Below are 105,140 nucleotides of genomic sequence, written 5' to 3'. Positions count from 1 at the left end.
CTATCTGCCTCGTAGGCCAGGAACACTGCCTTGGTCTTGTCCCGTGCCGTGGGCAGCAGCCTGAGTCCTTGGCTGATCTGGTCGTGGGCGCGGCCCGGTTGCCCCAAGTCGATCAGGCACCTGCCCGTATCCACCGCCAAGTCGGCGTGCCCCATCCAGGAGCACCACTGGGGTGCCGTCTCGGTGGTCGAGTCCAGGAGTTTTTCGGCTTGGGCGAGGTCGCGGTAGCAGGCTCGGGCTTCGTGGAGCATGGCGTGTGCTCGGGCTTTGCGCAGGAACAGCAGGGACCGGGCGGTCGGGTTGGTGGTGCGGGAGAGGGCGTGCTCGAGGCTGTCGGCGGCAGCGCGGGGATGGCCGAGCCACATGCTCTGGTAGGCGATGTCCGAGAGGGCTCCGGCGCCCATGTCCCTATCGCCGGCCTGGTGGGCCGCGTGGACGGCGGCGTGCCAGTACCGGTTGGCTGCGGCGTGGTGTTCGTAGTCGAAGCGGTGCCAGGCAAGGGTTTGGCTGAGGGAGGCGGCAAGAGAGTGCAGCCGAATTCCAACAGCATGCCCGTAGCTGCCCTGTTCGAGGAGCTCGACGACGGTTGTCAGGTGTCCGTCGAGGAGCGGCCCGGTGTGCTGGCGGTGCGCGGTCGGCAGACTGGTCAGGTTACGGGCGGAGCTCTCCAGCCAGTCGACGAGGGCGGAATCCACCGGACGTCCGCTGGTGGAACTGGCGGCCAGTGCCGGGTCGATCGTGGCCCATTCGAGTGCCAGGGCGCCCAGTGCGGCCGGTGTGTAGGTCAGGAAGGTGCGGCGGTCGACGGCCATCTGCGCGGCCTTTCTCAGGACGGTGACGGTCAGCCCCGCTCCGAGGGGTGCGGGGGTCTCGTGGCCGGGCAACCAGTGCGGCCAGCCCAACGCGGTCACCTGGTCGTACGGGACATCGAAGATGTCGGAAAGAAGCAGTTGCGAGAACTCGTCCGGCATGACGCTTCTCTCCCATAAGGAGACGCGTTGGCGGCTGGTACCGGCCCGGCGGTCGCGGCGTCGGGCCGCCTCTTTCACGCGCCGGGCGAGTTCGGCTTGTGACCAGCCGTGCAGCCACCGTGCGTAGGCCAGAGGATGCCGGATGGGTTCGTCCACCAGTTCATGGAAGCACCCCGGACCACCTCGCCGAGGCGTAATCACCGGGTGGGATGACAGGGGGATGACACCCGAACACTGTTGCGAATCGGCTCTGTTGCTCTGTAATCGACTCCGCGGGCCGACCGCGCCCGCGGTGACCGTCCGCGCGAACTTGTTCAGGCTGGAGGGACAAGTCCCATGACTCTTGGCATCACGCCTGGCGACCGCACCGCGGAGAAATCGGTGGACAGCCACGGCGTTGCTCAGTTGAACGGTGTTCGGTTGCGTATCGAGACGCCGACGCCGGTGGTGCTCGGATCCGTACTGGGCATGCTGGTCCCTGCTTGCTCCGTTGCTCCCCCGGACGCAGTGACGCAGTGGACACTCAAGGTCGAGGAGCGCAGCCCGGAGGTCGAGGATCGTGGCGGCCTGTTCGACGGCCGGCTGGTCCTGGAATTGCCGTACGGAGGGCGCCGCCTGGCGGTCGTGGGCGTCGATGACGAGGTGCTGCGGGTGGCGGCGTGCTACCGGCCGGGGGCGACGCCGGTGGTGATGGAGGTCGACTCGCGCCAGCAGGTGACGCGGCTCGTGGTGGCCCCGGGGGACGTGGTCGGTCTGCGGTGGGCGGACTATCTGGGGCGGGTGTTCTTCGCGTCCCGGCTGCTGGCATCGGGCTGGCGGATGCTGCACGCCTCGGCAGTCGCCGTCGACGACGTCGCGCTGGTGTTCCTGGCGGGGCGCCACGGGGGGAAGTCCACGCTCGCCCACCGGGCGGTGCGGGAGCTGGGTGCGCGGTTCCTGGCCGACGACCTGGTGCTGATCGGCCCGGACCGCACGGTGGTGGGGTGGCCGACCCGCGTCGCGGTTCCCGCCGAGCTCGTCGGCGATATCGACGGCGAGAGGCGTGAGCGCACCGTTGTAGCCGGCGTGAGGCGCGACCGGTTCCTTTTCACGCCGGCGCAGCACCGTGCTGCGCTCGGGATTGCGTACTCGCCTCCTGTTCCGCTCGGCGCGGTCGTGATCGTGGACGGGGACGCGGCCGCCGGGGAGGGCGTCCGGGCGGACGCGGGGATGCTTCAGCGGGCGGTGGCCCGCGCTGCTCATGTCCCGCAGCAGCTGCTGTATGTGAGCGATCCGCTGGGTCTGATGGGTGGGGCGCGGCTGGCGGATCAGGTTGCCGGGGCCGGGCAGTTGGAGGGACTGATGTCCGGGGTTCCGGCGGCGGTTTTGCGGGTGGCGGTGGAGCAGCTGCGGTCGGCGCCGGTGTGGCGTGCTCTTCAGGACGTCGTCCCGGGGACAGGGCGTGGCCGGTGAGTGGGCTGGGGCGGGGCGCGTACGAGGTGGTGAGCGCCGGACGGAGTCTGTGGGTGGAGGCGGATGCGGCGCTGGGCTCCCGGTGGGATGAGATAGTCCCGCACCTGCCCGGTGTTTCGCCCGGCGCAGTGCAGCCTGCTGCCGGCCCGGCTACGGCACTTCTGCCGGGCGGTGTGTCGGTGGGGGATGCTCGGCGGTTGCTGAACGCCCATCTGCATCTGCTGCATTTGGCCTGCGGCACGCTGTGTCTGCACGCGGTGGCCTTGCGGTTTCCGGCCGACGGCCGGGTCGTGGTGCTGCTCGGCGGACACGGTGCGGGCAAATCGCTCGTCGCGCTGGCGCTGGTGCGCCGGGGCTGGCGGGTCCTTGCCGGTGACGTGGCGCTGGTGGACCTTTCCGAGCCTGACCAGCGGGCCCGTGTGCTGGGTGGCACGGCTGCGTTCCTCGCCCGGCGCGGACCGACGCTGCGCTGGTTCCCCGACCTCGCGCTGCCGCCGCCGGGCGGTGACCGGGTGGATCTGGGCCACCTTCCCGGGCTGCGGGAGTCCGCGCCGGTGGAGGCGGGCCCGGTGGCGGTGGCTGTCGTGGTGGACGTGGACGGCGACCCGGTGGCCGGCGCGGGAGCGGTCGAGGTGCTGGATACGCACACGGCCGCGACGGTGTGGTGGCGGGCGAGCGGCCATCTGCTGGAACGGTTACTCGACGGCAGTCCGGTGGTGCTCCGCCAGTTCGAGGACGGCCTGGCTGCCGCCCGCCGTCAGGACCGGGTGCGGGCGCTGGCCCGCGCCCTGCCGTTGCACGCGGCATGGGGAGCGCCCGACGCGATCGCGGGCCGGGTCTTGGACCTGGCCGACTCCAGCACACCAGCTCAGTCGATGGAGGTCCGTTGATGTCCGAGGAGAAGTCCGCGGCGCGCCGGTACACCGGAGCGCGGGTCCGCGTCGGGCAGGGGCGGGCGCGCCTGGTTGCGGCGGCGGTGCCGGGGGCGGGCATGGTGGCGGGCCGGTTCAGTGTGCTCAGCCCCGGCACCGAGCGGCGGCATCTGGCGGGGGCGGACCGCGAGGCCGGGTACATGACGCTCGGCCGGGCCGACGAAGCGGCGGGCTGGGTGCTGGCCCCGGTGCCGCATGGCGCCGCCTTCGATCCGGCTTGTCCCGGGGCGGTGACCGCGCCGTCGGGGATGGATCCGGGGATGGTGGCGCTGGCCCGGTTCCAGCAGATGGCCTGCCTGGGCCTGGACCGGGTGCCCACCGACGACCTGAGCGACGTGGTGGTCGTCGGGTCAGGGCCGGTCGCGCTCGGCTGCGTGCTGGAGCTGTCCCGCCGCGGCGTCACCAGCATCCGGGTGGTGACCGCGCGTCGGCACGCCGCGATCCGCCGGGCTCCGGGCGTGATCTGTGTACCGTCGGAGGGCGCCGGGCGGGGACGGTTGGTCATCGACGCAGCCGGCGTCCCGGCGAGCGCGGCCATGTTGACCGCGCCCGGCGGCATTCTCGGCTTGCTCGGCACTCCCGCCGACGGCGACGCACTCGGTGCGCTCCAGGTGCACCGGGCAGGCTGGAGCGTGGTGGGGATGCACGAGTTGGCGCCCGCCGCCGAGGGCGCGTACCAGGGCGCGTTCACCACGGCCTGCCGCTGGCTCACGGGGCATCTCGATCCGGCCCTGGCCTCGTTCTGGTGCCGGACGGTGCCTGGCGACAAGGCGCCGGAACTGTTCGCCCTGCTCGACGCGCCGGGCCGCCCGGCCGAGCCGGTCCTGCTGTTGGACTGGAGGACGGCGTGAGCGGCGTGGGTGCGGCCGGGATCGGGCTCTACAGCATCGGCGTGCGGGGCCTGGACGTGCCGGTACTGCTGGAGTGGGCTGGGGCGCAGGGTGTTCCGTTCGTACATCTGCGGGGCGGACCGCGCGGTTTCGACCTGGCCCGGCAGTCACCGGAGGTGCTCGCGCACTGGCGTCGGTGCGGGGAGTCGTTCGTGCCGGTCACCGGGGTGACGGGCGACCTGGACCTGGCCGACCTGTTCGCCTTGTCCGCCCCCGAGCGGGCCCGGGCCCGGGCCGAGCTGGAACTCCTGACAGCCGCGGCCGCCGCGATCGGCGCCGGTTGGGTACGGCTGCTGGGCCGCACCGTGCCCCAGGGGTCGCTGCTGGCGGCCATGCTCACCGGCGAGCTGCCGGTCTCCCGGCTACCGCTGCTGGTGGAGCTCCACCACCCCGGCTGGCTCGCACCCTCCGCGCTGGACGCCCTGGAGACGTTGTTGGAACGCTGGCCCCGGATACGGGTGCTTGCCGACACATCCCAGCTCGCCGCCGCCCTGCCGTCAGCAGTCGGTGAGGGGGACGAGGCGCTGGAGCGGGTGCTCGATCTCTCCCGGGTGCTGCACCTGTCCGACGACGGAAGCGGCCTGGACGCGGCGGCCCGCGCACTGGTGGCGAGACGGGCCCGGGACCGGGTCGGTAGCGGTCAGGGCATCGAGGTCGCCGTCGAGTGGACCGGTCAACCCCGCACCGCCCAGGCGTGCTTGGACCGACACCGGGAGGCCCGCCGGTGGTGGGCGCAGCGTTCCGGGGCTCCCCCGCGAAGGCCATAGGGTGTCCATCCGATCACTACACGTCACAAGGAGGGGTTGTCGTGGACCCGAAAGCGCAGCCTGATCTCACCGCGGTGCTCGCCAGCGCCTACGGCCTGCACGGCGCCGTGCTGGAGCGGCTGCCGGTCGGTCAGGTGACCGTCAACTACCGCGCCCACGTGGGTAACGGTGACCAGGTGCTGTTCGTGAAGCACTACCAGGGCAGCGAATCGGACCTGGGCGCCGAACAGGCCGCGGTCGATCAGACGCAGCTGGCCGGCCTTCACCAGGTTCCGGTCGCCTCGGTGCGCCCTTCGGTCAACGGCGACACCGTCGTGCGGCAGGACGGCATCGCCGTCTCGGTGTGGGAATGGGTGCCTGGAACGGTGGTCGAAGACGGTCTCAACCCCGCCCAGCAGCGGGCAGCCGGAACCACGCTGGGCCGTATCCACACCGCGTTCGCCGACCACCCGGCCGGGTCCGGCCCGTCGGCGAAGCTGGAGAAGTGGCTGCGCCCGGACATCGACAAGCTGGAGGCCACTGCGGTCAAGCTGCTGGGCATCGCCGGGGAGCGAGCCCAGCGTGACGCGTTCGACGAGCAGGCGCTGCGGACCTTGGCCGAGCGGCGCGCGGTGCTGCACCGTATCCCCGAGCTCCTGGACGGTCTTCCGCCGCTGACGACGCAGGTTCTGCACGGCGACTACTCGGCGGTCAACCTGCTGTTCCAGGGCGACGAGCTGACCGCCGTGCTGGACTTCCTGCCCCCCGACCCGTTCCTGGTCGCCTACGAGCTGGGCCGGATCGCGTTCGACCCGCGCACGGTCGTCCTCGACGAGGGCTGGATCGCGGCGGGCGTGAACCTGGTCGGCGCCTACCTGGAGACCAACCCGCTCGTGCCGGCCGCCGACGTCACCGCCTGCGCCCGGGTTGCGCTGCTGCAGCTGATGACCAGTTTGTACGGGGTCAAGCAGCACTACCTCAAGCCCGGCCTCCTCCAGGAGGACCTGGACCAGTTCTGGCTCCTGCGGCACGCCGCGGCTCAGCGACTGCTGGCGGGCCTCGGCGAGGTCGAGAGCGCCCTTGCACGGGCAGCACATCACCGCTGACGGGCCGCCTCCGGGCGGTCCACAAATGAAGGAGTAACCGATGTCCACGACGGCCATAGCCGCCGACCAGTGGGTGGTCCTGCGCGGACCGATCAGCGCCGAGACGATCACCACGGCCGCCACCGCGCTCGCGGAGCGCCGCCAGCTGCAGTGCGCGCTCGACGAGGGAGCCGGAACGCTCCGGCTCGCCGACCCGGTGACCTCACACGTACTGGTCACGGTGCGGTGGAAAAGCCTGCCACCGCAGGCGCCCCGCACGCTGGGCTTCCAGATTCCGCCGCCGGCCGCCGTGGACATCCTGATCGACCCCGCGCCCGACTCCGGCGGGAGCCAGCTCGCTGCCGAGCTCCACGACGCTCTGTCCGCGCACGCCCTGCCCTACACCGGGAGCGAACTGGACGGCATCCGGGCCGCCATGCCGCTGCTGGAGCGCTACAGCACCGAGCAGCCGGCGTTCGGCAACTGGGCGCTGCTCTTCCGCGACCACTACCTGGAGCACAGCACCGGATTCGTCCTGGCGATGGAGCGGGCCGGGATCCCCCCTGAGTGGATCTTCGCCCTGGACAAGGGCGACAAGACGTGGAACCGGGACCGGGTCCACGCCACGTTCACCGCGCGCGGGTATCGCAGTGACGTCCTGGACAACACGGCCGTCAACGACCCGGAGGCGCACCGGGGCGAACTCGCCCGCGTCGGCGCGGATATCGACGCGTTCCTGGACGCCGCGCACGCGGCCGGTCGGCGGGTGCTGGTCGTCGACGACGGCGGCCTGCTGGCCCGCGGCTACGGCGCCGTCGGCGCGCCCCGCACGGTGGACGCCGCGCTGGAGCTGACCGTCAGCGGCATCAAGCGGATCGCCGCCGCCGGCCAGCTGGCGATCCCCGTGCTGAACATGGCCCGCTCCCAGGTCAAGTCCCGCCTGGGCTACCGGGAGATCGCCGACTCCTGCCTGCGACGGCTGCGCGCCCTGCTTCCGGACCGCAAGATCATCGGCCGTCAGGTACTGCTGCTGGGCTACGGCACCCTCGGCTCCCGCCTGGCCGCCCAGTTACGAGATCTGGGCTGCCGCGTCGACATCGTCGACACCGACCTCCCGGCGCTCATCGACGCCGCCGAGCACGGCTTCACCACCTACCGCACCGCCGCCCAGGCTCTCGCCGCCACCAGGCCCTTCCTCATCATCGGCACCACCGGCGAGATCGCGCTGACCGACACCGACCTGAGTGTCCTTCCCGACGGCGTACTCCTCGCCCCCTTCGCCACCCGCGACTTCTCCGCCCTGACCGAGAACGCCGTACACCGCGCGGGAGCCGTCGAGCTCCCCGGAGTGGGCATGCGCTTCGGTCTGCCCGGCGAGAAGTCGCTCACCCTGCTGGGCAACGGCCGCTCGATGAACCTCTTCGAAGCCGACTCCATCCCCAGCCAGGGCTACGACGCGTACCGCGCCGCCACCCTCATCGTCGCCACCGCCCTGTGCGCCGACCCCGGACGCATCCCCGCCGGACTGCACACCGCCCCGGCCGACACCGCCATCACAGACGCCGGCCTGTGGGAGGCGTACTACGACCTGTACGCCGCACCAGGCTCCGGCACCGGCCACGTGTCCGCCTTCCCCGCCCCGCGCCCCGCTGCCCGCGGCCGTCTGGCGCGGGCCGCGATCGTGGGATACGGCGTCGCCGGGCGCCTGCACACCGAGATCCTCACCGCCCTGGGCGCCACCCCGGCCGTCATCGACCCCAAGCACCAGGACCTGCCCGCGTCTCTGCGGACCTTCCCCCACCAGGTCAGCGAACTGCCCCCGGCGGTGGCCGCGGGCATCGACCTGTGGTCGGTCTGCTGTCCCACCGCCGAGCACCTGGACGTGCTCCGCGCGATCCTCCGGCACAACCCGGCCGCCCGCGTCCTGATGGAGAAGCCGGCTTGCCGCGGGCACGAGATCGACGCCTTCAGCCGCCTGCTCGCCGACCACCCCGCCGCGCGGATGATCGTCAACGACCAGTACCGGCACTCCACCACGCTGCCGGCGTTCACCGGCCTCATCGCCGCACTGGAACCCGGCGCGCCCATCGACAGGGTCTCGGTGCTCTTCACCAAGGACCGGCGCCCCGACAGCGCTTCGGGGCGCTTCATCGACCGCGACTACGGCGTGCTGGGCTACGAATGGCTGCACATGCTCGCTGTCACCCGCGGCATCCTGCCCGCCCCGGTGTGGGAGCACTATCTGGCCTTGGACCCGGCCACCACTACGACCGAGCCGGAATACGACCCGGCGCTGTTCGTCGCCGCCCTGACCGAACGAGCCGACCTCCCCCGTCCCGGCGCCGCGGGCGCGCTGCGGCTGGAGCTGACCTCCTCGATCCTCGGCCCGGGGCAGGCCGACGACGCCGCACCCGCACCCCGGCCCCCGTGGCGCCAGGGACTTCGCGCGGCCGACGACCGCTACCGGCACGTCACCGTCCACGCCGGACGAACCCGCTTCACCCTGCATCTCGAACCCGTCACCGCACCCGGCGGCTGGCAACTCGAGCGCAACCACCACCGGCTCACCGCGGTACGCGACGGCGCCGTCGTGCACGACGAAGTCCTCGCGGACTCCCCGCTGGAGACCTCTGTACGCCACGCGGCCGCGGCCCTGTTCGCCGAAGCCGCCCCACCCGCGCCCGACCTCGAACCGCTGCGCCGTATCGCGCGGCTCGCCGATGTTCTGCGCGAGCGGGCACCGGACTCCTTCGCCGCCCCGGATGCGTCCCGGACCAGCGCGTAGCCGCACACGACCCCGCCCCCGGCCGCCTGCCGGGCCGACCGGAAGGCCCCGCCGTGATGAACGCCCTCTCCCTGACCGCCGGCCAGCGAGTCGTCACCATCCACTCCAACACCCCCGGTGTCACCGACTGGGCGACCAGGTACTTCGGCCGGTACTGGAAGGCCTCGCCGCCGGAGGGCAGCACCGCCGTCACCGGGCCGGTGGTCACCGTCATGGACGGTGACCACCGCGCCCCCGTCGCCGGCTCGCATACGCAGCATGCCGTCTTCGCCCGCGAACCCATCGGCTACACCCGCCACCCAGACGGGACCGTGAGCGCGCATACCCTGTCGGACCCGCCCCTCGCCTTCCACTACGCCCCGCCGAGCAGCACCTGCGGATCAGCAGCCAACAAGCCCTGCAGACGGCAGCCTCGCCGGGCCGGCCGACACGGCTGGCGACCGCCGCCACCCGCTTCGCCCGCGAGATGATGCGCGCCCGGCTCATCGCCGACGGGTGGGTCCTGCTCCACGCCTCCGCCGCCGTGTTCCCCGGCGGACGTACCCTGCTCGCCCTGGGCGACTCCGGAGCGGGCAAAACCACGACCGCTCTCACCCTGGCCTCCGCCGGCGCCGCGCTGCTGGCGAACGACTGCTGCTTCGCCCGTCCCAACACCGACGGCACGCTCGACCTCCTGCCCTGGCCCGCCGCAGCCGCCGTCGGCCTCGGACTTCTCCACGCACTCACCTTCACCGAGTCCGCCCGCTCCCACCTCCAGACCGGCGAACCGCCTCATCCCACCCAGGACCAGCGCGTCACCGACGCCCTCACCACCGGGCGGCCCGGTGCGCTGATGTCCGCGTCCGGCCGGGAACTGAAGGCACACATCTGGCCCGAGCAGCTCACCCGCTGGTTCGGCCTGTCCCTGGCCACCACCGGCACCGCGGCCGGTGTTCTCCTCCCGCACGTCGCCCCCTCCCCCGTGGCCCCGGCCAGCGCGGTCGACGGCCGCCGTTTCAAGGTCACCAGCAACGCCTTCGTGACCTCGGACGAAGAGCGTTACCCCGACCTCTTCGGGTTCACCGAAGGAAGCAGCGTCGGTACACCTACGGCCCGCACCGAGGTCCTTGAGTACCTGAACCGCCTGCCCCGGCAAGCGATCGACCTGAGCCACGACCACCCGGGCAACACCCGGCTGCTCACCGCCCTCACCGCCTCGCTCGTCGATGCAGGACACGGTCGTCTCGACGGTGTCGGCCGGCCCAAGCGTCAGCCGGGGTCACCGGCGGTGCCGCCTGAGTCCGCCACGGCAAGGAACTGATGGGCGCCGCGCAACCTGGTGGCGAGTTGGCGTTGGGTCGCGCGGCTGTCGAGGCGGACGTCGACCGGCCCGGGAAGCGTGCTCTCGGCCCGAAGGCCCGTTGGCAGCCGTGACGCGTCGAGCCCGTCGCGCTGAGCGATGAGAACGCCGAGACCGTGACGGCTGACAGCATCCGCCCCGCCGAGATGGTGCATACCGTGCGCGTTGGAGGACCCGAGTTCCAAGAGGGCCGCGGCGAGATCGGCGACATGGACAGGGCACCGGATGTCATCGGTGAAGAGGACTCCGGCCTTCCGGCCCGCCGCGAGGTCATGCACAGTGCGCTCGTGCACGGACTGACTGCCCCCGATGATCAGTGAGGTGCGGGCGATAACTGCGTCCGGGGCCAGGATGCGGATCCCGGTCTCCGCTGCGGCCTTCGCCGCCCCGTACGGAGTGACAGGGTCGGGAAGGAGGGTCTCGTCGTAGGTGACGCGGCCGACACCGGAGAACACGGCGTCCGTGGATACGTGCACCAGCCGGCAGTCGTACTTCGCCGCGGCCATCGCCAGTCGTACAGGGCCCTCGGCTGTGACCGCCCAATCAGAGTTGCCGCTCGTCGCGTTGACGACGAGCCTCGGGGCGACCTCGGCCAGGACGGCTTCAAGGCGGGCGGCGTCCCGCAGATCAAGGGCGTACCACGTGGCGCCCGGGATACTTCCGGGCCTGGTCGCGAAAGTAGCGGCCGTCGTATGCCCCGCCGCTACCGCTTGGCGGACCAGCTCGGAGCCCAGAAACCCGCTGCCACCGACGATCAAGACGTCCATGACGCGACACGGTAGACGTTCAATCCTCCCCTCGAAGGCGGGTTTCCCAGACATGACCGGGCCGGGCAAAACCCTGGCCCGAAACGCGCTACCGTCCGGCGCTCCCTGGCCAAAGACGCAAACAGCGCCGGCCCCGCCCTCGGGGATCGGCCGGATGCCGATCCCCGAGGCCAGCGCCGTCGGGGGTGGCGGCACGAGAGGTGACGATGCTGATTCGTTTGCCCGAAAGGCGCTGGGCGCTGAAGGGGAGCCCGAGGGGCCACTGCGGCCGGCGAAGGCCACGCTCCGTGAGGGCGCCGCTCTGCCGCTCGCACAGACAAGCCCCTTTTCGGGACGCGTTCGAGACGGATTGCCAGGTTGTCAGTGGCGGTGGGCATGCTGGCCGAGGGTGGATCCGACACCCGCGTCGAACTCGCTGGAAGGCAAGTCGTGGACCAATTCAGGGCCTGGAAAAGCTATGCACGCGCAGCAGAGAGCGCCCTGTTCCGCGCCGGGTACAACGACCTGGAGTACGCGGTGCGTCGTACGGACGCTGCCGGGGCGGCCGAGGCCCGCTGGGCCTGGAATTGCGCGTCCGCGGACCTCACCGGCGAGGAGTGGCCGGACGGGCTGGTCCTGGTGTGGAGCTCGTCGGCGGGGTGGGGATACCAGGCGCGTCCGTCGGATAGTGCCGTGGCCCTGCCCGTCCCGGTCCTGGCGGCGCCGGAGGCGATCGTCGCCCTGCTGCCGGCGCTGATGGACGGCCGCCGAGGACAGCTGCCCGCATCGGAGAGCCGGTGGGAGCACGCTGAGGCAATCACGAGCTGGTTGGAGGCAGCGTCCGTGCTGGGGGACGACAAGTACGACGCCGCCTACCAGCGGGAGGAAGAGGCCGCAGCGACCTTCCTTCGGTGGCAGGACGAGCTGGACGGCAAAGCGACCAACGACCCGTCTCACGCCGAGACGCCTGCAGACCGCCAGGAGAGCGGCTTCGCTCCGCAGAAGGGTCGCAACCGCGGGAGAGCGGTGGTCTTGGACCCGGACGGCGCCCCCTTGCCGCCCGCCGAGGAGGCAACACTCGGCCTGGTGGTCGGCATGCTGGCAGTGTGCGCGGAACTGGCAGGCGAAATGTCCCGTCAGCCGCACAGTCCCACCATCCATGCGGACGTGCTTCTCGCCCAGTACAGCCGGGTCGCGAACGTGGCGCAGTGGGTCGGACTGGCCGCAACAGCCCTTCGCCGGGACCTGCTCGAGCACGTGGGGCGCGCCCCGGCAGCCGCAAGAGCACACAGGACCGGGATCGCCGAGCTGGCGCGATACCGGATCGTGGCGCAGCGCACGGACAACGCCCATCCGGGAGCGGCCACGCTCACGAACTACACCTACGCACGGTCGGTCGAGGAAGCCGTCGCCACGGTCCGTGCGGAGAACGAGAGGCCGGAGGGCCTGTACGGGACTTCTGGCCTCTACCAAATCGTGGAGGTGAGCGAGGAGGAGCCGGACGTCAGCGAGGCCCGGCACGAGGAAGTTGCCCGCCGCCGATTCCTCACCTCGATCATGAATGCCGCGTACGCCGATACCCACGGAGGTCTGCGTCCCCATCCGGACCTGTTCGGCGTTTTGACCGACTACTTCACCCGGGCCATCGTTTTCCCCGGCCAGCTCGCTCAGGACGACGGCCAGGCCCACACCAGCGACCCGTCGCGCGCCCTCGCCCACCTGCTCCTGGAACACCTCAAGCGCCACGGCTTCGACCTGGAAGCTGCCCCGGAAGTGGACGGCTACGACGCGTCCCCCCACCTGGACGCCGGACCGCACCTCGTCGACCGGATTGCTCAAGCTCTGCAGGACAGCGGCTGGTTCGCCTCGGCGGAGCCCGGGAAGGGGCCGGCTGCGAACGACATGGTCACCCTCACGACCCTGTATGGGACCCGGTACGTGCTGCACGTGACCATTCCATCCGACAGCACCAGCAGTTCGGCGTAAGCGAGGGGGCTGGGCCAAGGCGGGCCCCGCGTCGTCCTCACCGCGGGTCGCCCTGGCCGGGTGACAGCCGCTTCCAAGCCCCGGTTGGAACACGGGCTGACGAGGCCACCGAGACAGCCATCCAACGCCCTGCCGAGCGAAGACCGGCCGCGGCATCGCGCGAGGCTCGGGTCCGCCGGGCGCTCCCGTCACGCGTTCCAGTCCTGGCGAGCCCGCAGGACTGGGAGGATGGGCCGGGCAGCGGGTCGCAGCCAGCTCAGCGCCCGCTTCCCGTCCAGGCCGAGCCGGTTCACGGTGTGTCGGTCCGATCAGTCCGTGGTGAGGGAGAGCAGCAAGTGGGCAAGGCGAGCCGGCGGCGCCGGGAAGCACGACAGAACCCGGCCAACCGCGATATCGCACGCGCCTCGCAGCAGGAGCGCTTCGCGATGATCGCTGCGAGCCTGCCACGAGGTGGCGGTGGGCTGTCGGTCGCTCAGGCCCTGGCTGTGGGCAGCGTTCTGGTCGCCGCGAACAACCCCCGCAACGACACGCCGGAATGGTTCCGCGATGGCTGGGACGTGGTGGACCTGCTCACCGCCGGGATGCACCCGTCGCTGCTGCCGTGCAGCGAGAGCCGGTTCAGCGCCGTCCGCGACACCTGGCTGGACCAGTTGCGTACCGAGCCGTTCTGGGGAGCGGTCACCGACATGCTCGAAACCCTCCTGCAGATCTCGCATGACACGGCCACGCCCGTCGACGACCCGGAGGTCGTCATGGCCCTGGTTGCCTCCCTGGTCGACGTCCCATCCTGCATGCAGCCCATCGCGGAAGGCCTGCGTCCGGCGGGGTTGGCCGCTGTGCGGCCGTCTGCGGACGGGGTAGGCCGTGCCGTGGTGCGTGAAGCCCTCGCACTGCGCCCGGGTATCCGTGTGCTGACCGACGAGGGCGAGGCCATCTCCCTTGGCGATCGCAACGCCTCAACGCTGCGGGAACTGGCCGATGGTCGCGCCGAGATGCTCGGCCGCCCGCTGGAGCCGGGTGAGCGGATCTTCGGTGAGGAGGAGGTCCCGCGCTTCGAGGCGTTCGTCGAGGAGATGATGGCGGCGTTCGAGCTCTCACCAGCCATCCGGCACGCCTCCAAGGTCACGGGATTCATGCCGCCGGGCCGGGAGGGGCTGCCCAACCAGCACCACCAGGACGAGTGGGAGCAGGTCCTTGAGGTCTTCCTCCAGGAGCATCCGGACATCGCGGCCGCCTACGACCCTGAGGCGGAAGCCGAGAAGATCGGCCTCATGCGCTTGAAGATCGTCTTGCAAGCCGACGCCGACTCCCTCGCCAACCGCGCCGGAACCATTCGTGACCTGCGCAAGACACCCGAAGGAGACCTGGCGCAGATCATCATTCGCATGGTGCCGATGGTGCTCGGCGCCTTCGGCCGCCGCACCCTCCTGGATGCCGCCGGCGACTGGGCTCGCGGCGTCGACGGAGCCCCGAGCATGACCGACCTGGCGCGGGCGCTGCTTTGGCTGGAGCGCTCTATGAAGTCCGGCTCCGACGGGTACACCACCGAGGAAGCCGTCCAGGCCGCGTCATTGGCAGCGGAGTTCTACTGCGCCATCGGTGCCTCAGAAGAGCTGCGCTGACCTCGCTACCAGCGGCGAAGCCTGCCTCCGCCTCACCTTCGTCTCCGCCACCATCGGCGTCGACCGGGTCGGGGCGGCTCAGGCGGCTGCGGCTCGTACGGCGGGGCGACGCGATCCGGCACCAGGCCCACCTTGTCCGGGTGTACACAGGCTGGGATCCGGTCCGCGGTGTAGCGGTGGCCGTCCTGGCCGTCGAACGGGCAGTCTCTGCTCGGACGGTCGAAGACCACAAACCCCGCACGCGGAAGGCGAAGCGCCGGGCAGATGCCGCAGCACCGGTGGTCCGATTCCGGGTCGACGAAGGGCTCCTTCATGCCGTCGCCGCTCAGGTGCGGATCGCGGCCAGGATGTGTTCGGCGCCTTTGGCCCGTAGCGCGTCCGCGACCGTGCGCCCGAGCTTTTCCGGCTCCCCCACCGGGCCGGAGGCGTTCGCGGTGACCTGTCGGGTGCCGTCCAGGGCGGTGACGGCCCCCGAGAGATGCAGCTGCCCGCCCGGCTCCGGCCGCGCATACGCACCCACCGGGACGGAGCAGCCACCGTGCAGTTCCGCGAGGAGGGATCTTTCAGCTCGCACCGCGGCGTCCGCTGCCGCGTCGCCGGTGTGCCCCAGCAGCCGGGCGGCTTCGCTGCCTTCACGGACCTGGATGCCCAGGGCTCCCTGACCAGGAGAGGGGAGGAACATGCGCGCGTCGAGGTACTGCGTGACGTGCTCGTCGAGGCTCAACCGTTGCAGCCCCGCGGCCGCGAGCAGCACGGCGTCCACTGTCCCGGTCTTGATCCGGGCCAGCCGGGGGCCGACGTTCCCCCTGATCGGCACCAGGATGAGGTCCGGGCGCAGCGCCAGGAGCTGGGCGACGCGGCGCGGGGCTCCGGTTCCTACCCGCGCGCCGTGGGGCAGGGAGTCGAGCGAGTGCCCGCACAGGGCGTCGCGGACGTCGGCGCGCGGGCCCGGTGTGGTCAGCAGCATCAGCCCGGCCGGCATCGTGGTCGGCAAGTCCTTGAGGGAGTGCACGATCACGTCGACCTCGCCGGCCAGCAGGGCCGCCTCCTGGCTGGAGGAGAACGCGCTGCCGCCCGAGGACTTGGCGACCTCCGCCAGCGTCGGCGTGCGCCGGTCGCGGTCGCCGCCTTCCAGGATGACGCGGTGCCGGAAGTCGACGTGGGGCAGCTGCCGGCGCAGGGGGGTCAGGACCTCGCGTACCTGTGCTTTCGCCAGGGCGCTGGCGCGTGAGCCAACCAGCACCACGATCTTGTCCGCCACCTTGAACTCCTCGTGTACGAAGCGCTGTTGGCGGCGATCCTACGTGCGATACAAGGGGGCGGTTTCCGACACTTTGTCGCCGCGGCTTCCGCTGCGGGGCGAGCCGTCGACTCGGTCCGCAGAGCCGTCTCCACCGAGTCGTGCCACGGACCGGTCCCTGGTCCGCTGGTGGCCGGGGGTGCGGACCCGGCGTTCATCCGACTTTCGAAAGGGCCCCTCCTGGGGCCGGGCGTCCTCGCTACGATGGTTTCTCGCGCCGTAGGGGGCGCGCTCCTGTCGGCCATCCCCACCGTTGGCCGGTGAGGTGAACCGCGCCGCCGCGCGGCCCCGAGAGCTTGTACGACAACGCGCCCCGGCCTGACGGCCCTGCCGGCGCACCGAGGTGGGCGGTGCCGTCTGCAGGGTCGCGCCAGGAGAGCGCCATGACGACCAGCACCCCCCGCACGTCGACCACCCACCGCTCGCGCCTCGCCCGCCGGCTCGACCGGGAGACCGGCATGGGCTACCAGACGGCTTTGGACACCGTGCGGGAGCAGGCCGATGCGCTGCTCCGGCAGTTCCAGCTGGAGCGACTGGACGCCGCAGGCTGCGACCTGATGCTGCGGGCCCTGCTCCAACAGAGCCTGGAGCTCTGGGGACCGGGGGTCGGCGCGCACATGTGGCCCGAGATGTACCACCCCCTGTTCATGGGCCTGCCCGGACCGATGTCCGACGCGGCCCTGGAAGCCGTCACCCGCGCCGGCCGGACCGCGGATGCCCAGGCCACACCCAGCGGCACCTTCGATCCGTCCTGGCTCGCGGCGGCCGGGGTGGAAGCACTCGACTACGACGGCGAGCCCGACTACGACGAAGACGACGAGGAGGAGGAGATCGCCCCGGCGGCTCTGGAGCCGCTGGACGAACCGGACCGCTGGAAGCGTCACGTGCTGGCGCAGGGCCGGCGCGACGCCTTCGCCATGCCGCCCCAGCAATGCCTGTCCCCCACCCTGCGGGAGGAACTCCAGCACCAGGACCCGGCATCGGCCCGGGCCCGGCTCGAGCAACTCGTGCTCGACCAGCCGGCGACGGTGGAGGCCTACGTCCTGCGTGCGGTCCTGGCGTTCCCGGGCGGGGTCACCCCCGCCGTGGACGGCCGCGCCCCCTCGGCCGCCGAGCTGGCGGACGCCCGGCGCTGGTACGAGTGCGCCGTCACCGTCGGCGAGCAGGCACTCAGTTTCTTCAACGGCACACTGCTGTGGCACGAGGAGAACAACAGGCCCTTCCTCCAAGCCCTCTACGGCCTCGCGCTAGTCCACTGCCTCGGCCGCAGCTGGAACACCAGCGAGCAGATCCTCTTCACCCTGCTCCACCTCGACCCGCACGACGAGCAGCAGGCCGGCACGCTCCTAGCCCAGGTCCGCCGACAGGTGGGCCTGCCCGCTCCCCGCGAAGAATCCGCCAGCTGAAGCAACCACCCGCCACGGCGCGGCCGACAGCCGCCCGTGCGACGCCCCCCAACCGCGACCCCGGGTCGTCCGGAGTGAAGGAGTACGCGGCAGTGTTCAGAACTCATCCCCAGCCCGTCGCGGTCGTGATCGGCGCGGATCGCCCCCTGGCGGCCCAGGTCTGCCAGGACCTCGCCGCCACACACCACTACACCGTCGTGGCCACCGCGGCCGACGCCCGGAAGATCCCCCAGCGGCTACGGGGAATCGGGGTGGAACGCGTGCGCCTGGACGTCCTCGACGAGTCGGCGGTCCGGCGGTTCTTCACCGAGCACGCGAACGCCTATCAGCGCCTGGACGCCGTCCTCTACCTTCCGCGCCCGACTGCCGACGGCCACGCCGGGCCTCTGGATCTGCCGGGCCACCTGCCCGGTCTGCTGGCGACGAATGCGGTCGCCCCCTGGACCTGCCTCGCCTACGCCGCACGATGGCTCACCGAGTTCAACGGCCACAGCCTCGTCCTCACCGAGGCCGACTGTTCCCGCATGGGCGGCCAGGCCCCTGGGCTCCAGATGTCTCAGGCCGCCCTCCACCGCTACGCCGAACTGCTCGCAGCAGAATTCAGCAGCCATCCCGGCGACCCGGACGGGGACCAACCTGTGGTGTCCACGGTGCGCGTCGATCCGTGGACCGAGCAGGATCCCGCCGGGCTCGCGGCGCTGGCCGAGGAGATCGTCCGCGCGGCGCTCGGCCGGACCGCGGGTCAGCACGGCGCCGACGATCACGGTGCCGTGCCCGCACGCTCAGCGAGCGACTGAGCCGGACAGCATGCCGCGCCGGACGGCCAGCACACGCGTCAGCGCAATGAACCGGTACTGCGAGCCATCGTGCTGCTCGACGGCGAACACCCCAGCGTCGATCAGCTTGTTCAGGTTGTACATCGAGATCCCCAGCAGCGACGCGGTAACGCGCAGCGGCACTGTCAGGCCCTCGAAGACATCGGTCTGAGTGCCCAGTGCCTGCGCCTGTATCGGCCGGTTCCGCGGTCCCATCGAGCCCCCTCCTGACCAGCGGTGCTGTCACTCCTTCATACCCCACCCCACCGACAGGACGGTCGGGAGCAGCGCGGGCGGCCGGTGACTCGGGCAGAGACGAACGGATCTGCCGGGGGGATTTCGGCGGCTACCAGGACAGCTTGGGCAGCGGTCGCTGGGTCAGCTCGAGTGTGTCGGCGACGGCGAGGATGCGGGCTGCCGCCTGTTCGCCGACGGCCTCGGCGAGGATCTCCGGGCTGGAGGCGATCAGGATCCACGACCGGTTGGGCAGCACGGCGAGGGCTGCGATCGCCTCGGCGAGCGCGCCGGCTTCAAGGGCCATCATCGCCTGCACGTCGACGGAATCGGGGGCGAGCGGCCTCTTGGCTTCACGGACCAGGTCGAGCGACACGGTTACGTCGTCGATCATCGTCACCGCGGTGGTGTTCGCGATGACGCGCGGGTCATACGTCGCCTTCAGCTCGCTGGCACCGTGGACCGTGATGTCCTGGCTGGGGTAGCCGGCCGCGAGGAGACGGCGCAGGGCGGCAAAAGCGGCGTAGGTCTTCCCCGACCAATGCGGCCCCAGGATCAGGAGGCGGGCTGGTGCGCCTGCCAGGACAGTGGTGCACCACTGTTCGATGGCCGGGTGGTCCGTCTCGGCGTCTCGAAACAGGGCGGGGATGACATCGGGGTGGGCCATCGCACCAGCGTATGCGTCGGTCCCGGGGGTGTGCCCCGCAAGTCCGCCACGGTGCCGGATGGCGGGAAGGCCGGGAGCCGGTCGGTGCTGGGTGATGCGGTCGCGTTCGACGATGCGGAGTAGGCGAAGCCCTCTTCCACCCAACACCAGCCTCCTCTACGGTGAGTAGTCGAGCCACCGCTCAACGTGTTGATCGAAGTTCTGGGAGCGTCCCTTGGTAGACCGTCGCCGACTTCTCGCCCTCGGTACCGGAATCGGGATTGGAGCACTCCTTCCCGGAACCGCCGCCGCTGCCACCCCGGATCTGCCCCGGCTGGGGCGGGGGCTCGCGGCCGGCCGGTCCGAGTTCCGGGCTGCCCGGTACACCGCCCTGGCTCTCCGTGTGCCCGCCCTCCAGTTCGCTGCGGCGACCGCCCGGGAGCAGTTGACGGGTTCGCCTCGTCGTTCGGCGAGCGCGCTCCTCGCGCGGGTGCACATCCTGGCCAGCGAGCTCGGCGTGAAAGCCGGTGACAGCGAATTGGCTTGGGCGCATGCCCAGGCGGCTGTCGCCGCAGCCGAGGGTTGTGGCGATCCCGCTGTCCTTGCCGATGCCACTCGGATCTGTGCGACCCCGCTGCGCAGGCAGGGCCGCGCTGGTGATGCGGTGCTGCTGCTCGAAGGGACACTCCACCGGCTTGACGCCGAAGCCCCTCATGCCGCGCCCGCGATCGTGACCGCCGCGGGCTCGCTGGCGCTTTCGGCGGCGTACTCGGCCGCGCTGGCCGGCCAGAAGGCGACGGCACTGGAACTGGTCGAGCGAGCCCAGGACGCGGCCGATCGTCTGGCTACCCAGCCCCGGCCCCGCTCCGGCGATCTCTCCTGCCAGCAGATCCAGCTGTACAAGGTCGGAGTGCATCATCTGCTCGGGCAGGACACGACGGCTGTCCGCATCGCTCGGCAGCTGGATCCCCGAGCTCTGCCGACGCCCGAACGACGGGCGCGACTCGGGACAGACAGCGCTCGTGCACTGCTTGCTCTCGGCGCGGACGACGAAGCGTTGGCAGCGCTGCTCTCGATCGAGGCGGCCGCACCCGAGGACGCGGGCCGGCCGTCGGTCCGCGCTCTGACCAGCGAGCTCCTCACGCGCCGCCCCGCGCTGTCAGGGCTGCGCGACTTCGCCGTCAGGACGCACGTCGTCTCCATGTGAGCGGGATCCGCGCGGCCCTTCGTCAGCGCCCGGCTCGGCCCGTCCAGGTCAGCACTGCGACCCGGACACGACAGCTGGTACGGATCAGCTCGCCTCGGACAGCGGCACCCGCGCGGGAGCGTCACGGGTCGCGCCGGCGAGCTGCTGCTGCTGCTCGTGTTCCGAGCGGGCGGCATCCAGCAGTCGCCGCCAGGACGTGACGGTCGGCCGTCGCCGGAGCAGAGCCCGGCGTTCGCGGTCGGTCATCCCACCCCAGACACCGAACTCGACTCGGTTGTCCAGAGCGTGCGCGAGGCACTCCGTGCGCACCTCGCAGCCCATGCAGAGGGCCTTCGCCCGGTTCTGGGCCGCCCCCTCAACGAACAATTCGTCCGGATCGGCCTTCCGACAGACAGCCCGCGCGCCCCAGTCGAAGTCAGTACCCACCCCGCACAACCCTCTTCCCCGATCCCGCTCCCCGCGACAACCCGTGCAGGCGCCAGAGGCCGACCGTACGGACACAGCCATGTAGGCCGATACCCCCACGTCGCCGCTGCCACCCCATCGAGTGACGGGTTACAGGCTGCGCATCACGGCCACGACCTTGCCGAGGATGGTCGCTTCGTTGCCCCAGATCGGCTGGTAGGAGTCGTTCGCGGGAAGCAGCCACACGTTGTTCCCGTCGCGCTTCAGCCGCTTGACCGTGGCGTTCCCGTCGAGCATGGCGGCGACGATGTCACCGTTCTCGGCGGAGGGCTGCTCGCGGACGACGACGTGGTCGCCGTCCGCGATGTGTGCGTCGATCATCGACTCCCCCGTCACGGTGAGGACGAACAGGTTTCCTGAGCCGACCACTTGGCGGGGCAGGACGAGGATGTCGTCGATGTGCTGCTCGGCGAGCATCGGAGTGCCTGCGGCGATGCGGCCCACCAGCGGGACGCGGACCGCGGTGGAGGCATCGGCCGGTAGCGCGACCGTAGGCGTGGGCTGCGGGTCCGGGCTGGTCTGCGGGTTGGGGCCGGTGGGGACGTAGGCGCGCGGTCGGTGCGGGTCCTTGCGCAGTGCGCCCTTGCGCTCCAGGGCTTCCAGCTGGTGGGCGACCGAGGATGTGCTGGCCAGGCCCACGGCCGAGCCGATCTCTCTCATCGACGGCGGGTAGCCGCGGGTGTCCAGGTGGGTGCGGATGGCGGCGACGATGCGCTGCTGCCGGTCGGTGAGCCCGTTGTCCAGGGTTCGGATGCCGGGTGGACGTCCCGGGCGGTTTCCTGTGGTGGTGGCCTCCATGCTGGTCCCCCTCTTTCATGATCGCTGGTTGGAACGTTATCCCGCATCACCGACAAACGCACAGGTATTCGACTGCGTGCGGGCGCCGGGGGCGCCCTCTCATCGCCGTAAGTCCGCGCGCGGGCGCTGCCGGTGGGTGCGGGCCGCGAGGGCGGCGGGCTGGAGGGTATTGCTGCCGAAGCGGCTGTTGGCGCGGTCGATGACGGGCTCCAGCCGGCGGGCGTCCTCCGTTGCGCGGTCGAGGGTGAGTTGCACGGCGGTGGTGACGGTGTCGGTGAGTCCGGCGGCCCGGGCCGTGAAGGTTCGCATGCGGGCTCGTTGCAGGCCGAGTCCGGAGAACAGCTGGTAGAGGGTGTCTTGGAGGCGGGGGCTGTGGCTCGTGGCCTCGGTGAGGGTGCGCGAGCGGATCAGGGAGGTCCGGTCGGCGAGCGTGATCTGGAGTTCGATCCGGGAGGCGCACCGCCGGGAGTGGCGCAGCCGGGCGCCGAGGTCGACGGCGAGGTCGAGGAGGGTGCGGCGTGCTTCGGCGGGGTCGAGGATGTCGTGGTCGAAGCGGCGGCGGGCGGTGATGCCGGGTGGCGGGCCGGCGGGGGTGACGCGGCGGGGGTCGATGCCGTGGGCGCGGTCGCGGAGCAGGCGGGCGGTGGAGGCGCCGGCGATGCGCTGCAGGGTGGCGGGGGGCAGGTCGGCGAGGTCGCCGACGGTGGCCAGGCCGTACCGGTGGAGGGTGCGTTCCATCGCGGGCCCGATGCCGGGAAGGGCGCGGACCGGCTGTTGTTGGAGGAAGGCGAGGGCGGCGGCCGGGTCGTCGTCGAGGATCCGTACGGCCCCGGGTGGTGTGAGGTCGGCGGCGATGGTGGCGAGCATGCGGGTGGGGCCGCCGCCGATGGCCGTGGTCAGGCCGTAGCGGGCCATGATCCTGGTTTGGACGAGGTCGGCGAGCTGGGCGGGGGTGCGCTGCCAGTAGCGCAGGGCGCCGGTGAGGTCGAGGAGGGCGCTGTCGGGCGGGAGGGCCTGGACGACGGGGGTGATGTCGCCGAGGACCGTGAACAGTTCCCGGTATGTCTCGAACGAGGGGCGCTCGAAGCGTGCGTGGAGGATCGCGGCAGGTGTCATCCGGCGCTCCCGGGGCTGGCGTGCCACAGCCGCCCGGCGCCGCTGGAGCGGGTACCGGCCGCCGCCTCGCCCGGGGTCTGGGTGGACGTCGTCGCGGGTTCGGCGGTGGACAGCAGTCGTCGGACGGCCGGGTGGCCGCCGTCCTGGTGGGCCTGGGCGAGATCGGCGAGGTTCCAGGCGTGCTGGCCGACGATGGTGACGCTCTTGCCGCGCCGCTGGACCTGCCCGCGCACCAGCAGGAGCCAGTGGTGGAAGACGGTGTGCGCGACGGTTTCGTGGGTGTCGTCGAAGAAGACGAGGTCGATCGCTCCGGACGAGCCGTCGTCGAGGGAGACGAAGATCGTTCGCCGGCCCGATCGGACGGGCGGCGTCTGGATGGCGACCTTGGCGCCCGCCACGAGAACGGTCTCGCCCGTGGGTACGTCGCGGAGCAAATGCGCGGGGGTGACGCCGAGTTCGGCGAGCAGTTCGTGGTGGGAGGACATCAGGTGCCGGGAGGTGTCCATGCCGGTGACGTCCAGTTCGGCGTCCAGCTGTTCTTGTGCGCTCATCGCGGGCAGGCCGGTTGCGGTGGCGGGCCCCAGGTCGGCGGCGAGGGCGAGCTGGGCCGGGGCTGTGGTGCGGGTGTGGCGGTGGAGCTCGTCCAGTTGCAGGAGCAGCTCGCGCCGGTGGGAACCGCGGGCGATGGAGTTGAGGGCGCCGATGCGGGCCAGGCGTTGCGCGAGGGGCTGGGAGGGGCGGGCGCGGGCGTGGAAGTCGGGCAGGTCGGCGTAGGGCCGGCCGGCGGCGATGCGGTCGGCCTCGGCGTCGGTGATGCCGTGGACGTCGGCCAGCGAGATCCGCAGGCCGAGCGTGCCGTCGGGCAACTGCTCGGTGCGGTAGTGGGCGTCGGAGTGCTGGACGTCGATGTTCAGGATCGGCACGCCGCGACGCCGGGCGTCGGACAGCACGAGGCGCTTGGGGTACATGCCGGGGTCGTGCTCCAGCAGCCCGCAGTAGAACGAGGCCGGGTAGTGGGCTTTGAGGAACGCGGACTGGAGCGTCGGCAGGGCGAACGCGACCGCGTGAGAGCGGGCGAAGCCGTAGGCGCCCATCGCCTGCAGCGTCTTCCAGACCTGGTCAACGGTCTGTGGCGTGTAGCCGGCGGCGGCTGCCCGTTCGCGGAACCAGACTTCCAGGGCGGGCAGGCGGCCCGGGTCGGACAGGGCGCGCCTGGCTTCCTCACCCATGGCGAGGTCGGTGCGCGTCAGGGTCGCGAACAGGCTGATGACCTGCTCGTTGAACACCACGACGCCGTACGTCGCGCGCAGCGCGGGGACGAGGTCGGGGTGCGGGTAGTCGGGGCGCCGCTGGCCGTGCCGGGCCAGGAGGAACGGGCGGATCATGTCGGCCTGGACCGGGCCGGGCCGAAACAGGCTGATCTGGGTGACGAGGTCCTGGAACGTCTCGGGCTGCAGCCGTCCGATCAAATCGCGCTGACCTGGACTTTCTAGCTGAAATACCCCCAAACTCTCGCCCTGGCGCAGCAGTTGGAAGGCACCGGGGTCGTCGAGGGGGACCTGCTCGCGGTCGTCGAGGTCCAGGGTGCGGCCGGTGGCGCGTTGGATCTCCGTGACGGCGTACGCCATCGCGGACTGCATCCGGACCCCCAGAATGTCCAGTTTGAGAAGGCCCATGCGTTCGACGTCGTCCTTGTCGAACACGCTCATCGGCAGCCCCTCCCCGGCGGTGGGCAGTACGGGGGTGCGGTGCAGCAGCGAGTCGTCGGACAGCAGGACGCCGCAGGGGTGCATGGCGATGCCGCGGGGCAGTGCGTCCAGGCCCTCGACGAGGTCCCACAGCGGCCCGTAGCGCTCGGCGTGCTCGGCCAGGGAGCGCAGTTCGGGCAGTTCGCGCATCGCGGAGCGGGCGTCGCGGGCGCGGATGTGCGGGAAGCTCTTGGCCAGGTGGCCGACCTCGTCGGGGTCCAGGCCCAGCGCGAGGCCCGCGTCGCGGATCGCGTGCCGGACCCGGTAGGTCTCCACCATGGAGACGGTGGCGACGCGCTCGGGGCCGAAGCGGTCCAGGACCGCGTGGTAGACCTCGAGCCGGCGCGCGCTCTCGACGTCGATGTCGATGTCCGGCAGAGAGCGGCGCCGCAGGTTGAGGAACCGTTCCATGATCAGTTCGTGTTCCAGCGGATTGGCGACGCTGATGCCGAGCAGGTGCACGACCAGGCTGCCCGCTCCGGAGCCGCGGGCCTGGACCCGGATGCCGAGCGCCCGGGTGTCGTCGACGACCTGGGCCACGGTCAGGAAGTACGTCGGCCAGCCGAGCGTGTTGATCACTTGCAGCTCTTCGGCCAGGCGCTCGTTCATGGAGGGTGAGCGGTCGTAGCCGCGGGCGGTCAGCGCCGCCTCGCAGCGCTCGCGCAGTACCCGAGCCGAGGTACCGGGCGCGGCACCGACCAGTCGCTCTTCGGGGAAGAACACCCGTCCCAGGCCCAGGTCGGAGGCCGGGTCCAGGCGGCAGTCCTCAGCGGTGCGCGCCGTGGTGGCCAGCAGGTGCGCGGCGCCGCCGCGTTCCTGGCCGGCGGCGCGGGCGACCTCGTCGGCCAGGGCGGCCATAGCGGAGGTGTCCTTGAGCCAGCGCTCGCCGTTGTCGGTGCGGCCCGGGCGGATCGGCATCAGCAGGCGGGCGGAGTCCAGGACGTCGGCGACCGGCGCCCGCTCGGCGTCCGCGTAGCGCACGGCGTTGGTCAGGACGCACAGCAGGTCCAGGTCGCGGGCCAGGCCGACGGTGCGCGCGGCCAGGCGCAAGGAACCCGGGCCGGTACCGGTCCGCCGGTGGTGGACGGCCTCCAGCCGCAGGTGCGGGCCGAACAGCTCCCGCCACGGCTCCAGGAGGGTGGCCGCCTGGTCGGGTCGTCCGGCGGCGAGCGCGCGGACCGGCTCGGAGGCCGGACCGAGAAGGGCGGTGATCCCCTCGGTGTGGGCCCGCAGGGCCTCGAAGGGCACGACCGGCTGCCCGCCGCCCGCCCGCGCCCGGTAGGCGTGGCCGGCGCTGATGATGCGGCTGAGATTGGCCCAGCCGGTGCGGTCCCGGGCCAGCAGGACAATGCGGGGGGCCGACTCGTCGACGAACGCCCCACCGCGGGCCGGGGCCCGGGTGCGGGTACCGGCGGACGGGACCGGGGCCGTGAGGGGGACGGCGAGGTCGGCGCCGAAGATCGGGCGGACCCCGGCCTTGGCGCAGGCGTCGGCGTGCCGGACCGCTCCACTGACGGTGTCCCGGTCCGTCAGGGCCATCGCGCCCAGGCCGCGCTCGGCGGCCCGCTCGGCGAGCGCGGCAGGCATGGACGCCCCGTACCGGACGCTGTAGCCGGACGCGACATGCAGATGTGGGAACACCATGCCGCCTCCTCGCTCAGGCCCCCCTTTCAGCCCCGGTCTCCATCCCGTTCTTCCACCATAACCGCTTTTCGAACCTTTGTACGAATAGGTATTCGGGCTGGTCAGCGCCCTGGTCCGTCACTTCCGAGCGGCGTCGGGCGCCGGGCTCACCAACCGCTTCTGGGATGAGCCGAGTTGGCCCCGCGACCGCCCGGGGCCCTCCGCTACGCCGTTCGGTGAAGTCGGGCAGCCACCCGGCGGCGGTGGCCTCGCCGTGCCGCGCGGCACGCAGGGGCGGAAGCTGGAACGAGGCGCACCCGATGCCCGCCGCCGGCTGGCAGGGCCTCCTCGATGGCCCCGGCCTTCGCCGGGGTCAAGGGCCGGCTCCTCCCCCGGCCTGGCTCAGGGCGTCCGGGCGTGGTGCGGCGGACGCGTCCGCCGACGAGGAAGGGGTCGTGGTGCTGCATCCGCCCGTGGAGCCGATGCTGGCGCAGCCGGCCGAGGCGCTGCCGCGGCCGGAGGTGATCGCACGCGGGGCTGTGATGGAGCCGAAGTGGGACGGGTACCGGATGCTGCTGTTCACCGGGGTGGCCGATGCGGACGGCGTCCGCTCGGTGCAGCTCCAGTCGCGGCGGGGTGCGCCGCTGCAAAGGCGGTTCCCTGACCTGGTGCGGGCGGCCGAGGCCCTGCCGGACGCCTTGGTGCTGGACGGCGAGCTGGTGGTCTGGGAGCAGGGCAGGGTGTCCTTCGAGGCGCTGCACCAGCGGGCGACCGCGGCCCGGGGGGCGGTGGCCGGCCTGGCCGACCGGATGCCGGCCCACTACGTCGTCTTCGATGTCCTGCAGGCCGGTGGCCGCCACCTGGTGCCACTGGCGTACCGAGAACGGCGCAAGGTGCTGGAGGAGCTGTTCGCCCAGCACCGGCTGGAGCCCCCCTGGACCCTGTGTCCGGTGACGGCCGACCTCGACCAGGCGCGCCAGTGGATGGAGCAGTGGACCAGGGTCGGCGTGGAGGGCGTCGTGATCAAGAATCTCGACCAGCCCTACCTTCCCGGTGACCGGGGCTGGCGGAAGGTGAAGTACCGGTCGAGTCAGGAGGCGGTCATCGCGGCGGTCACCGGCTCACTCGGCCGGCCGGGCACCGTGCTGCTCGGCCGGTACGACGCGGCGGGCCGGCTCCATCGTGTCGGGCGCAGCACCACGCTGACCGCTGCCGCCTCGCGCTCCCTGGCGGCCTCGCTCACTCCAGCGTCGTCCGACCACCCCTGGGCCGGTCGGACGTTCTCCGCCGGCTGGGGCCGCGGTGAGCGGATGCTCGACGTCGAGCTCGTGGCGCCCGCTCTGGTCGCCGAGGTGAGCGCCGACACCGCCGTCGACGGCGGCCGGTGGCGCCACCCTGTCCGCTTCCAGCGGGTGCGCGCGGACATGGCGCCCGCGGACGTGCCGCCGTTCGATGCCGGCTGAGCCGGCGTATCCGTTCGTCGCGTCCGGTGCCTCGCCCCGACGGCGAGTGGTGGTGGGGGTCAGGCGCCTTCAAGACTTCGTGGACGCGGTGCGGCGACGGTCTCCTCGTCCATCAGGCGCCACCGGCCGCCCGGCTGTCGCGGCGGCTCGGCGAGATGCACCACGTCGTGGTCGTCCAGCAGCAGACGGCCTGCGGCGTGAAGGTGGTGGACGTGCTGCCACACGGCATGCTCGGCCTGGTCATGGCTGCCGCTGCTGCAGTTGAGCTGCGGGCACAGGTCGGATGCGCACTCGGTGGCGTCCGGCTGCCCGTGGTCGCCGAGGTGCGCGGCGAGCTCGCGGATGGGGATCCGGCGAACCATGTGGGGCCCGGAGCCGGCCAGGGGAATCGACCCTTCGCGGATCCGGTCGTCCAGGTACGTCGCCGCGAGCGGGATGCGTCCGCCGTACAAGGGCAGGAGCAGCTCTTCGAGCCGGGAGAAGAAGGCCCGCGACTCCGCGGGTGCGTCGGCGTTCACCATGAACCGGCCGGTCGCGGAATGAGGGATCAGCCATTCCTGATAACCCTGGAACGGTGGCCGCTGGTGGAAAAGGGGCGCGCTCGCCATCTGCCGCTGTTGGCGGCGGCGGGCGGCCTGCTTGTCCGGGCCGGTGCGGCCCCCTCGTGTTGGCGTCACACCACCTGATCGTTCCCTATGGCCGAACCCGTCGGCGCCAGCCACGCCGGGCGCCGGATCGCTGGCCGGGGGCCACCGACGGCACCCGACCACCATCGGCTCCGGCGGGATGGTGGCTCCTGCAAACGACCTGGCCTACTCCTCGCGTCACTCGATCCGGCCCTCAGGCGCGTGTTGAAGTTCGGCGAGCGCAGGACCCCGAGGACCCGCTGAGCTGCCTCCCGCTCGCTCAGCGTTCGGGCCGAGCTGGCTCAAGAGCTACGCGGTTGCCCGAGAAGCCCGATCTCGGAACCGATGGCGACGGCGTGCGGAAGTGTCCGGGCGCGGAGTGCGGTCCGGACTCCGTGGATCAGCTGCCCTGCCGTCTCTGGCTTGACCCTCAGGATCACGGCGATCTGGGTGTGGGTGTGACCGCGGGCCAGGAGGCGGAGGGCGAGAAGCTGATGGTCGGTGAGTTCCGGTTGCCAGGTCACGTGAAGGATGGGCCGGTCGATGTGCAGGTGCTCGGTCTCGACGCCGCAACCGGTGCGACGGATGCGAGTGGCGAGTTCTTCCGCTACGACAACCGACCTGTGCCGGCCTCCGCCGCACAGGACATGGAGGTCGACGCGCCGACCGTCGTTCGGCAATTCCAGAAGCGTCCGGGCCCGGTAGAGGCTGCGCTCGATGAGCTGCGCGGCGCCCGGTGAGGCAAGGACATAGTCCCGTACCTGGGGATCGAGACCATTCGAGTGGAGCATCCGGTGCCGGACAACCAGGTCCTCGGGAGGATTGCGCAGAGGACGGGTGTCGACGCGCAGGGCGTCCCCGCGGGGGGCGTCGTTGTGGCCGTAGGCGTAACTGGTGATGACGGTCCGGATGAGGGCATGGGAGGGCCGGGGTCGTAAGTCGCTGGGAGTCATACGTTCAGTCTCGGATCCGCGGGCGGGTGAGGAAAGAGATCTCGGCGTGTTGCATGTTGCCTCTTATGGCGCTGATCGTCAGGGACGTGCTCCGGGCCCCCTCCAGCGCAGCCAAGTTCCAGTTTCCCCGGTACGCGTAGGGCGACCGTGGCCGGTGACGGCTCCGGCGGTGGAGCGTCCGGGCGGCTTCTCATCCGGGGTAGGAGCGGGGGCATTCAGCCATGACTGGGCCTGGCGCAGGCCGGTCCGCAGCTGCTCCTCGTCAGCGTTGGACGAAGCGTGCGACACCTTCCCCCACGGCGATGTGGAAGTGGAGGTGACGGTTGTGCTGTTCGTCGCCGAGGGACGTCAGTACCTGGCAGCCGCCGTGCTGTTCCACTGCAGTGCCGGCGACCTGCTGGACGACACTCAGGAGGTCGCCCGCCAGCGGGGGTTCGAGTTCGAGGAGGGAGCGCACGTGCTGCTTGGGCACCACGATGATGTGATCCGTGCCGAAGCCGGGTAGCGGGGGGCGAAAGGCCAGCACGGTCCCTGTCTCGACGAGAACCTCGACCGCGACGAGGCGCGGGATGACCTGTCGGCAGTACCAATCCTCCTCGGCGGCAGCGGCGAGTTCGGCGACGACGGCCTCGTCGCTCGGTCCGCAGTCGGCTGGCGTGGTGTCCCGGGGGCCGTCGGGGAACTCTGCGGACTTCTTCGTCCCGTTGGCGTGTTCCTTGCGCACGGCGCGGCGGACGAACACGCCCTTCCCCTGGACCGCGTAGACCAGGCCCTCTCGTTTGAGGACGCGCACGGCGTTCTGCGCGGTCGAGTTGGCGATCTCGAAGCGTTCCTGGAGCTCCCGCGCGGAGGGAAGCCGGTCACCCGGTGCGAGATCGCCGGACCGTATCGCCTCCCGGAGGAGGTCCGCTGTCCTGACGTACGGGGGCCTGGGGTCGTGCTCGGCAGCGACCACCTCGGTCGCAGCGCCGAGACGCCCCGCTGGGCCCGCCGACGGCGGGGCCGGGCGGACGCCGCAGACGTAGCTGCCACGCCCCACGACGGAGTAGACCAGACCCTCTCGCTTCAGCACCCGCAGCGCGTTCTGCACAGTCGAGCTGGCGACACCGAACCGGGCTTGAAGAACCCGCGCCGACGGCAGAAGGCTGCCGGGGGCGTACTCCCCGAGCCGGATAGCGGTGCGCAGTACCTCGGCCGCCTGGAGGTAGGGCGGCCTCGAGTCCTCTTCCAGCGGCAACGTCATGCGCCAACCGTACGCAGCGCCGACCCCCGGGCCGGCTCCCGGGTGGCGTCCCCGAGCTGCTGGGTCTCGCCTCCACCGCATGTGTGCCGTGCCTGGTCGAGGACCCGGTCGGCGACCAGAGCCTCGCCGGTCGAAGGGCGGCCCGGTCCCGCCACACCGCGTGTCGGGCGCGACTCAGGTCTTCTGGGTTCCGGTCTGCTTGACCAGCGCACGGTTCACCCGCGGGTTCCTTCCGGGCACGTAGGGCGGTAGCGGCTCGTAACCGCACCGGCGATAGAGCGCAAGGGCGGCCTGGTTGCGGTGCCCGGTCTCCAGGACCAGGCGGGTCGCGCCGCTCCCTGCGGCGTGCTGCTCCAGCAACTCAAGGATCCTCCTGCCCAGGGATGCGCCGCGTGCCTTCGGCTGGACGAACATCTTCTTCACTTCGGCAGTCTGCGGGTCCAGGGACCGCCACCCGCCGCACCCGACCGCCCTGGAGGAGCCGTCCAGGAAGCCGAGAACGAACAGGCCGTACGGCGGCGTGAACTCCTCGACAACCCCGGCCAGCGGGTCGTCCGCGAAGCCGTAGAGGGCGAGTTGCTCGGCGTAGAGGCACTGGATGAGCCTGCGGGCCTCGGGGTGGTCGTACGGGACGGCCACCAGGCGCGACGGGGCATAGCCGGAGAGGACTCCCCCGCTCCGGTACACAGCCTTCGCAGCCCCTACGCCGTCGCCGCGCCCGGGCGTGGTCATCACCACTGGCTCACGAACTCCGCCAGCTCACGGCGCTGCCGGTCCTCCTCGGCGAGGACTTCACCCAAAACAGCCCGGTCGATGTACGGACGGACGGCCCCCATCACCAGCCGCCGCAGTTCGTCCGGCTCGAGTGCCTCGACCTCCCACTGAACAGGACGCTGGCGATCGAAGCCATGGCGATCCGCGAACGCCGGCCACCGCGGGTCGTTCTTCTTGCCCTCCGTAGCCGGCAGCGCGTACGCGAGAGTCTGCTCTCGGGTGAGCAGCACCCGGTGCACCTCGTCCCAGCATCGGGTGCGGGCCACCCAGTCGCGTTCGACGTCCTCGCCACTGCAGTCGAAATCTCCGCAGTAGAGCAACACTGCAGGCCGGGGGTCTCGGGCAGTGCGCTCGCGGACCATCTGGACATAGGACTGGCTACCGAAGCCGCGGACGACCAGGACCGGCACACCGAGGTCGCCGAGCCAGCTGGTGAACATCACCCGAAGCGAATCCTTTTCCGCCGCGACGTAGAGCGCATGCTGCTGGTCCCGGGTCCGGTCGAGCCGGAACAGTTCGGGCACCTGTGCCACCAGAGCGCCGGCGTCGGGCCAAGACTGCGGGACGTGGACTTCGCGCAGGGTGTCGATCAGGTCCGGGAAGTCATCCTCGCGCCGGGCGCGTGCCAGGTGTGAGGACAGGTGCCGGTACGCCGAGGGGGTGTTGGGGATCAGTCCAGCCGATACCGCCCGGTAGTGGACCTGCCTGAGGGTGACTCCGCCCCGGTATTCCAGCACGATTGCGCGGGCCTGCTCGACGACCTCCGCCCACCGGATCCGGCTCATGTGGGTACTTGTACCCGAAGCCGTCACCGCGCATCCGGATGGCGGCTTATTCGTCTGCGAGCCGGTCTTCAGGACGGTCCCCGATCGGGCCGCCGCGAAGGTCTCGCGGCCGGCTGGGGAGGATGCCGCTGACCGCTGCCTGCCGGGGTTCCAACGCTCTGACCATCAGATCCTGCCAGTCTGTGGCCGGCAGCCAGGACTTGTCCGCGAGATGGGTCCACCAATGCAGGAGGGCAGTCCACGACCGGACGCGTTCGACCGCGATGGTGTAGGCGAAGCGCGGGGCGGAGCCACAGCCGCCGTGGCGCACCGTCCAGGCGACCGGCCGGGCTCCGGGCGTCGTCCGGAACACAGCGAGCGGATCCGGGCCGACCCGCTCCCGCCATATCCGCGCTGCGCGGTCGGCCGCGGCGGTGTCGACCTCGAGCGCGCCTTCGCCATCAGCGATGGCCTGAAGGCACAGGTCGCACACCGCGACCAGATCGTCCGTCACGCTGCTCCTCCAGCTTTCAGGCCAGGACTCGACAGTAGCCCGTCCCGCGGCCTGGAAAGGAGTGCTGAAGCTGCGACGAGCCGAGCTGAACCCACGATCAGCTCTTTCCCGGCGATCTCCCCCGCGCCACCGGGCCGCGCGAGCCGGCACACGAGCGGATCATGGAGCAGGCGGAGTTCGTGAACGGGACGCCTGCCACCCTCTCGGGCGTGCGTGATTTCCTCGCGCGCGCGTCCTGTGGTTTCTGTTCAGACCTCAGGTGGGTGCTCAGCCACGACGGTGCGCAACCACAGGTATCCAGTAGGCACTGATCAATGGAAGGCCCCCAGGGCCTGGAATGGTGCGCGCAGCGCAGATCGGTGACTGGGGGATGGTCCAGCGCATCCAAGGCGCTGGCGCGGGGTGGCCGGGGGCGGCGTTAGCCCCCGGCAGTTGATGAGGGTGCGCAGCACACGGATAGTTCGTGACGTGACTCTGGGACGTGGGTTCTCGGCTGTCCTCTTCTTGATCTGACTCTGGATGTACTACCTCACCGGTGATGCCACCTTCACCTCACCCGTGAAGTTACTCCTCCCCTTACCGGTGAAGTGACCCTCCCGTCACCGGTGCCGTCACCCTCACTTCACCGGTGAGGCTAGGTGGGACGACATCTTCAGAGGGGGTAGCCTCACGGGTGAAGTGAGGGGTGGCCTCACCCGTGAGGCTAGGTGCCAGGGCATGCGGAAGGGCCCGAAACCTCATGATTCCGGGCCCTTGACCTGCGGTTTTCCTACCGTCCCTGCTGAGCTGCCTCCAGGCGCTCCAGCACGCGGCGAGCCCACCATCCGCCGTCGAGGAGGATGTAGTGCGACGCCTTGAGCAACTTCGGGTTGTCTTCGTCGTACTGGTTCACGATCTTCAGGAGCCGGTACTCCCTGAGCTCGACCAGGCTCCGTTCCACCGTCGACACCGACTTGCCGATGCAGGAGGCCAGCTCCCGGCGGTAGGGCGGCCGGTAGTCCGAGGCGCGGGTGTCGATGTCCACGTACGTCGCCAGCGCCATGTACAGCGCCTTGCCATTCGGGGACAGTGTGCCGTCACGGGCCACCCGGTAGTCGATCTTGACCCAGTCGAGGCCAGGGCCCTCGCCACGCGTGACGCTGACGTCGTGGGTCTCTTCTTGGACGACCTTCTTCTTCGCCACTACCTGCCACCGTCCGCGGCCGTCGGCGTGCTGCGCACACGTGCGAACTGTCCGGCGGGACGCCGAGCTGCCTCGAAGGCCCGCTCCAGCGCCCGCGTGGGCCCCGCCCGTCCGATGTCGACGGTGTTGCGATGATCTTCCATGTGGGGCAATGCTCCTGACTGCTCCTTGGATAACCACGTGGGCTCGCACGGTGGCGGGTACGCGGGTTACTCTCGGAGCCGGATCGAATGAAGAACGACCCCCACGCGGCCAAGCTCGGGGGTCGTTCTGTTTTGTCGGTTTGATCCTATGACTTTGGGTGCCCCGTTACGCGCCGCTGCCGCCGCTCCCGTCGAACACGGCGTCCCGTGGGAGTGGCCTGGCTGTTTTTCGATTTCGGCATGACTGTCGAGGCCCACCGCGTGTGCACGGCGTGCAACGACCCGGACGGCGGCCCGCGCTGGCCGGTCCGCCCGCCGGTCCCGGCCGCCTGCAACCTCCTCGCGGGATAGCGCAGCTCCGTCCGGCGAACCGGGTCCGAAGCAGCGCGGCGCCGGTCCGGGGGGTGTCCGAATCCGTTTGCGTAGGCTGCGGCCCGATGTCGGGGCACGCGGTCTCGACGCGGTGAGGACCGCCCTCTTGCGGGGCCGGCCAGAAGGAGGGCGTCATGCGCGGTACAACTTTGGCGGGTCGGTATCGGCTGTCGGATCTCCTGGGCGCCGGCGGGATGGGTGAGGTCTGGAGCGGCGTCGACGAGCGGCTCGGCCGACGGGTAGCTGTGAAGGTCATCGCACGGCCCGGCGACGAGGACCTGGTGCTGCGCCTGGACGGGGAGGCGCGGGCTGCCGCTGCCCTGTCCGACCCGAACGTCGTCGCGGTCCACGACGTCGGGGAAACCCAGGTGTCGGGTCGCCGGCTCGTCTACCTCGTGATGGAACTGGTCGACGGCCGTTCGCTGAGCCAGGTCATGGCTGACGGCCGACCGGCCGTCGACGACGTCGTGCGGTGGGGAGGGCAGATCTGCCACGGCCTGCAGGCCGCCCACTCCGCCGGCGTGGTCCACCGCGACATCAAGCCGGCGAACATCCTGCTCACCGCCGACGGCCGCCGGGTGAAGATCTGCGACTTCGGGATCGCCCGCCGCACCGACGCGGTCGGCCACCCCCTTACCGGCACCGGAGCCGTGATCGGCACCCCCTCCTACATGTCCCCCGAGCAGATCCGCGGCGACGCGGCGATCGGCGCCCGCAGCGATCTGTACTCGCTGGGCTGCCTGCTGTACGAGCTGCTGACCGGCCTCCCCCCGTTCCCCGGCGCCGGATGGCCGGTCCTGGACCAGCACCTGAACCAGGCTCCCGTCCCGGTCCGTGCGCACCGGCCCGACGTGCCCGCCGCGCTCGATCGCCTCGTTGCACAGCTGCTGAGCAAGGACCCCGCGCAGCGTCCCGCGGCGGCGGCCGACGTGGCCCGTCGGCTGCGGGCCGCTCTCCGCTCCCCCGCACCGGCAGCGCTGCCGGCTGCTGGTGCGCCGGCCCCCGCTGTGCACGCCGCCCGGACCCGGACCGCTCCCGTCCAGGCGCCGGCGCCCGTCGCCGTTCCCTCGGCCCCCGGGTCCGGCCGATCGGCGTGGTGGCCCGGGGTGATGGGCAGCGCCCTCGTTGGCGGACAGTTGGCGCTGTTCACGTCCCTGCCCGGCCCGGCGACCGGCGTTCTGGGGGTGGTGGCTGGTGGATGCGTCGCGATGGGATACGCGCTGGAGGCCCGGCACGAGGGTGGGCCGGCGGACGAGGAACTGCAGATCACCGCGGTCGGCCTGTTCATGGCGCTGGGGATCGCCACGATCACGCTGGTGGTGCTGCTGGTGGGGAGCTCGGTGCCGTGGTGGGGCGCGGTGCTGGCCGGCATGGTGACCGGGCCGGTGCTCGTGATGGGGGCGGCGGCCGTGCGGGCCCTGGTGGAGCAGCTGCTCCAGCGCGGCGGCCCGGAGGCGGATGTCGCCGCCACCACCGGCCTGCTCAGCGGGGGCCTGTCGTGCGCGCTGTTCGCCGCGGGCGGCAACGGCTCCGCGGTGGCCACTGTGGCGGCCGGCGTGGGGGCCTGGATCGTAAGCAGCCTGGCCGTGGGGGTGCTGCTGCCCTCGACGCGAGCGCGTGGACGGCACCTGTGAGCACCAGCTCCCCGCCGTGCCCGGGCGGAGTGCTCGGGTGGCGCAACAGGATGCGGATCACGCCGGACTCGTTTGGGCGGTGTCCTGCCCGGTGCCGCTGCTACGGTGGCTCCCGATGGCCGGATACGCGGCCAGGACGAGCCCCCGCCACCCGGCACCGGCGGGGAGTCGCCAAAGCGGGCATCGGTCCGTCAGATGTCATTTTTCTCATGTACTCATCCTTCGACGCTGGGCCGGGCAGTGTGCGAAAGGTGCCTTCATGGCTGCTCCGCTCGGTACTCACCGCGCCCGGCTGCGCGCCCGGCTGACCGGGGAATCCCACGCCCAGGCCCGCCTGGATCTGACCGGTCCCGACGGTGTCCCGGACGCCGATCACCGGGCGCAGATCGAGCTCGAGGCCGCGATCCTGTCCGAACTGCACGATGCCTACGGCCGTGAGCATCACCCGCTGGATGACGACGTGTACGGCATGATCCGGGTGCGGCCGGTACGCGGCGCCTTGACGCTTCATCTGGCCGACGGCCGGTGGGAGAACGTGCTCGATCTGCTCCTGCCCGAACCGGACCCCGACCTCGACGTCGAGGGGCTGTCGATCGCCGGAGTCCTGGGCCTGCGTTGCCGCACCTCGTCCAAGGGCCGCATCGTGCTGCACCGGCCGGGCTCCTCGGCGCACGTCACGCTGCAGCTGCCGGCCGGCGATGCTGCCGCGGCCGCGGAGTGGATCGCCCGGCTGGCCCGGGACGGTGACCCGATGCGGTCCGCGCCGGATTGGACGGCCGCCGAGCGCGCACAGTTGCCCGTGTACGAGGCGTGGTTGGGGGACACGGTGGCGCGCAGCCGGGTGCTGCGGCGTCTGGTCGCCTTCCGCCATCTGCCGTCGGTCTCCCTGATCGACGACACCGGCCAGGTCCCCTCCCTCGACGACTTCCGGCAGCTGCTCGGTGTGCCCGCCGCTGCCGAGCGGTCGGCCCGAGGGGCGCACACCGCGGTGGTGCGGACCCTGGCGGCACCGGCGGGCCGTCCCCTGGTGCTGGCCGTGGTCAGCGGTCACGCCCAGCAGGGACAGGGGATGGGAGGGCAGGGGCGTTCGAGCGTGGCCGCCGGCCTGGCGCGGGCGCTCGCTGCCGGGGGCCGTCGCGTCCTGCTGGCCGACGCCGACCCGCACGGACGGCTGGAAGCGATGCTCGACGGCAGCCCGCCGGAGGGGGTCGACGTCGCGAAGGCCGTCGCCGACCAACGGGTGAGCGGACAACTCCTGCGGCAGCTGACCTCTACTGGGCAGCACGACATCGTCATCCTCGACTCCGGCCCCGCCGAACAGCGGATCATCGCCGAGTCCGCCGACCATTGGATCGGCGTCGCGGGCCTGTGGCAGCAGCCCGGCCAAGGACGGCTTCTGGACGACGAGGTCGTCGGCACGGACGGCCAGCAGTTGCCCGCAGGGTGGGACGGGCGATGGCTGGCGGCCATGCGCGCGAACGGCTGGGACGTGCGCTGGCGGATGGTCCCGCGCGATTTCGAGGGCATGTTCCGCCCGTTCCCGGCCGCGGCGTGCGGCGGGGTCGTCCTGCTCGGCGAGCGGACCGAGCCCGGCGCCCGGGCCGAGGACTACCTCGGCGGGCTGCGGACCGGGCTACCGGTACTGACTCCGGCCATCCCCTACGCCGAAGAGGACCGGGAGGACCGGACACGACGTGACGCGAGTTCAGCGTTCGAGCGGATCATCGAAGTGCTCTTCGGCTAGGACAGGTTGACGGGCCCCAGGCTGGGCGGCAACGGCGACGTGTCCGTACGCACCGCTCCCTGTCCGGGTCCCGCCGCTGTCAGGTACTGCGGGCCCGGCGGACGGCCCAGGTGCGCACGCGGGCGGCGTCACCTGGACGGACCCCGGCGGCAACGGGGTCGCTGTCGCGGAGTTCCCGATACAGCCGCTGAATGCGCTGGTCGATGGCGATGCTGATGTGGGCGTGCCGGCCGTCGCGGATGGCCGAGACGGTGTGCTCGTTGACGCACAGTCGGGCGGCGAGGTGTCGGGCGGGCCAGCCGCGCTCGGCGAGCACGGTGAGCTGGCGGGCGGCCGGTGCCGCCTCGACCCTGCCTCGGCCGGCCAGGGGGACGGGCGAGTCCGCGGGCGGCAGCGGGACGCCCCGGACCGCGTCGGAGGTCTCCCGGGAGACCTTCACCGGCCGCAAGCCGGGGGGCTTGAGCAGACGGCGGACCAGGGTGACGGAGATTCCGGAGGCTGCGGCGATGTCCTGCGCGGACAGGCCGCGGTCGCGCAGGGCGACGGCGTACCGAGCGGCCGGCCCGGCATCGACCCGTCCGCGGACATCGGCCTGTTCCGATTTGCGGTCGTGGTCAGGCTTGTGGGCTGTTTTCGAGCAGGGCGGCTGGGTGCCTGCGTCGTCGGTGCGGGATGCCTCGGCGTGGCCAACCTCTACGCGGGCCGGTCGGCCGCCGGCCCGCGGACGCTCCCGGTCCCAAGGGGCGATACGCGAGGCGGACGGCGCTGAGGACGGTCTCATGGCACTGGCGGCCGGCCGGGCCGGTTCGTGCCGGGCCCGTGTCAGCGGCGATGCTTCGGTGTGGTCGGTCACGGGAGCAGGCAGGTGACGGTGGCCGGCAAATGATCGCGCAGGTCGATGATGCGGACGTGGCCGGCGTGGGCGGCGGTGAACTCGCGGACGGGGATGCTCGGGGACCCGAAGACGGCTTGGAAGGTGCGCAGAGCTCCGGGCGAACGGTCCAAGGCCCAGGCCGCGCTGGAGATGCTGGAGCGAAGGAAGCGGGCGGGCTCGGGGCCGATGACGAACAGGTCCGCGCGGCGGCCGGAGCGGTCGGCGGCGAGCATCACCAGGTCCTTGAAGGTCTGGCGTTTGCGGGCGGCGTCGGCACCGCGCCACCGGGCCAGTTTGAACTCCGCCACCCGCTGGTCGGTCTCCACGTCGAAGGGTCGGCCCGGATCGTTCCCGGCCCCAGGGACGGCCGGTTGATGATCTTCTCGCCGGGCTCCAGGATGTGCGGGAGGACCAGGAGGATGCCGGAGGCGTGGATGAGGTCGTTGATCCTTCCCAGGCTCTCGCGGACGGTGAGTGCCGAGGCCAGAAGGTCCTCGTCCACGCCGGCTTCGGCGGTGGCTCGTGCGGCCGAGGATGCGTCGGCGCCCTCCAGGCGGTGTTCCAGCCCGGCGATCGCCTGGGTCAGGGGCTGGCGATGGAGGAACCGTGCGAGGGTGCCCACCGCCGTGCTCAGGTCGATGGGTGCGCCCGCGTCCTGGTTCTCGTCCGTTGCGTCCACGTCCTCATTGTGACCGCTGGCGGTGCGCGGGATCGGCGTGCTCCCGGTGCCGCCACGGAGCCGGGTGGGAGCTTGCACGTGCACGGCGGCGCCGGACGGCCGTTGTGGCATCGTCTGATCATGTGCGCGGAGAGCCTGCGCGGGCGTGGAGGGCAGGTCAGTGGTTGAAGCGCTGGTGATCCAGCCGGACGGGATCGTCCGCGATCTGACGTTGGCGGACGACCCTGGAAAGTGGCGGACGGGGGTGAGCGAGGCGGTGGGCGGCTTCCCGGAGGCCGCCCGGTATCACCGCGGTGCGCTGCTGTACGTCAACGGGGACGGGGCCGAGCAGCCGAACCTGGCCGCGTGGGCGCTGGCGTCCGCCTGGCGAGGACTGGATCTCCCGTACGCACTGCGTGGGTCCGTCGTGGTCACCGGCCCCGGGGAAGGCATCGCACTGCCACCGGAGTTGGCCGACCAGGTCCGAGCCGCCGCTGAGTCTGTCGCGCGGATCCGCGCGGAGTGGCAGTTCCGGCCTCCGGTGCTGGCGCCGGCCGGGATGCAGGAGTTGCTCGCCGAAGTGCGCTTCCACGTGCCCGCGGGAGTCTGAGCACCCCCGGTCTCGCCGGTCGGCGGACGGCGCAACGACGTCGGCCCCGGTGCGTGGAGCACCGGGGCCGACGATCAGTAGCGGGGACAGGATTTGAACCTGCGACCTCTGGGTTATGAGCCCAGCGAGCTACCGAGCTGCTCCACCCCGCGTCGGTTGCATGAGTGACTCTACGGCATTGCGGGCCTGCGGTTCCACGCAGTCCCTGGTGCCGATCACCTATCGAAGTAGGTTTCTTAAGTCCATGATTTAGACTATTGTTTTGGCTTGTTGGTTGGCGGGCAACTCCCTCAACTGACACGAACATTCCGATGTCTGAACCGACAAGGTAGGCCCGTCATGGCCGTCATGATGACCCGACGTGGCAAGCAGCGCGACTACTGCTGCCACAGCCACAACCCCAAGGAACTGGACCACGGCACCGAGCGCGCCCGCGAGAAGCGCGAGTGGATCCGCGACGAAGCCAGCGAGATCGCCGACCCCCACTCGGCCAACCGCATGGCCACCGGCACCGGCTGAAGGTTCACCTCGCACACCGGGCCGTCGCACCCGGGAGTCTCGCCACTCCCGCTTCCCATCCCACCACCTGGAGATCCGCCGTGCCCCGACGCCGTACGAACAAGACGCCCAAGGCCGCCCGCCCCTACGTCACCGGCCCGCCCCCGGGCGAGCCCACGAAGGTAACCCAGGCCCACCGCAACGCCCTGGCCCTGGCCGACCCGCACACGGGGTACCTCCCCCACTACGTCAACCACCTCGTGATCCGCGCCCTGTACGCCCTGGGCCTGGCGCGCCATGACGCCCTGCCCCGGGCGACCGAGGCCGGGCTGAGCATCGGGGCCCGGGAACGCAAGCGTTCGGCCGCCCGGTAGTCCCTTCGCGCCCAGCCGCTCGACCGTTCCAGGAGACCCCCCGTGCCCCATTCGCCCGCCACCGACCACGGCAGCCTCCAACTGCCCGGCGACGGTCAGCTGGCCGTCGCCGTCACCACCGACGCGCACACAGGCCTGGCCCGGTACGCAGTACGCGCGCCCCATCTGCTCGGAGTGATGGTGGTGGCGCCCTACACCGTCGCCGACGAGCTGATGCCCACCGGTGCCCGGCTGCACTTCGGCGACGGAGCGCCGCCGGTCCGCCCGTACACCCCGCGCCCGCACGAGCCAGTCGTCCACGGCGTACGGGTACACGGCACGGCCACCTGCGCAGACCTCGGCCGGCTCCCCGACCCGGATGCCGTCCTGTTCGAGGGAGTCGTGCTGGGCGAGAACTACCGCACCCGCCGCGTGGCCGACCGTGCCCGCGAGCGACTCGAAGCCGCCGTCCTGGCGGTCCTTCAGCACTGGCACTCCCTGCCGAACCGGCACGCCCTGGTCCTGGTTGCCGCCCGGCGCTCGGCACCGGCCGCCGCCCGCCGAGCCCAGGCCACGCTGATGACCACCGAAGCAGCACTCGCCGCGACGAACAGGTCGATCCAGGAGCACGAAGCACGCCGCACCCGATGCGCGGAGTTGGCCTCCACTCCCCCGACGCCGACCGCGCCGGCCGCTGCCGCCACGCGCCTGGCCCTCGCCGATCACCACGGCCAGAGCGCGGGCTCCATGGTCGTACGCGAAAGCGCCGTCAACCAGCCCGCCGGAACGGTCACCTACTCCGTGGCTGGCGCCCGCCTGGCCGGAAGCGTCGCCATCGGCCCCCACCCGCACAGCGCCGAACCGGTGCCCGACGGCATCAGCGTGCGGTACGGCACCAGCTCCCCCGGCAACCACCACGACCACGAGTTGGTGGTGAACGGAGTAAGTCTGCGAGGGGCCTGGGACCACCCCACCAGCCAGGACCTCACCCCCTTCGTGCCGCGCTTCCTACCCGCCCCCTCGCGCGCCGACCCTCACGCCACGGCACCCGTTCCCGACGCCACCAAGCAATGGCTCTGGGCCGTGCTGCGCGCCCTGGCCACCCACTACAACCACCGGCCGGACATCTCGGCGCTGCGCCTGGCCGCCGCCCATGCCCGCGCACCGCGCCGCGGACGGTCCGAGCGGGAGGTCCTCGGCGAGCTCCGCGCCCGGCAGGGCGAACTCACCAAGGCCCTGGTCGGGCTACGCCAGCGGCTCGCCGACTCCACTGCCCTTCTGCCCTGACCGGGCGTACGCGGCAGGCAGCTGTTCGGCGTCCCTCATCTGCGCCAGTGGGGCCACCGTCGCGGCGCTCGAGGTGGCGGCTCCTCCCGCTGAGCCGGTCCCTCAGGCCGGGGCTCGATCGCCATGTGCTCGCACAAGTTGGCCTTGGCGGTGAAGGCGGCCCCTGTCGACTTGCTCAGCGCGCGGAAGAACGGGCGGCCAAACTCGGCGGACTGCACCGTGGTGGTCCAGGTGTACGCCTCGCAGCCCCGCATGGCACGCAGCATCAGGCGGGTGCCGTAACCCGCACCGCGACGCTTGGGGTTGACCCTGATCTGTACGACCAGGCCAAGGCGACACTGCGCGCACGTCTGCCAGGTCACGCGGGCGAAGTCGGACCCGTCCGCGGCGCAGGCCATGAACTGCTGGAATCCCGCTGGGGTCGTCGGCGGGCGGTACTTCCAGAAGTCCCCGGCGCCAGCCTCCCCGGCCGGGGCACGTCCGAGGCATCCGGCAGCCAGCCGGGACCACAGCGTCACCCGCGTACCCATGCAAACCCCTCTCACAGATTCGCTTCCGATCCGGCCGTGCGGTGAATGTACGCGGGGCCGGACGCGACCCCGCAGCCAGGGTTGGCTGAGCCGTACACCGGTCACCGGCGGACAAAGGACAGATCCCTCGCCCGCGCCCGCGACCGTCATGCGCATGGTGAACGAGCATGACGAGCAGACTTCCGGCATCGAGCCATTGGGGAGTTCGCTGCTATGCCGCTAACCGCACGCCATCCCGCCCGCGGACTGCTCGACGCCACCCAGGACGACCTCGGGTGCGGCTGGGCCTGGGACCAGGTCCACAACGTCACCCCACGCGCGGACCTGTCCTGCACGTACTGCCAGCACCGGATGCACGCCAAGCGGTCCGTCGCCGGCCTGCGGTACTTCGCCCACGACCCGGGCGGCCCCCAGTGTTCGCTGGGCCTGGAGACCATGGAGCACCGCCTCCTCAAGCTTCAGCTCGCCACCGCGATCCGCGGTGCGGGCCACCAGGCGGACCTCGAAGTCCGCGGCCCCGAAGGACGGTGGCGCGCCGATGTCCTGGCCACCACCGGATCTGGCCGGCGGATGGCATGGGAAGCACAGATGTCCTCCATCACCGCCGACGACGCGCGCCGACGGACCGCCACCCTCGCCGCTGATTGCGTCGTCGTGTGCTGGGTCTTCGTGGAAGGCCACCGTCCGTGGATGCCGTACGTCCCCGCGATACGCGTGCGGCCCCCGGCCGACCGCGCCGATCCCTGGCGCGTGATCACTGGCCTGTTCCGCTGGACCGGCCTGCACTGGGAGCCCGTCCAGGTCCTCCTCGACGACTTCGTCGCCTGGACTCTGAACGAGCAAGTCGTGCCCCGGCGGTTCAGTCCACCCCGCGACTACTGGGTCGGTGGCTGGACGGCACCGCAGTACCTCGCCCAGGCCGCCAGGCGCCGCCTGTGACGGGAGCGGGGCCACCGACACGATCGTGCACGGCCCGGACAACTACTCAGCTCACGGGCCGCCGGCCGCCCACTCCCCCGGTTCGAGCCTGCTACCTCGCCGACTCCACCGGTCGCAGCCCTACACCTCGTCCGTCCGGCTGCGCCGGCCAATTCAGATCGAGCTGATCAGCCCCTTCGCGGATCACGATCGGGCCGTACTTCTTCTCCAGCTTGTTGTACTGGGTGCGGCCCGACCCCTCCTGCTGGTAGCCGGCCCACCGGGCCAGATTCGGCTTCGTGAGCTCCACACCGGCCTGGTGGTGAGCGAGGTAGATCCGCTCCGCGCGTTGGACCTTCGTCTCGTTCGGCGGGGCCACACCCAGGTCGACCTTGGGCTCCTCCATCTCCCCCTCGGCCGTCTCGTTGTCCTCCGCGTCGAACTCCTCGCCCCTGTCCTCAACAACCTCAAAAGTGGAAGCGCCGGAGGCGGCGGGCGCCAACGCCTCATCGGCACGCGGCTCCGCGTCCGGACCGAGAACCTGCTCCTGGACGGGTTGCGCACGAGGTTGCGGGAGCTCGAGCTCAGGCTCGCTCTCCGGGAACTCCTCACGCGCCGTCGGCGGCACCTGTGGCTCCGGTGCCGGTGCCGGTGCCGGCTGTATGGGCGGCTCGGGGGCCAAGGCAACGGTGGGGAGTACGGGTGCCGGGGCGATGGAGGGAATCTCTACCGAGGGGGGCGAGAGCTGCGCGGGCGGTTCCGCCGTCGTGCTCCTCGCAGCAGGTACGTCCTCACGCTGCTGCTCCGCTGCCACGGGGGCTCCGGCACCACGGTCGATCGCAATGCCGAGCCTGGCCTGACGCAGCGGCCGCATCTGCGGGCCGGTCGCCTTCTTCCGCCACCGGCGCCCGTACTCGGCCCTGAGGTCCTGGCGCAGCAACATCTTCTCCTGGTACCGCTCCAGGGCAAGCGAGTACGACCGGATCTCCCAGAGCTTCATGTCCCGCCATATAGAAAAGGTCGACGCTGGCGAGAGGATCCAGCGGGCCAACCGTATGGAGTCCATGTGCTGGTCGAACTCGATCGCGGTCGCCTTGGCGATCGCGTTGCGCATCGCCTCGGTCACCGAGATGAACAGCAACGGGATCGTGGCATGCATCGCCGAACCCAGCACGTCCGGCCAGGACGACGCCGCGTTGAACGTGATCGTCGCCGCTGTCAGCAGCCAGGCGATGTACCGCAACAACGGGTACTTCAGATTGACCGAGGTGAGCGCCAGATCGAGCGCGAGCAGGACGGCGATGCCCATGTCGACGGCGAGCGGGAAGGCTGGGGCGAAGGAGCCGAAACCTTTCTCCTCCGCAAGGGATCGGACCGCGGTGTACGAGCCGGTGAATCCGGCGGCTGCGATCGCGATCGACCCGAGTCCGATCGCTCCGAACAGTGCCTTGCGTCCCCTGGTCCACTGCACCTTCGTGCGCCCGGGGGCAGGGTCGTTCGGGGCATGCGGTTGGAGGACGGTGCTGCTCGACCCAGCGGTCATTGGTCGTTCTTCCCTCTCGTCGAGTCCGTGCGCAGGCGCGCATCGCCCATAGAGGTGCGATCAGCGCCTCGGGTGTGACACGGATCGACCTCCCCGTGCATTCGAGCCACCCCGGTGAATCAGAACGGTACGAGGGATGAAGTCTACGAACCACCCCCTTTTCCCCACGGTACCCTCCCCGACCTGCCGGTTTGTACTGAAGATCACGTTCTGCCCCACCCGCGTCAGCCCTCGTTGGCTTCGTTACGCTTCAGTAGATCAGTCTCCGGGCTGGCTGAAATATCTGTCCGCCCACCGCCTGGGAGCCTTCCGATGTCCGTGATCACCGTCGTCGTCGCGCTCCTCGCCGGGCTGGCAGCCGGCGCGGCAGCCCGGCCGCTGATCTTCGCCCGAGCAGTACCTCGCGGCGAACCGAACCGGCGAGCCTGCCCAGCGTGCGCCGCCGCTTACCCCTCCCCCGGGATGGGCGGCTGGCTGCGAGCGACGACAGGTCGCTGCCCGTCGTGCCACGAGAAGATCGGTCCGGCCGCCGGCCTCCCTGAAGGACTCACGGGCGCGGCCTTCGCTGCCCTCGCCGCCTCCGGAGCAACCGGATGGATCGGAGCCGCCCAGTACTGGCTACTCGCCTGCGGCGCCGCACTGACCATCATCGACCTCACGGTCCACCGACTCCCCGACGTGCTGACCCTGCCCGCCTCCGCCGGCACGCTTCTACTCCTCGGCGGAGCCGCGCTCGTTGGAGAGTCCGGTAGTTTCTGGAGGGCTCTCGAAGCCGCCGTACTCATCACGGCGCTCTACCTTGTCCTCGTCCTGGTCGGCATGGGGATGGGCGACGTCAAACTCGCGCCGGCAGTTGGCGCCATACTCGGCTGGTCGAGCTGGACTGCCGTCCTCCGCGGCGCCTTCGCGGGCTTTGCTCTTGCGGCGGTTGTCGGACTCGCTCTAATGCTGCTCGGAAGGGCTTCCCGGAGGAGCCATCTCGCGTTCGGGCCATTCATGATCGCTGGCGCACTTCTCATCTCCGCATTGGCCGTCGACTGAGTCTTCCCTCCTTCCCGCGAGACGAAGTCCTAGATCAACGAACTCGACCCAGCGGTGGGGAACATGCATTCGATTAAGTCCTCACACTCCCCCGCCGCTGGGTACCCCGGGTACCCAAACCGCGCTCCCCCGCCGCTGGGTACCCCGGGTACCCAAACCCGCCGACCGAGGCTGCGGGTACCCCGGGTACCCAAACCAGGAGACCCCCGCCGCTGGGTACCCCGGGTACCCAAACCGCGCTCCCCCGCCGCTGGGTACCCCGGGTACCCAAACCCGCCGACCGAGGCTGCGGGTACCCCGGGTACCCAAACCAGGAGACCCCCGCCGCTGGGTACCCGGGTACCCAAACCGCGCTCCCCCGCCGCTGGGTACCCCGGGTACCCAAACCGCGCTCCCCCGCCGCTGGGTACCCCGGGTACCCAAACCGCGCTCCCCCGCCGCTGGGTACCCCGGGTACCCAAACCCGCCGACCGAGGCCGCGGGTACCCCGGGTACCCAAACCCGCCGACCGAGGCCGCGGGTACCCCGGGTACCCAAACCCGCCGACCGAGGCCGCGGGTACCCCGGGTACCCAAACCCGCCGACCGAGGCTGCGGGTACCCCGGGTACCCAAACCAGGAGACCCCCGCCGCTGGGTACCCCGGGTACCCAAACCGCGCTCCCCCGCCGCTGGGTACCCCGGGTACCCAAACCGCGCTCCCCCGCCGCTGGGTACCCCGGGTACCCAAACCCGCCGACCGAGGCCGCGGGTACCCCGGGTACCCAAACCCGCCGACCGAGGCCGCGGGTACCCCGGGTACCCAAACCCGCCGACCGAGGCCGCGGGTACCCCGGGTACCCAAACCGCGCTCCCCCGCCGCTGGGTACCCCGGGTACCCAAGGGAGTCGGGTCAGAAAATCTCGCAAAAAAGAGGGGCGGCGCCACGCAATGCGTGCCGCCGCCCCTGCGAAGTTCGAATCAGACGCCGGTTGGGGCGATCTCGATTCCGAGCTCCGCCCTCAACTCCTCAGCTAGCTTCCAAAGCTCCAGCGCCTCCTTGCGTGCCTGCTCACTGTCGGTCTGCATCAGCGAGCGGATCGCACCGAATGCCTCCTCGACCGATCGCACGCGAGCCGAGGAAGAGGAGCCTGTCGCTGCACGGCGCTGACCACCACTGGAGTTTCCGTCCTGCTCGATGGGGTCGCCATAGCCGAGGAAGTAGGCCGCCTCCCTCAATGCCTTCTCTGTGATCTTGCCCTTCCGAAGTGCCTCATCCCAGGTCTCCCGAACGGCTTCATCGCCGTGCCGGTCTTGGACAGGCACGAGCGGACGCAAGTGCTTCTCTGCTAGTTCCATGCTGGTGACAAGCTCCAGTGCCCTCACCACCGGCATGGTGCGGATGAGCTTGTTCGCGTAGTTCTTCCCATAGTTGAAGCGCTGCTGAACCAAGGCATCGAAGTCCGGGAGTCCAAGAACCTCCCAGAGCTTCTCCTTCTTCATCGCAAGCAGGTTTTGCCCCTGAACGATGATCTTCTGCTGATGCGCTCGTTGCACATTCGCACGTGAGGCATACTCCGCGGCCACCACTCCGCGCGCATAGTGATCGAGTCTCTCCTTCGGGTCGGAACTCGTCGGTTCGCTGAAGGCCGGCATCGCAACGAAGCCGAGGTCGTCGCGATTCGCGGGCAGATGCACCAACCCGCCGTCTTCACCGCTCAGTTCGACCTCGTCGCCGCTCGTCTCAGGGAGCGCTGATTCAACTGAGACAGTCGGCGGCTCAGCTACTTCACCTTCATCACTCCTTGCGGCCGAGGTCACACTGACTTCCTCGACGGGCGGCTCCTGCTGCGTCTGACCGCCCCCGTCCGCCTCAGCGCTTTCTGCCGGATCAGCGTGCTGAGTGCTCGCGGCAGCTGCCTGCTCTTCCCGCTGACGCTCCTCCCACTCAGCACGGATCTCGGCACGAGTACGTACTGGAGGAACTGCTCCTCCTTCGCTGCTCTCTTCTGAGTTGCCCTTCGGCAATGTCGCTGGACGGTACTTACTCATGCGGAGAGTTCCTTAGCAAGTTTGCGCATCGTTTCAGACTGGATGCAGTCGGGTGCGTACTGGAACAGAGGAATCTCGTAGTCGGAAGACTCCCGACCTTCGATGGAGTCCTTCAGTTCCGCCAGCACGCTCGGGGAGGTCAGCGAGTTCCACTCGTCGTAGAACCCGCGCGTGACGGTTCCCTTGCGTGAGTCGTACGCGTTCACGATGAACCCGAGCTGATCGACCTTGATTTGCATATTGCCGCACGTGGTGGCGATCTGACGGTTCAGCAAGTTGTAGGCGCGGAAGGAGGACTTGTCCGACCACACGGGGATCAGAATCCCCGAATGCTCGACCAGTTCGCCGGGACGACGCTGCACGTAGTCGATCGCCAGGTCCATACCCAGACCGAGGTTGGGGGGACCGTCAAGCACGATGACGTCGTAGTCGGCCTCGATGGGCTCCAATGCTCGACGAAGACAGGTATCACGACCCGCGCGCATCGTCGCCAGTTCCGCGTCCATGAGGAACGCATCCTCGTGGGCAGGCAGTATGTGCAACCTGCCATCGAACATCATGGTCGCAGGGCGCTCATCGCCAGGGAGTCGAACTTCCTCCAAGGCGATGATCGAGCGCCGGAGGTGCTGCTTGGCTTTGCCCAACATGTGCGTGAGGAGACTGTCTCCGCCCGTTGGAAGATCTGCCACCTGGAGCCGCGCGGACAGGTGCCCCTGCGGGTCGTAGTCGACAAGGAGCACCCTCAAGCCAGCTTCGGCGAACGCCTGCGCCAGGCCGGCCGAGATGAAGGTCTTGCCCACGCCGCCCTTCTGATTGCCGACCAGGATCCGCTTGACGGGTTGAGCCACCAGGCGCTCGGCGGGGGAGGGGTGGTTGAGGAGCCAGTTAGTGATGGCCTGCGCGATTCCCTGGACCTTGGTGACGCTTCGGGCATCGCACTCCTCTTCGAAGCGAGCGATGCCCCCGACTGGGACATAGGAGGCCCAAGACTTCGCCCCCTTGACTTCCACGTGGGGAACATCCGTCTTCTCGTACCAGAGCGAGAGCGCGTGGATGACCGCGTCGGAGACGTTGAGTCCGCGCTCAGCGGCTCGGATCTTGAGGTCTCTGCGCATCTCTGGTGTCACGTTGGCGATGAGCTTCTCGGTGCTCGCATCGCTGAAGGGGGTCGTCATGACGACTAACTTATCAGTCGTTGACTTGTCGGTCAGGCTGATCCCGCGTGTCGCATAGTGTGTCGTCCGCGGCGCCGTTTCGATGGTGCGTCTGATCACCTCGGTGGTCACGGTGACCCCAAACCCGATGGTCGATTTGTCTGATTGTTCGTTCCATCGCGATGAGTAGGTCGCTCCAACCCCGGCGCAGGTCTGCAACCCAGAATGGTTTGATTCCTGCGACTTCAGCGGGCAAATCACAAATGGCTTGACCTATCGAAACGGCACATTCCGAGTCACGTCGCGACGTGCTTGTCACCTCCGATTTGGTCCTTTTACTGGCGCAGTTAATAGCCATCTTCGATGTCACCTCTACGCCACGCCCGTCGCCGACGATGGCACAGAGCAGCAGGTCAGAGGGTGTATCTTCACTGGCGCGTGGGTGGATAGGCCGCCTATGCAAGCCCCGCGGGAGAAATTCCAGAGGTGGCTTTCGCGCAATTCGAACTTCGTTATGGCAGGGCAGTCCGGCGATCCAATCGTCGCACTCTCGCCGACATGCACGAGGGGGAGAAAGCGCTCGGGAGCGATCGCGCACGATGGAGGAACGTTGCCAGCCTTGCTGGAGGGTCCGGCCGCTGAAGAACTCTGCGATGAGCTAGCAGGCGGTGGCCTCGCCCTCGGAGCCACGCCCGCCAGAGCTTTCGGACGGATTCGCGCGCCCTGGCGAATCGTGTGTTCCCCCACCGCACCTGACGCTGCATTGTCAGTCTTCGTGAAGGTTGCAGCCCTCGGAGCTCGGCCGGAGGGCTGCACTGCTGGTGTGAAAGTGCTGGCCACGTACCTCAGGCTCAGTCCGTCGACGGTGGAACGTGGTCTGCGGGCTCTGAGTGCAGCCGATCCTCATGACGGAGTCCGGGAGCTAACGAGCCGTCGTAGAACAATGCGAGGCGGCCGCGGGACCACTGCACAACGGCGAACACGGCCGTTGCCACGTGGTGAGCGGTTTGTGTGGATTCCTGTGCTTGCCGCGGAATTTCTGGACCCACGTCAGCTTCGGGCGTGGGCTGCTCTGGCGTACGCGGCTGCCCTGGGCCTGCCGGTGTCGGAGCGGGAGCTCGGCGAGCTTCTGGTCCACCACAGTGGGAAGCGCGCGGGGGAGCCGATCGGCGCGGCGGCGGCGAGCGCGGTCATCGACTCGCTGGAGGCGCTGGGCTGGCTGATCGTGAAGCGCCGTGCCGGCTGGCAGGGCCGGCATGAGTACATCGTGCTGGACCAGCCGACGCCGGTGGAGCAGTCGAACGCGGTTGAGGACGACGGCGTCGAAGAGCGGGGGAGTGGCTCGCCTGTTGGTGACGGGTCGGGTTCGCAGGCTGGTGACGGATCCCTCGCGACAGAGGAAGACACTAGGACTGAGGGACTGGAGAAGGGCGACGGTGGGGGGTTGTCACCCGCCGTAGGCGAGGTAGAGGTAGCTTCGCGCGAGGCGCCTGTGGATAACTCGGCTCCCTCGAACAACCGGCCGCCAGCGATCGACGGCGCCGATCTCGCGCTGCGCGCGGTTGAACAAGACCTGTCTCCCACCCCCGCTGCTGATCAGCCGGCCGCCCCGGGACCTCAGAAGCCCTACGCCGGACCGGAGTTGACGTACAGCACCCGGATGGCGTGGATGACCGAGCCGGTGCGCTGGCTGCTGGAGCGCACCACGGTCTACGTCCAGCGCAAGGTCGCCCGGGAGCTGGGAGCGCAGCTGACGCTGGGCATCGAGCCGGAGCGGCTGCGCCAGCGCCTGGAGCGCCGGTTCGCCCGGGAGACGGCGGCGGAGATCGGCAACCCGGGGGCTGGCTGCTGAAGGTCGGCGTCCCACGGTGGGGCTGTCACGACCCGAAGTGCGAGTCGGGGACCTTGTGGGCGTCGGGGGAGGCTTGCGAGGAGTGCCGGGCCGAGCGGGAGGAGCGGCGCCGGGCACGTGCCCGGGCGGCCGCTGTCGCCGCTGGGGCCTGCCCGGGGTGCGTGGAGCATGCCGGGTCGTGCCCGATGTGCGAGCTGGAGGCGGCTTCGGCCGGTCCCGTGGAGCCTGTCAGGCCCGCCCAGGTGTCTGCCCCGGTGGCCGCGGCCACCGGGGCCCAGGGCGTCGGGAGCGAGCGGTATCCGTCGCGGTGTCCGGGCTGCCGGTCGTGGGCCGAGGACCGCGGTGCCGATGGGCGGTGCCGCCCCTGCGGGTTGACGCACCAGGTGGGCGTTGCCGCCGCGGCGGCGATGGACGCGGCCGGGGCCTGGTTGAACGGGCGCGCCAAGGTCGCCGCCGCGATGGAGGCTGGCTCAGACGTCAGGGTCGAGGCTGAGCGGGCTCGGACCGAGGCGGCGGAGGCGGGTCTCGACGAGGACGGGATCTGCTGGGCGGTGCTGCTGGCCGTCCAGGCGCGCGCCGCGGTGTGGACCCGGACGTACGGGGCCGAGCGGTGAGCGCGGCCGCGAGGGGGCGTTCAGCGGGCACGGCGCGGCCGGGGCGCCGGTTGCGGGAGTGGGTCGAGCAGCTGCCGGGCCTGTCGGTGCGGACGCGCCGGCTGCTGCTGGACGGTGACGTCGAGGGCCGCTACCGGGGGCGGAACGCCGGCGACGGCGGCTACCGGCTGACGATGGCTCTGGCTGTCGCGGTGTCGCAGCCGGGCCGGGAGTGGACGCCGGCGCAGTGGTACGAGGCGCTGGTGCTGCGGCCGACGGCCGGCGGGGTGTGGGCGCGGGGTCTGCGGGCGCGCAAGGGCGACCGGTACGCCGAGGGCAAGCTGGGCGAGATGCTGGCCAAGGCCCGCCGCTTCGTGGGCTCCTCGGGCACGATCGTGTGCCGCACCGACGCCGTGGTGGGGGTCGTCGGGGTCCGCAATGCGGTGGAAGTCGCCGTGTGGCGGGGGAGCAGCGGGGGGATCGACGAGAAGAACCTGACAGCCAGGTTGCGGCTGGCGGAGCGCTCGGGCGGGCTCGACCATCAGGTGTCGGTGCGGCAGCTGGCCGAGTTGATGGGGTGCGCGAAATCGACGGCGGAGGCCAGCAACACCCGGTTGCGGACGGCGGGATGGCTGCTGCTCGTGAGGGCGGGGGTGGGGAAGAACAGCGGGACGCAGTGGGTTCTTCGCGTACCACCAGCGGTGGTTGAGGTTGATGGTGCAGCCCCGGGACAGTTGCCAGCTGCGGGAGAGACGGGGGCAGGAGGTGTCCCGGCTCTGCACACGCCCTCGCTCAGCACCCGCTCGCTGTCCACCGTGATGGCCCACGACGCGTTCCACCACTTCGGCCACGGCGTCTCGGGAGCACGGCTGATGGCCTGCCTGGACCCACTGGACGGAAGTGATGTGCCCGCTCTGGCGCTGGCCACGGGGCTGCACCGCACTACGGTCCGCCGGCGGTTGGACAAGTTGCTCACCGATGGCCTGGCGGAGGAGGCCGATGGGTTGTTCTACCTGCCCCGGCACTTGGCCGGCGTCGACGGAGAAGGGCTGCGGCCGGACGAGGAACAGCTGGTCCGCGTGGCGCAGGAACGCGGCACGCAGGGGTTGGGCGCGCGCCGCCGCCAGCGGCACGCCGACCAGCGTGCCGGGTATCAGCTCTGGCTGGAGCACCGGGCCCGCCGCAGCGCGGAGAACCGCAGGCCCGCCCGGCCGCCGCTGCGGCTGGTGCCCGAAGGCGTCGTCGACCCGGTCACCGGCGAACTCCTCGACGCGGCATGGCGCGGCTGGGATACCTCCGACCCGGCCAGACCCGTCTGGCGAGACCACCTCACCCGGCCGACCGTGGGAGCGTGCGCATGAGCGCCGACTCCGTGGGGGCCCGCGCCACGGTGATCGACGGCTTCAGCGGACCGGTCAACGCTCCAGGCACCAAGCCGCAGCGGCGGGCTCCCGGTTTCCGAGGTGGCCGTGCTCTCGGCGAAGAGGCCTGCGGTGGCCGAGGGTAAATCCCCAGCGGGGGAGCGCCGTTGCTGCCAGGCTCTGGGGGAGGAATCCGGCAAGGGAGACAGACCGACGATGGCAACGGCCCAGCAGCCCACCTCCGCGCAGCACCGGCGTGTGCAGTGGAAACCCCTCGACCGGGTCCTGGCCCGCTACTCGACCGAGTCGCTGCTGGTGGTTCTCCATGCAGCGCTCGCGTCGCCGGGCTGCTCCCGCTTCGGGGATCACCTGCTGCTGCTGTGGACCCGCGTCCTGCGCACGCCTTCCCGCCCCGGGGACCAGGCGGGCGCCGGAGACCTGCCCGGCCTGGTCGAGGCCGCCGTCCGGGCTGCTCCGGGCCGGGGAACGGTGACCGAGGCCGAGCCGAACGATCCTCGCGCCCTGGTGGCGTTCGAGGTGGCAGCTGAGCGGCTGCTGGTCCACCCCGGACAGCTCGACCACCCGCTGATGTTCCTGCGCAGCGCGCAGCTGACCGCCCTGGCAGTCGACGAACCGCTCCTGAGCGTGCACGGGTTCACCCTCACCGACGTTCTGGAACTGGTGCTGCGCTATAGCGACCACGCGGTCACCGCGCTCGCGCCGGCGTGGCCACAGGCATACGAGGACCGGGTCGCGCAGGAGATCGCGTGCGGGATCAGCCCCGGTGAGGCCGAGGCCGCCCAGGAGCTGGCCGGCCTCGATCCCGCCATGCTCACCGGCGCGTGCCGCAACCCGCAGCGCGCGGAACGGGCGCTGCAGTGGCTGACTGCGGACCTCGCCGACCTTCCCTTGCGCTACCACCCGACGAGATCGCTGCTCGGTCCGGTGCTCGCCGTCGTCGCCCACGGCCGCCGCCGGCTGGTGCCGGTCTGCGCCGTGCTGAACACCTTCGCCGCGGCCCTCGAACACCTCCTGGCCGCGGTCCCGGATCCGCAGGGCGCGCAGGAGCGGCTGCAGGAGCTGACCGCGGACCGCGTCGCGCAGCTGCTGGGCCTGGACGAGGCCCCGGCTAAGCCCGGGCGGGTATGCGTGATCTCCTCGCCCGGCTACCGCTACGACATCGCCGTCGTCAGCGCGCTGTCCGACGGGGGCCTGTCCGGGCGAATCGAAGAGGGCCGGTCCGCCCTCGCTGCCAGTGGCGCTCCCGGCCGGGGGCGGCTCGTGGTCTACGGCGGGCCCCGGGTGCTCGGCCCGGAGCTGATCACCGACACCGCCTACCTCCACCTCGAAGAGCTCGCCGAGATCCTCGCCGACGCCGAAGGCGATCCGGCCACCGTGGCGTTGTTCGTCCTGGAGCTCACCGAGCACCCCGGTGTCGACGCCGTCTTCTACCGCGAGCCGCTCGACGCGTGGACCGCGTGGCGGCGCGAGAGCACGCTGCTCCTGCCGGCCCCGGACCGGCAGGAGGTGGCCGCCGTCCCCCCGGCCGGGTTCGACCCGAGCTGGCAGCGCGCCGCGACCTGGGCACGCACCGATGACGTCCTGGCCGCGGCCGGACTGCCCCAGGCGCTGCACTGGCGCTTCGCCCACCTCGCCGAACCCGATCCAGGGCTTCCCGGCGAACATGCCGACCTTCTGTATCCCGGCAGCGACGGGGGAGAGCTGATGGTGCGGATCAGCACCGTCCCGCCGCTGACGGTCATCGCCAACCCCTGCCCCGAGCCCGGCGCGGTCCTCGACCTGGCCGCGATGACCGGCCTCGCCGACAGCATCCGCACCACCATCACCCGATGCCCGCCGGTCACCGCCCACTTCACCCTGCCCGACGGAGCCCCCGTCGTGCTGCAGCTGACCGAGACCACCCAACCCCACCAACCACCGCCCACCGACCCGGACAGCCGGCCCGCCGATGAGCAGGAGGCGGGGGAGCGGCTGCTGCTGCACGCCGGGGCACAGCCGGACCAGGCCCGGATCGGCGTCGACCTCGATCCGCCGCTGCTGGCCTCCTTCACCGGCGACGGCCAACAAGGCCACCGGATCCTGGGCCGGCTCCTGCACCACCTCGTCGCCCAAGTCCGCCAAGGCCGAGGCGCCGGCCCCGGCACCGACCCGGAGGAGTTCGCGGAAGCCTGGGACGCGGCGTATCCGGTGCTGCGCATCACCGGCAACGCCACCTACTGGCCCGCCACCACCCCCCACTACACGCTGCCGCGCTCCCACCACCTGCACGCCCGCGTCCTGCGTACCGCGGCTGCAGCCATCCGCCGCGCCCGCGTCCCGGCCGGCTCCTGGCACGGGACGGACGCCTACGGCCACGGCGGCCCCGCCGAACAGCTGCTCCACGCCCTGGAAGACGAACTCACCCAGCAGATCCGCGCCCACCAACCGGACCTCGTCGAAGAGTTGGCGCGACAGCTGAACGCGGCCTGGAGCAGCCGCACCCGCGGCCACCACGAAGTGGAGGTGAACCTCGCCGCACCGTGGGGAGCGAACTGGGCCCCGGAAGCCGGCCGCCGCCAAGCCGGCGCCGCCACAGCCACCTCCGCCCTGCAGCTCCTGCTCCAACAGGCCATCGCCACCCCTCCCGCCGGCCAGCGGCCCGTCGACGTCCTGGCCGTCGCCGAACTGGTCGCCCTGGCCGAGCTCGTCCGGCACTGCGGGACCACCGCCGTCGCCGCCTCCCGCCGACTGCACGACCTCCACCTGGACATCCACCCCACCGGGGTCTTCACCCTCACCGACACCAATGAAGCAGGCACCGCGGACCCCGGCGCCGAGCTGGCCCACCTCGGTTTCAACGCCGAGGCGTACCAGCAGGCCCGGCAGCAACACTTTCTCGCCCAGGCCGCCACCGCGACGCCACAACTCCGCGACGAATCCGCTGCGTTCGCCGCTCGGGGCTCGCGCACCGCAACGGTGTTCGCTGCGCCTGACCTGCCCCCCGGCAGTCAGCTCGCCCGGGCCGACCGGCTCCTGCACCAACAGTGGGGCTTCGGGTTCGCCGCGCTGGGCGCCGTGCTGGCCAGCGCCGCCGACTGGCCGACAGGACCCGACGGCATCGCCATGCTGACCCCCGAGGACCTGGTGCGCGAGGCGACCGCCTGGTCAGCGCTGCCCACAGCCGACCTGACGGCCGCCGTCGACCGGCTGCGCCTCCACCCGGGCAACGCCGCCGCCACCGGACCGCACGCCTACACCGAGGTCGAGCGCCGCACCCGGCCCGCCACCCACCCGCTGATCACCCACGACGGCCGGCTGCTCGTGCTGCCCTGGCTCATCCACACCGCCCAAAACCTCTACGCCGCCTACCTCGACGAAGGCCGCCTCCCACACCCCGACCTGCCCCAGCCCGTCACAGATGCCCTGCGCCGCCACCGCCAGCACCTCGACGACCGCCTGGAAGCCGACCTCAAGACGATCGCCCGCGACGCCGGACTGCCCCACAAGTTCCGGCTCCTGGAGAAGACCGCCGCCCAACTCGGCATCCCGGGCCTGATCGGCGAAATCGACCTGCTCGTCGCCGACCCGGCCGCCCGACGCCTGTGGGTGATCGAAGCGAAGAACCCGCACGGCGCCGTCGCCCCGCACAACCTCGTCCAACACCTTCAGAGATTCGACCGCTACTGCACCAAGCTCCTCGCCAAGACCGCCACCATCACCGCCCACGCCTCCCAAGCCGCCCGCGCCTGCCAGGCCCCCGAAGGCATGGACTGGAATGTCGTCCCGCTGATGGTCACCCGCACCCTCGAACCGGCCGGCTTCCTCGCCGACCCCAAGGTGCCCTTCACGATCGCCGACCACCTCGCCCAGATCCTGGCCGATCCAGCCTCCCCCCACCCAGGGTGGAACAGCCCGAACGGACAACCGAACCGGTGACGGCCGTTGTCCGCGACCTCCGAGCCGCGGACAACCTGACCCTGCAGACCCGGCTCCACGCGCCGGCCGAGCGGCGCCGCCACGACCCCGACAGGGCAGGCCGGTTCGTGACGCTGGTCGACGAGGCCGTACACCGGTGAACGCGCCTTCACGCCGCTTCCTTCTCCTCACCCCCACTACCGTCCCCGGTCCCCGATACCGCGATGGTCAAGCCCCCCACGCCGGTACGGTGATCAGGTGACTGAGCGGAACACCGACACCCCATCCCCGGCAAGCCCCGACCCCGCCCGGACGGTGATCGCACCCCGTTCACCCGCAGACCAGGACCACAGCGCGCAGGAACGCCTGCTGCGCGACCTCAAACTGGCCGGCGGCGAACCCAGCGGGAGGCCGGCGCTCCGAGCACTGGGCGGCCTGGGCACGTATGAGAACGAGTTCGTCGTCGACCTCGACGCCGAACTGCGCGGACGCGATGTCCGCACCGCCCGCGACGTCCTCAAGCGCGCCGATCTGTACGGGCTCCGCATCCACGACGTCACCGGCCCGCTCAACTTCACCGAGGCCGAGACCCTCGCCTACCTGCGACGGCTGGTGCGGGCCGGTCTGCTGAGCGGCCCCACCGGGAACGACGGCCGCACCGACTCGTGGGACCGCCACGACCACCGGACCTGGAAACTGACCCCCGCCGGACGCGTCCTCGCCAACGCCTCCGGGCGCAGGCCCTCGACCCGCCGCAGCGCGGACACCCTGGTGGCCAAGATCGTCAAGGCCGCGGCGCAGATCAACGACGACCCGGACGCCACCTTGTGGTGGGTCGAAGAAATCCGGGCCCTCGGCGCCTACGCCGCCCCCGGGACAGACCCGCTGCTCCACGTTGACCTGGCCGTACGGCTACGGCCACGACTGAACGACCGCCACGAGCAGGCCAAGGCCGAACAGCGCCTGCACGACGCCGCCGAAGACCGGGGCGAACGGGCCAAGGCCAGGGACATGCTCGGATACGGCCACTGGAAGACCAGGCTGGCGCTCGCCGGGCGCAGCAAGGTCGTGCGCCTGTTCGCCCCGTACGAGGACACCGAAGGGCCGGTGCTGTTCCGCGAAGAACGGGACCTGACCCTCCAGGCCCAGACGACCGCCCCCTACACGGAGCCGCCCGAGCCCCAGCCGCTGCCTCAGTGCTCGTGGTGCCGGCGGGCACTACCCGGCCAGCGGGTGGCCCGCCCCGGCGAGGCCTTCACCAGCTCCCCGATCGGACTGTGCGAGACCTGCCTCATCCTGGGCGGAGCAGCGGAAAGCTCGGAGTACCGATGGTGGGGCCGCGCCGGCCGGATGGCCCGCGAGACGGTGACCGCGCTCGCGAGCGAACCGCACCATCCCAACGGCTGCGCGATGTGCGGCCGCACCGCGGCCGAGCCCCGCCCGTGGTGGACCGCCCCGGACCCGGACGACCAGGACGACCGTGTCCTGACCGAACTGCGGATGTGCGATTTGTGCCCCGGCCTGCTGGAACTCGTCGATGATCCCGCCCGTGACACCTGGTGGGCACGCCGCTTCCACGACGCCTGCCTGACCGGGATGCACGCCCGACTGCGCCAGGAGACTGGACAGCCTCCGGCCACCGCGACGAAGGCCAGGCCCCGCCGTCCGGCCCGACTCACCGACGTCCACCAGGAGATCCTGGACGAGGTCCGGCGCTCCGGAGCTCTCGAGACGGTCGACCTCGTCCGCGACGCCCGCGACCAAGACGCACCACACCACCGCTGGTCGTGGTGGGACTCCCGCATCGGCCACCTCCTCGACCACGAACTCCTCACCCCGATCACCACCATTGACGGCACGCACCACTCCACGACCAGGACGCGGATCCTCGAAGACGACGAACGGGAGCTGCGCCGAGGGGTGCTCGCCGCGCACGTGCCCGGGCCGGTCTGGGACGGCGACCGGGTGACGGAGCCCGCGCCGCCCGAAGGATGGGACGCCCTGAACTCCGAACTGACGGCCCTGCGTACCCTGCGCGACGAACAGGCCCTGAGCCTGCGCCGCCAGGTACGTCCGGCGACGCGCACCCCCTACCCCGTCCGCTGACCGCCGAGGCCCCGACCCCGCCGGACCCACCCGCCCGTTGGAGCCCAACTCAGGTCCGTCCTAAGACGGGAGGGGCACGGCTGTCGCTCAAAGGGAGTACGACTTCGCGGATCTGGCCCGTGGGGACCCCGCGCGCCCCAGAACCGGACGCATGACCGACGTGGTGCATCTGACGGCGAGTGTGTTCCTCTTCGCCCGTTTCGGGTCTGTTTGGCGGATGTGCGTGATTGAGCACCCCAGGATCGGCGGTGAACTCGCCCCTGGAGGTCATGTTGACGAGGGAGAATCGCCGGAGCAGGCCGCCGTGCGGGAAGTCCTTGAAGAAACTGGACACCGGGCGCGGCTCCTTGCCCCACCGGCACCGGCCGACTACCCGCACCCGCTCCTGCCGTCGGCGTGGCACGTCGCGGACATCCCGGCCGCCGCGGATAGCAGGGCTTCACAACGCCACCTTCACCGCGACCACATCTTCGTCGGGGTGGCCGACCGGCCTCTGAGCCCCACGGCCGAGCCCGAGCATCCCGCACGCTGGGTGCTCGCCACCGATCTGCCAGCCCTCGACATCCCGCACGACACCCTGGTGATGGGCAGCGCGCTCTTCGAGGCCATCGAGTCCGCAGCCGCGCTGCGCCACCCGCCGGCGTACGACGAGACCCTGACTGCCCAGCTTCTGGCCCGGCAGGAGACGGACCAGGCCGTCCGGCTGCTGCCGGCCGCCGAACGCGGAGAGGACTGGGGCGAGCAGATGCGCCGGGTGGACCGGGACAACACCGCATGGCTGCGCGAGGTCATCGCCGACCGCGGATGGCCAGGGCGGGCGCTGGTCGGCCCCAAGGCCTCGCTGTCCGCGTGGCTGATCGCGCAGCATGCCGATCTTGATCCGGACTTCCAGGAGCAGTGCCTTGAGCTGCTGGCTGCGGCGTTCACCGCGGGCGACGTCGACCCTCAGCACGCCGCCATGCTTGAGGACCGGGTCCGCCTCGCTCGTGGCCGTCGTCAGCTATTTGGCACCCAAGTACGACCGGACGCCAACGGCATCCAGATCCCCGTCCCGATTGAGGATCCGACGACGGTCGATGAACGGCGTGCCCTGTGGGGCTTCGAGCAGACCCTGGCTGAGTACGTGCAGCACTTCCAGGGGGCGGACCGGTGACGAGCATTGCCTGCTTATCCAGCCGGCCGCTTCGCTGTCGGTTCGTCGATGTTGGCCATACCTGCAGACGGACGACATCGCCGACAGGCTTGATGCGAGGTCAACACCCCCTGACGACGAGCCTCTGCTGCAACTCGGCGCCCAGGCTCCGCGGTGACCTGAGCGCCGGACCGATCGTTTCCAGGAATGACTGACTGGCCAGACCCGCCTGACCGTCGGCTGGTGACATTCGGAAGGCGATGGGCGCGCAGCGCGCGTCCTCGTGTTGGACCCAACTAGCCAACCGATCCTAGGAGATCACCTGATGAATGCCACCCCCACCGCCGACACCCAGGGAGCCGAAGAAGCCGAGGGACGTACCGGCGGCTGCCTGTGCGGCCGCATCCGCTTCACCACCCGGGGTCCGGCCGTCTTTGCCCACACGTGCGCTTGCGAGCACTGTCAGAAGCTCGGCGGCACCCCCTTGATGTGGTGGGTGGGATTCGAGACGGTCACCTGGACCGGCGAGAGCGAGCCGACCTGGTACGAGACCTTCGAAGGCGAGGCGAAGCGCGGTTTCTGCCCGACCTGTGGCAGCCGCGTCGCGGCGATCGACAGCAACATCCCGGAGATCGGCATCAACGTCACCGCCCTCGACGACACCAGCGGCACAGACCTTGTGCCCATCCACGCGTCCTTCCACGAAAACGCCGTGCGCTGGCTACACGCGGTGCCGGAGACCGAGCACAACGCGGCTGGTTGACCGCCATCCCCTGGCCGGCTCATTCACCCGCACCCCCGATGCTCCCGGCCGGGATCCCGTCGTCGGCCGCCAGCAGGCGTTACTGACCTTTGCTCGTCAGGGTGAATCTTGTGGAAGTTGCCTTTGCTGCATGCCGGTAGGCCCTATCTGTTGGTGTGTGAGATACGCGGATGGGGGCGGTCTGACGTCTGCGGGGCGTCAGCGTCGTGAGGCGGTTCGGATGCGAGCCGTGGAGTTGTTCGAGCAGCTGGTCGGGCCGCTGGAGGTCGCGGAGCGGCTGCGGGTGAGCCGGAAGTCGGCGTATCAGTGGCACGGGTTGTGGCGTGAGGGGGGTGCGGAGGCGTTGGTCTCGCGGGGTGCGTCCGGGTCGCGTTGCCGGCTGTCGCCCCGGAGCCTGGAGAAGCTGGCGGCCTTCCTGGAGGAGGGGCCGGCCGCGCACGGCTGGGTCGAGGACCAGGTGTGGACCGCGGCGCGGGTGGCCACTTTGATCGGCCGGAAGTTCCACGTCTCCTACAGCGTTTCGGGTGCCACCCGGCTGATGCACCGGCTCGGGTTCTCCCCGCAGGTCCCGGCCCGGCGGACGGCGGAGCGGGACGAGGCCGCGGTGACGGTGTGGAGGGAGGCGACCTGGGCGGAGGTAAAAGGGTCCGGGCGGCCTGCGGGGGCTACATCTGCTTCGAGGACGAGGCAGGCTTCACCCGGCGGCCGCCCCGTGGACGCACCTGGGGCCGGCGGGGCCGCACCCCGGTCGTGACGGTCAGCGGACGCCGCTCGGGCCGCCTCTCGGTCGCCGGACTGATCGCGATGCGGCCAGGCTCCCGCACCCGCCTGTCCTACCGCCTCCTCACCCACCGGGCGGGCAAAGCCGAGCGCCGCAGCATGAGCGAGAACGACTTCATCGCCCTGATCGACGGCATGCACCACCTCGTGAAAGCCCCGCTGGTGCTGGTCTGGGACCGGCTGAACACCCATGTCTCCCGCCGGATGCGCCGGATGATCGACGAGCGGGAGTGGCTGACGGTGTTCCTGCTGCCCGCCTACGCACCCGACCTGAACCCTGTCGAGGGCGTCTGGGCCCACGTCAAGAACAGCCTCGCCAACCTCGCCGTCGTGGCCCTGGACCGCCTGGAAACCCTCGTCCGCAACCGCATCAAACGACTCCAGTACCGACCCCACACCCTCGACGGCTTCATAGCCGGAACCGGCCTCACCCTCGACACACCAACGTCACCCTGACAAGCCGAAGTCAGTAACTCCCGGCCCGGGGCTCGCTGCCGGCGCCGAGGACGAGTGCACTGGGCGCGCAGTCGACGCCGGCGGCGCGGTGGCTGAACTGGTGGTGGAGGTGGCGGGCCAGGACGCCGTCGCCGCATCCGATGTCCAGTACCGGGCGGGCTTGGCCGGGACCGAGGGTTCGGCGAGGAACGCGGCTTCGGTGTCCTTGATCTTCTGGTACCGGCGGCCGGAGGCCCAGAGCGGTTCCCAGTAGTCGGCGGGGGACTGTGTCACGGGCACGGCACCTCTTCTTCCGGGGCCGGGCGTTGTCGCGGAACTGGGGCGGTGGGGAACGTCCGCAGGGTGCGGATGGGGGAGAGCAGCAGGAGGGCGACTGGCACGATCATGAGGACCGTGCCGACAGCGAGGGTGGCACGTACGCCAGCGACCGAGACCAGGGCACCGGCGACGAGCGCGGCGAGCGGGCGGGATCCCGCGGTGAGCCAGGTGCTCGCGGACTGCATCCGTGCCTGGAAGCCAGGCTCGCACAGTACTTGGCGCACCGAGCGCTGCGTGGTCCCGGCCGCGGCTGCGCAGGCCAGCTGGACCACGAGGGACGCGGCCATGATGATCTGCCAGGCGAGCCCGGGGCCGGCGAGCAGCAGGGGGAGTTCAGTGAGCGGCGTGAGTGCGAAGCCGGTGATGATCAGCGGGCCGGGCCCGATGAGATTTCCGATACGGGGGGCGAGGAGGGCGCCCGCCAGGCTGCCGGCGCCGCCTGCCCCCATTACGACGCCGAGGGCGGTGGGACTCCATTGGAGCGTGGAGAGCAGGTAGAAGGTCCAGTAGGTGTTCATGATGCCCAGCGCGAAGCTGAGCGAGGACAGCGCGAGGATCAGGGAGCGGATGGTCGGGTGCCCAGCGACCGAGCGCAGGCCCTCGCTGATCCCGGTGACCAGGCCGCGCCGGGCGGGCGGTCGGGGTCCCTCGGGCGTGCGGATGCGCCAGATGCACCAGGCGCTCACCAGATACGAAAGCACGTCGGCGAGCATGGATCGGGCCCCCCGAGAGCCGCGACGAGGGCGGCTCCCGCGTTGTTTCCCGCGCTGTCCGCCACGGAGAAAGCTGCCCCGACCTTGGAGTTGGCGTTCTGCAGCAGCTCTCGCCCCACGAGGTCGGGGAGGTAGCTGATGGCGGCCGCGTCGTGGATGACTTTGGCGACGCCGAGAAGAAGAACGACCCCGTAGAGCTGGCCGATCGTGAGGGTGTGGATCGCGGCGGAAACCGGGATGCTCACCAGGACGGTGGCTGCCGCCAGGTCACCGGTGATCATCAGAATCCGCTTCGGGTGCCGGTCAGACAGTGCGCCGGCGGGCAGGGCGACGAGGAAGTTCGGCAGCTGCGCGAGGAAGGTCAGGGTGGCGACCTGGGCGGTAGTGGCGTGCAGATCCAGGACGGCGAGGGTGGGCACGGCGACGGTACTGACCGCGCTGCCCGACAGGCTCGAGCACTGGCCGGTGAGGTACACACGGAAGTCCCGTTGTTGCCACGCGGTCGCGCGCGGCTTCCTGACGGAAACGGTCATTGCACACCTCCTGCCCCTTGCCGGGGGGCCACAATGTTGGCGTAGGGCCGACGGGCCGCGAAGTTGAGGAGGACCTCACGGGTGAAGGGGTGGCAGTCGCCCGGGGGGCTGGCCGGCTCGACCCACACCAGCTCGGTGTGTTTGTGCGGTTCAGCGTTGTACGGCTCGCCTTCCCACTGCCGGGTGGTGAACGCGGCGCCGATCACGAGCTCCCCATCCGGTGTGAAAAAGTGCACCAGCTGGCAGAACTGCAAGGGGTTAGCACTGATCCCCACCTCCTCGAACAGCTCGCGGGCCGCGCCCACGTCGAGGAACTCATCGGCCTCGAGTCGGCCCCCGACGACGGTGAGCAGTCCGGGTGAGTGCGCGGAATCTGGGCCGTGCCGTACGGCAAGCACTCGGCCATCGCCTCGCTGGAGCAGGACCATGACGTTGGCGATGCTCCGGTATACGTCGGTCACGCGTCCCCTCCAGGTCGGTAGGCGTCCCGGTCCTGCTGAAGGCGCCACAGGTCCTGCATCAGACCGGGCTGGTTGATCAGCTCGTGGAACGTTCCGGCCTGCACGACGCGGCCCTTGTCCATGACGATCACGCGGTCGGCGACGGAGGTATTGGCCAAGTTGTGCGTGACGAGCACAACCGCGCGATCGCTGGCCAGGTCACGCAGGCCGGTGAAAATCCGGTGCTCAGCACGCGGGTCCAGGTCCGAGGTGGGTTCGTCCATGACCAGGAGACCGGCGTCGCGGTGTGCGGCCCGGGCAACGGCGATGCGCTGCCACTGACCCGGGGACAGCGCAACGCCGCCCCACCATTCCCGGGCCAGCAGGGTGCTCAGCCCGGAGCGCAGTGTCTTGATCACGTCGTCGGCGCCGCTGGCGCGCGCCGCCGCGAGCACGCCCTCGTCGCCTTCCTTGCCCGGTTGGCCCAGGTGAATGTTCTCCCGCGCGGTCATGGGCCAGCGGGCGAAGTCCTGTGGGACCACCGCGGTGTTGCGCCACATGGCCAGCGGATCAAGGTCGGCCACACTGACGCCGTCCCAGGTGACGACACCCGCAGTGGGCAGGTTGAGCCCTGACAGCAGCTTCATCAGGGTCGACTTGCCCGAACCGTTCTCGCCGACCACGGCCACGATCTCGCCCCGGCGCACCTCGAAGTCGACGCCGCACAGCGTGTCCTGGTCAGCCTCGGGATAGCGGAAGGTGACGTCTCGCAGGGCGATGTGCCGTGGCCGCGGCGCAACAAATTCGCCGCGATCCAGGCGCTGTCCGGCCGCCTCGGTGACGAAGCGCTCCCAGTCGTCCAGGTACAGGCCCGTCCGCAGAAGATCACGGCCGTAGCCGACCAGGCCCTGCAACCCGGTGCTCGCCGAGCGTAAAGCGAAGATCGCGGTGCCGGCGGACGCGGCGGAGATCCGCCCGGTCCCCAGCAGCAGCAACACCGCTCCCCACACGACCGAGGACGCCAGCCCCGTCGCGACGGCACCCACGACGGAGATCTTCGCGCGGTCCCAGGTGGCGCGGTTGCTGGTGTCCTCCACCCGCATCGCACTCGCCTTGTACTTCTTCAGCAGATAGGGCGCCAGAGTGTCCGTGCGGACCTGGTCGGCCTGGTCCTTGGCGATCAGGTGCCAGCGCAGCATGTACATCACCCGGCGGTCCTTGTGGGTGGCGACGGTTGCCAGGTAGGTGATGCGCTCGCCCCGGATGGAGGCCACTGCCTGGGGAATCGCCGCCAGCAGGAGCAGCGGCAGAAGCACGGGGTACAGGCTGGCCAACACCACGGCTGCGGCGGTCAGCGTGGCCAGGGAGGAGATGTAGTTCTGGGACTGTCCGATCATGTCCCGGCTGACGTCCACGCCGCGCTCGGCCGCGTCGAACCGGTCGTTGAAGCCCGGGTGGTCGTACGCGGCCATCTCGGCGTTGGTCGCCGCCTCCAGCATCCTGTACTCCGCCTCGCGGCAGATCCGCGGCGACAGCCGATTGGACAGGCCCTGGATGGCGATGCCCAGCAGCGCTCGTAAGCCGGCGGTCCCGGCCAGCACCGACACCGCCGGGATCGCCGCGGGCAGGCGGCTCGGGTCGTGGGCCGTTTCGATCAGTACCGAGAACGCGGCCGTGGTGGCGAAGAGGCCCAGCGCCGCGGATACCCCGGAGACGAACTGGCAGGCGAGGAGCGCGATCACCGCTTTGCGGTCGACTTCCCAGGCCAGGGAGAAGGTTCTGCGGACCAGCGACGGGAGTCGGCGGGCCATGCTGCGTCCCGTGAGCAGGTCGGCTAGTTCCAGACTGTCGCCGCCGGGGTGGTCGAAGGCCAGTGTCTCCTCAGCGACGGCGTCCGTGTCCAGTTCGCGGGCCTCGCCGTCCTCGCCGTGCAGTGTGCTGGCGGTCTTCGTCACGCTCTGCCTCCCCTTCGCCGGATGACGATGCTCGGTTCGAGCGTGGTGTCCTCGGCTCGACCGGTCTGGTTCGTTGCGTAATCCGTGCCGAGTTCGTCCCCCGGCGCTATGCGTTCCGCGTCCGGCCGTTCCTCGGCGTCGCTCCGAGCAGCGGGTTCTGTGCGAGTCCCGGTTCACCTACGGTTTCCGCCAGCGGTGTCGAATCCGAAGCCGCTGCGACATCGGAAGCGGGATTTGGACACGGCAAACGGGATTCGACAGCGCGCTCATTCACAGGACGCCCCCGACGTGGTGAGTCGCAGCGCGGTGTCGATCAGCGGCACGTGGCTGAATGCCTGCGGGAAGTTCCCGACCTGCCGCTGGTTCTTGGAGTCCCACTCCTCGGCGAGGAGGCCGAGATCGTTGCGGAGCGACAGCAGTTTCTCGAACAGCTGCCGTGCCTCGTCGACTCGCCCGATCATCGCCAGGTCGTCGGCCAGCCAGAATGAACACGCGAGGAACGCCCCCTCGTCGCCCTCCAGGCCGTCTACTCCCGCCTTGTGGCCAGACGTCGGGTAACGCAGTACGAATCCGTCCTCGGTGGACAACTCTCTCTGGATCGCTTCGATCGTGCCGATGACCCGCTTGTCGTCCGGGGCAGGAAGCCCATCTGCGGAATCAGCAGCAGGGATGCGTCCAGTTCGTTCGAGCCGTATGACTGGGTGAAGGTGTTGCGCTCCTTGTCGTAGCCCTTGTTGCAGACGTCTTGGTGGATCTCGTCGCGTAGCGCGCTCCATTGCTCGAGTGGGCCCTCCACCTCGCCGGCTTCGATCAACTTGATCGTGCGGTCGATGGCTACCCAGACCATCACCTTGGAGTGCACGAAGTGCCTGCGCGGACCTCGCACCTCCCAGATGCCCTCGTCCGGTTGGTTCCAGTGGTTCTCCAAATACCGGATGAGACGTACCTGGAGCTGGTGGGCGCTGTCGTTGCGGTCCAGGCCGGACTGATGGGCAAGGTGCATTGTCTCGATGACCTCGCCGTACACGTCCAGTTGGAGCTGGTCTGCTGCGCCGTTGCCGATTCGGACAGGGCTGGAGTTCTCGTATCCGGCCAGCCAGTCCAGCTCGTTTTCTGGAAGTCCCCGCTCGCCCGAGATGCTGTACATGATCTGCAGCTTCTCCGGGTCGCCGGCGACGGCCCGGAGCAGCCACTCGCGCCAGGCGCGGGCCTCCTCGCGGTAGCCGGTCCGCAGCAGCGAGGACAGCGTGATCGCGGCGTCGCGCAGCCAGGTGTAGCGGTAGTCCCAGTTCCGGGAGCCGCCGATCTCCTCCGGCAGGGAAGTCGTCGGTGCGGCGACGATCCCGCCGGTCGGGGCGTAGGTGAGGGCCTTGAGAGTGATCAGGGAGCGGACCACGGCCTCCCGGTACTGGCCGCGGTAGGTGCACTGCCCGACCCAGTTGTTCCAGAAGGACAGGGTGGAGGCGAGGGAGAGGTCGGGGCTGGGAAGCGCGGGCGGCTCTTTGTGCGAGGGCTGCCAGCTGATGGTGAAAGCGACCCGGTCACCAGGGGTGACCGTGAAGTCGGAGCGGGTTGTGAGGTCCTGGCCGTAGGTGTCTGCGGAGGTATCGAGCCAGACCGAATCGGGGCCGGCGATGGCGACCGTGCGACCGTTCTCGCGGCGTACCCACGGCACCATCTCGCCGTAGTTGAAGCGTTCGCGGAGCGAGGAGCGCATCGCCACCCGCCCGGTGACGCCTTCCACGATCCGGATCAGTTGGGGGGCGCCGTCGCGAGGAGGCATGAAGTCGATCACCCGGACCGTGCCGGAGGCGGTGTCCCACTCCGATTCGAGGATGAGGGTGTCGTCGCGATAGCGGCGCCGGTCGGCAGCAGGCGGCGGGGCATCATCATCGTGTGCGGGACCGAGCTGCCAGCAGCCGTTCTCTTCGGTCCCCAACAGCGAGGCGAAGACCGCGGCGGAGTCGAAGCGCGGCAGGCACAACCAGTCGACCGTGCCGTTGCGGCAGACCAGGGCGGCAGTCTGCGTGTCTCCGATGAGTGCGTAATCCTCGATACGCCCAGCCATGAACTTTCCGTCTCTGCAAAGTGCTCGTCGCCCCAGCGGTCGGGGTCGGCAGGCACGTGTGGATGTGCGGGTGGTGGTACGGCCGTGATGGAGGCTGCGTGTTCAGGCCTCCGGATTCAGCGGGTGGGGCCCGTCGGCTGCCGGCGGGGGCAGGGATGCCGCCTGGAGGGCGTCGGCCACCGTTGGGTGCAGGTCGAAGACCTTGGCAAGACCGGTGATACGAAGGACCTTGTGGACGAGTCCTTCGGCGGAGACCACATGAAGTGCGCGCGCCGGTTGCTGCCGCAGTCGTAGCAGGGCACCGACGAGGACGCCGAGCGACGTCGAGTCGAGGTAGTTCACGGCCAGCATGTTCAGGACCACGTCCCCCTCGACCTGGTCGATGAGCGCGGTCAGCTGGTCGCGGAGGGCCGGTGCCTCGTAGACGCCCAGTTCCCCTTCCACCGTGATGACGGTGTGGTGCTCGTGCGGTCGGTGCGTCAGCAGGGCGTCTTCGAACGCTATGACGGGGTTCCCGTCGTCTCCCATCCACGTTCTCGTGCCTCTGGCCACGGCGGCTGTCTCCTGTGTCTATGTGGTGCGTCAAGGTCGGAGCGCGGGCGATGGGGGTGGCTCAGCCGCTGGCCTGACCGTGGTTGCGGCGTGGGTCCAGCGCGGCAGCTCTGGCAAGGCGCAGGCAGGTGCGTTCCTCGTCCGGATCCGGTGAGCTGCTGGTGGAACGGAGGTAGTGGTGGTGGAGAAGGGCGTGGAGCACCGTGTCCGTGTCGGTGTCCCCCTCCTGGTCGAGGAGCGCACGGTAGGAGGCCAGCGCTTCGCGCCGTATGGCGAAGGTGCGGATCATGTCCGAGCCGCCCGGTAGTGAGCGCAGCGCCGCCCAGTTGTCACGGGGGTCCACCAGCCGGGCTGCTTCAGCCTGCACCGGCCGGGGCAGCCGGGTGGAACTTGCGTCGTTCGGCTGGGCAGCCAGCCAGCTCAGGCCCTCGTGGACACCCGAGTGGAAGCCGACCGTGATGTCGATGACGTTGGCGGCGGCCAGCACGCGAACGTCAGCCCCGCTGTCCCGGGCGAGCTGCTGGGCGACGACCGCGGAGTCGGCCACGAACACGTCCTCCGCGGCGATCAGGAGTGCTTTGGAGCCCCATCGGCCGGTCTGGGGGCGGTAGGCAACGAGCGAAATGTCGCCCAGCGCCCCCATCTCCACCAGGTGCTCGGCCCAGGAACCGAGCTGCCGCGCTGCTGGGCCGTACGCGTCGGCGCCAGACAGGCGTACACACAGCTCCAGGTGGGGGTCCGAGGTGTCGTGCATCGAGAACCATGCGGGCGGCCGGCCCAGGCCGGCCAACAGGGCAGGCAGGTGATCGGTGATGAGGTCTCGGCGTGCTTGGGGCTGTCCGTGTAGCCGGGCGCACAGGTATGCGGAGGCACCGGGGAGGTGGCTGGAGTTTCGGCGGACGGGCGACGCGCTCCGCGTCTCGGGGGCGGGGAGGGGCTTTGTCGCCGCGCGCATCAGCGTGACGATCTCTGTGGGACGGCCGTCACACCAGCCGAAAGCGTCCTTGGCGGCGGCCTGGGTGAGGGTGAGCGGTCCGAACTTCGGGCGCTCCAGCTGGTTGCGCAGCAGCGCGAGGTGTCCAGGGTCCCCGAGGTTGAGGCGCAGGCGGAGGTCGAAGTACTCCAGCAGGACGTTGTCCGGCACGCTGAGTTGGACGCGCATCGCGGTGAAGGCGTCTTCCCACTCGGCGGTCCCCGCGGTTCGGTCGGGCAGGTCTGCCTGGGTGAGCAGCCACCGAGCCGGGCTCAGGATCGTACGGCGGTGGCGCACGCGGGGCAGAACCCGCAGTTTGCGGGCCGCCCCCAGTCGAAGGGCAGGATCTGCGCCGCCGGGCCGATCATCCGGACGCTCTGCCCGCGGACGAGTTCGTCCAGGAAGCGAGCGGTCCATGGTGTCTGGCATTCGATCTGCAGGGGGTGGGGTGTTGCCGCTTCCAAGACCTGGCCGCGGGAGCGGGAGACCAGGTGGAGGCGTTCGCCGTCGCAGGTGACGGCGAGGTCGGACAGCGGGATGGTGTCCGGGTGTGGCGATCGGTGCTCGGAGAAGCTGATGAGGTGTTGCTGAAGCTGCGGGACACGGGTGATGTGCGTGGCTTCGGGCGGTAGGGCGGGGAAGGAGAGTTGCACCGCAAGGGCTCCCTCGACGCTGGTGGGTCGCCGGGCAAGGGAGTCGAGGAGGCGGCTCGGCGGCCCGGAGGCCAGAAGCGCGGCGAACCGGCCGCCGGTGAAGTTGCCCATCCCGCGCGACATCCCGCGCAGCGCAAGCTCGAACCTCTCCTCTTTCAGGTCGGCTCGTGAGGTGCAGTGCAGCTCGGCGAGCAGTTCCGTGTGGGGCGGAACCTGCATGCGCGCAGGGTCGCCGACCGCGAGCCTGGTGATCAGGTTCTCGTCCAGCTCGAGCTCCTCGCCGCGCATCACCGCCTGCTGGGCGAGGTCGAGGAGGACTCCGTCGCGGCGGGAGACCGGTGGGCGCAGCGCGGGAGGCGTGCCGTGGAAGTCGTCGGGCAGGCCGATTCCCGTGGTGGGGTCGGTGAGATCCAGCAGCGGCACCATCACGCGGGGGCCGTACCGCGCCAGGAATCGTGCGCGGTACTCCTGCCATGCCGGGGTCCCGTACGGATGGGGGCTGATCCGTGCGAGCACGGCGGTCGCGGACTCCGCCTCCCATGCCACAGCCCGGGGCAGCGTCACCGCACCGTCCAGGTGGACATCGACGGCCAAGGGCTCACGTACCTCGGCGTGCGCGGCCATGCGTGTCGCCAGCAGTGCACGGTGCTTGCCACCGGCGGTGGCCGGCCGATGGTTGTGTTCCTCCATCAGCTGGTGGATCTCGCGCAGGCTCTCCGCGAGCCCGGCAGCCTCCGGGACCAGGTCCGCGCCGGTCTGCGCCAGCTCACGGATCAGGTATCCGAGTGCGTCGGGTTCGGTGGCCGGCGGGTTCAGGCTGCTGATCAGGATCCGCCGGGAGAGCAGCACGTCGAGCAGCTGCCGGATCTGCGCGGTGCCGAGCGCGGGGAACAGCGTCGCGACCTCGTCGGCCAGGTCGCCGTAAGCGATCGGCGTGTTCGTCAGTTCGAGCACGGCGCGGACCTGTGGTGTGTGGCGCACCGACACCTCGCGCACCGCCGTGGTCCCGGCCTTCAGTTTCCGCTGCTGCCAGGGGATGACCAGGCGTTCCCCGTGAAGGACGGCGATGTTGTTGATCAGTACGGACAGTCGCTCGCGTACCGGCGCGAGGCTCTCCAGTTGGGCGATGATCTGCGCGAGCCACCCGCCGTCCGCCCGTGCCACAGCCCGGTGGCTCTCGCCCCAGCGCACTACGGCCCGAGAGCCGAAGCTCGCCTCGACGACTCCGGCGAACAGCCCGAACGGGGTCGGCCTGCTGGTCGCCCGCAGGCAGTACCCGGCGAGGGAGAGCAACATCTTCCGAGCCGTAACGGGCTCGATGCCGGTGTCCGGCGCAAGGGCGTCGAGTTCGCACCCCAGAACGGGGGTCGCGTGCCGTACCGCGTCGGCGATCTCCGGGATCCTCCAGGTCGCCCGCATCCAGTCGCACCAACGCTTCACGCCCTCGGGGCTGGTGTCGGCGAGGTCGGGCCAGGGCGGCACAGCCATGGTGGTGTAGTGCGAGGCCCGCACCAGGGCGAACTGGTCGCACTGGAAGCGCAGTCGGCCGGCGGAATTCATGCCCTCTCCCTCTGTCGTCACGGCGTGCTGTTGGTCGGTCCGCGCCCGATTGGGCGGTGCGTTCCTGCCCGTAGACGTCCCGGTCAGGGGCCGTCGTCGCCGAAGAAGGAGTCGAGAGCACCGGCCGTGAGGGGGACGTCGCTCTCACGGACATCGAGCGGGGGGAGGCCGCCGGCCGGGGCGGGGGCCGCGTCCGTGTGGGCGGGTCGATGCACGCCTGCGGACGTCGGGGCCGGTACGAGGGTCGGTGCGGTGCATGGGGGGTGTTTCATCGTCATTCCATGGCTTTCCGGCGTGGTGGAGCGGAGGGGGGTGTGGGGGACGGAGCGGCGGCTACACCAACGCCGTGGTCGTCGGGAAGGTGAGCTGGAGGCTCATCGCGGCGTGGTCGGTGAGCCCGTCCTCGCGGGGCCGGTGATCGTAGACGCACGCGGTGATCCTGGAAGCGTCTGCGGCGGTCGTGAAGATGTGGTCGAAGCGGAAGCCGCGGCCGGACCGGCCGTACCAGGAGTGGTCTGCCGTTTCGGGGTGTGCGTGGCGGAAGGCGTCGGTCAGTCCGGCTGATCCGAAGCTGTCGTAGAACGCGTACTCCCACCGCCCGAAGACCGCGTGGGCTGGCTGATGACCGGGTTCGATGACGTTGAGGTCGCCAGCCACGATCACCGGCATGTCCGGGAAGATGGCCGCCAGGCCGGGCAGCGCCGCGGTCACCGCCCCTTGGAAGTCCTTCTTGGCCTCGTTGCGGCGTTCCTTCGGGCCGCGGGAGGGGACGTAGAGGCCCACCAGCCCGACGGACCGGCCGCCAATGTGCACGGTGGCGGCTGGCGCACGGTGGGGGAGGACCGATACGCCGCTGGGCACCGCGTGCATCGGCGCGGAACGAGAGGCGAGAACGGTGAGGTAGTCCGGCACCTCGGGCCGGGGTGCGATGACGGTGGCGTACCCGTTGTCGGCCAGGGCCTCGACGAGTGCCGCGCCGCCGGGGCCGGGCCCGACCTCGGTCAGGACCACCAGGTCGGCGCCTTCCTCGTCGCTGATCCATGCGACCTGTCGGCGGGCCCGTTCCGGGGACGCGTGCTGGCAGTTGAAGAGCAGTACCCGCGCTGCGTCGACGGCGGCCGGGGGGCGGGGTTGTGCCGGGGCGAGCTGGAAGAGTTGGTCGTCGGCGCTCACCGCTTCGCCTCCTTCTCGTCCAGGAAGACCTCTCCGGCCGCGTCCAGGTCTCGCTGAAGAGCCCCGGCCGTCGCCCGGACGAAGTCGAGGTCGTCGGCGCTGAGGGGATCGCCGACGACGGACAGGTTCTCGGCGACCTGCTCGGGTCGGGTGAATCCGACCAGGAGCGCGGCGTTCTCGGCATGCTGGAGACAGAACTGCAGAGCCACACGGACCAGGTCCGCAGGGTTGGGCCCAAAACGGTCCCGCAGTGGTTGAAGGCCGGCCTGGATGATCCCGAGGGCGCCCGGCGTGAACCATGCCTTGCGCAGTCGGTGGTCGCCGGCGTCGAAGTGCGGGGGCTGAAGCGGGTTGTACTTTCCGGTCAGCAGTCCTTGGGACAGGGGCTTGTTCACCAGCACACTGGCGCCGTGGTCGGCGGCGAAGGCGAAGATGTCCTGCTGTCCGGCCGGAGGCGGTGGGGTGAGCGCGTTGTGGCGCACGGCCAGGTAGTCGGGCTTGACCTGAGCGAACAGGTGGCGGAAGCGGGCGTGCTTGTCCTCGCGCTGCTCCTTGGGGACGGTGACGCGTTCGGTGGCGAAGCGGTGGGGGCCGCGCATCCCGACCGCCTTGATCAGTCCGTCCCGGCGGAAGGTATCCATCTGGGCGATGGCGCCTTCGAGGTAGCGGTCGTCGGGGCCGAAGTCGGCGTTGTGGAGGAAGTAGATGTCCAGCCGGTCGGTCGCCAGGTTCTCCAGCGTGGTTTCCAGCTGGCGGCGCATCGCCGACGGCAGGTAGGCGTGGGCGGCCGTCCCGGTGAAGTACCCCACCTTCGAGGAGAGCACGACGCTGTTGCGGGGGACCGTGCGGACGAAGTCGCCGATGATCCGCTCGGAGTGCCCGTGGCCGTAGACGTCCGCGGTGTCGATGAGGTTGGCGCCGAAGGTGTGTGCGACCTCCAGGCCGCGGCGGGACGCGGAGTCGTCGGCGGTGGACCACCCCATGGGCAGGCCGAGGTTGTGGTCCGGACCGCCGATCGCCCAGCCCCCGATCCCGATCGGGTGGACGGTCAGGCCGGCGGACAGGGTGCGGCGGGGCAGGAGCCCCGGGGAGTCATTCATACGGATACCTCTCTGGTTCACTTTTCCTGTCAAACCCTGACGAAGGTGATACGGGAGTGGCTAGGGTCGCGGGCGTGACGAATCCACGCCCCACCACCGACCTTGATCTGGACGCCATCACCGCGAAGGGCTGGGCCGAACGTACGGACTTCTCCGACGCCGAGTTCGCGCGCGCCGAGCAGTTCTACGCCACGATGCGCGTCGACGACGCTCGCCTGCACCGGGTCCGCGCCTCCGCAGCGGAACTGATCCAGCACTGGACCGGACATCAGCCGCGCGACGTCGGCTCGTTCGGCATCGGCCTGAACCTGGAGACCTCCGACCTCGACCTCGGCATCGGCTACCCGGTCGAGCAGCGCGATGTCCTGATGAAGGCCCTGGCCGACCACACGACGTTCCTCGGCGAGCGCGCGACCAGTTTCTCCACCACCCGCCTTGTCTTCGCCTTCACTGTGGAGGGCATCGAGATCGACCTGAGCGCGCTGACGGTCGCGGACTTCGCCGTCTCCTGCCGGATGCTCGACCAGATCGGCCAGACGATGACCCCGGAGGAGCGGATCGCCCACACCTGGGTCAAGCACCTGCTGCGCTCCACCGGCCGGCTCGATGAGTACGCCGCCTGGAAGTTGGTGACCTACGGCCGTTTCTGCCCGGAGTTCAACTGGGTGCCGATCCCGGAGAAGACCGGAGCGTGAGGCTCTGGGTGCCCCGTCACAGCGGCGGCGGGGCACCGGGCGCAGATCAGGTTCCACAGGGATCCGCCGCATTGATCAGCTGCCACCCGGCGGCGGACTCCCACCGGCTGTGCTCACGGCGCAGCATCGCCGCGTGCTCACCTCGCAGGTGCCCGCCGACCTCGTCGACGGCCGTGGCCATCCGTCCGCGCAGCGCGTCTATCTGTACCTCCAGGACGACACCGAGCCGTTCCGATAGCACGCCCTGTGCTTCCGGTGCCGTCTGGAGCGGCCGGGATTCCAGAGCGGCGATCATCTCGCCCAGGACGAGGAACGCCGCGTCCTTGAGGACCACCCGGGCGGCGCGCACCGCGTGGCGCGGCGCGCCGTCGAGGACCTTCTCCAGCGACTTGAGCGTGTAGTCCAGCGCGAAGTTCCGGTCCACCCACCGCTGGGCCCAGTAGCTGGCCGCGCCGATACGCCAGTCCGCGAACCGCGCCTCGACGCGCCCCATCAGCGGCTCGACGGCCCCCGTCAGCCCGGCCGACTTCGCCACGCGGGTGTAGGGGGCGCCGATCAGGCACTCCATCGACACCAGCATGTAGGAGATGCCGGTGTGCAGGGCCTGGCCGGTGCCGTGCTCGGCGACGAACGCATCGTCGCGTACGCCGGCCACGATCTCCTCGGTGGACAGGACCGGCTGGGGGTGCAGCAGCAGGTCGGTGCGCCCCTGGAAGGCGTAGGTGGCCTTCAGCTCCTCCAGCGTCATGAGCTGGTCGAAGGTGATGTAGGTGTACCTGGTGGGGACACCGAGCGCAGAGAGCGTACGGATGGCGAGAGCGTTCTGGTCCCCGGTCGTCTCCTTGTTGAAGCGGCCCAGGATCGAGTCCACCCCGGACTCGACGCCGAACAGCATGCGCCGCAGCCCCCGATCGACCAGGGCGCGCCACATTTGGGCGCGCTCGACGTGCCAGGCCGCGTCCTGGTCGGTCCGTACGACTTGGTCGATGCGGCAGCTCGACTCCCATTTGAAGCCCTGCGCGTGCAGGACGTCGGCTACCTCCAGGGCGCGGGCGACGGCGTCGCCGCCGCGGCCAATGAACTCCTCGTCGACGAGGTAGAGGGTCCGCGAGACCTCCGGGTAGCGGTCGAAGATCTGGCGCATCTCGGCGAGCAGCCACGGCAGTTCCGCAGCTCCGGCGCCTGCCCATTTGCCCTTGTGGCCGCGCGGGCAGAAGGAACAGGTGTTGGTGCATCCCCGACTGGTCTCGACCTGGGCGACACCGTGGCGCTCGAAGGTGGCCGGCAGGAGATCGAGTTCCGGGAAGATGTCTTCGGTGGTGAGGCGGGCGACCGGTTTGGCGGTGTGGCGCCGGGTGATGGACAGGCCACCGCCCCGCCCGGAGCCGTTGTATCCGACACCGGGTATCTGCTCGCGGCCCAGATCGCCATGCCAGTGGCCGAGCAGCCCTTCGATAGTCGCCTCGCCCCCGGCGCGCGCCACCATCAGCCGTGGGTACCGCTCCAGCAGCAGACCCTCGTTGCGCGCGGTCAGGCTCCCCCCGACCACGACAGTCGGCGGTTCGGGCAGTGCGAACGTGGCGTCTAGGAGCTCGATCATCAGGTCGTGCTGGCCGAAGGTTGCGGAGACGCCGAGGATGTCGGGAGTCTCGATCGAGACCCGTTTGACCAGGTCTTCCAACTCGGTGCCTAACTGCATATCGGTCAAGGACACGGTGCCCAGCAGCGTTGCCCTGGCAGCACGGGCAACGTCGCTGATGCCGAGGGGGAAGCGCGGCAGGGGGAAGTTCTCGGGGTGGTACAGCGCGGCGAGAAGGACGTCGGGCCGCGACAGCCTCTCTACGGCGGTGACGTCGAGGCGCGCGAGCGAGAGCCAGGAGCGGGGGTCCTCGACTTCCAGACGACCGTGCGTCCAGGCCGGCCAGCGCCGGGTGCCGTGGGGGCTACCGGAGAGGTCGGAGGCGACCCATTGCCCGTCCGAGCGCTCGATGAGGACCAGGCGCCGGTCGAGTGTGCCCGTCACGCGAATACGGCCGGCGTGCTCGCGGAGCTGCCGCTCCAGGCGGGATCGCAATCGTGCGGGGTCGAGGAGGAGAAGGTCGTAGTCGCTCGCGTCTTCGTCGCTCAGCGGCGGGAGTTCGGGGCAAGCGAGACGGAGTGTGTTGACCAGCCGCGAGGATGCTGCCGTCGAGACGCGATCGTCCATGGTCGTTCACCCTTCGGGAGGGATGGAGGTGTGATGGTCGGCGAAGTGGCGGGTCGAGTCGTGCTCGTGGCTGGGTCGCCGGGTGAAACAGCCGTCCCCTTCCGTGCGGGGACGGGCTGCGCTCGCTCACGGAGCCGCCCAGCCACCGCGGTCAGGCCGCGAGCCGTTGGTTCAGCAGTTCAGCCAGTACGACCGGGTCCAGGCGAAGCCGAACGGTGTGGTGGTCGGACAGCCCCTGCATGTCGATGACGTCGACGTCCACGACCGCGTCCAGCAGCGTGGCGCTGGCGTAGATCCTGTCGATCCGCGCATCCGGTCCATGGGTCTCGCACTGGTCGACGGTCGCGGCGACCGCGGCTCGGGTGCCCTTGGGCCCGGACGCGAAGTGGCGAGCGACGTCCTCCATCCCCGCGCTGCGCAGGATCTCGTCGGGGCGGGTGTCCATCACCCGGGTGCCGGCCGGGCCGACGAACGAGCGGTGCACGCGGTGCGGCTGGTCCCGGATGCCCGTGAGCTTCGGCAGGGGAGGGTCGCCGACGACGCCCGGCTCGGGATACGAGTTGTTGTCCCCGCCCATCAGCGCGGGCAGCCGGACCCTCTGGTCGTCAGAGGTCGTCCACTGCCGGTCGTTCCACGTCGTCAGCCACTCGGCCTCGCTCTGCCGCAACGTGGTGGAGCCGTAGTTCAGGTGGTAGCTGACCAGGACCAAGGGCAGGGCGGCCGCCCCGGCCGGGGCGAAGCGGGCCGTCAGGGCCGTGGGGGGCAGCACCCACATGGGGCCGGTCTGAGGCCACTCCCGGACAGGCGTGAACACGTCGGGGTTGGCCAGCACCGAGGTGCAGCTGCGTGGGCCCAGCCAGCCGCGCAGGCCGAGGAAGTCTTCGGTCTCATAGCCGATGGTGCTGCCGTTCGCGTCGGAGTCCCACACTTCCTGGCGGAAGACCAGATCCGGGCTCAGGGCGCGCATACGTTCGTTCATAGCCAGGCGCTTTTCGGGCTTGCCGCCGCCGTTGTTCTCGAAGTTGCAGCTCAGGACGGTCAGGGTGGAGCTCATCGTCAGGTTCCCCCGGGAGTCGTCAGGCGGCGGGTGTCAGGGCGCGGAAGAACGCGTCCCGTCCGAAGGTGGCCTTCAACAACGCGTGGTCGGAGACCTCGCGTATGTCGTCGTCGGCGATGGCCTCGAAGGAGAGCAGGGCCGGTGCGAGGACCGGGCTGAAGTAGATCCTGTCGATCCGCTGCATCGGCCCTTGGTCCTTGCGCCAGAGGCTTGCTGTGGGGTCGAGGGCTCCCGGCTGCTTGAGCGGCAGGGTGGTGGCCGCGTAGTGCCCGGCCTCGATGAAAACTTGGTGGCCGCCAGCGAGGATCTCGTCGGGCAGGGTGTCGGGCACGCGCCGGCCGTCGCGTTCGATGGTCCGGTGCTCGAAGTGAGACGCGTCCGCGGTGTGCTGCCAGTCCGGGAGGGCCGCCAGCTCCATCTCGGTGTGAGGGTAGGAGTTCATGTCCCCGCCGATCAGCGCCACCCGGCCCGGTGACCCCAGGGCGGTGAGACGTTTTGCTTCACGGGCCCGGCTGGCCGGGTCGTAGAAGGACAGGTGGACGGAAGCCAACGAGAGCGCCTGCGCGCTCGGCCGACCGGCGCGGTCCTTGAGGCGGACCAGCGGGTTGCAGAACGCGCGCCCGGCGGGAGCAGGCGCGTAGAGCGCCTCCACCTGGAACAGCTCGTTGGACAGGAAGACGCCGTTGGGGTTGCGCGACTCCGGCGTGACGGGAGCCATGTACGCGGACAGACCGAGTCGGTTGCCCTCCTCGTACAGTTCCCGGCCGCCGTCGGCGTCGGCGCCGGTCAGTTCCTGTCGGAAGACGAGGTCGGGCTTGTGTTCGGCGAGGATGTCGTACGCGCGGTGGCGGCGGTGGTCGGATCCGTCCTTCAGGTCGTGACCGTTGTGCTCGACGTTCCAGCACAAGACGGTGACGACGTCCTGCTCGGCTTCGGTGTCCGTGGTCAAGGGATCTCTCCGAGTGAAGTGATGTGGCGGACGAACGGGTGGGGCTGCCGGGCGGGCCGAGTGGTGTGCCCTGCCCGGCAGTCCCTTGGTCAGGCGGCGGTCGGTTCCGGCGAGAGGCGGACGGACATCTCCTGGAAGCCGTTGGCGACGAAGGACTCCTGGTGGCGAGGGGCCTGACCGGGGTCGGTGAGCGCCAGGTTGGGGAAGGTCGAGAACAGGGCTTGGAGTGCGATATCGGCCTCCATGCGTGCCAAGGGTGCGCCGAGGCAGATGTGCGGTCCGTGGCCGAAGGCCAGGTGCTTCTTGTCGCTTCGGGTGGCGTCGAAGGTGTCGGCGTCCGCCCCGTGGACAGCCGGGTCCCGGCCGGCGGCGCCGAAGCCGAGGAGGATGGCGTCCCCTGCCTTGATGAGGACGCCGTCGCTCAGGTCGATGTCCTCGACCGCGTACCTCAGGGGCATGTGCTCGATCGGGCCCTCGGATCGCAGGGTCTCCTCGATCACGTCTGCCCACGTCACCGTTCCGGCGCGGAGCAGAGCGAGTTGGTCGGGGTGGGAGAGGAGGGCGTGGACGGCCTTGAGGATCAGGTTGACGGCCGTTTCCGACCCCGCGCCGACCATGAGGATGCAGGTGCCGATCAACTGTTCCTCGTCGAGTTGGCCTTCGGCGTCCCGGGCGGCGATGAGGTCGCTGGTCATGTCCTGGCCCGGGTGGGCGCGCTTGTCGGCGATGAGGGCGGCCATGCAGGACCGGAGGTCGAGGAAGTCGGCTTGGGCCTGCTCGGGACTGGCCGCGGTGTGCAGTGCGGCGTCGATGACGCGCCGCATCCACGGCCGCAGCTCGGAGGGGACGCCGAACAGGTCGCAGATCACCTCGGTGGGCACCTTGTAGGCGAAGGTGGCACGGAGGTCGACGGAATGTCCCGGCTCGACAGCGATGAGGTCGGTGATCAGCCGGTCGACGATCCGCTGGACCTGCGGGCGCAGGGCTTCGGTCCGCCGCGGCGTGAAGGAGGTGGAGATGAGGCCGCGAAGGCGCCGGTGCTCGGGTCCGTAGGAGTTGAAGGCACTCTCCGGCAGAACCAGGGCGCTCAGCGGCCAGTCCTCGGATATCTCGGCGAGCGCGGGCCAGTGCTGGCGGGGGTCGCGGGACACCCGGCGGTCGCTCGTGAGGGCCTTGATCTGGGCGAAGCGGGTCACCGACCACGCAAGGACGCCACCAGGGAGCGCCACCTGGGTCGCCGGGCCCTGTGCGCGGAGGCCGGCAGCCTCGGCGTGGAGGGCGCTGCCAGTGGGGTCCAGGACGGGGCACTGCCGGAGGGCTGCGGGTTCCATGTCGGAGCTCCAAGGGTCGTGGGTGTGGGTACCGGGTCGGGAACGGCCGGGAAGCGCACGGGCAGGGCGGTGAGGGTGCGGTGGAACGGGCCGGGGCGCCAGGTCAGTGCCGCGGCGTCCAGCTGCACATCGGGCAGCTGGTCGAGCAGCGTTTCGACGGCTACGTCGGCGATGACGCCGGAGAGGTCCTGTGCCGGGCAGACGTGCGGGCCCGCGCTGAACGCCAAGTGGGCGTGGTTGGCGGCGCGCCGCCCTGTTGTTCCCGGTCCGTCGGCGCCGAGCTGGGCGTTGGCCGCGGCGAGGCTGATGAGGACCGGGACGCCCGGGGGTATGTCGAACTCCCGTCCGTGGCGATCGCGGAGGCGGTACGAAGAAGTCGCGTAGTGGAAGCAGAAGTTCGACATGGGCGATTTGGACCAGAGCACGTCGTTGAGTGCGTCCCCGATGGTCAGGCTGCCGCCGGACAGGTCGCCGGCGAACCGGTCGTCGGTGAGCATCACCATGAGGGTGCTGGAGATCCACGCGGTCATCGGGACCGTTCCGGCTCCGATGAGGACGACGAGCTGGTGGACCATCTCCTCGTCGCTGAGCCCGAATGGGTGTTCCAGCATCCAGGACGTGAGGTCCGCGCCGGGGCGCTCGCGCTTGGCTGCGATCAGCTGGCCCAGGAGACCGGCCAAGCGGGCTCCGCCGGCCTGCGCCGCCGCGGGCTCGGCGTCGATCATCTGGGCGCAGGCTGCGGCCATGTCCTCCACCCACTCGTCGGGGCAGCCGAAGAGCTGGGTGAACACCAACACCGGCAGACGGTCGGCGTACTCGGCGACCAGGTCAGCTCTGCCAGCCGCCGCGACCCGCCGGATCAGGCCGATCGCGCTGCGCTGGACGAAGCCGCGCAGCCGGTGTGCGTCGACCCGGGCCAGGCTGTCGTCGACGGCCTGGCGCAGCCGCAAGTGCCGGTCGGCGTCGGCGAAGAGCAAGGACGGGCGCCACGCCATCATCGGCAGCACCTCGTTGTCCGAGGGAACCAGCCCCTGGCGAAGCGCCTCCCAACGGCGGGCATCCTTGCTGAAGTAGGGGCTGCGCAGAACCTCGAGCGCGCAGCTGTAGTCCGTGACCACGATGCTCTGGACGCCGGGGGCGAGCTCGACCCAGGAGGCGGGCCCCTGCTGGTTGAGGAACTGGTAGGTGGCCTCGGGCTCGGCCGCGAAGTACGGCCCGTACAGGGCCGGCAGCCCAGTGGGCGCAGATGGCTGGTGGGCCGGGCAGCCGGGCGGCGGCACGGCGGCGTGGGCGGGCGGGTACGAGGTCACACGGACTCCTGGATACGGGTACGCAGGTGCTTGACGAGGGTGATCAATGCGCTGACGACTTCCGCCCGGTCGCGGGCGTCGCATATGACCAGAGGCGTCTCGGGTTCCAGGTCGAGGGCCTCGCGCAGTTCTTCCTCGGGAATCTCGGGCGAGTCGGAGAAGACGTTGAGGACCACGACGTACGGAAGTCCGCGCTGCTCGACCAGGCTCATCGCCTCGAAGGAGGCGTCGAGCCGTCGGCAGTCCGCCAGGATCAGGACCCCGTAGGCGCCCTTGGCGAGCTCGTTCCAGATGTGGGCGAACCGGTCCTGGCCCGGCGTGCCGAACAGGTACAGGGCTACGTCGTCGCCGAGCGTGAGCCGTCCGAAGTCCAGGGCCACCGTGGTGGTGGTCTTGCCGTGGATTCCGGCCAGGCTGTCGACCGCTGCGCCTGCCTGCGTCATGACCTCTTCGGTCCGCAGCGGCGTGATCTCGCTGACGGCGCCGATCAGGGTGGTCTTGCCGACCCCGAAGGGCCCCACCACTAGGATCTTCGCGGTGTTCTCGACGGATTCCCGAACATAGATGCCGTCATAGACGCTCGAGGCCATGCAGCACCTTCTCCATCAGTTCGTGGTCGGGCAGGGCTGCCTTGGGCGGGGGGCGGCGTGCGATCACGTGGCCGGAGTCGATCAGGTCGCCGACAAGCACCTTGGTGACCGTCATCGGGAGCTGGGTTCGGGAGGCCACCTCCGCGATGGAGAGATGGCCTCCCAGACACAGCTCGACGATGCTCGCCAGCTCCGGCCCCAGGCCGTTCAGCGGGCGGTCGCCGGTGGAGACCACGAGGGTGACCACGTCCAGGGCCGGTGCGTTGCGGGACGGCGCGGAGCGGCCCCCCGTGATGACGTACTGCCGCACCATGTCGGTGCGCGTGCGCCTGGGCGTCATGTCGAGCTGCCGTCTTCCTGGCGCGGCGCGCTCACCATCTCCTGGCCGAGCTGGCCGACGACGGTGTACATCGTGGTGGCCACCACCGCGATGTCCGCGTCGCGGGAGGTGGCCACCGCCAGGTAAGTGCCGTCGGCCGCGCTGATCATGATGACGTAGCCGTCGCCGAACTCCATCAGGCTCTGCTGCCAGGAGTCGGGGCGCGACCTGCAGAATTCCGCCGTGGCGCCGCTCGTGGACCTGACCCCGGAAAGGGCTGCGGCCACCCGGTCGGCCGCAGCCTCGTTCATCCCCTCCGAACAGGCTCGGAGCAGGCCGTCTTCGCTCACCAGCATCGCGTCGTGGACCTCCGGCTGATCCAGGATCTGGTTGAGCATCCAGGCCAGCCGCCTGCTCTCGTTCTTCACGGCGTCGGTCATGCGGGGGTGTTCCCTTCATCGGTTGGGTGGCCTTGGCTGCGGCCGGCCTGCGTGCCGCGCAGGAAGGCGTCGAAGGGCGCGGCGGCCTGCTCGGGGGTTCGGATCCTGGTCGGCGGCTCGACTGCTGCTGGGCCTTCGGTCGGCGCGTGGCGTCGTCGCTTGGGCAGGCCGTGAGCCGTGGATCCCGCTGGTTCGGCTGCCACCTGGACGTTGGCCGGGGCTGGCGGGGGAGCTGCTGCGGTGCGGGGTCGTTGAGGCATCGCGTCGGTGAGCGTGGCGCTGGGCAGGTAGACCACGGCGCGCACCCCTCCGTACGGGGACGGGGTGTCGACCGACGCGGTGAAGCCGTAGCGCCTGGCCAGGGCCCCGATGACGGGGAACCCGATCTTCGGCGGGTCGCCGAGGCGGGTGACGTCGATGGGGTGCTCGCCGGACAAGAAGTGGCGGGCCCGCTCTCGCGCGCCGGGCGGCAGGCTGACACCGGCGTCGTCGATGACGATCGACAGGCCGTTGTGGGCCTGCTGGAACTGCACCTGCACCACGGTGTCGGGGTGGGAGTAGCGGGTGGCGTTCTCCAGGAGTTCGGCGAGTGCGATCACGAGACCTTCGACCGAGCGGCCGATCACCGCCCGGTTGCTCTCCGGCTGGGTGATCTGAACGCGGCGGTAGTCGAGGATGCGCCCGACCGCGCCGCGGACCACGTCGTAGGCCGGCGTGGGGTCGTGCTGCTTTCCCGGCCAGGCGCCACAGGCCACGGCGAGCGACTGGGTGCGCCGCAGGACTTGGCCCGTCGTGTGGTCGAACACCATCAAGTCGGCAACGACCTCCGGGGAGTCATGCCGGTTGATCATGTCTGTGACCGCCACCTGTTGCCCGTTCACCAGGCTCTGGAGGGTGCGGGTGACCGCGAGCAGCGTTCCCTGACTCACCTGACCGGCGCGATCCCTCGCCTCCGCCAGGGCGCGCACCATCTGCTCCTCCGCCGTGCGCAGGTGCTTGGTGAAGTCCTCGAGCGGAGGCCGCCCGGGGGGAAGGGGCTGGCCCTGGGAGATGGCGTGGACGATCGCCGGCAGTCGCGTGTCGTTCAACTCGGCCAAGGCCGCGTCGCGCGACTGGATTTGAGCCGAGGCAGTCGCGCTCTGCTCGCGCAACTGTCGCTTGGTCCTGGCCAGGCGGCGTCCGATCAGCGCGGCCGCCAGCACGAGGGCCGCATCCACGCCCCATGGAGCCGCATCCGCTATGTCGTTGATCATCGAGTCCTCGCGGGCAGGTAGGGAACGAATGCATGGGAACGGGAGACCGGCAGCGGACCGCCGTGGGGCGAGCCGGCCCTTGGCCGTTCAGCCGGCGGCCGGCGCGCGTGGTCAGCAGGCCGCATGAGCCCGGCGGTGCGTCGTTCTCAGGCTGTGAACGGCATGGAACAGCTGCCGAGCATCGGTCAGGCGGGGCCCCTCACCGTCCGGAGGCAGCAGCCACAACTGGCCGGGGCACTCCCGTGACGTCTCCGGGCACCATGCGGTGGCCCGGCGAACGGTCAGGAGCCCGTGTGTGGGCAGTCCTTCGGGCCAGGGTGAAACCAGCATGTTCACCATCCGGTGGCCACCGCAGTGGAGGACCGGCCCGACGGGGCACCCTGCTCCTCTGAGCGAGTGAAGGACCGCCATGCCCAGGCCCTGGTTCAAGGTCACCGTGTTCCAGCCGTAGTAACCAAGCCCCTTCACCGGCGCGTTCGGGTGCAAGGTGGGCAGGAGCCGCCAGAGAGCGTCGGGGCCATGCAGCACGGGGAACCGGCCCTGCTCAGCGACGGTGCCGGTGATGCGCGGGAGCGTCTGTGTGGTCATGGCCAACAGGTCCGGATCTCTCATTGGTCGGGGCGTCGTAGTGGTGCGGCAGCGGCGACGGCTTTCGCGTTGCCGCCGTCATCAGCGTTTCGCCTGGCGTGTGGCGTCGGTACGCCATTCGTCTGCCACTTCACTGCCACTTGCGTCGGGGCCTGGTCGCTTTGGGGTGATCTCGAATGGATTGAGTAGCCGGGAGGGTCTGGTGCCCGAGAGCACGCCCCGGGCTCGCATTCCGGTCCGGCGGGGAAGTGGCAGTGGAGTGGCAGGCCCGTGGCGTACCGACGCCATCGCGGCCACGCGAGGCTGGGCCGTGGCCGCTGTCGAGCGGCGACTGCTATCTACGGCCTGGGAGTGTGACCTTCAGTGGGGAAGATCGTCTTATTTGCCGGCGTGGACCCGCTAGCCACCGGCGAGTCCGACTACCCCTGGCACCCGCTGTCCGTGCTGACGGTCGGCACCGCCTTGCGGGCCGCCGGGCACGAACCGGTAATCATCGACTGCCAGATCGAACCGGACTGGCGCAAGAAGCTGGTGGACGAGGCCAAGGACGCCCTCTACGTCGGGGTTTCGTGCATGACGGGCCCGAGCATCGGCAACGTGCTGGACGCGATCGGCACGGTGCGCGAGCACGCACCGGGCGTACCTGTGGTGTGGGGCGGCTACCACGCCTCGCTCGCCTACCGGGGGATCCTGCGGGAACGCTGGGTGGACGTGGTCGTCCTCGGACCAGGCGAAGCCGCGGCCGTGGCGCTGGCCGAGCTGGCCGAGCGGGAAGGCGGTCTCGCCAATTCCGATTCGCTCGCGGCCATCCCGAATCTGGCCTACCGGGACGGAAGGCGCGAGATCTCACTGCGCGGTGCGGTGGCGGACCGGATCCTGGAAACCCCGTACGGCGCGCTGGCGGATATGAGCAGCGTTCCGCCCCTGGACTACACCCTGATCCCTGTCACCGCGTACTACACCGACAGGGTCCGGGATCTGAGCTACCTCACGTCCTGGGGCTGTCCGCATCCCTGCGGGTTCTGTAGCGAGCCGAAGACCAGCCTGCGCCGCTGGAAAGGGCTGCCACCGAAGCGAGTCGTCGACGAGGTCGAGGCGCTGTGGAGGACCTACGCGCCGGACCAGATCAGCCTGATGGACCCGAACTTCTCGACCAACACCCAGCGGGTGATCGGCATCGTCGAGGAGATGGAGCGGCGCGGCCTGTGCATCCAGTTACGGGCAAACATGCGGGCCAAGGACATCGTGAATCTCGCCGGGCACATCGACCTCGAACGGCTCCGGAAGGTCGGCTTCAGTGCGATCTTCGTCGGCTGCGAATCAGGGTCCGACCGGATGCTGGAGTTGATGACGAAGAACGCGACGGTCCAGCACACGATCGACGGCTGCCGGATGCTGTCGGCGGCCGGCATCGTCCAGCTCACCAGCTGGATCCACGACCTTCCACAGGAGACCGACGAGGACAGCGACCTCACGTTCGGTCTCGTCAAGGACCTTGCCCAGCTCCCGCACAACGAGCAGAAGCATCACTTCTTCACGCCGTTCCCGGCCACCGACATGTACGAGGCGCTCTTCGGCGCCAGCGAGGACGACGGGCGCAGCCAGCGCGACTGGGCCCGCAGCGACACCTACTCCGGGAGCGCGATCTGGTCGGGCCGGCCCGACTTCCGCCGCCGGGTGCTGGGGCGGCTCCTGGACCTCCGGGAGCAACACCCCGACGTCCTCGTCCGGTCGCTTCCCCGCCTCATGGAGGTCTGAGCAGCCCGGCAGCGGAACAACCGTGCTGGGGGCGCGCGTTCGGCGCGCCGCGATTGGTGCCGACCGCTCCTCACCTCTACGGTAGGAATCCCACATCTTGTGGTCATCGAACGTCAGATGCCCATAGGTTGTGGGCGTCAGCCCTGTTATGCCCTTTTCGACCACCCAGAGGACACATTCGATGGCGGACCGAACCGTTGACGGCATGGCGCGTACGCAGAGGAGCGGGGAGCACCCCCTTGGACAGGTACCCCCGCGGTCCCCGAGGCGTCTGAAGTCGACGACACGGTCGTTCAACGTCGGCGAGGGGAAGGGCTACCTCACGGTCGCCTGCACCGAGGACGGCCGCCCTGCCGCAGTCACGATCTTCATGGCCAAGCAGGGTTCGACCATGGCGGGTCTGATGGACGGCTTCAGCACGACCATCACCCAGGGCCTGCGGCACCAGGTCCCGCTGGAGGTGTTCGTCCGCGAGTACGTCAGCATGCGCTTCGAGCCCGCGGGCCTGACCAACGACCCCGAGATCAAGCAGGCCACGTCCGTCCTGGACTACGTCGGCCGGCGCCTGGCGCTCGACTACCTGCCCTACGACACCCGGGTGGAGTTCGGCGTGCTGACGGCCGACGAACGCGCGGCCAAGGAACTCCAGGACAGCGTGGGCGACGCGGCGTGGACCGACATGATCGGCCTGGCGATGTCCGCGCCGACCGTCACGAGCCCCCGCCGAGGCTGAGGACGCGACAAGGAGGGGCCGACCCGCGATGCGTTCGCGGGTCGGCCCCTTCGCCTGTGCCAGGCCGTGTGGACCGCGATCAGTCGCCCGTCCACGTGAGCGCGGTCTCGATCGCGGCGTCCACGTCGGGCACGAGGGTGACTTCGGGGAGCATGTCGAAGGAACAGCTCGGCTCCCCCACGTAGATGACCGGGATGCCGGCGGCCAGCGCGCATCCGATTTCCACGCTCAGCCCCGCGCTGCGTCTGCTGAACCCCATGGCGATCAGCACCTTGGAGCGGCGGACGTCGTCCAGGCACAACCGGGCGGCGAGCCGGTTGAGCGCTATCCCCGCATCGAACTGGCAGCTGGGCCGGGTGAGCGGGTCGAGGTCGAGCCACCGCGAGGTGGAGTGCAGCGGCGCGGGCAGGCTGTCGCGGAGCCGGCGGATTTCGTTGCGGTGGCGGAGCGTGGCCGCGAGGTAGACGGGGACGGCCTCCGGAGGGACGGGCTCGCTGTGCAGGATCCGGTTCGGGTCCGCGGCGCGCAGGCGGGCTGGACCCGGCCGGGGCGAGAAGCGGTTGCCTGCGGTGGTCCGTCCAGCCCCGTAGGGCGTGATCGGACTGTAGGCGTGGCTGAGGTCCTCGTGCAGCAGGGGCATCCCGATGAGTCTGCGCCGTTCGTCGACCTTCCCGTAGGCGCCGTCGAGCGGGTAGAGGAAGCGGGGTTCCTCGTCGCGGACGAGCACGAAGGTGCCGTAGCGCTGGGGTTGTCCGTGCAAGGACTGGACACGGTCGTCCAGCAACGCCAGGTGCCGGCCGTCGATAAGCCGGGTGGTGACGTTGCGGGTTGCTTCGAAGAGGAGTTCGTCTCTGCGCTCGCCCGCGAGATCCGCGTGCTGCATCAGCAGCCAGACCGCGTCCACGGCGGCGGGATCGTTCCGGTCGAGCCTCGGCCAGTGATGCCGGGCGACCGCGTCGATCACTTCTGCGGTGGCGTCGGCGGACGCCTCCAGGTAGAGCGCGAGGTCCTCGGTGGCGCCTGCCAGCTCGGGGGCCAGGGCCGGCAGGAGGGTGAGCGGCTGGGGCCACTCGGGGTAACCGAGGGCTTTGCCGATCTTGTCGTCCAGGGCCGGGTCGACGAACAGGGAGGCCAGAGCACTCTCCAGGAGGAGTTGCTCTCGCTCGGCGACCTGGGTGAGGTGCTGCCAGATACCGGGACTGGTGGCAGGGGCTCGGGGGGCGATGACGAGTTCCTCGCTGACAGGAGCGGCAGCACGTCGTGCCTGCTCAAGGTGGGTACGGGCGGCGGTGGTGTCCAGCTTGCCCGCCTCGGTGCGCGGGATGGCGGCGACCCGCACGATCGTCCGCGGAACCTTGAAGTCCGCGAGCTGGCCGCGGGCGTAGCGGCGTACGCCCTCCACCTCGCCACCGACCGCCAGGTGTAGGAGAGCGCCCAGGGTGTGGCCGCGTACGGGGTGAACCAGCGGTATGACGGCGGCGTCCAGGACGTCGGGGTGGGCCAGCAGCACGCGGGTGATCTCGGGAAGGTAGACCTTCTCCCCGCCGAGGTTGACGCACTCGCTGTCCCTGCCGAGCAGGACGATGCGGCGTTCCGCGACCAGACGGGCGTGGTCTCCGGAGAGCAGGTACGTCGTGCCGTCGCTGACGCGAAAGCGCTTCGCCGGAAGGCCGCCCGTGGGGTGGATGCCGAGGGGGTGGGGCGCGGCGACGGCCAGGAGGCCGTCTTGGCCGACGGACACGGGAGTCCCGTCGCCCCGCAGTACGGCGGCATGGGCGCCGAGATCGAAGGTCCCGGTGGCCGGCACGAACTCGAATGTGGCGGTGGAGGAGCCGATGCCGGTGGCTTCGGTGGCGCCGAGCGTCTCGATGAGCCGTGCGTGGGGCAGGGCGTCGAGGAGACTGCGCTTGACCTGCTGGCTCCACGCGGCACCGGATGAGGTGATGGTGGTCAGGTGCGAGAGGTCCCAGCGGCCGGGCCGGCGGTGCAGGGCGGTGGCGAGGGGGCGTGCGAGGGGGTCGCCCACGATGGCGAGGGTGTCGGCGCGGTGCTGGGCGACGGTGTCCCAGATGGCGGAGGGGCCGGGCTCCGGGACGGTGATCACCGTGCCGCCGGCACACAGTGCGCCCAGGGCGCGAGTCTGCCCTGAGCCGTGCATGAGCGGGCTCGCCACGACCAGTCGGGCATCCGCAACGGCGATCGAGCCCGAGGTCTCCATGCTGCTGCGGCGCAGCCACGGATTGTGGGCGTTGAGATTGCCGGCAAGATCACCCACCCGCCAGCGGATCGCGGCGGGTCCGCCGGTCGTGCCGCCGGTGCACTTGATGAAGATGTCGTCCGGCGAGGACGCCCAGGCATCGTCCGAGCCGACGGACCTCTGGGCGCTCAGGATCCGCTCCAGCGATTGCGTCCAGGCGGGAAGGTCCTGCGGGCCCGTGGCGATCCACGTCCGGCATCCGGGTAGTCCGGCGCGGGCGGCAGACATCTCGGTGAGCTGTTCCGGTGCCAGGAAGACGACGCTCGGCGTGAGCAAGGTGAAAATGCCGTCAAGTTCGCGGGCCCGGTAGCGGTAGTTGATGTTGGCGGGTACGACGCCGATGCGCAGGCAGGCGGCGAGGCAGACAAGATGCTCCGGCCGGTTGGGCAGCGCCAGCGCGGCGACGTCCCCGCGGCCGAGGCCCCGGCTGCGGAGATGCGAGGCCAACGTGGCGGCCTGGGCGTCGAACTGCTGCCAGGTCACCGTGCTGCCGCCGTGGATGAGGGCGGGGCGCTCCGGATGGTCTGCGGCGATACGCCGCCACAGGCTCGCGAAGTCGAGACCGGCGCTCACCTGGGTGTCCCGGCCCGGGACGCTGTTGCCCGGCGGGCCGCCGGCCTGACGGTGGTGAGGTCGTCGACGGTGGCGCGCATCAGTTCGGGGAACGGGTGGGCCTGCCAGTCCCATGCCGCGTCCTCGATCTGCGGATCGAGCCGGGCCACGACCTCCCGCAGCCGGATCCGGGGGAAGACATCGTTGGGAACGGGGTGGCACGTCAAGGTGCCGGTCTGGTCCCGCACGGTGATGTAGGAGGTGTCCGGGCCGCGGGGGACCTGGGCGTAGCTGGCGATCTCGTATCCCGGGACCCGTGCGGCGAGCCATTCGCCGAGGTCGGCGGTGCTGGGCAGCATGTGCAGATGGCCATGGCAGATGCGTCGCCCGGCGGGGAGGTTGAGGCCGTACTCGAAGGTGAGGATCGGCCGTCGGTAGACCTGGTGCAGCTGGTCGGCAAGGTTGTGGGCCAGGCCCTCCAGCCCCTCCAGTTCGTCGTCGTTCAGCTGTCCGAGCGAGAGGACGTGGGTGGTGGGCACCACGAGCAGGTAGCCGGGGACGAAGGCGCCGATGGTTGGCACCGCCGCGGCGTACTCGCTCGCGGCGACGACGCGTTGCTGACCGGCATGGAGATGGCGTTGCAGAGTGCAGTCGTCGACGTCCGGGTTGATGGCCTGGCACAGGTCACAGTCGGGCATGTCCTTCTCGCAGGGTCGTGTGATCGGGAGCTGTGATCCGGCGCAGCTCGATGGCGTGGGGCCGCTGAGGTGGTGTCAGCCGCTGGGCACACCAGGTGCGCAGGACCGATGGGGTGAGGGCCGGGTCCTCGGTGTGCACGACGGCGGACAGCACGGACCCGAACCGGGCGTGGGGGCTGACACGGACTTCGCACTTTCGTACGGCGGGGTGAGCGGACAGGGTGTCGTGGGTCTCGGCAACGGCGACCTTGACGCCCGCCACGATGGCGCGGCCGGGGACGGCCACGTCGGTGACCTCGATGCGGTCGGTGTCCTTGATGCGTTTGCCGAGGTCGCCGACGCTCTGCCACTCGGACCGGCCGGTGCACGGCTGGTCGGTGCGGTGGGAGATGAGTCCGGCCTGGCTGCGGCCCTCGATGGTTCCCTGGGTGCCGGCCGCTACGGGCCAGCGGCTGGGATCGACGATTCGTAGTTCGGCGCCGGGCAGTGGAGATCCCCCGGCGCCGCGAGAGGTGTACGGGCTGAAGGTCCCGTCGTAGAGGGTGGTCCCGTAGTACTCCGCGACGCGCTCGGGCCCCAGGGCGGCGGCCAGGCGGTGGTGCAGCTGGGGAGGGCACGGGGCCGAGGAGTGCAGGAGCAGACGCAGCGAGGAGCAGGCGCTGTGGAATTCCCGGGGCGGGCATGCGTCCCAGACCTGCTGGATCTGCGTCGGCACCAGGAACGCCCAGTCCGGCTTGTGCCCGCGGACACTCTCCAGCCACTGCTCGGCCTCGAAGCGGGGGGCGAGGATGATGCAGCCGCCGAGGAGCAGCTGGCGCAGCGCGAACTCGAAGGGCCCGTTCAGGTACATGGGGGCGGCAAAGAGGGCACGGCCACCGGGCCGCATGCCCAAGGCGCGGGCCTTGCGCGGGGCGGTGGGCGATTCGCCGTGCGTCAGGACCGGAATCTGGCCGTGACCCGACACGGCCAGGACCGCTTTCCACGGCCGACAGCCGTCTCTCCTCGCCGCCTGCACGGCGTGCAGTGCTGCGGTGTCGGGCACACGGGCGGGCAGCACCAACGGTGTGCGCCCCACCATGAGGGCGGCACACACCTGGATGAAGAACGCGGCGCTCGGCGTGGCGCGAAGGACCGTAACGCCCGCGCCGTGATCGGGATGGGTCTCCAGTTCCTGAGCCTGCCGGGCGGCGGTGAGGTAGAGGTCGCGGAAACTCGTCGTGCCGTGGCGGTCGATGATGGCGGGGTAGTTGGGCCGCTGGCGGGCGGTGCGGTGGAGTTTGCCGACGATGTCCGCGTGCCACGGTTGCACGGTCATACGGCGGGGGCCGGCTCGGGAGCGGCCGGCGGCTTCCAGGAGGTGGCGAGTTGCTGCTGCTGGTCGTCGCTGAGCCATCCGAAGCGGAGGCACTCGTCGGCCTCTGAGGCCCGACGGCCGCGGTAGTGGGGGAAGGTGACCCACGACCGGAGAAGGTGACGGGGCTCGGCGGGGGGCTGCGGGTCGCGGTAGGCGGTGCGGGAGTGGAGCACGGTGTGGTTGTTGACCAGTTGGAGGTCTCCCGCGCGCAGTTCCATGTCGACGCTGTTCTCGTCGGCGATCTCTTCCAGCAGGTCGAAGGCGGCCATCGCATCCCTCGGGAGCGGGACCTCCGTGACGGCGGGGGTCTCCAGCAGCGTGTGCCGGACGTAGCGGGTGGAGAAACGGCCTCGGTGGAGGGAGAAGACCGGCGATATGAAGGTGGGGGGCAGGCCGGGCACGTTGCCGCCGGCCATGTGGAAGTGGAACGGCTGGTACAGCTCGGCGGTCCACGTCGGGGAAGCGTGCAGCATCTGGTTGTGGACCGTGGCGGCCGAGGCGAGACGGGAGAGCCCTCCGGTCTCGGACGCGGTCAGGCACAGCAGGGCTGCGGCGTCGGCACCGTCGGTGTGGAACCACAGGCGGTCGGCGGTCTGATGGCCGCGCACGGTTGCGTCGCCGAGCACGCGGCCGGTCGCGCGGACGTGCCGGATGAGCTGTCCGTCCCGGCTCTGGGTGGCGATGGGGCCCAGGTAGGTGGCCAGTCCGCGCAGGAGCAGCGCGTTCTGGTGTTCGTCGAGCCGGTCGACGGGCAGCCCGCGCAGCACGGCGAAGCCGCGGCCGTCGGATACCTCGCTTGAGATCGCTTCCAGGATCGAGCCGACGTGGCCCAGCGGGAAGTCCCCGCGGTTGATGTAGCGGCCGGTGAACATGTCCTGGCCGGTGAGCCGGTTCTGCGCGACGGTGAGCGCGTCGATGATCTCGATGGTCTCTTCGCGCGAGAGCGTGTATGTCCAGGCTTCGGGCGAGAAGGTACTTCGGTCCCACAGCGGGGCCTCGTCGGAGGTCAGCCACTTCGGGCGGGGTGTGCGGGCGGAGGTCAGCATGCTGGAGTCCTTGGGAGGCGAGGCGGGGCCGGGGGAGTCAGGCGTTGACGCTGCGGCGGGCGGCGATCGCGTCACCGGCGAGCCAGCCGGAGTCGGCGGCGCCGATGATCCCGCCGGTGAGCCCGGGGCCGTCACCGACCAGGTAGAGACCGGGATGGCCGGGGGCCTGCATGTCGTCGCCGACCTCGAAGCGGTCGGCCCAGCGCTCGACGGCGGGCCCGTACAGCATGTTGCGGGGGTTCAGGACCTGCGGGCACAGCCGGGCGAGGCGGTGAAGGTAGTCGCGCAGCAGGACGACGATCGGCTGGGGGAAGAGCGCGGCGAGGTTCCCGGGGACGGCGTCGGGGATGCTGGGGACGAACCCGTACGCAGCGTCGGGGACGGTTCCGGTGGTGGGGACGCCGGCCAGGAAGTCGCCGAGTGTCTGGGCCATGACCCGGCCTCCGGTGGCGCGGTTCATCCGGGTGACGAGTTCGCGCACGAAGTCCGCGCTCAACGGGAGGGCGTCTCCGGCGGTGGCCAGCACCGCAGTGTTGCTGCGGTCGTGCCCGTGGTCGCTGGTGGAGTGTCCGCCGACCAGGGTGAGGTCTTGGTACTGAGCCGGGACGACGTCCCCGCCGAAGCAGACGCAGTGCGTGCGGACCTCGGCCCCGGCGCCGGGCTTCCAGATGACCTTGGGGTCGGTGGCGACCTTCAGCAGCAGATCCAGGAACTCGCGCGGCCCTTCCAGACGGAAGCCGAGCTTGGGCTGGGCGCTCTTCCGGGGCAGTCCCAGGGTGGTCCCGAGCGCGCGCAGCCAGGCCGCACCGATCTTCCCCGGTGCGAGCACCACGTTGTCTGCGTACAGCGGCATCGCCTCTGTCCAGCCGTTGCCGGTGACCCAGACCTCCCAGCGGTGGCTGGCGGTGGGTGAGGGCCGAACCTCTGTGCAGCGGATTCCGCAGAGCACGGGAGCCACAGCTTCGACCTGCCGGCGCAGGGCGGACGTCATGCGCATGAGCTGGTCGCTGCCGATGTGGCGGACGGGGTAGTGCAAGTACTCGAGGTCCTCGGCTGCGGCCAGTTCGGCCAGTTCGGCGGCCCTGGCGTCGTCGGCACCGTGCAGCGGGGCGTCCTCGCCGGCGCGGAAGAGCTCGTCGATGGCGTACTGCCGTGCTTCGACCTCGTGAGGGGGAAAGCGGTGGGAGATGGTGGAGCCGATGCGGTGCGACAGGCACAGTTTGCCGTCGCTGAACATTCCGGCGCCGCCGAACCCCGAGGTGATGGTGCGCTTCTCGTCCTCGCCCAACTCGCGGGCCCGGATGCGCCCGTCGATGTCGTCGCCCTGGTCCAGGACGATGACGCCGCCAGCCGGGGCTCCCGCGCGGATCGCGGCGAGCAGCCCCGCCGGGCCGGCGCCGATGACAAGGGTGTCGCACTGGGTGGGGGGCCTCCGCGACACGGGCGTGGAAGGTAAGGGCACGGCAGCCTCCGGCTGAGAACGGATCGGTGCGCGGTCCGTCCGGCCGGACGGACCGCTGAATGCCGCCCTCGGAGAACTGCTCGTACGTCAGCTCCCCGAGGGCCGCTGGCATCTACGTTCGCCCGATCTGTATGGCGTCGGTACGCCATTCGTCTGCCACTTCTCTGCCACTTGGCGGCGGGCAACAGCACTCCCACCCATCCCGGCAAAGGGCATGATTCCTCTCAAATGAGCCGCATCCGCTGCTCCTGCCACGGAACGAAATGGCAGTGGAGTGGCAACCCAATGGCGTACCGACGCCATCGGGATTCCCTCACCGTGGAAGTGGGCCTTCACCGGGCCCTCCGCTGACGGGCTCTGCCCACCGGCGGTCACCGCACGTGCACGAGGGAGACGATGGTGCCACCCCTGCCGGCTGCACTGAAACCGTCCGGTCGTCTCGACCACGTACCCGAAGAGCACCGTCTCGACCTGAGCGCCAGTGAATGGCCGACCAAGGCCGCGCGAACCCAGATCCTCACGGTATTGGGGGGTAGAGCGGACCCGGCGACGGTCGACGACATGGTCCTGGTCGTGGACGAGCTGGTTACCAACGCCCTCCGGCACAGCCCGGGCATCGGGGTCCTCCTGCTGGAAGTGGACCGGGACCGTGCCACGGTGCGGGTGTTCGACGCGGGTGGGAACTGCGCTGCGGTGGCCGTCAAGTCTGCGAATAAGTCCGACGAGAACGGCCGCGGGCTCAGCATCGTCGCGCGACTGACCGAGGAGTGGTTCGCCGAACCGACCACGGCCGGCGGCAAGGCGGTGGTCGCGGTGTTCACCATTGCGCCCCAGGAGAACAGCTCACGATGACCGCCCTCGATCTCAAGCCGCGACACATCGCGCCTGGACTGACCGTCAATCCGCTCGGAGTCGGCTGCTGGGCGATTGGAGGGCCCACGGTCAACGCGGGCAACCCGGTCGGCTGGGGCTCCGTCGACGACGCGCAGTCACTTGATGGTCTGCGGACCGCGGTGGAGCACGGCGCCAACTTCTTCGACACGGCGGACGTGTTCGGGCACGGCCACTCCGAACGGCTGCTGGGACGGCTCCTCAAAGAGGTCGACCGGGAATCTGTGCATATCGCCAGCAAGATCGGATGGGTACGGGGCACGGCACCTCACCCCTACGCGGGCCCCAAACTCCGCCACCAGTTCGAGCAGAGCATGGAGAACCTGGGCGTCGAGTATCTGGACGCCTACTTCCTCCATACCCTCGACTTCGGGGACGACGACGACTACCTGCACGTCGCCATCAACCAGATGCACGCCCTGCGGGAAGCCGAGTACATCAAGGCCATCGGCATGCGTGGACCCCACCCGCTCGCCTCCGACCGTAGGGACGCGGCGGACGTACGCGGCGCCCGCTTCGCCAAGATCTTCCGTCTGCTTCGCCCCGATGTGCTCTGGACCCGCTGCAACCCGCTGAGCCCGCCGACTCTGGTCGACGGCGAGGACCTCTTCAGCTTCACCGCGCGCCACGGTGTCTCGCTGATGCTCACCGAGCCCCTCGCCCAGGGGCTGCTGACCGGCAAGTACCACCCGGGCGCTCCCGCCGTGTTCGGCCCCGGCGACCACCGACGGCACAAGCGGTGGTTCTCGAATCCTGGCCTCGAAATCATCGACCGCGGCCTGGAGACGCTGCGCGAGCGCTTCGGCCACCACCCGCAGGCCCTGGTCCGCGTCGCCCTGCGATACAGCCTCCAACAGGCTGACCACACAGCGGTGATCGTCGGCTTCACCACTCCCGAGCAGATCCGCGAGAACTATTCATGCCTCGGAGAGCCGCTGACGCACGAAGAGCTCGCCTTCGTCGACGACACCTATGGCCGGATACGCAACGAGCTCCATGCCACCGGCGATGCCTACCGCCGTGTGGAGGTGACGGTGTGACCGCGCAGCCCGGAGATCCCCGGCCAGCCACCGTCCTAGCGGTCATCGGGCCGCCCGGACCAGAGGTGAGCAGCGTCGCCGGGGCCCTCGCCCGCCGCTATGACGGACAGGTCCTCGCGCTGGCGGACCTCACCGAGCAGCGAGGATCCACGAGCCCGGCGATAGCCGCGGCCGTGCGGGACACCAGCGACCCGCTCGGCCACATACCGGGACCGCTGGCGTGCCGGCTGATGCGCTCGGCCGTCCTGAGCCGGTCGGCCGACACCCTCGTCCTCGACGGCTACCCGGCCACCGCGGTGCAGGCCGAGCACCTGCTGAACGTGCTGAGGAAGCTACCCGGTCACACCCTCGCCGTACTCGAACTGGTCCCGGACAAGAGCGCCCTACGCCGCGCGCTGCTCCCGACGACCCCCGGGCCCATCATGCCCGGCTGGCGGAACCCCGCCGGCCCCACGCCCGGCTTGCCCGCCCGCTACCGGCAGCGGGCTCCGATGCTGCGCTTCGTCCTGGAGCGCCACGGCGTACCCCGGCACGTCGCCGAGTCGCACCTGTCCCTCGGGGAGCTGCTCGATGCCGCCGACCACGCCTTCGGCCATCTCCTGCCCGAGCGCATCCCCGAACGTGCCGCCTCATAGCCGGGCGGCGCGTCCCCTCGCACACAACCACGGAGGTCCCATGGGAACGATCCAGCAGGCGCTGCGCATGAGCGCCCCGTATTGGGCTGCGGAGCACGAGATCGCCCTGCGTTACTTCGGTTCCAGCGCCAGGAACACCGGCTCCGACAAGGTCTGGGTCGGGCACCAGATGTTCAAGGAGTGGACCGGCAGCGGGGTCTACGGTCCCCGGCACACGACCGTGGCCAGCATGATCGCCGAAGTGGCCGAAGAGGTCGCACCGCTGGGCCACGGGGCGGTCGCACCCTCCCCGCTGAGGAGCACCTACACCAAGTTGAGCTTCGCCTCCGACGAGCTCCGGCACTACGCCCAACTGCACGATCTGTTCCTTCTCATCGAGTCCTCCACGCCCCCGCCGGCGATCGCCGAACTCGGGAAGCTGAGGGAGGGGTCCGCGCTCACCGAGCTGCGCCTGGGCTACCGCGACGACAAGCTCGGCGCCATCGCGGTCGACCTGTCCGAGGGCGGCGGTCTGGGGCTCTACTTCGGGATCCGCTCCGCGAAGAACCTGTTGGACCCCTCCGATGAGGTGGACCGTGAGGTGCTCGCGGTCGCTGATCGAACGATCGAGGACGAGACCCGGCACCTGCTCGGCCGCTTCAAGGCCGCGTGCGACGCAGGGCTGGACGGGAACCAGTGGGTCCGTGTCTCCGAGATTCTGGAGGAGATCTCCCGCCAGAAGCTCTTGGAGCGCAACGAGCAGTTCGGCGGCATGCTGACGCCCCAGGAAGTGGCGGCCGTCATTACGAGCGAGAACCACGCCCGGACCGCCAGCTTCCTCACGGGCCACCTCGGCTTCCTCCTGGAGTACCTGGGAATGAGCTCAGTTGATCTCTGACGCCCGCAGGCACGCCCGGCCGCTGCTCGCCGGGCATCGCATCGAAGCCCCGTCGGCCACGGTCTTCAGCTACGGCTCGCGCCGGCGCGTTGTCGTCGGACTGGGCAGCGCGGGGCACCTGGAGGCCACCCGAGGGGTGTGCTCGCTGTCGCTTCCCGGTCGGGAGGCGACAGCGCCGGAGTCCCTGCTCGCTGGACTCCAGTTGTTCTTCGAGGCTGCCGACGGCCGGTGGGTGATGGGGTATATCGGGTTCGGGGCGCATCACAGCCGGTGCAGCACGCTGGCCGTCGGGCCGGATCCGGAAGTGTTGCTGTTCACCCCGGAATCCGTCCTGGTGATCAAGGATGACGGCACTGCCTCGTCCTCATCCGGTCTGGTGCGATTGCCGCCGGGAAGGCGGAGCACCCGCAGCGTAGGTTCCCCGCCCCCTCTTACCGAGGAGACCGTCGATCGTTTCCGCGTCATGGTCGACGACGCCTTGGGGTGGGTGGGGCAGGTGCCGGGCCGCCGGCTGACGGTCGCGACGCGGCACGGCTGGAGCGGACCGGCGGACCTGGTCTCCACCATGGCCGCGGGGCAGGGCGATCCCCACGGAGTGTCCCGCTCGTTCTACTGCCACCACAGCGGGCTGGAGTTCGCGGGGACCAGCCCGGAACTCCTCGTCGACGGGTCGCTGGAGCGGTTCACCTGCCACAAGCTGTCCGGTACCTCCGGACTTAGCGCCGACGGTCGGCGGGCGCAGGCCTGGGACCTTCGGCTCGTCGAGGAGCACCGGTCGTCCATCGACTCGCTGCTGACCTTGTACAGCCACTTCGCCGGGGTGAGCGCGGGGCCCCCGGAGTTCCTGAGACTCGAGGAGCTGGTCCACGGACTGACCCGGCTGACGGTGGAGCCCAAGCCCGGAAGCGACCCGGCGAGCGTTCTGCTGGCCGTGTTGCCCACGGGGGCCTCGCCCGCCGAGGGATTGGCCGAGATCGCGAGGCTGGAGGAGTTCCCGCGCGGGCCGTACTACGGCCTGGTCGGATGTGCGGCGCCGGGCGGCAGGCTCCAGTGGTCGCAGCTCCTGCGCAGCGTCTTCCAGCGGGACGGCCGGGTATGGCTCCCGGTCGGCGCGGCTGTCACGGCCAGGTCCAGCCCGGATGTGGAAGCGGCCGAGATCGCGCTCAAGGCCCGGAGCGTGCGGGTGGCGCAACGCCAGTGAGCCGCTGGGTGGGGGGTGCCGGTACCTTGCCGGCACCCCCATCACGTTTCCCCGTTCCCGGGTTCGCCGCTGGAGTCAGCGAACGGGCGACGGGCCCGGGAGGGTGAGGCTGTGCAGGACACGCCATCGGTACGTACGTTCTTCTCGGCGCAGTTCGACCAGGTCGACGCGTTCGACCGGGAGCGCGATGGAGGGGCGGTTCCTCAGGAGGGCCACGGCGTCTATCACCGGTGCGGCGGCCCGGTCCCGGTTGTTGTAGAGAATTCCGAGGTGAGGACGGAAGAGGCTGCTCGGCCTTCCGCCCGGGACGCCGGCGCGTTGTCCCGCGCGGTGCAGGGCGGCGTGCAGCTCCACCAACGGCGTCCAGGGCGTGACGCTGAACCGGATCGCTCCCGTGGACCCGGCCATGGGCTCGGCGCGGATCTCGAAGCTACCGCCGAGCGTGTCGTCTGCCAGCTGGGCGAGGTCGTCCACAGCGGCGGGCTCGACTTCCGCGCAGCTACCGATCTTGTTCATGGTGATGTGCAGGCCGTCGTGGGGTACCTCGTCCATGTCCAGCCCGGCCAGGGCCTGCTGGCATGAGCGTGCCTGGGCGATCAGCTCCGGTTCCTCGGGGAAGGCCAGCATCCAGTAGTAGGCCCGGTGCCCCGGGGCCCATCCGGGCCGGTCCCAGTGATTGGACATGCGTTCCACCGCCAGGAAAGCGTCCCAGTCGTTCGAGGTGATCTTCTGCGGATCGTCCAGATCGGGAGGCGGCGCCGCGGGGAAGGCCCTGCTGTCGTTGATCAGCGGGGTCATCACCAGAGATCTCCTTGGAGGCTCGGGCCGCGTCGGTCACGGCCTCACGTCGGGTTCCGCCTGGACGGCCGGCTGGTAGTTCAGGGCCGCCAGTTCACTGGCATAGTCGCGCACGACGGGCTCCGCTTGCCACTTCCCCGTGTACTGGAGGAGTTCGGTAGCGCGCTGCCACACCGATTGGATGGGCGCGCTGCCGCTGGTGTGAAGGGCCTGGGTGCCCAGCGACAGTGCCTGCTCCAGGTCGGGCCGGCCTTGTCGCAGCAACGCGGTAGCGACGTCCAGGGACACAAGCGTCCGGGTCCACTGCGAGGGTGACTGCTCGACCAGCTCCTCGATCTGCCCGGCGCACTCAAGGACTTTGGCGACGTCGCCGGTCGACAGATGGGCCGTGACGGCGTTGGCGAGCGTACGTGCGGGGCTGTACGCCTCGAACGAGATGCAGGAGGTGACACCGCCGGGAAGGTGCTGCTGCTGGTCGCTGAGGTCGAGTGCTCGTCCGATGGCTCGCACAGTTCCGCGGGCGTCGCCCTGTCGGGCGAGGGCGCGGGCGCGGCCGTTCACCCAGAGTCTGATCGCCTGCGGACTCTGCGGCGATAGCGCGATCCCCTGGGCGGCCGCGGCGTCGGAGGCGGCGTAGTCACCGACGTAGTAGAGGTTCAGGGCCCGGGTGCCCAGAATCCACATCTTCGCTCCCACGTCGCCGACCTGGTCGGCGAACGCCTCGGCCTCCGCGCAGTACGCCTCGGCCACGTCGGCGTGGCCGGCGTTGACTGCCATATAGGCGAGCAGGCCGGATGACCGAGCCGCCAGGCCGAAGAGCTGCTGTCGTTGCCCGCCGCTCTGCCGTCCCAGAAGCAGGGTGCGCACCATCTTCCGGAGCAGCCGCGCCTCGCCCGCGAGCTGCTGGGGGCCTTGGTCCTCGTACCGCTGGACGATGCTCTCGATCGACTCCGCCGCCAGACTCAGGAGTGCGGGATCGGTGTTGCTGATGGTCAGTTCCTGCGCCTGGAGGAGGATCTCGCCGGGGCTTCCCCAACCGCCGCCGCTGACAACGGCGGCGGAACCGGCAGCCGACTGCTGCGGGACGGCGGCGTTGACCCGGTCCGGGGGCGGTCCGAAGAGGACCGCAGTGGTCATGCCGAAGAGATGCTCCAGGACGCGGGCTGAGTCCGGGCGCGGGCCTCTCTCGCTGAGCTCGCCCTTCATCCACCGGTCGAAGGTCCGGCGGGGAAGATCGACACCGGCCAGACGTGGATCACCGTCCTTCTCCGCCAGCTCCGCGCGCGCCCTCTTCCACTGGATACACAGGGCCTCGTAGGTCCAGCGGCGCTCCTGGACGAGTACACGGAAGTAGTTATTGCGCACGGTCACCTGTCGATTCCCTCCTGGTCCCGGTCGGCTGGTGGAGCGGAGCGCGGACGGTGCCCTACCGCTGGTCCGGCCTCGCGCCGTGGCCGAGCGCCGGTCCGGAGGCGGCGTCCGGCGTGAGCGGTGGCGTGGTGCCGGGGGTGACGGCCTGCCGGTAGAAGATCTTGGTGTCCTGGGGGGTCGCGCCGAGGGCCTCGTAGAACTTCTGGGCATCGGGGTTGTCGCGGTCGGTGGTCCATTCGATCCGGCTGCATCCGAGCTGGGCGGCGACCTCATGAAGCTGCGCCATGAGGGCCTTTGCCACTCCGTTGCGGCGGTGGGGCTCCCGCACGAACAGCTCCTTGAGGTACAGCGAGTGGCTGTCACCGGCGGCCGGCCAGAGCAGGGAGAAGGACGCCATCCCGACCACGTCCGCGCCGATGCGCGCCAGAAGGATGAAGGCGGCCGGGTGATCTCCGAAGAGCATGTCTCGCAGCCGCCTGACTCGGTCGGGCAGTTCGCCTTCGACGGCGCCGCCGTAGTACCGCTCGATGTCCGCTACGAGTTCCGCGATGCACGGTACGTCGGTTGATTCGGCACGGGTCACGGTGAGTTCGCTCATGGCGCCTTTTCTTCGTGTTCGGAGGCTGTGTCCCGCTGGAGCGGGGTGAGGACATCGCGGAGTACCTGGACGGGCCCGGGTCCGCTGTGGGCGGCGGAGGCTAGATGTTCGAGTTGGCAGGCTCTGGTCAAGATAATCCCGGAGCGATGCTGCTCCGGGAGCTTTCGAAGGATCTCCGCGGTACTTTCGGCGGCGGCGGCCGGCTCGCCGTCCAGGAGCAGACACATGGCGCCGTCCAGTTCGATCAGGGCCCGGTCGAGATGTTCATCCGCCGGATAGAGCTGGAGAGCTCGCTGCTGTGCTTCCCGGGCGCGGTCCGTCTGGCCGAGGTGAGTGAGTGCGTTGCCTTGGTGGAAGCGCAGCTGGGCCTCGTTGTAGCCGAACGCCGACTCCGCGGTGTCGTCTCCGTGCAGCTGCGCCAGCGCATCCTCCGCCCGGCCGAGGGCGGCTTCGGCTTCACTGCGGTCTCCCATGACGGCGTGGGCCCGAGCTTCCAGCGGAGCGGCCAATGCGGCACCGACGGTGGGCTGGCCACCTGAGATTTGAGCACGGCGCGCGGCACGGGCCGCTCCGGTGAGATCGCCGCAGTAGAACAGGGCGTATGCGCCTTCGGCGAGGATCCAGGCTCGGACGTCGCTGTCGCCAGCTTCCTCCGCCGCGATCCTGGCGACGCGCAGCCAGGCATGCGCGTTGTGATCATCGCCCTGGCGGACCAGGACCAGGCTCATGAGCCCGGCCATCTGGGCGGAAAATCTCGTAAGGCGGCGCATGGCGCCGAGCGACTGGCGCTGGTCGAGCGCCCTGCTGAGCGCGTCGACATCGCGGCGTAAGTCCCGCAGGAGGTCGAGCTCGGGACGGAACCGGGTGGCTCGGCCGTGCCACGCCAGGGTCTCTTCCCACGAGGCGAGCCCGGCTTCGCTTATATGGCCGCTGGTCAGGACTCCTTCGAGCCTTCGGCGGACGGCCTCGGCCTGGTCCGGTTCCTCGGCGGGGAGCTGGCCGGCCGGAAGGTCGGCGGGGCCCTCATCGGACTCGGCGAAGATCTTTCCCACGGGCATGCCGAAGAGGTACTCAAGGACTCGCGCGGTGTCCGGGCGCGGGCCCCGCTCGGTGAGATCGCCCTTCATCCATCGGTCGAAGGTTCGGCGCGACATCGGGACGGTGGCGAGCCGGGGATCCCTATCTCGCTCAGCCAGCTCCTCGCAGGCACGCTTCCACTGGATGCAGAACGCTTCGAACGTCCAGCGCCGCTCTTGCACGGTGGTGCGGAAGTTGGTGGTGCGCGCCGACATCGCAGATCCTTCGTTATTGGATCGCGGCTGGGGCCGAGAGCTCGCTGAACTGCAAGGTGGGCACCTTGTGACGTCCGAGCCTGGGCCTGGTCATGAGCGGATCGACGACCTCGACCACGAACAGCTCCGAGATGAACTGCACACGCCCCCCGAGGAGATGACTCGTCCTGCCCTCAGCAGCCTGGCCCTTGAGCCCAACCGCGACGTGGATATGAGGGGCCAGGACGTTGCTCTCTTCGTCCCAGGCGATGGTTCCGCTGCCGAGCGCCTCGAGCGTCGTGTATTCCGTGGCAGCCCAGACAGGCGCGCTCGGGTCGTCGATCGGATCGCAGGTCCCGACGAGCTGCACAGCGTGGAAGCCGCCGAGGAACATGGGGATGTACGCGGAGCGGATCCCGTACTCGGCGCAGAACGCGCCGAGCTGCGGGAGGAAGTCGTCCCCGTCGTCGAACGCGACGCCGAAGGTCCGGCCGATGGTCAGTGGGGTGGCACGCATGAGGTCGTTTTCTCCCGGAGGCCGGTATCAGGCAAAGGCGGCGGTGATGCCGTTGCGGTCGGTGCCGGCGCGAAGGTGGGCGAGCAGGAGGAGCCGCGCCTTGTAAGGGTCGAGGTCACCGGCGGCGATCAGCCCGCGGCGCAGCAGATCGCGTTCCGAGCCGGCGAACCCGTAGGTGTTGCGGGCGGTGCTCCCTGCGCCGGTACGCGAAGCGAAGACGACGGGGATTTGCTCGGCGATCTTCTCCAACGGTTCGGCCCAGGACTCCGGAACGTGTCCTGCGCCGAACGCCGCGATGACCGCGCCGTCGAAGCGGTCGCCGAGACCTTGGAGCAGTTCTCCGTCGTCCCCGAGGGCCGCAGTGATGAGGACGACGCGCGCGGGCCTGAGAAGGGGCAGCGGCACCTGCTGCTGGGGGAAGGTGTCAGAAGGAGGCGAGGGGCGCCTTCAATGATGAACCCGATAGGCCCGGCATGGGGTGACGCGAATGCTCCCGGGGCGGTTGCGTGCACCTTGCGTACGAACCTGGCCGCGTGGATTTGGTCCGAGAACACCACGAGGCACCCCATTCCCCGGCTGGCCCTGCTGGCCGCCGTCTGGACGGCGGCCAGCAGATTCGCCGGACCGTCCGCGCCGGGAATGGAGGGGTGTCGCATCGCTCCGGTGACGATCACGGGAGACTGGCCGGCATGGAGGAGGTCGAGGAGGTACGCCGTCTCCTCGATGGTGTCGGTGCCCTGCGTCACGACGAATCCCGAAGCGCCTTTTTGCTCGCGCTGGGCGATCATCTGGGCGAGTGCCGCGATGTCGTCCACCGACAGCGACGCCCCTGGCTTCTTCGAGACGTCGGTGAAGCGGAGGGTCACATCCAGGTCGGAAAGCCCTGGAACCGCGGCCAGGAGGTCCGCCGCGCCGAGCTGGGGCTTCACACCCTGCGTCTCGCCGTCGGTGGGCGCCATGGCGATGGTGCCACCGAGGGCGAACAGGTGGACTTCCGGAGGGTGCGACACGAGGCGGCGCCTTTCGAGGGGGGAAGGGGAGGATCTAGGTCGCCAGGTCTCCGACGAAGCGAAGCGTCAACTCGAGTTCGTCGAGTGCGATCAGCCGGCTCCGGGGGCGGATCATCCCGGCAATGCCCCGCTCGCCCAGTTCGCGGCAGCGGCGCGTCAGCCAGACCCAGTCGAGCCCAAGGTACGAAGCCAGGGCCTGAAGACGCTCGGGCGAGGTCGTACCGGGCGCCACGCTGTGGTGTGCTGCGTGTCCTGCAGCGTCGGCGTAGTCACGCATCGCGGCATGGCCGCTGGTTGTGGTGGCCTGCCAGATTCCCTCTGCGCGGACCCAGTTGGCGATGACGGCACGCTGGCCGGGGACGAGTACGAACCCGTCGACGGCCGTCATTTCTGGCTCGTCGCTGACGTGGACGTTGACGCGGTGCATCTCCATCAGAGCGATGGACAGGAACAGGAGAATGAGTTCGTACGGCTCGCTGTCCTTGACCGCGGCTTCAGGCAGGCAGAACGCACGGGT

Annotated in this window: 92 protein-coding genes, 1 tRNA gene and 3 pseudogenes (1 of these 96 cut by a window edge); 39 read left to right on the top strand and 57 right to left on the bottom strand. The window is 70.3% G+C overall.

Annotated features, from left to right (window positions below):
• A partial coding sequence (locus LNW73_RS35695) for a helix-turn-helix transcriptional regulator (RefSeq protein ID WP_250993349.1) occupies positions 1–1,127 on the bottom strand: 1,127 nt, incomplete at its 3' end.
• 180 nt (positions 1,128–1,307) lie between these two features.
• On the opposite strand from LNW73_RS35695, the gene LNW73_RS35690 reads away from it, so the two are divergent.
• From LNW73_RS35690 to LNW73_RS35655, 8 genes are all read left to right on the top strand, one after another.
• Positions 1,308–2,423 carry a hypothetical protein gene (locus tag LNW73_RS35690; RefSeq protein ID WP_250993348.1) on the top strand — a complete coding sequence of 372 codons (1,116 nt, stop codon included), beginning with the start codon at positions 1,308–1,310 and terminating at the stop codon, positions 2,421–2,423.
• A gap of 197 nt (positions 2,424–2,620) precedes the next feature.
• Positions 2,621–3,313 carry a hypothetical protein gene (locus tag LNW73_RS35685; protein ID WP_250993347.1) on the top strand — a complete coding sequence of 231 codons (693 nt, stop codon included), beginning with the start codon at positions 2,621–2,623 and terminating at the stop codon, positions 3,311–3,313.
• Positions 3,313–4,206 carry a hypothetical protein gene (locus tag LNW73_RS35680; protein ID WP_250993346.1) on the top strand — a complete coding sequence of 298 codons (894 nt, stop codon included), beginning with the start codon at positions 3,313–3,315 and terminating at the stop codon, positions 4,204–4,206. The genes LNW73_RS35685 and LNW73_RS35680 overlap by 1 nt, the downstream gene beginning before the upstream one ends.
• Complete coding sequence (locus LNW73_RS35675; protein WP_250993345.1) at positions 4,203–5,012, top strand: AP endonuclease; 810 nt, start codon at positions 4,203–4,205, stop codon at positions 5,010–5,012. The genes LNW73_RS35680 and LNW73_RS35675 overlap by 4 nt, the downstream gene beginning before the upstream one ends.
• A 41-nt stretch (positions 5,013–5,053) precedes the next feature.
• Positions 5,054–6,097 (top strand): phosphotransferase enzyme family protein, encoded by a 1,044-nt coding sequence (locus tag LNW73_RS35670; RefSeq protein ID WP_250993344.1) that lies wholly within the window; start codon positions 5,054–5,056, stop codon positions 6,095–6,097.
• A gap of 40 nt (positions 6,098–6,137) precedes the next feature.
• On the top strand, positions 6,138–8,861 hold the full coding sequence (locus LNW73_RS35665) for a Gfo/Idh/MocA family oxidoreductase (protein WP_250993343.1): 2,724 nt from the start codon (positions 6,138–6,140) through the stop codon (positions 8,859–8,861).
• Between the two features lie 56 nt (positions 8,862–8,917).
• Positions 8,918–9,331 carry a hypothetical protein gene (locus LNW73_RS35660; RefSeq protein WP_250993342.1) on the top strand — a complete coding sequence of 138 codons (414 nt, stop codon included), beginning with the start codon at positions 8,918–8,920 and terminating at the stop codon, positions 9,329–9,331.
• Entirely contained in the window at positions 9,328–10,161 is an 834-nt protein-coding gene (locus LNW73_RS35655; RefSeq protein ID WP_250993341.1) for a hypothetical protein, read from the top strand. Before LNW73_RS35660 ends, LNW73_RS35655 begins: the two co-directional genes overlap by 4 nt.
• Here the strand turns inward: LNW73_RS35655 and LNW73_RS35650 are convergent.
• Positions 10,110–10,967: an SDR family oxidoreductase gene (locus tag LNW73_RS35650; protein WP_250993340.1), complete on the bottom strand. Its 858-nt coding sequence runs from the start codon at positions 10,965–10,967 to the stop codon at positions 10,110–10,112. The genes LNW73_RS35655 and LNW73_RS35650 overlap by 52 nt on opposite strands.
• A 369-nt stretch (positions 10,968–11,336) precedes the next feature.
• On the opposite strand from LNW73_RS35650, the gene LNW73_RS35645 reads away from it, so the two are divergent.
• Positions 11,337–12,932, top strand: coding sequence for a hypothetical protein (locus tag LNW73_RS35645; protein ID WP_250993339.1), 1,596 nt, complete (start codon positions 11,337–11,339; stop codon positions 12,930–12,932).
• A 335-nt stretch (positions 12,933–13,267) separates the two neighbouring features.
• Positions 13,268–14,554, top strand: a complete 1,287-nt coding sequence (locus LNW73_RS35640) for a hypothetical protein (RefSeq protein ID WP_250993338.1) — start codon at positions 13,268–13,270, stop codon at positions 14,552–14,554.
• 325 nt (positions 14,555–14,879) lie between these two features.
• Here LNW73_RS35640 and hemC read toward each other — a convergent pair whose 3' ends face one another.
• Complete coding sequence (hemC, locus tag LNW73_RS35635; protein ID WP_250993337.1) at positions 14,880–15,815, bottom strand: hydroxymethylbilane synthase; 936 nt, start codon at positions 15,813–15,815, stop codon at positions 14,880–14,882.
• Between the two features lie 422 nt (positions 15,816–16,237).
• Here hemC and LNW73_RS35630 point away from each other — a divergent pair, with 422 nt between their 5' ends.
• Positions 16,238–17,260, top strand: coding sequence for a hypothetical protein (locus tag LNW73_RS35630; protein ID WP_250993336.1), 1,023 nt, complete (start codon positions 16,238–16,240; stop codon positions 17,258–17,260).
• 92 nt (positions 17,261–17,352) lie between these two features.
• Positions 17,353–18,057 (top strand): hypothetical protein, encoded by a 705-nt coding sequence (locus LNW73_RS35625; RefSeq protein ID WP_250993335.1) that lies wholly within the window; start codon positions 17,353–17,355, stop codon positions 18,055–18,057.
• On the opposite strand, the gene LNW73_RS35620 is transcribed toward LNW73_RS35625, so the two are convergent.
• Complete coding sequence (locus LNW73_RS35620) at positions 18,043–18,291, bottom strand: hypothetical protein (RefSeq protein ID WP_250993334.1); 249 nt, start codon at positions 18,289–18,291, stop codon at positions 18,043–18,045. The two genes, LNW73_RS35625 and LNW73_RS35620, sit on opposite strands and share 15 nt — an antisense overlap.
• A gap of 130 nt (positions 18,292–18,421) precedes the next feature.
• Positions 18,422–18,976, bottom strand: coding sequence for a hypothetical protein (locus tag LNW73_RS35615; RefSeq protein WP_250993333.1), 555 nt, complete (start codon positions 18,974–18,976; stop codon positions 18,422–18,424).
• 382 nt (positions 18,977–19,358) lie between these two features.
• On the opposite strand from LNW73_RS35615, the gene LNW73_RS35610 reads away from it, so the two are divergent.
• Complete coding sequence (locus LNW73_RS35610) at positions 19,359–20,162, top strand: transcriptional regulator (RefSeq protein ID WP_250993332.1); 804 nt, start codon at positions 19,359–19,361, stop codon at positions 20,160–20,162.
• 84 nt (positions 20,163–20,246) lie between these two features.
• Here the strand turns inward: LNW73_RS35610 and LNW73_RS35605 are convergent, their stop codons facing one another.
• From LNW73_RS35605 to LNW73_RS35590, 4 genes are all read right to left on the bottom strand, one after another.
• Entirely contained in the window at positions 20,247–20,588 is a 342-nt protein-coding gene (locus LNW73_RS35605) for a WhiB family transcriptional regulator (protein WP_250993331.1), read from the bottom strand.
• 129 nt (positions 20,589–20,717) lie between these two features.
• Positions 20,718–21,425 (bottom strand): transcriptional repressor LexA, encoded by a 708-nt coding sequence (gene lexA / locus LNW73_RS35600; protein WP_250993330.1) that lies wholly within the window; start codon positions 21,423–21,425, stop codon positions 20,718–20,720.
• A gap of 99 nt (positions 21,426–21,524) precedes the next feature.
• Positions 21,525–22,541, bottom strand: coding sequence for a DNA polymerase Y family protein (locus LNW73_RS35595; RefSeq protein ID WP_250993329.1), 1,017 nt, complete (start codon positions 22,539–22,541; stop codon positions 21,525–21,527).
• Positions 22,538–25,933 carry a DNA polymerase III subunit alpha gene (locus tag LNW73_RS35590; protein WP_250993328.1) on the bottom strand — a complete coding sequence of 1,132 codons (3,396 nt, stop codon included), beginning with the start codon at positions 25,931–25,933 and terminating at the stop codon, positions 22,538–22,540. The genes LNW73_RS35595 and LNW73_RS35590 overlap by 4 nt, the downstream gene beginning before the upstream one ends.
• A 434-nt stretch (positions 25,934–26,367) precedes the next feature.
• On the opposite strand from LNW73_RS35590, the gene LNW73_RS35585 reads away from it, so the two are divergent.
• A complete protein-coding gene (locus LNW73_RS35585) occupies positions 26,368–27,375 on the top strand; it encodes an ATP-dependent DNA ligase (protein ID WP_250993327.1) in 1,008 nt (335 codons plus the stop codon).
• A gap of 59 nt (positions 27,376–27,434) precedes the next feature.
• On the opposite strand, the gene LNW73_RS35580 is transcribed toward LNW73_RS35585, so the two are convergent.
• The 7 genes from LNW73_RS35580 to LNW73_RS35550 all read right to left on the bottom strand — a co-directional run bounded on the left by LNW73_RS35580 (position 27,435) and on the right by LNW73_RS35550 (position 33,432).
• Positions 27,435–28,052: a hypothetical protein gene (locus LNW73_RS35580; RefSeq protein ID WP_250993326.1), complete on the bottom strand. Its 618-nt coding sequence runs from the start codon at positions 28,050–28,052 to the stop codon at positions 27,435–27,437.
• A gap of 251 nt (positions 28,053–28,303) precedes the next feature.
• Positions 28,304–28,954 carry a RapZ C-terminal domain-containing protein gene (locus tag LNW73_RS35575; protein ID WP_374118302.1) on the bottom strand — a complete coding sequence of 217 codons (651 nt, stop codon included), beginning with the start codon at positions 28,952–28,954 and terminating at the stop codon, positions 28,304–28,306.
• A 262-nt stretch (positions 28,955–29,216) separates the two neighbouring features.
• Complete coding sequence (locus tag LNW73_RS35570; protein ID WP_250993325.1) at positions 29,217–30,197, bottom strand: GntR family transcriptional regulator; 981 nt, start codon at positions 30,195–30,197, stop codon at positions 29,217–29,219.
• Positions 30,198–30,371: 174 nt separating this feature from the next.
• Positions 30,372–30,929: a GNAT family N-acetyltransferase gene (locus LNW73_RS35565; RefSeq protein ID WP_250993324.1), complete on the bottom strand. Its 558-nt coding sequence runs from the start codon at positions 30,927–30,929 to the stop codon at positions 30,372–30,374.
• Positions 30,929–31,756, bottom strand: a complete 828-nt coding sequence (locus tag LNW73_RS35560) for a hypothetical protein (RefSeq protein WP_250993323.1) — start codon at positions 31,754–31,756, stop codon at positions 30,929–30,931. The genes LNW73_RS35565 and LNW73_RS35560 overlap by 1 nt, the downstream gene beginning before the upstream one ends.
• Positions 31,757–31,802: 46 nt before the next feature.
• Complete coding sequence (locus LNW73_RS35555; protein ID WP_250993322.1) at positions 31,803–32,249, bottom strand: hypothetical protein; 447 nt, start codon at positions 32,247–32,249, stop codon at positions 31,803–31,805.
• Between the two features lie 769 nt (positions 32,250–33,018).
• Positions 33,019–33,432 (bottom strand): helix-turn-helix domain-containing protein, encoded by a 414-nt coding sequence (locus tag LNW73_RS35550; RefSeq protein ID WP_250993321.1) that lies wholly within the window; start codon positions 33,430–33,432, stop codon positions 33,019–33,021.
• A gap of 649 nt (positions 33,433–34,081) precedes the next feature.
• On the opposite strand from LNW73_RS35550, the gene LNW73_RS35545 reads away from it, so the two are divergent.
• Entirely contained in the window at positions 34,082–35,581 is a 1,500-nt protein-coding gene (locus LNW73_RS35545) for a serine/threonine-protein kinase (RefSeq protein WP_250993320.1), read from the top strand.
• 259 nt (positions 35,582–35,840) lie between these two features.
• The gene (locus LNW73_RS35540; RefSeq protein WP_250993319.1) at positions 35,841–37,325 is read left to right on the top strand and encodes a nucleotide-binding protein; all 1,485 of its coding nucleotides are present in this window, start codon (positions 35,841–35,843) and stop codon (positions 37,323–37,325) included.
• 79 nt (positions 37,326–37,404) lie between these two features.
• Here LNW73_RS35540 and LNW73_RS35535 read toward each other — a convergent pair whose 3' ends face one another.
• From LNW73_RS35535 to LNW73_RS35525, 3 genes are all read right to left on the bottom strand, one after another.
• Complete coding sequence (locus LNW73_RS35535; protein WP_250993318.1) at positions 37,405–38,106, bottom strand: hypothetical protein; 702 nt, start codon at positions 38,104–38,106, stop codon at positions 37,405–37,407.
• Between the two features lie 68 nt (positions 38,107–38,174).
• Entirely contained in the window at positions 38,175–38,432 is a 258-nt protein-coding gene (locus LNW73_RS35530; RefSeq protein WP_250993317.1) for a hypothetical protein, read from the bottom strand.
• Positions 38,432–38,878, bottom strand: a complete 447-nt coding sequence (locus LNW73_RS35525; RefSeq protein ID WP_250993316.1) for a hypothetical protein — start codon at positions 38,876–38,878, stop codon at positions 38,432–38,434. The genes LNW73_RS35530 and LNW73_RS35525 overlap by 1 nt, the downstream gene beginning before the upstream one ends.
• Before the next feature lie 160 nt (positions 38,879–39,038).
• On the opposite strand from LNW73_RS35525, the gene LNW73_RS35520 reads away from it, so the two are divergent.
• Positions 39,039–39,467, top strand: a complete 429-nt coding sequence (locus tag LNW73_RS35520) for a hypothetical protein (RefSeq protein WP_250993315.1) — start codon at positions 39,039–39,041, stop codon at positions 39,465–39,467.
• 78 nt (positions 39,468–39,545) lie between these two features.
• Here LNW73_RS35520 and LNW73_RS35515 read toward each other — a convergent pair.
• A tRNA-Met gene (locus tag LNW73_RS35515) sits at positions 39,546–39,619 on the bottom strand.
• Positions 39,620–39,806: 187 nt separating this feature from the next.
• Here LNW73_RS35515 and LNW73_RS35510 point away from each other — a divergent pair.
• The 3 genes from LNW73_RS35510 (at position 39,807) to LNW73_RS35500 (ending at position 41,605) form a co-directional block, all read left to right on the top strand.
• Positions 39,807–39,986, top strand: a complete 180-nt coding sequence (locus LNW73_RS35510; RefSeq protein ID WP_250993314.1) for a hypothetical protein — start codon at positions 39,807–39,809, stop codon at positions 39,984–39,986.
• A gap of 80 nt (positions 39,987–40,066) precedes the next feature.
• Positions 40,067–40,339, top strand: coding sequence for a hypothetical protein (locus tag LNW73_RS35505; protein ID WP_250993313.1), 273 nt, complete (start codon positions 40,067–40,069; stop codon positions 40,337–40,339).
• 42 nt (positions 40,340–40,381) lie between these two features.
• Positions 40,382–41,605, top strand: coding sequence for a hypothetical protein (locus tag LNW73_RS35500; RefSeq protein ID WP_250993312.1), 1,224 nt, complete (start codon positions 40,382–40,384; stop codon positions 41,603–41,605).
• Between the two features lie 35 nt (positions 41,606–41,640).
• On the opposite strand, the gene LNW73_RS35495 is transcribed toward LNW73_RS35500, so the two are convergent.
• On the bottom strand, positions 41,641–42,135 hold the full coding sequence (locus LNW73_RS35495) for a GNAT family N-acetyltransferase (protein ID WP_250993311.1): 495 nt from the start codon (positions 42,133–42,135) through the stop codon (positions 41,641–41,643).
• Positions 42,136–42,348: 213 nt separating this feature from the next.
• Here LNW73_RS35495 and LNW73_RS35490 point away from each other — a divergent pair, with 213 nt between their 5' ends.
• Positions 42,349–43,074: a competence protein CoiA gene (locus tag LNW73_RS35490; protein ID WP_250993310.1), complete on the top strand. Its 726-nt coding sequence runs from the start codon at positions 42,349–42,351 to the stop codon at positions 43,072–43,074.
• 91 nt (positions 43,075–43,165) lie between these two features.
• Here LNW73_RS35490 and LNW73_RS35485 read toward each other — a convergent pair whose 3' ends face one another.
• A complete protein-coding gene (locus tag LNW73_RS35485) occupies positions 43,166–44,596 on the bottom strand; it encodes a DUF2637 domain-containing protein (RefSeq protein WP_250993309.1) in 1,431 nt (476 codons plus the stop codon).
• Positions 44,597–44,908: 312 nt separating this feature from the next.
• Here LNW73_RS35485 and LNW73_RS35480 point away from each other — a divergent pair, with 312 nt between their 5' ends.
• A complete protein-coding gene (locus LNW73_RS35480; protein ID WP_250993308.1) occupies positions 44,909–45,637 on the top strand; it encodes a prepilin peptidase in 729 nt (242 codons plus the stop codon).
• Between the two features lie 958 nt (positions 45,638–46,595).
• On the opposite strand, the gene LNW73_RS35475 is transcribed toward LNW73_RS35480, so the two are convergent.
• Both LNW73_RS35475 and LNW73_RS35470 read right to left on the bottom strand, forming a co-directional pair.
• Entirely contained in the window at positions 46,596–47,666 is a 1,071-nt protein-coding gene (locus LNW73_RS35475; protein WP_250993307.1) for a hypothetical protein, read from the bottom strand.
• Complete coding sequence (locus LNW73_RS35470; RefSeq protein ID WP_250993306.1) at positions 47,663–48,952, bottom strand: ParA family protein; 1,290 nt, start codon at positions 48,950–48,952, stop codon at positions 47,663–47,665. Before LNW73_RS35470 ends, LNW73_RS35475 begins: the two co-directional genes overlap by 4 nt.
• 889 nt (positions 48,953–49,841) lie before the next feature.
• Here LNW73_RS35470 and LNW73_RS35465 point away from each other — a divergent pair.
• The 9 genes from LNW73_RS35465 to LNW73_RS36855 all read left to right on the top strand — a co-directional run bounded on the left by LNW73_RS35465 (position 49,842) and on the right by LNW73_RS36855 (position 61,778).
• Positions 49,842–50,672: a hypothetical protein gene (locus tag LNW73_RS35465; RefSeq protein ID WP_250993305.1), complete on the top strand. Its 831-nt coding sequence runs from the start codon at positions 49,842–49,844 to the stop codon at positions 50,670–50,672.
• Positions 50,673–51,055: 383 nt separating this feature from the next.
• Positions 51,056–51,286: a hypothetical protein gene (locus tag LNW73_RS35460; protein ID WP_250993304.1), complete on the top strand. Its 231-nt coding sequence runs from the start codon at positions 51,056–51,058 to the stop codon at positions 51,284–51,286.
• Positions 51,287–51,336: 50 nt separating this feature from the next.
• A complete protein-coding gene (locus LNW73_RS35455) occupies positions 51,337–52,626 on the top strand; it encodes a hypothetical protein (RefSeq protein WP_250993303.1) in 1,290 nt (429 codons plus the stop codon).
• Positions 52,627–52,842: 216 nt separating this feature from the next.
• Entirely contained in the window at positions 52,843–56,562 is a 3,720-nt protein-coding gene (locus LNW73_RS35450) for a hypothetical protein (RefSeq protein ID WP_250993302.1), read from the top strand.
• A complete protein-coding gene (locus LNW73_RS35445; RefSeq protein WP_250993301.1) occupies positions 56,559–56,702 on the top strand; it encodes a hypothetical protein in 144 nt (47 codons plus the stop codon). Before LNW73_RS35450 ends, LNW73_RS35445 begins: the two co-directional genes overlap by 4 nt.
• Before the next feature lie 97 nt (positions 56,703–56,799).
• Positions 56,800–58,647: a hypothetical protein gene (locus LNW73_RS35440; RefSeq protein WP_250993300.1), complete on the top strand. Its 1,848-nt coding sequence runs from the start codon at positions 56,800–56,802 to the stop codon at positions 58,645–58,647.
• A 151-nt stretch (positions 58,648–58,798) separates the two neighbouring features.
• The gene (locus LNW73_RS35435; protein ID WP_285393961.1) at positions 58,799–59,800 is read left to right on the top strand and encodes a DUF6624 domain-containing protein; all 1,002 of its coding nucleotides are present in this window, start codon (positions 58,799–58,801) and stop codon (positions 59,798–59,800) included.
• 304 nt (positions 59,801–60,104) lie between these two features.
• Entirely contained in the window at positions 60,105–60,542 is a 438-nt protein-coding gene (locus LNW73_RS35430) for a GFA family protein (RefSeq protein WP_250993299.1), read from the top strand.
• 157 nt (positions 60,543–60,699) lie between these two features.
• A protein-coding gene (locus LNW73_RS36855) for an IS630 family transposase (RefSeq protein ID WP_441349492.1) occupies positions 60,700–61,778 on the top strand; the annotation gives its coding sequence in 2 pieces (ribosomal slippage) (positions 60,700–61,201 and positions 61,201–61,778; 1,080 coding nt in all).
• A 269-nt stretch (positions 61,779–62,047) separates the two neighbouring features.
• Here LNW73_RS36855 and LNW73_RS35415 read toward each other — a convergent pair.
• The 11 genes and pseudogenes from LNW73_RS35415 to LNW73_RS35365 form a co-directional block, all read right to left on the bottom strand.
• Entirely contained in the window at positions 62,048–62,809 is a 762-nt protein-coding gene (locus LNW73_RS35415; protein WP_250993297.1) for an MFS transporter, read from the bottom strand.
• The gene (locus LNW73_RS35410) at positions 62,779–63,342 is read right to left on the bottom strand and encodes an MFS transporter (protein WP_250993296.1); all 564 of its coding nucleotides are present in this window, start codon (positions 63,340–63,342) and stop codon (positions 62,779–62,781) included. Before LNW73_RS35410 ends, LNW73_RS35415 begins: the two co-directional genes overlap by 31 nt.
• Positions 63,339–63,803, bottom strand: a complete 465-nt coding sequence (locus LNW73_RS35405; protein WP_250993295.1) for an NUDIX domain-containing protein — start codon at positions 63,801–63,803, stop codon at positions 63,339–63,341. The genes LNW73_RS35410 and LNW73_RS35405 overlap by 4 nt, the downstream gene beginning before the upstream one ends.
• Positions 63,800–65,737 (bottom strand): ABC transporter ATP-binding protein, encoded by a 1,938-nt coding sequence (locus LNW73_RS36565; protein ID WP_250993294.1) that lies wholly within the window; start codon positions 65,735–65,737, stop codon positions 63,800–63,802. Before LNW73_RS36565 ends, LNW73_RS35405 begins: the two co-directional genes overlap by 4 nt.
• Before the next feature lie 266 nt (positions 65,738–66,003).
• A pseudogene (locus tag LNW73_RS35395) lies at positions 66,004–67,805 on the bottom strand (glycoside hydrolase family 15 protein).
• A gap of 102 nt (positions 67,806–67,907) precedes the next feature.
• Positions 67,908–68,333: an STAS domain-containing protein gene (locus tag LNW73_RS35390; protein WP_250993293.1), complete on the bottom strand. Its 426-nt coding sequence runs from the start codon at positions 68,331–68,333 to the stop codon at positions 67,908–67,910.
• A gap of 85 nt (positions 68,334–68,418) precedes the next feature.
• Positions 68,419–69,312, bottom strand: a complete 894-nt coding sequence (locus LNW73_RS35385; protein WP_250993352.1) for a thiopeptide-type bacteriocin biosynthesis protein — start codon at positions 69,310–69,312, stop codon at positions 68,419–68,421.
• Positions 69,313–69,480: 168 nt separating this feature from the next.
• Positions 69,481–71,402 (bottom strand): annotated as a pseudogene (locus LNW73_RS35380) (lantibiotic dehydratase family protein); the annotation flags it as partial.
• Positions 71,403–71,626: 224 nt separating this feature from the next.
• Positions 71,627–71,815 carry a hypothetical protein gene (locus tag LNW73_RS35375; RefSeq protein ID WP_250993292.1) on the bottom strand — a complete coding sequence of 63 codons (189 nt, stop codon included), beginning with the start codon at positions 71,813–71,815 and terminating at the stop codon, positions 71,627–71,629.
• 61 nt (positions 71,816–71,876) lie between these two features.
• Positions 71,877–72,716: an endonuclease/exonuclease/phosphatase family protein gene (locus LNW73_RS35370; RefSeq protein WP_250993291.1), complete on the bottom strand. Its 840-nt coding sequence runs from the start codon at positions 72,714–72,716 to the stop codon at positions 71,877–71,879.
• Positions 72,713–73,816 (bottom strand): aldo/keto reductase, encoded by a 1,104-nt coding sequence (locus LNW73_RS35365; protein WP_250993290.1) that lies wholly within the window; start codon positions 73,814–73,816, stop codon positions 72,713–72,715. The genes LNW73_RS35370 and LNW73_RS35365 overlap by 4 nt, the downstream gene beginning before the upstream one ends.
• A 74-nt stretch (positions 73,817–73,890) precedes the next feature.
• On the opposite strand from LNW73_RS35365, the gene LNW73_RS35360 reads away from it, so the two are divergent.
• Positions 73,891–74,511, top strand: coding sequence for a hypothetical protein (locus LNW73_RS35360; RefSeq protein ID WP_250993289.1), 621 nt, complete (start codon positions 73,891–73,893; stop codon positions 74,509–74,511).
• A gap of 46 nt (positions 74,512–74,557) precedes the next feature.
• Here LNW73_RS35360 and LNW73_RS35355 read toward each other — a convergent pair whose 3' ends face one another.
• The 9 genes from LNW73_RS35355 to LNW73_RS35315 all read right to left on the bottom strand — a co-directional run bounded on the left by LNW73_RS35355 (position 74,558) and on the right by LNW73_RS35315 (position 83,930).
• On the bottom strand, positions 74,558–76,717 hold the full coding sequence (locus LNW73_RS35355; protein ID WP_250993288.1) for a B12-binding domain-containing radical SAM protein: 2,160 nt from the start codon (positions 76,715–76,717) through the stop codon (positions 74,558–74,560).
• A gap of 151 nt (positions 76,718–76,868) precedes the next feature.
• A complete protein-coding gene (locus tag LNW73_RS35350; protein WP_250993287.1) occupies positions 76,869–77,771 on the bottom strand; it encodes an endonuclease/exonuclease/phosphatase family protein in 903 nt (300 codons plus the stop codon).
• 22 nt (positions 77,772–77,793) lie between these two features.
• Positions 77,794–78,723, bottom strand: coding sequence for an endonuclease/exonuclease/phosphatase family protein (locus LNW73_RS35345; protein ID WP_250993286.1), 930 nt, complete (start codon positions 78,721–78,723; stop codon positions 77,794–77,796).
• Positions 78,724–78,812: 89 nt separating this feature from the next.
• Positions 78,813–79,919: a cytochrome P450 family protein gene (locus tag LNW73_RS35340; protein WP_250993285.1), complete on the bottom strand. Its 1,107-nt coding sequence runs from the start codon at positions 79,917–79,919 to the stop codon at positions 78,813–78,815.
• On the bottom strand, positions 79,916–81,364 hold the full coding sequence (locus tag LNW73_RS36560) for a cytochrome P450 (protein WP_250993284.1): 1,449 nt from the start codon (positions 81,362–81,364) through the stop codon (positions 79,916–79,918). Before LNW73_RS36560 ends, LNW73_RS35340 begins: the two co-directional genes overlap by 4 nt.
• Entirely contained in the window at positions 81,361–81,954 is a 594-nt protein-coding gene (locus LNW73_RS35330; protein WP_250993283.1) for a GTP-binding protein, read from the bottom strand. The genes LNW73_RS36560 and LNW73_RS35330 overlap by 4 nt, the downstream gene beginning before the upstream one ends.
• Positions 81,935–82,294 carry a DUF742 domain-containing protein gene (locus tag LNW73_RS35325; RefSeq protein WP_250993282.1) on the bottom strand — a complete coding sequence of 120 codons (360 nt, stop codon included), beginning with the start codon at positions 82,292–82,294 and terminating at the stop codon, positions 81,935–81,937. Before LNW73_RS35325 ends, LNW73_RS35330 begins: the two co-directional genes overlap by 20 nt.
• Positions 82,291–82,713, bottom strand: a complete 423-nt coding sequence (locus LNW73_RS35320) for a roadblock/LC7 domain-containing protein (protein WP_250993281.1) — start codon at positions 82,711–82,713, stop codon at positions 82,291–82,293. Before LNW73_RS35320 ends, LNW73_RS35325 begins: the two co-directional genes overlap by 4 nt.
• Positions 82,710–83,930: an ATP-binding protein gene (locus LNW73_RS35315; protein WP_250993280.1), complete on the bottom strand. Its 1,221-nt coding sequence runs from the start codon at positions 83,928–83,930 to the stop codon at positions 82,710–82,712. The genes LNW73_RS35320 and LNW73_RS35315 overlap by 4 nt, the downstream gene beginning before the upstream one ends.
• Positions 83,931–84,944: 1,014 nt before the next feature.
• On the opposite strand from LNW73_RS35315, the gene LNW73_RS36555 reads away from it, so the two are divergent.
• Positions 84,945–86,312, top strand: a complete 1,368-nt coding sequence (locus tag LNW73_RS36555) for a B12-binding domain-containing radical SAM protein (protein WP_250993279.1) — start codon at positions 84,945–84,947, stop codon at positions 86,310–86,312.
• Positions 86,313–86,517: 205 nt separating this feature from the next.
• Complete coding sequence (locus LNW73_RS35305; protein WP_250993278.1) at positions 86,518–87,045, top strand: TSCPD domain-containing protein; 528 nt, start codon at positions 86,518–86,520, stop codon at positions 87,043–87,045.
• Between the two features lie 79 nt (positions 87,046–87,124).
• On the opposite strand, the gene LNW73_RS35300 is transcribed toward LNW73_RS35305, so the two are convergent.
• Genes LNW73_RS35300 through LNW73_RS35280 form a run of 5 tightly spaced genes read right to left on the bottom strand, consistent with a single transcriptional unit; the run spans position 87,125 to position 94,393 of the window.
• Positions 87,125–89,875 carry an AMP-binding protein gene (locus LNW73_RS35300; RefSeq protein ID WP_250993277.1) on the bottom strand — a complete coding sequence of 917 codons (2,751 nt, stop codon included), beginning with the start codon at positions 89,873–89,875 and terminating at the stop codon, positions 87,125–87,127.
• On the bottom strand, positions 89,872–90,552 hold the full coding sequence (locus tag LNW73_RS35295; RefSeq protein WP_250993276.1) for an HIT family protein: 681 nt from the start codon (positions 90,550–90,552) through the stop codon (positions 89,872–89,874). Before LNW73_RS35295 ends, LNW73_RS35300 begins: the two co-directional genes overlap by 4 nt.
• A complete protein-coding gene (locus tag LNW73_RS35290) occupies positions 90,539–91,867 on the bottom strand; it encodes an AMP-binding protein (RefSeq protein WP_250993275.1) in 1,329 nt (442 codons plus the stop codon). Before LNW73_RS35290 ends, LNW73_RS35295 begins: the two co-directional genes overlap by 14 nt.
• Positions 91,864–92,952 (bottom strand): TauD/TfdA family dioxygenase, encoded by a 1,089-nt coding sequence (locus LNW73_RS35285; RefSeq protein WP_250993274.1) that lies wholly within the window; start codon positions 92,950–92,952, stop codon positions 91,864–91,866. Before LNW73_RS35285 ends, LNW73_RS35290 begins: the two co-directional genes overlap by 4 nt.
• 37 nt (positions 92,953–92,989) lie before the next feature.
• Positions 92,990–94,393: an FAD-dependent protein gene (locus tag LNW73_RS35280; RefSeq protein WP_250993273.1), complete on the bottom strand. Its 1,404-nt coding sequence runs from the start codon at positions 94,391–94,393 to the stop codon at positions 92,990–92,992.
• Between the two features lie 417 nt (positions 94,394–94,810).
• Between LNW73_RS35280 and LNW73_RS35275 the strand changes: the two genes are divergently transcribed.
• Genes LNW73_RS35275 through LNW73_RS35255 form a run of 5 tightly spaced genes read left to right on the top strand, consistent with a single transcriptional unit; the run spans position 94,811 to position 99,058 of the window.
• The gene (locus LNW73_RS35275) at positions 94,811–95,266 is read left to right on the top strand and encodes an ATP-binding protein (protein WP_250993272.1); all 456 of its coding nucleotides are present in this window, start codon (positions 94,811–94,813) and stop codon (positions 95,264–95,266) included.
• The gene (locus LNW73_RS35270) at positions 95,263–96,345 is read left to right on the top strand and encodes an aldo/keto reductase (RefSeq protein ID WP_250993271.1); all 1,083 of its coding nucleotides are present in this window, start codon (positions 95,263–95,265) and stop codon (positions 96,343–96,345) included. The genes LNW73_RS35275 and LNW73_RS35270 overlap by 4 nt, the downstream gene beginning before the upstream one ends.
• Entirely contained in the window at positions 96,342–96,980 is a 639-nt protein-coding gene (locus LNW73_RS35265; protein WP_374118301.1) for a nucleoside monophosphate kinase, read from the top strand. The genes LNW73_RS35270 and LNW73_RS35265 overlap by 4 nt, the downstream gene beginning before the upstream one ends.
• 40 nt (positions 96,981–97,020) lie before the next feature.
• Entirely contained in the window at positions 97,021–97,857 is an 837-nt protein-coding gene (locus LNW73_RS35260; protein WP_250993269.1) for a hypothetical protein, read from the top strand.
• Complete coding sequence (locus LNW73_RS35255; protein ID WP_250993268.1) at positions 97,847–99,058, top strand: chorismate-binding protein; 1,212 nt, start codon at positions 97,847–97,849, stop codon at positions 99,056–99,058. Before LNW73_RS35260 ends, LNW73_RS35255 begins: the two co-directional genes overlap by 11 nt.
• 75 nt (positions 99,059–99,133) lie before the next feature.
• Here LNW73_RS35255 and LNW73_RS35250 read toward each other — a convergent pair whose 3' ends face one another.
• The 8 genes and pseudogenes from LNW73_RS35250 to LNW73_RS35215 all read right to left on the bottom strand — a co-directional run.
• Positions 99,134–99,856, bottom strand: a complete 723-nt coding sequence (locus tag LNW73_RS35250) for a 2'-5' RNA ligase family protein (protein ID WP_250993267.1) — start codon at positions 99,854–99,856, stop codon at positions 99,134–99,136.
• Positions 99,857–99,892: 36 nt separating this feature from the next.
• Entirely contained in the window at positions 99,893–101,227 is a 1,335-nt protein-coding gene (locus tag LNW73_RS35245) for a hypothetical protein (protein WP_250993266.1), read from the bottom strand.
• 55 nt (positions 101,228–101,282) lie between these two features.
• Positions 101,283–101,825 carry a GNAT family N-acetyltransferase gene (locus tag LNW73_RS35240; RefSeq protein ID WP_250993265.1) on the bottom strand — a complete coding sequence of 181 codons (543 nt, stop codon included), beginning with the start codon at positions 101,823–101,825 and terminating at the stop codon, positions 101,283–101,285.
• A complete protein-coding gene (locus LNW73_RS35235; RefSeq protein WP_250993264.1) occupies positions 101,822–103,117 on the bottom strand; it encodes an XRE family transcriptional regulator in 1,296 nt (431 codons plus the stop codon). The genes LNW73_RS35240 and LNW73_RS35235 overlap by 4 nt, the downstream gene beginning before the upstream one ends.
• A gap of 13 nt (positions 103,118–103,130) precedes the next feature.
• On the bottom strand, positions 103,131–103,613 hold the full coding sequence (locus LNW73_RS35230; protein WP_250993263.1) for a PPC domain-containing DNA-binding protein: 483 nt from the start codon (positions 103,611–103,613) through the stop codon (positions 103,131–103,133).
• Positions 103,614–103,640: 27 nt separating this feature from the next.
• A complete protein-coding gene (locus tag LNW73_RS35225; protein ID WP_250993262.1) occupies positions 103,641–104,018 on the bottom strand; it encodes a hypothetical protein in 378 nt (125 codons plus the stop codon).
• 95 nt (positions 104,019–104,113) lie between these two features.
• Positions 104,114–104,572 (bottom strand): annotated as a pseudogene (locus LNW73_RS35220) (asparaginase domain-containing protein); the annotation flags it as partial.
• A gap of 85 nt (positions 104,573–104,657) precedes the next feature.
• Positions 104,658–105,140, bottom strand: partial view of a transcriptional regulator, XRE family protein gene (locus LNW73_RS35215; RefSeq protein WP_250993261.1) — the 3' portion only. 1,035 nt of this gene lie beyond the right edge of the window; the window shows 483 of its 1,518 coding nt (coding positions 1,036–1,518); its start codon lies beyond the right edge, outside the window; the stop codon is at positions 104,658–104,660.

Source organism: Streptomyces sp. RKAG337, assembly GCF_023701715.1.
Taxonomy (GTDB): Bacteria; Actinomycetota; Actinomycetes; order Streptomycetales; family Streptomycetaceae; genus Actinacidiphila.
Note: the sequence above shows the minus strand (reverse complement) of the source record. Positions and strands in the feature narration are given on the sequence as shown.

What these genes read in the sequence shown, in the direction of transcription:
- LNW73_RS35260 (WP_250993269.1), top strand. Translation starts at nt 97,021, where the DNA reads ATGGGAACGATCCAGCAGGCGCTGCGCATGAGCGCCCCGTATTGGGCT.
- LNW73_RS35235 (WP_250993264.1), bottom strand. Translation starts at nt 103,117, where the DNA reads ATGTCGGCGCGCACCACCAACTTCCGCACCACCGTGCAAGAGCGGCGC.
- LNW73_RS35545 (WP_250993320.1), top strand. Translation starts at nt 34,082, where the DNA reads ATGCGCGGTACAACTTTGGCGGGTCGGTATCGGCTGTCGGATCTCCTG.
- LNW73_RS35325 (WP_250993282.1), bottom strand. Translation starts at nt 82,294, where the DNA reads ATGACGCCCAGGCGCACGCGCACCGACATGGTGCGGCAGTACGTCATC.
- LNW73_RS35570 (WP_250993325.1), bottom strand. Translation starts at nt 30,197, where the DNA reads ATGACGTTGCCGCTGGAAGAGGACTCGAGGCCGCCCTACCTCCAGGCG.
- LNW73_RS35620 (WP_250993334.1), bottom strand. Translation starts at nt 18,291, where the DNA reads ATGGGACCGCGGAACCGGCCGATACAGGCGCAGGCACTGGGCACTCAG.
- LNW73_RS35320 (WP_250993281.1), bottom strand. Translation starts at nt 82,713, where the DNA reads ATGACCGACGCCGTGAAGAACGAGAGCAGGCGGCTGGCCTGGATGCTC.
- LNW73_RS35490 (WP_250993310.1), top strand. Translation starts at nt 42,349, where the DNA reads ATGCCGCTAACCGCACGCCATCCCGCCCGCGGACTGCTCGACGCCACC.
- LNW73_RS35330 (WP_250993283.1), bottom strand. Translation starts at nt 81,954, where the DNA reads ATGGCCTCGAGCGTCTATGACGGCATCTATGTTCGGGAATCCGTCGAG.
- LNW73_RS35390 (WP_250993293.1), bottom strand. Translation starts at nt 68,333, where the DNA reads ATGGGAGACGACGGGAACCCCGTCATAGCGTTCGAAGACGCCCTGCTG.
- LNW73_RS35230 (WP_250993263.1), bottom strand. Translation starts at nt 103,613, where the DNA reads ATGCGTGCCACCCCACTGACCATCGGCCGGACCTTCGGCGTCGCGTTC.
- LNW73_RS35560 (WP_250993323.1), bottom strand. Translation starts at nt 31,756, where the DNA reads ATGAGCCGGATCCGGTGGGCGGAGGTCGTCGAGCAGGCCCGCGCAATC.
- LNW73_RS35475 (WP_250993307.1), bottom strand. Translation starts at nt 47,666, where the DNA reads ATGAGTAAGTACCGTCCAGCGACATTGCCGAAGGGCAACTCAGAAGAG.
- LNW73_RS35665 (WP_250993343.1), top strand. Translation starts at nt 6,138, where the DNA reads ATGTCCACGACGGCCATAGCCGCCGACCAGTGGGTGGTCCTGCGCGGA.
- LNW73_RS35375 (WP_250993292.1), bottom strand. Translation starts at nt 71,815, where the DNA reads ATGAAACACCCCCCATGCACCGCACCGACCCTCGTACCGGCCCCGACG.
- LNW73_RS35435 (WP_285393961.1), top strand. Translation starts at nt 58,799, where the DNA reads ATGACCGACGTGGTGCATCTGACGGCGAGTGTGTTCCTCTTCGCCCGT.
- LNW73_RS35250 (WP_250993267.1), bottom strand. Translation starts at nt 99,856, where the DNA reads ATGACCCCGCTGATCAACGACAGCAGGGCCTTCCCCGCGGCGCCGCCT.
- LNW73_RS35590 (WP_250993328.1), bottom strand. Translation starts at nt 25,933, where the DNA reads ATGGTGTTCCCACATCTGCATGTCGCGTCCGGCTACAGCGTCCGGTAC.
- LNW73_RS35690 (WP_250993348.1), top strand. Translation starts at nt 1,308, where the DNA reads ATGACTCTTGGCATCACGCCTGGCGACCGCACCGCGGAGAAATCGGTG.
- LNW73_RS35430 (WP_250993299.1), top strand. Translation starts at nt 60,105, where the DNA reads ATGAATGCCACCCCCACCGCCGACACCCAGGGAGCCGAAGAAGCCGAG.
- LNW73_RS35565 (WP_250993324.1), bottom strand. Translation starts at nt 30,929, where the DNA reads ATGACCACGCCCGGGCGCGGCGACGGCGTAGGGGCTGCGAAGGCTGTG.
- LNW73_RS35275 (WP_250993272.1), top strand. Translation starts at nt 94,811, where the DNA reads ATGGTGCCACCCCTGCCGGCTGCACTGAAACCGTCCGGTCGTCTCGAC.
- LNW73_RS35355 (WP_250993288.1), bottom strand. Translation starts at nt 76,717, where the DNA reads ATGGACGATCGCGTCTCGACGGCAGCATCCTCGCGGCTGGTCAACACA.
- LNW73_RS35630 (WP_250993336.1), top strand. Translation starts at nt 16,238, where the DNA reads ATGACGACCAGCACCCCCCGCACGTCGACCACCCACCGCTCGCGCCTC.
- LNW73_RS35450 (WP_250993302.1), top strand. Translation starts at nt 52,843, where the DNA reads ATGGCAACGGCCCAGCAGCCCACCTCCGCGCAGCACCGGCGTGTGCAG.
- LNW73_RS35295 (WP_250993276.1), bottom strand. Translation starts at nt 90,552, where the DNA reads ATGCCCGACTGTGACCTGTGCCAGGCCATCAACCCGGACGTCGACGAC.
- LNW73_RS35530 (WP_250993317.1), bottom strand. Translation starts at nt 38,432, where the DNA reads ATGCTCGCCGCCGACCGCTCCGGCCGCCGCGCGGACCTGTTCGTCATC.
- LNW73_RS35595 (WP_250993329.1), bottom strand. Translation starts at nt 22,541, where the DNA reads ATGACACCTGCCGCGATCCTCCACGCACGCTTCGAGCGCCCCTCGTTC.
- LNW73_RS35385 (WP_250993352.1), bottom strand. Translation starts at nt 69,312, where the DNA reads ATGCGCGCGGCGACAAAGCCCCTCCCCGCCCCCGAGACGCGGAGCGCG.
- LNW73_RS35510 (WP_250993314.1), top strand. Translation starts at nt 39,807, where the DNA reads ATGGCCGTCATGATGACCCGACGTGGCAAGCAGCGCGACTACTGCTGC.
- LNW73_RS35240 (WP_250993265.1), bottom strand. Translation starts at nt 101,825, where the DNA reads ATGAGCGAACTCACCGTGACCCGTGCCGAATCAACCGACGTACCGTGC.
- LNW73_RS35290 (WP_250993275.1), bottom strand. Translation starts at nt 91,867, where the DNA reads ATGACCGTGCAACCGTGGCACGCGGACATCGTCGGCAAACTCCACCGC.
- LNW73_RS35575 (WP_374118302.1), bottom strand. Translation starts at nt 28,954, where the DNA reads ATGACTCCCAGCGACTTACGACCCCGGCCCTCCCATGCCCTCATCCGG.
- LNW73_RS35540 (WP_250993319.1), top strand. Translation starts at nt 35,841, where the DNA reads ATGGCTGCTCCGCTCGGTACTCACCGCGCCCGGCTGCGCGCCCGGCTG.
- LNW73_RS35485 (WP_250993309.1), bottom strand. Translation starts at nt 44,596, where the DNA reads ATGACCGCTGGGTCGAGCAGCACCGTCCTCCAACCGCATGCCCCGAAC.
- LNW73_RS35350 (WP_250993287.1), bottom strand. Translation starts at nt 77,771, where the DNA reads ATGAGCTCCACCCTGACCGTCCTGAGCTGCAACTTCGAGAACAACGGC.
- LNW73_RS35415 (WP_250993297.1), bottom strand. Translation starts at nt 62,809, where the DNA reads ATGCTCGCCGACGTGCTTTCGTATCTGGTGAGCGCCTGGTGCATCTGG.
- LNW73_RS35495 (WP_250993311.1), bottom strand. Translation starts at nt 42,135, where the DNA reads ATGGGTACGCGGGTGACGCTGTGGTCCCGGCTGGCTGCCGGATGCCTC.
- LNW73_RS35535 (WP_250993318.1), bottom strand. Translation starts at nt 38,106, where the DNA reads ATGAGACCGTCCTCAGCGCCGTCCGCCTCGCGTATCGCCCCTTGGGAC.
- lexA (WP_250993330.1), bottom strand. Translation starts at nt 21,425, where the DNA reads ATGGAGGCCACCACCACAGGAAACCGCCCGGGACGTCCACCCGGCATC.
- LNW73_RS35655 (WP_250993341.1), top strand. Translation starts at nt 9,328, where the DNA reads ATGATGCGCGCCCGGCTCATCGCCGACGGGTGGGTCCTGCTCCACGCC.
- LNW73_RS35305 (WP_250993278.1), top strand. Translation starts at nt 86,518, where the DNA reads ATGGCGCGTACGCAGAGGAGCGGGGAGCACCCCCTTGGACAGGTACCC.
- LNW73_RS35680 (WP_250993346.1), top strand. Translation starts at nt 3,313, where the DNA reads ATGTCCGAGGAGAAGTCCGCGGCGCGCCGGTACACCGGAGCGCGGGTC.
- LNW73_RS35270 (WP_250993271.1), top strand. Translation starts at nt 95,263, where the DNA reads ATGACCGCCCTCGATCTCAAGCCGCGACACATCGCGCCTGGACTGACC.
- LNW73_RS35480 (WP_250993308.1), top strand. Translation starts at nt 44,909, where the DNA reads ATGTCCGTGATCACCGTCGTCGTCGCGCTCCTCGCCGGGCTGGCAGCC.
- LNW73_RS35285 (WP_250993274.1), bottom strand. Translation starts at nt 92,952, where the DNA reads ATGCTGACCTCCGCCCGCACACCCCGCCCGAAGTGGCTGACCTCCGAC.
- LNW73_RS35660 (WP_250993342.1), top strand. Translation starts at nt 8,918, where the DNA reads ATGAACGCCCTCTCCCTGACCGCCGGCCAGCGAGTCGTCACCATCCAC.
- LNW73_RS35365 (WP_250993290.1), bottom strand. Translation starts at nt 73,816, where the DNA reads ATGAATGACTCCCCGGGGCTCCTGCCCCGCCGCACCCTGTCCGCCGGC.
- LNW73_RS35650 (WP_250993340.1), bottom strand. Translation starts at nt 10,967, where the DNA reads ATGGACGTCTTGATCGTCGGTGGCAGCGGGTTTCTGGGCTCCGAGCTG.
- LNW73_RS35615 (WP_250993333.1), bottom strand. Translation starts at nt 18,976, where the DNA reads ATGGCCCACCCCGATGTCATCCCCGCCCTGTTTCGAGACGCCGAGACG.
- LNW73_RS35410 (WP_250993296.1), bottom strand. Translation starts at nt 63,342, where the DNA reads ATGACCGTTTCCGTCAGGAAGCCGCGCGCGACCGCGTGGCAACAACGG.